Origin of the sequence: Rubripirellula lacrimiformis (assembly GCF_007741535.1) — a bacterium.
GTDB lineage: Bacteria > Planctomycetota > Planctomycetia > Pirellulales > Pirellulaceae > Rubripirellula > Rubripirellula lacrimiformis.
Genome location: NZ_CP036525.1, coordinates 8,131,660 through 8,247,002 on the forward strand (window position 1 = coordinate 8,131,660; position 115,343 = coordinate 8,247,002).

Annotated in this window: 93 protein-coding genes, 1 tRNA gene and 2 pseudogenes (1 of these 96 running past the window's edge); 34 read left to right on the top strand and 62 right to left on the bottom strand. The window is 57.8% G+C overall.

The window, feature by feature from the left end; translation table 11 throughout:
• Positions 1–595 precede the first annotated feature (595 nt).
• Complete coding sequence (locus K227x_RS28430) at positions 596–1,090, top strand: toll/interleukin-1 receptor domain-containing protein (RefSeq protein WP_246146355.1); 495 nt, start codon at positions 596–598, stop codon at positions 1,088–1,090.
• A 463-nt stretch (positions 1,091–1,553) separates the two neighbouring features.
• Here K227x_RS28430 and K227x_RS28435 read toward each other — a convergent pair whose 3' ends face one another.
• The 8 genes from K227x_RS28435 to K227x_RS28465 all read right to left on the bottom strand — a co-directional run bounded on the left by K227x_RS28435 (position 1,554) and on the right by K227x_RS28465 (position 12,738).
• The gene (locus tag K227x_RS28435; protein ID WP_145178579.1) at positions 1,554–2,789 is read right to left on the bottom strand and encodes a Zn-dependent hydrolase; all 1,236 of its coding nucleotides are present in this window, start codon (positions 2,787–2,789) and stop codon (positions 1,554–1,556) included.
• A 107-nt stretch (positions 2,790–2,896) separates the two neighbouring features.
• Positions 2,897–4,816 (bottom strand): asparagine synthase (glutamine-hydrolyzing), encoded by a 1,920-nt coding sequence (gene asnB, locus K227x_RS28440; protein ID WP_145176090.1) that lies wholly within the window; start codon positions 4,814–4,816, stop codon positions 2,897–2,899.
• An 86-nt stretch (positions 4,817–4,902) separates the two neighbouring features.
• Positions 4,903–5,985, bottom strand: a complete 1,083-nt coding sequence (locus K227x_RS28445; RefSeq protein ID WP_145178581.1) for an aspartate/ornithine carbamoyltransferase family protein — start codon at positions 5,983–5,985, stop codon at positions 4,903–4,905.
• A 5-nt stretch (positions 5,986–5,990) separates the two neighbouring features.
• Positions 5,991–6,116: a hypothetical protein gene (locus K227x_RS31495; RefSeq protein WP_261343418.1), complete on the bottom strand. Its 126-nt coding sequence runs from the start codon at positions 6,114–6,116 to the stop codon at positions 5,991–5,993.
• Positions 6,116–7,504: a sodium:solute symporter family protein gene (locus K227x_RS28450; RefSeq protein WP_315854368.1), complete on the bottom strand. Its 1,389-nt coding sequence runs from the start codon at positions 7,502–7,504 to the stop codon at positions 6,116–6,118. Before K227x_RS28450 ends, K227x_RS31495 begins: the two co-directional genes overlap by 1 nt.
• Before the next feature lie 133 nt (positions 7,505–7,637).
• Complete coding sequence (locus tag K227x_RS28455) at positions 7,638–8,234, bottom strand: hypothetical protein (protein WP_145176093.1); 597 nt, start codon at positions 8,232–8,234, stop codon at positions 7,638–7,640.
• Between the two features lie 194 nt (positions 8,235–8,428).
• Complete coding sequence (locus K227x_RS28460) at positions 8,429–10,126, bottom strand: Hsp70 family protein (protein ID WP_145176096.1); 1,698 nt, start codon at positions 10,124–10,126, stop codon at positions 8,429–8,431.
• A 65-nt stretch (positions 10,127–10,191) separates the two neighbouring features.
• On the bottom strand, positions 10,192–12,738 hold the full coding sequence (locus K227x_RS28465; RefSeq protein ID WP_145176098.1) for a hypothetical protein: 2,547 nt from the start codon (positions 12,736–12,738) through the stop codon (positions 10,192–10,194).
• Between the two features lie 219 nt (positions 12,739–12,957).
• Between K227x_RS28465 and K227x_RS28470 the strand changes: the two genes are divergently transcribed.
• Genes K227x_RS28470 through K227x_RS28480 form a run of 3 tightly spaced genes read left to right on the top strand, consistent with a single transcriptional unit; the run spans position 12,958 to position 19,715 of the window.
• The gene (locus K227x_RS28470; protein WP_145176101.1) at positions 12,958–16,539 is read left to right on the top strand and encodes a family 16 glycoside hydrolase; all 3,582 of its coding nucleotides are present in this window, start codon (positions 12,958–12,960) and stop codon (positions 16,537–16,539) included.
• A 23-nt stretch (positions 16,540–16,562) separates the two neighbouring features.
• Positions 16,563–18,032 carry a DUF7133 domain-containing protein gene (locus K227x_RS28475; RefSeq protein ID WP_145176104.1) on the top strand — a complete coding sequence of 490 codons (1,470 nt, stop codon included), beginning with the start codon at positions 16,563–16,565 and terminating at the stop codon, positions 18,030–18,032.
• Between the two features lie 54 nt (positions 18,033–18,086).
• Positions 18,087–19,715 (top strand): DUF4153 domain-containing protein, encoded by a 1,629-nt coding sequence (locus K227x_RS28480; protein ID WP_145176107.1) that lies wholly within the window; start codon positions 18,087–18,089, stop codon positions 19,713–19,715.
• Between the two features lie 100 nt (positions 19,716–19,815).
• Here the strand turns inward: K227x_RS28480 and K227x_RS28485 are convergent, their stop codons facing one another.
• Complete coding sequence (locus tag K227x_RS28485) at positions 19,816–21,963, bottom strand: DUF5722 domain-containing protein (protein ID WP_145176110.1); 2,148 nt, start codon at positions 21,961–21,963, stop codon at positions 19,816–19,818.
• 120 nt (positions 21,964–22,083) lie between these two features.
• Between K227x_RS28485 and nth the strand changes: the two genes are divergently transcribed.
• Positions 22,084–22,737 (top strand): endonuclease III, encoded by a 654-nt coding sequence (gene nth / locus K227x_RS28490; protein ID WP_145176113.1) that lies wholly within the window; start codon positions 22,084–22,086, stop codon positions 22,735–22,737.
• A 31-nt stretch (positions 22,738–22,768) separates the two neighbouring features.
• Here nth and proB read toward each other — a convergent pair whose 3' ends face one another.
• Entirely contained in the window at positions 22,769–23,941 is a 1,173-nt protein-coding gene (gene proB, locus K227x_RS28495) for a glutamate 5-kinase (protein ID WP_145176116.1), read from the bottom strand.
• A gap of 215 nt (positions 23,942–24,156) precedes the next feature.
• Between proB and K227x_RS28500 the strand changes: the two genes are divergently transcribed.
• Positions 24,157–25,767 carry an amidophosphoribosyltransferase gene (locus K227x_RS28500; RefSeq protein WP_145176119.1) on the top strand — a complete coding sequence of 537 codons (1,611 nt, stop codon included), beginning with the start codon at positions 24,157–24,159 and terminating at the stop codon, positions 25,765–25,767.
• Between the two features lie 160 nt (positions 25,768–25,927).
• Here the strand turns inward: K227x_RS28500 and K227x_RS28505 are convergent, their stop codons facing one another.
• A complete protein-coding gene (locus tag K227x_RS28505; protein ID WP_145176122.1) occupies positions 25,928–26,464 on the bottom strand; it encodes a hypothetical protein in 537 nt (178 codons plus the stop codon).
• Between the two features lie 177 nt (positions 26,465–26,641).
• Here K227x_RS28505 and K227x_RS28510 point away from each other — a divergent pair, with 177 nt between their 5' ends.
• From K227x_RS28510 to K227x_RS28530, 5 genes and pseudogenes are all read left to right on the top strand, one after another.
• Positions 26,642–30,148 carry a mechanosensitive ion channel domain-containing protein gene (locus K227x_RS28510; protein ID WP_218933613.1) on the top strand — a complete coding sequence of 1,169 codons (3,507 nt, stop codon included), beginning with the start codon at positions 26,642–26,644 and terminating at the stop codon, positions 30,146–30,148.
• A gap of 365 nt (positions 30,149–30,513) precedes the next feature.
• Positions 30,514–31,845: a mechanosensitive ion channel domain-containing protein gene (locus K227x_RS28515; protein WP_145176128.1), complete on the top strand. Its 1,332-nt coding sequence runs from the start codon at positions 30,514–30,516 to the stop codon at positions 31,843–31,845.
• 95 nt (positions 31,846–31,940) lie between these two features.
• On the top strand, positions 31,941–33,410 hold the full coding sequence (locus tag K227x_RS28520) for a sigma-54-dependent transcriptional regulator (protein ID WP_145178585.1): 1,470 nt from the start codon (positions 31,941–31,943) through the stop codon (positions 33,408–33,410).
• 16 nt (positions 33,411–33,426) lie between these two features.
• On the top strand, positions 33,427–33,804 hold the full coding sequence (locus K227x_RS28525; RefSeq protein ID WP_145176131.1) for a hypothetical protein: 378 nt from the start codon (positions 33,427–33,429) through the stop codon (positions 33,802–33,804).
• A 125-nt stretch (positions 33,805–33,929) separates the two neighbouring features.
• A pseudogene (locus tag K227x_RS28530) lies at positions 33,930–34,781 on the top strand (AI-2E family transporter); the annotation flags it as partial.
• On the opposite strand, the gene K227x_RS28535 reads toward K227x_RS28530, so the two are convergent.
• Positions 34,762–35,493, bottom strand: coding sequence for a hypothetical protein (locus tag K227x_RS28535; RefSeq protein WP_391540469.1), 732 nt, complete (start codon positions 35,491–35,493; stop codon positions 34,762–34,764). The pseudogene K227x_RS28530 and the gene K227x_RS28535 sit on opposite strands and share 20 nt — an antisense overlap.
• Before the next feature lie 312 nt (positions 35,494–35,805).
• Here K227x_RS28535 and K227x_RS28540 point away from each other — a divergent pair, with 312 nt between their 5' ends.
• The 3 genes from K227x_RS28540 (at position 35,806) to deoC (ending at position 38,582) form a co-directional block, all read left to right on the top strand.
• Positions 35,806–36,579: a GntR family transcriptional regulator gene (locus K227x_RS28540; protein WP_218933615.1), complete on the top strand. Its 774-nt coding sequence runs from the start codon at positions 35,806–35,808 to the stop codon at positions 36,577–36,579.
• Positions 36,580–36,636: 57 nt separating this feature from the next.
• On the top strand, positions 36,637–37,794 hold the full coding sequence (locus K227x_RS28545; RefSeq protein WP_145176140.1) for a Gfo/Idh/MocA family protein: 1,158 nt from the start codon (positions 36,637–36,639) through the stop codon (positions 37,792–37,794).
• A gap of 62 nt (positions 37,795–37,856) precedes the next feature.
• Complete coding sequence (deoC, locus tag K227x_RS28550) at positions 37,857–38,582, top strand: deoxyribose-phosphate aldolase (RefSeq protein WP_145176143.1); 726 nt, start codon at positions 37,857–37,859, stop codon at positions 38,580–38,582.
• A gap of 227 nt (positions 38,583–38,809) precedes the next feature.
• Here the strand turns inward: deoC and K227x_RS28555 are convergent, their stop codons facing one another.
• A complete protein-coding gene (locus K227x_RS28555) occupies positions 38,810–40,204 on the bottom strand; it encodes an outer membrane protein assembly factor BamB family protein (RefSeq protein WP_246146361.1) in 1,395 nt (464 codons plus the stop codon).
• A 112-nt stretch (positions 40,205–40,316) separates the two neighbouring features.
• Here K227x_RS28555 and K227x_RS28560 point away from each other — a divergent pair, with 112 nt between their 5' ends.
• A complete protein-coding gene (locus K227x_RS28560) occupies positions 40,317–40,817 on the top strand; it encodes a rhodanese-like domain-containing protein (protein WP_145176146.1) in 501 nt (166 codons plus the stop codon).
• Positions 40,818–40,865: 48 nt separating this feature from the next.
• On the opposite strand, the gene K227x_RS28565 is transcribed toward K227x_RS28560, so the two are convergent.
• Positions 40,866–41,726, bottom strand: coding sequence for an alpha/beta hydrolase family protein (locus K227x_RS28565; protein ID WP_145176149.1), 861 nt, complete (start codon positions 41,724–41,726; stop codon positions 40,866–40,868).
• Between the two features lie 211 nt (positions 41,727–41,937).
• Here K227x_RS28565 and K227x_RS28570 point away from each other — a divergent pair, with 211 nt between their 5' ends.
• Together K227x_RS28570 and K227x_RS28575 are read left to right on the top strand one after the other, a co-directional pair.
• Entirely contained in the window at positions 41,938–43,989 is a 2,052-nt protein-coding gene (locus tag K227x_RS28570; protein ID WP_145176152.1) for a redoxin family protein, read from the top strand.
• On the top strand, positions 43,986–44,885 hold the full coding sequence (locus tag K227x_RS28575) for an alpha/beta hydrolase family esterase (protein WP_218933616.1): 900 nt from the start codon (positions 43,986–43,988) through the stop codon (positions 44,883–44,885). The genes K227x_RS28570 and K227x_RS28575 overlap by 4 nt, the downstream gene beginning before the upstream one ends.
• A gap of 156 nt (positions 44,886–45,041) precedes the next feature.
• Here the strand turns inward: K227x_RS28575 and K227x_RS28580 are convergent, their stop codons facing one another.
• Complete coding sequence (locus K227x_RS28580; RefSeq protein ID WP_218933617.1) at positions 45,042–46,478, bottom strand: SpoIID/LytB domain-containing protein; 1,437 nt, start codon at positions 46,476–46,478, stop codon at positions 45,042–45,044.
• A 283-nt stretch (positions 46,479–46,761) separates the two neighbouring features.
• On the opposite strand from K227x_RS28580, the gene K227x_RS28585 reads away from it, so the two are divergent.
• The 4 genes from K227x_RS28585 to K227x_RS28600 all read left to right on the top strand — a co-directional run bounded on the left by K227x_RS28585 (position 46,762) and on the right by K227x_RS28600 (position 52,391).
• On the top strand, positions 46,762–47,526 hold the full coding sequence (locus K227x_RS28585) for a PEP-CTERM sorting domain-containing protein (RefSeq protein WP_218933618.1): 765 nt from the start codon (positions 46,762–46,764) through the stop codon (positions 47,524–47,526).
• Between the two features lie 824 nt (positions 47,527–48,350).
• On the top strand, positions 48,351–49,715 hold the full coding sequence (locus K227x_RS28590) for a DEAD/DEAH box helicase (RefSeq protein ID WP_246146362.1): 1,365 nt from the start codon (positions 48,351–48,353) through the stop codon (positions 49,713–49,715).
• Between the two features lie 4 nt (positions 49,716–49,719).
• Entirely contained in the window at positions 49,720–51,165 is a 1,446-nt protein-coding gene (locus K227x_RS28595; RefSeq protein WP_218933619.1) for a DEAD/DEAH box helicase, read from the top strand.
• Positions 51,166–51,170: 5 nt separating this feature from the next.
• Complete coding sequence (locus K227x_RS28600) at positions 51,171–52,391, top strand: DUF790 family protein (RefSeq protein ID WP_145176158.1); 1,221 nt, start codon at positions 51,171–51,173, stop codon at positions 52,389–52,391.
• A 147-nt stretch (positions 52,392–52,538) separates the two neighbouring features.
• Here K227x_RS28600 and K227x_RS28605 read toward each other — a convergent pair whose 3' ends face one another.
• The 11 genes from K227x_RS28605 to K227x_RS28660 all read right to left on the bottom strand — a co-directional run bounded on the left by K227x_RS28605 (position 52,539) and on the right by K227x_RS28660 (position 61,500).
• Positions 52,539–52,964: a hypothetical protein gene (locus K227x_RS28605; RefSeq protein ID WP_145176160.1), complete on the bottom strand. Its 426-nt coding sequence runs from the start codon at positions 52,962–52,964 to the stop codon at positions 52,539–52,541.
• 57 nt (positions 52,965–53,021) lie between these two features.
• Complete coding sequence (locus K227x_RS28610) at positions 53,022–53,591, bottom strand: hypothetical protein (protein ID WP_145176162.1); 570 nt, start codon at positions 53,589–53,591, stop codon at positions 53,022–53,024.
• 199 nt (positions 53,592–53,790) lie between these two features.
• A complete protein-coding gene (locus K227x_RS28615; RefSeq protein ID WP_145176164.1) occupies positions 53,791–54,102 on the bottom strand; it encodes a hypothetical protein in 312 nt (103 codons plus the stop codon).
• Positions 54,103–55,387: 1,285 nt separating this feature from the next.
• Positions 55,388–55,771: a hypothetical protein gene (locus K227x_RS28620; protein WP_145176166.1), complete on the bottom strand. Its 384-nt coding sequence runs from the start codon at positions 55,769–55,771 to the stop codon at positions 55,388–55,390.
• Between the two features lie 343 nt (positions 55,772–56,114).
• Complete coding sequence (locus K227x_RS28625; RefSeq protein ID WP_145176169.1) at positions 56,115–56,537, bottom strand: hypothetical protein; 423 nt, start codon at positions 56,535–56,537, stop codon at positions 56,115–56,117.
• 1,024 nt (positions 56,538–57,561) lie between these two features.
• Complete coding sequence (locus K227x_RS28635) at positions 57,562–58,023, bottom strand: VOC family protein (RefSeq protein ID WP_145176172.1); 462 nt, start codon at positions 58,021–58,023, stop codon at positions 57,562–57,564.
• Positions 58,024–58,243: 220 nt separating this feature from the next.
• Positions 58,244–58,759, bottom strand: a complete 516-nt coding sequence (locus K227x_RS28640; RefSeq protein ID WP_145176175.1) for a hypothetical protein — start codon at positions 58,757–58,759, stop codon at positions 58,244–58,246.
• An 854-nt stretch (positions 58,760–59,613) separates the two neighbouring features.
• Positions 59,614–60,066, bottom strand: a complete 453-nt coding sequence (locus tag K227x_RS28645) for a DUF4085 family protein (protein WP_145176178.1) — start codon at positions 60,064–60,066, stop codon at positions 59,614–59,616.
• 120 nt (positions 60,067–60,186) lie between these two features.
• Positions 60,187–60,681, bottom strand: a complete 495-nt coding sequence (locus tag K227x_RS28650; RefSeq protein ID WP_218933620.1) for a hypothetical protein — start codon at positions 60,679–60,681, stop codon at positions 60,187–60,189.
• A 115-nt stretch (positions 60,682–60,796) separates the two neighbouring features.
• Positions 60,797–61,072 carry a hypothetical protein gene (locus K227x_RS28655; RefSeq protein WP_145176184.1) on the bottom strand — a complete coding sequence of 92 codons (276 nt, stop codon included), beginning with the start codon at positions 61,070–61,072 and terminating at the stop codon, positions 60,797–60,799.
• 101 nt (positions 61,073–61,173) lie between these two features.
• Positions 61,174–61,500 carry a hypothetical protein gene (locus K227x_RS28660; protein WP_145176187.1) on the bottom strand — a complete coding sequence of 109 codons (327 nt, stop codon included), beginning with the start codon at positions 61,498–61,500 and terminating at the stop codon, positions 61,174–61,176.
• Between the two features lie 76 nt (positions 61,501–61,576).
• On the opposite strand from K227x_RS28660, the gene K227x_RS28665 reads away from it, so the two are divergent.
• Positions 61,577–61,939: a hypothetical protein gene (locus K227x_RS28665; protein WP_145176190.1), complete on the top strand. Its 363-nt coding sequence runs from the start codon at positions 61,577–61,579 to the stop codon at positions 61,937–61,939.
• A gap of 153 nt (positions 61,940–62,092) precedes the next feature.
• On the opposite strand, the gene K227x_RS28670 is transcribed toward K227x_RS28665, so the two are convergent.
• From K227x_RS28670 to K227x_RS28685, 5 genes are all read right to left on the bottom strand, one after another.
• Positions 62,093–62,845, bottom strand: coding sequence for a hypothetical protein (locus K227x_RS28670; protein ID WP_145176193.1), 753 nt, complete (start codon positions 62,843–62,845; stop codon positions 62,093–62,095).
• Between the two features lie 47 nt (positions 62,846–62,892).
• Complete coding sequence (locus K227x_RS28675) at positions 62,893–63,297, bottom strand: tetratricopeptide repeat protein (protein ID WP_145176196.1); 405 nt, start codon at positions 63,295–63,297, stop codon at positions 62,893–62,895.
• A gap of 484 nt (positions 63,298–63,781) precedes the next feature.
• Positions 63,782–64,192 (bottom strand): hypothetical protein, encoded by a 411-nt coding sequence (locus K227x_RS28680; RefSeq protein WP_145176199.1) that lies wholly within the window; start codon positions 64,190–64,192, stop codon positions 63,782–63,784.
• 2,072 nt (positions 64,193–66,264) lie between these two features.
• Positions 66,265–66,573: a hypothetical protein gene (locus K227x_RS30995; protein WP_218933621.1), complete on the bottom strand. Its 309-nt coding sequence runs from the start codon at positions 66,571–66,573 to the stop codon at positions 66,265–66,267.
• Between the two features lie 1,124 nt (positions 66,574–67,697).
• Complete coding sequence (locus K227x_RS28685) at positions 67,698–69,338, bottom strand: recombinase family protein (RefSeq protein ID WP_145176202.1); 1,641 nt, start codon at positions 69,336–69,338, stop codon at positions 67,698–67,700.
• A 775-nt stretch (positions 69,339–70,113) separates the two neighbouring features.
• On the opposite strand from K227x_RS28685, the gene K227x_RS28690 reads away from it, so the two are divergent.
• Positions 70,114–70,524 carry a hypothetical protein gene (locus K227x_RS28690; protein WP_145176205.1) on the top strand — a complete coding sequence of 137 codons (411 nt, stop codon included), beginning with the start codon at positions 70,114–70,116 and terminating at the stop codon, positions 70,522–70,524.
• Positions 70,521–71,126, top strand: a complete 606-nt coding sequence (locus K227x_RS28695) for a hypothetical protein (RefSeq protein ID WP_145176208.1) — start codon at positions 70,521–70,523, stop codon at positions 71,124–71,126. Before K227x_RS28690 ends, K227x_RS28695 begins: the two co-directional genes overlap by 4 nt.
• A gap of 759 nt (positions 71,127–71,885) precedes the next feature.
• Here K227x_RS28695 and K227x_RS28700 read toward each other — a convergent pair.
• From K227x_RS28700 to K227x_RS28840, 31 genes and pseudogenes are all read right to left on the bottom strand, one after another.
• The gene (locus K227x_RS28700) at positions 71,886–72,839 is read right to left on the bottom strand and encodes a hypothetical protein (protein ID WP_218933622.1); all 954 of its coding nucleotides are present in this window, start codon (positions 72,837–72,839) and stop codon (positions 71,886–71,888) included.
• 241 nt (positions 72,840–73,080) lie between these two features.
• Positions 73,081–74,211, bottom strand: coding sequence for a hypothetical protein (locus K227x_RS28705; RefSeq protein WP_218933623.1), 1,131 nt, complete (start codon positions 74,209–74,211; stop codon positions 73,081–73,083).
• Positions 74,212–74,439: 228 nt separating this feature from the next.
• On the bottom strand, positions 74,440–75,147 hold the full coding sequence (locus K227x_RS28710) for a hypothetical protein (RefSeq protein WP_145176217.1): 708 nt from the start codon (positions 75,145–75,147) through the stop codon (positions 74,440–74,442).
• Positions 75,144–76,037 carry a hypothetical protein gene (locus K227x_RS28715; RefSeq protein WP_145176220.1) on the bottom strand — a complete coding sequence of 298 codons (894 nt, stop codon included), beginning with the start codon at positions 76,035–76,037 and terminating at the stop codon, positions 75,144–75,146. Before K227x_RS28715 ends, K227x_RS28710 begins: the two co-directional genes overlap by 4 nt.
• Positions 76,037–78,985 (bottom strand): phage tail tape measure protein, encoded by a 2,949-nt coding sequence (locus K227x_RS28720; RefSeq protein ID WP_145176223.1) that lies wholly within the window; start codon positions 78,983–78,985, stop codon positions 76,037–76,039. The genes K227x_RS28715 and K227x_RS28720 overlap by 1 nt, the downstream gene beginning before the upstream one ends.
• Positions 78,986–79,516 (bottom strand): hypothetical protein, encoded by a 531-nt coding sequence (locus tag K227x_RS28725; RefSeq protein ID WP_145176226.1) that lies wholly within the window; start codon positions 79,514–79,516, stop codon positions 78,986–78,988.
• A complete protein-coding gene (locus K227x_RS28730; RefSeq protein WP_145176229.1) occupies positions 79,513–79,710 on the bottom strand; it encodes a hypothetical protein in 198 nt (65 codons plus the stop codon). The genes K227x_RS28725 and K227x_RS28730 overlap by 4 nt, the downstream gene beginning before the upstream one ends.
• 44 nt (positions 79,711–79,754) lie before the next feature.
• A complete protein-coding gene (locus tag K227x_RS28735) occupies positions 79,755–80,222 on the bottom strand; it encodes a hypothetical protein (RefSeq protein WP_145176232.1) in 468 nt (155 codons plus the stop codon).
• A gap of 201 nt (positions 80,223–80,423) precedes the next feature.
• The gene (locus K227x_RS28740) at positions 80,424–80,906 is read right to left on the bottom strand and encodes a hypothetical protein (RefSeq protein ID WP_145176235.1); all 483 of its coding nucleotides are present in this window, start codon (positions 80,904–80,906) and stop codon (positions 80,424–80,426) included.
• A 2-nt stretch (positions 80,907–80,908) separates the two neighbouring features.
• Positions 80,909–81,388, bottom strand: coding sequence for a hypothetical protein (locus tag K227x_RS28745; RefSeq protein WP_145176238.1), 480 nt, complete (start codon positions 81,386–81,388; stop codon positions 80,909–80,911).
• Positions 81,372–81,749, bottom strand: coding sequence for a hypothetical protein (locus tag K227x_RS31715; protein ID WP_449314263.1), 378 nt, complete (start codon positions 81,747–81,749; stop codon positions 81,372–81,374). Before K227x_RS31715 ends, K227x_RS28745 begins: the two co-directional genes overlap by 17 nt.
• Before the next feature lie 2 nt (positions 81,750–81,751).
• Complete coding sequence (locus tag K227x_RS28750) at positions 81,752–82,687, bottom strand: major capsid protein (RefSeq protein ID WP_145176241.1); 936 nt, start codon at positions 82,685–82,687, stop codon at positions 81,752–81,754.
• Positions 82,688–82,751: 64 nt separating this feature from the next.
• The gene (locus K227x_RS28755; protein WP_145176244.1) at positions 82,752–83,921 is read right to left on the bottom strand and encodes a hypothetical protein; all 1,170 of its coding nucleotides are present in this window, start codon (positions 83,919–83,921) and stop codon (positions 82,752–82,754) included.
• 3 nt (positions 83,922–83,924) lie between these two features.
• Positions 83,925–85,289 carry a phage portal protein gene (locus K227x_RS28760; RefSeq protein ID WP_218933624.1) on the bottom strand — a complete coding sequence of 455 codons (1,365 nt, stop codon included), beginning with the start codon at positions 85,287–85,289 and terminating at the stop codon, positions 83,925–83,927.
• Positions 85,290–85,298: 9 nt separating this feature from the next.
• Positions 85,299–85,529 carry a hypothetical protein gene (locus tag K227x_RS28765; protein WP_145176250.1) on the bottom strand — a complete coding sequence of 77 codons (231 nt, stop codon included), beginning with the start codon at positions 85,527–85,529 and terminating at the stop codon, positions 85,299–85,301.
• Between the two features lie 311 nt (positions 85,530–85,840).
• Positions 85,841–87,511, bottom strand: a complete 1,671-nt coding sequence (locus K227x_RS28770) for a terminase gpA endonuclease subunit (protein ID WP_218933625.1) — start codon at positions 87,509–87,511, stop codon at positions 85,841–85,843.
• A 514-nt stretch (positions 87,512–88,025) separates the two neighbouring features.
• On the bottom strand, positions 88,026–88,316 hold the full coding sequence (locus K227x_RS28775; protein ID WP_145176255.1) for a hypothetical protein: 291 nt from the start codon (positions 88,314–88,316) through the stop codon (positions 88,026–88,028).
• A 125-nt stretch (positions 88,317–88,441) separates the two neighbouring features.
• On the bottom strand, positions 88,442–89,509 hold the full coding sequence (locus K227x_RS28780; protein ID WP_145176258.1) for a hypothetical protein: 1,068 nt from the start codon (positions 89,507–89,509) through the stop codon (positions 88,442–88,444).
• A complete protein-coding gene (locus K227x_RS28785; RefSeq protein WP_145176261.1) occupies positions 89,506–89,715 on the bottom strand; it encodes a hypothetical protein in 210 nt (69 codons plus the stop codon). The genes K227x_RS28780 and K227x_RS28785 overlap by 4 nt, the downstream gene beginning before the upstream one ends.
• Positions 89,716–89,782: 67 nt before the next feature.
• Complete coding sequence (locus K227x_RS28790; protein WP_145176264.1) at positions 89,783–90,376, bottom strand: hypothetical protein; 594 nt, start codon at positions 90,374–90,376, stop codon at positions 89,783–89,785.
• 468 nt (positions 90,377–90,844) lie between these two features.
• Positions 90,845–91,273, bottom strand: a complete 429-nt coding sequence (locus K227x_RS28795; protein WP_145176267.1) for a hypothetical protein — start codon at positions 91,271–91,273, stop codon at positions 90,845–90,847.
• A gap of 152 nt (positions 91,274–91,425) precedes the next feature.
• Positions 91,426–92,217, bottom strand: coding sequence for a hypothetical protein (locus K227x_RS31340; protein ID WP_246146363.1), 792 nt, complete (start codon positions 92,215–92,217; stop codon positions 91,426–91,428).
• A gap of 174 nt (positions 92,218–92,391) precedes the next feature.
• Positions 92,392–92,763, bottom strand: a pseudogene (locus K227x_RS31675) (HNH endonuclease signature motif containing protein); the annotation flags it as partial.
• Between the two features lie 540 nt (positions 92,764–93,303).
• Positions 93,304–93,600 carry a hypothetical protein gene (locus K227x_RS28805; protein WP_145176273.1) on the bottom strand — a complete coding sequence of 99 codons (297 nt, stop codon included), beginning with the start codon at positions 93,598–93,600 and terminating at the stop codon, positions 93,304–93,306.
• A 38-nt stretch (positions 93,601–93,638) separates the two neighbouring features.
• Complete coding sequence (locus K227x_RS28810; protein WP_145176276.1) at positions 93,639–94,232, bottom strand: hypothetical protein; 594 nt, start codon at positions 94,230–94,232, stop codon at positions 93,639–93,641.
• A gap of 57 nt (positions 94,233–94,289) precedes the next feature.
• A complete protein-coding gene (locus tag K227x_RS28815) occupies positions 94,290–95,570 on the bottom strand; it encodes a hypothetical protein (protein WP_145176279.1) in 1,281 nt (426 codons plus the stop codon).
• Positions 95,571–95,733: 163 nt separating this feature from the next.
• Positions 95,734–96,495 carry a DUF3102 domain-containing protein gene (locus K227x_RS28820; protein WP_145176282.1) on the bottom strand — a complete coding sequence of 254 codons (762 nt, stop codon included), beginning with the start codon at positions 96,493–96,495 and terminating at the stop codon, positions 95,734–95,736.
• Between the two features lie 86 nt (positions 96,496–96,581).
• Positions 96,582–96,782, bottom strand: coding sequence for a hypothetical protein (locus tag K227x_RS28825; protein WP_145176285.1), 201 nt, complete (start codon positions 96,780–96,782; stop codon positions 96,582–96,584).
• Between the two features lie 338 nt (positions 96,783–97,120).
• Positions 97,121–97,864, bottom strand: coding sequence for a hypothetical protein (locus tag K227x_RS28830; RefSeq protein WP_145176288.1), 744 nt, complete (start codon positions 97,862–97,864; stop codon positions 97,121–97,123).
• 158 nt (positions 97,865–98,022) lie between these two features.
• A tRNA-Arg gene (locus K227x_RS28835) sits at positions 98,023–98,096 on the bottom strand.
• 239 nt (positions 98,097–98,335) lie between these two features.
• Positions 98,336–99,082, bottom strand: coding sequence for an SGNH/GDSL hydrolase family protein (locus K227x_RS28840; protein ID WP_246146364.1), 747 nt, complete (start codon positions 99,080–99,082; stop codon positions 98,336–98,338).
• Positions 99,083–99,103: 21 nt separating this feature from the next.
• Between K227x_RS28840 and K227x_RS28845 the strand changes: the two genes are divergently transcribed.
• The 10 genes from K227x_RS28845 to K227x_RS28890 form a co-directional block, all read left to right on the top strand.
• A complete protein-coding gene (locus tag K227x_RS28845; RefSeq protein ID WP_145176291.1) occupies positions 99,104–100,171 on the top strand; it encodes a thiamine phosphate synthase in 1,068 nt (355 codons plus the stop codon).
• A gap of 290 nt (positions 100,172–100,461) precedes the next feature.
• Positions 100,462–101,340, top strand: a complete 879-nt coding sequence (locus tag K227x_RS28850) for a prephenate dehydrogenase (RefSeq protein WP_145176294.1) — start codon at positions 100,462–100,464, stop codon at positions 101,338–101,340.
• A gap of 98 nt (positions 101,341–101,438) precedes the next feature.
• Positions 101,439–104,381, top strand: a complete 2,943-nt coding sequence (purL, locus tag K227x_RS28855) for a phosphoribosylformylglycinamidine synthase subunit PurL (protein ID WP_145176297.1) — start codon at positions 101,439–101,441, stop codon at positions 104,379–104,381.
• A 50-nt stretch (positions 104,382–104,431) separates the two neighbouring features.
• Positions 104,432–105,439, top strand: a complete 1,008-nt coding sequence (locus K227x_RS28860; protein ID WP_145176300.1) for an ATP-binding protein — start codon at positions 104,432–104,434, stop codon at positions 105,437–105,439.
• A gap of 107 nt (positions 105,440–105,546) precedes the next feature.
• Positions 105,547–108,066, top strand: a complete 2,520-nt coding sequence (locus tag K227x_RS28865; protein WP_145176302.1) for a hypothetical protein — start codon at positions 105,547–105,549, stop codon at positions 108,064–108,066.
• A gap of 102 nt (positions 108,067–108,168) precedes the next feature.
• Positions 108,169–109,116: a DNA integrity scanning protein DisA nucleotide-binding domain protein gene (locus K227x_RS28870; RefSeq protein ID WP_145176305.1), complete on the top strand. Its 948-nt coding sequence runs from the start codon at positions 108,169–108,171 to the stop codon at positions 109,114–109,116.
• Positions 109,082–110,581 (top strand): APC family permease, encoded by a 1,500-nt coding sequence (locus K227x_RS28875; protein ID WP_145176308.1) that lies wholly within the window; start codon positions 109,082–109,084, stop codon positions 110,579–110,581. Before K227x_RS28870 ends, K227x_RS28875 begins: the two co-directional genes overlap by 35 nt.
• Before the next feature lie 329 nt (positions 110,582–110,910).
• A complete protein-coding gene (locus K227x_RS28880) occupies positions 110,911–112,320 on the top strand; it encodes an alkaline phosphatase PhoX (protein ID WP_145176311.1) in 1,410 nt (469 codons plus the stop codon).
• A 222-nt stretch (positions 112,321–112,542) separates the two neighbouring features.
• A complete protein-coding gene (locus K227x_RS28885; protein WP_145176314.1) occupies positions 112,543–114,222 on the top strand; it encodes a DNA methyltransferase in 1,680 nt (559 codons plus the stop codon).
• Between the two features lie 125 nt (positions 114,223–114,347).
• On the top strand, positions 114,348–115,343 hold the 5' portion of the coding sequence (locus K227x_RS28890; protein WP_145176317.1) for a Gfo/Idh/MocA family protein. The gene runs 315 nt beyond the window's last position; 996 of the gene's 1,311 nt are visible here — the first part of the coding sequence; it begins with the start codon at positions 114,348–114,350; its stop codon lies beyond the right edge, outside the window.

Genomic DNA, 115,343 nt, shown 5'->3' on the forward strand with positions numbered 1-115,343 from the left:
GACCTACCGGAAGAAACATCCGAATCACGAAAAGCGACGAGCAATTTTTAGAAATAGTTTGCCGGCCGACGTGTCGCCCTCTACCCCTTGAGCTACGCCGCCCAGCAACGGATTGGCGTTGAGGTCGTCAGAAAAGTTCCGGACAAAGATGCAGGACGATTCATTCGGCGGTCGCCGGCACCAACCAGCCGCGACGCGGAACGTGAACCAGCAGACAAATTCCGTCGATTCATTTGTGTCACTTGAGCCATGTAAGCCGGCACGGAAATCGCTAGCAAACAATTCCTTAGGCCGTGCGTGTCACATTGGCAGTCGGCTTCCTAACATCTATGAAACGGAGAATGATGCTATGGCTAGATGTACGGCACCGGTAAATGGCCATCGGTCGGCTGCTGCGGCAGCGAATTGCCCAGCGTGTGGAGGGCGGTCTGGTAGCTACGGATCGTACTCTTCCTATACACCGTCTTTCTCGAATTCGGGTGGCTCCGGTGGTTACAGTACAAATGCCCGCGGCCGGAGTAGCGGTGGTCGCTCCACTGCCAGGCGTCCGCGATGGTCACGTTCCGGTTCTTCGGTGGTTTACACCTCTGCACAGATGCAGACGCTAACTCCTATCCGAGAAAGCGTTGAAACGCGAGCTTCACTGCCTGACCTTCGGGACGTCTTTCTTTGCCATGCTTGGGATGATCGAAAAGACGCGGCTAAAGACCTTCACGATCGCCTGGAGACTCTTGGCGTTTCCGTCTGGTTCAGCGAAAAAGATGTCATCCTCGGCTCGCCTTTGCTTCGCGAAATTGACAAGGGACTCGCAAAATCTCGAGTCGGAATCGTCTTGGTCACGCCCGCATTCTTAAAACGCATAGACGGTGCGGGGATTGCAGAGAAAGAGCTTTCCGCTTTACTGGCTCGTGACCTTCTAGTTCCCATCCTTCACAACACGACTTACGACGCGCTCCGAGACGTGAGTCCACTTCTTGGCTCACGGAGTGGCTTGGACACAGCCGAAGAAACGCTTGACGAGATCGCGACCAAGCTAGCTGAATTGGTGACGGTCGATGACGGCCTTATCGCTGAACCGGCAATGGCATGAAATTAATGACATCCACCGAAGGACGCAAGCGCAACGATTGGGCAATGCTGACTCTTTCCGGCGTGGTCTGACGTTCGTCGCTTGAGCTAGTACTGACACACGGTGGTTTTCAATATTTTTTTACCAGCCAGCCCTTGCGTGGCACCTGAACCAGCAGCCCCAGCTTGCCGGCCCGATGCAGGTGCGTTTTCACGGTGCCTTAGTTCCGCCTTAACCGTTCGGCGACGTCTTTGGTGCGGCAATCCCGTATGGCGAGTGGTTGACGTCATTGCTCCGCAAGACCCGAGGATCGCGGTTTTCGATTTTGGTGCCCGACGTTTGCCACCCGATTCGACTGTGATGGAACCGCAAGATGCGTAACCAACTCGCTGCGCTCGCGACACTCGTCCGCTTCCTCTCCTCGTCCCGCTCTCCCCCAAGCAAACTCCTCACGCCAGCATTACTCATCCGCTTGCAGACCATGTCAGCGACCACTGCTTAGATTCAACAGGGTGTGCAACATCACATTGGCACCGGCTTCAATGTCGCTCCACGCGGTCCACTCGGCAGGCGAATGGCTCTGTCCATTTTTGCTGGGCACAAAGATCATGCCGACCGGAACCAAACCGCCCATGATCTGCGCATCGTGCGCCGCGCCGCTTGGCATCCGGTGGGCATCCAAGCCCAAGCGATCCGCCTGCGACGCGATCTGGTTGACGACATCGGGACTGCAGTGGATCGGATCAATGAAACTCTTCTGATCAAATTCGAACATCAAATCGCGACGCCGGGCGATCGCCGAAAGCGCCTTGCGAAAGGCTGCCGCCAGCTCTTCTAACACGACATCGGAGGTGTCTCGCACGTCCAACGAAAATTCCACCAACCCGGCCACCGTGTTGGTTGCCCCCGGCAAAATCTGGGCCTTGCCGATCGTTGCCCGGCTGCGGTCGCTGCCGTTTTCGTCCAGGATCCGGGGCACTTCGTGGGCAAAGTCGGCTAGCCCCATGAAAGCGTCCTTCCGCATGTTCATCGGGGTGGTCCCGGCATGATTGGCTTCCCCACGCAGCCGCACCGACCAAGTGAACAACCCGGTAATCTCGTCGACCACACCCAGCTGTTTGTGCAGTGAATCAAGCACGGGCCCCTGTTCGATGTGCAGCTCGACATAGCACTCGATCGATTCAGCGGCACGTGCCGCGTCCAGCGCCGCCAAGGGGTCGTACCCTTGCCGCTGCATTTCGTCGAACAAGCGAATACCAGAGGTATCGGTCTTGGTGGCCAGTAACTCGGGGTTGATCTGTCCGCAAACCGATTGGGAACCAAACATTCCCCCAAAACGTCCTTCTTCGTCACTGAACGCGATCAGTTCCAAGGTTCGCTCAGGCACGTACCCGGTCTCCCGAATCCGGCGCAGGCATTCCAAGCCGACGACAACCCCCAGCGTTCCATCCAGGGCACCGGCGCAGGGGACCGTGTCGATATGCGACCCGACCAAGATCCGAGGCAGATCCGTCGCCCCGGCCAAGACGCCCGAAACGTTGGCGGCGCCGTCTTGCGACTGGTCCAATTCGGCATCCCGAATCCGACTGGCTAGCCAACGTTTGCCTTCCATGTCCGCATCGGTGAACGCCATTCGATAGATGCCGCGATCTTCATCGCAGCGTCCGATCTGGGCCAGCTCCAATATGTCAGCCTTGATCCGTTCCAAATCAACCCGCAATTCTCCGATTGCATCCGTCATCACAGTCCCGCCTTAGGTTCGACTTTCGCCAGCAATTCTTGCCGCCGGGGAATCCTGGCGAATCTCACTACCAAATCATCGCTCATTCAGTCGACCGTGGGCAGCGGCAGACCTTCGACGTATTGGCCATGCAGCATGTGCAACTGCAGTGCATGATTGATCACGATATCGTTGCGGCGAGCCACCGCAGCGTCGGTTTCGACCCAAGCGTCTTGGATGAACTTGGTCAGCGTTCCGCGATCGAAAAACCCGACTTCGCGAACACGGTCTTCGGTTAGCCAGTGGTCAATCATTTCTTGCAGCGCGGCACGCTTGACCGGATCCGTATGTGCCGGCGGTGCCATGAACGCGAACTTTTTGCGTTCATACAGTTCGCGTGGCAACACATTCACCATCGCTTCGCGGAGCACCCATTTTTCGACGCCGCCGCGGATACGAACCTCGGGCGGAATCGTCACCGCGTACTCGGCCACATGGTGGTCCAAGAACGCTGGGCGTGCTTCCATGCTGTTTGCCATATCCATCCGATCGCCACCCCAGGTCAGAATCTGTCCCTCCAACATAGTCTTGCACCACGTGTACTGGGACACATCCAATCGGTGTCGACCGCGGGTCTGGTTGGGATCGATGGCGGCGGCCACTTCGCCGACCGGGTCATACTGGGCCAGCAGATCTTTCATCGGCCCAGACAGCAACGGCCCAAACCGCTGCAGCGTCAGCATCCAAGGCTGAATCCATGACGGCGTGAACCCACACAGATCTTGCCATGCCGGATGCTGTTGATCTTCTTCGGCCAACAGTGCACCTGCGAACAGGCCACCGTCGTCTTCACGGCCATGCCAATCGCGTTTAAAGAACGGGTATCCGCCGAACAATTCGTCCGACCCTTCGCCTGTGATCACCGCCTTGTAGTTGCAGGCTCGAACCCGCCGACTCATGTGCCACTTCGCGACTGCCAACGTGTTGTAGAACGTCCGTTCGGCGTGCCAGGTCGCTCGTTCGAAAGCCGGACCATAGAGCTCCTTTTCGGTCAACAACAACAACTCTTGCTCAGCCCCGGTGCGATCGGCCATCAACTTGGCGATGTTCGATTCATCGTATTCCGCATTGTCGAACGCGATCGTGAACGCTTTGACGGGCGACTGCTGCAACGTGGTCGCCAATCCCAAAATCGAACAACTGTCGATACCACCGGATAGGTAACAACCGACCGGCACGTCAGCTTCCAAGCGAGTTGCCACGGCATCGATCAGACGATCTTGAACGCCTTGCACAAAGGGCGCCGGATCAGCCGCACCGTCGTGAGACGTCGGGAATTCTAGATCCCACCAACGGGTTGTCTTGGTTTCCAGTCGACCGTCGCGGAGCTTGACGACCAACATATGGCCGGGCATCAGCGCCTCGACACCCGCAAAGGCGGTGGAACCGGGGACCATCACTTGCATCATCTGGTGCAGCGCGGCCTTGGGACACAAACGGGGATCCACGTCGGGGTGCTTCAAGATCGCTTTGACCTCGGACCCCCACACAATGCCCTGATCGTTGATCGCATAGTACAGCGGTTTGACGCCGAAACGATCGCGAATCAGCACCAACTGCTTTTCACGATGGTCATACAAGACGATGGCAAACTCGCCTCGCAAATCATGCACAAACGACAAACCATCACGCAGGTACATCGGAAGCGCGATCGCACTGTCACTTTTTGCATTCGTCACATAGGCGTTGCAGGCCAACCGAGTCCGGATCCGCTTGTAGTCATACAGTTCACCGTTGACCGTGACGGCATAGTCACCGTCGTCCGTTTCGATCGGCTGATGACCGTGGGCCAACCCGATGATCGACAACCGAGTGTGCCCCAACGCCAGTCCCTGATCGACAAACAGTCGGCTCCCACGTTCGTCCGGTCCACGGTGATCCAACACATCCAACATCGGGTCAAGCGAGTGCCGCAGTTGGCGTTCATTGGTTCGCGACGGATTCCAAAACCCGGCAATCCCACACATACATTCGTCCCAGTCTTTGTTCGTTTGAAATAAAAATCGTATCGCTGGGGTCTACCGCTGGCCGCAAACGCCCGTCGGCTAATTTCTTAGATCCCGCTGATCCGTGACAACCGGTCCAACACAGCCGTCAGAACCGCTTGCCGAACGAAAACGGCGCCAGCGGCCTGTGCGAAATAAAGGTTGTGATCGGTTTCGTCTAAATCTTCGGACAGTTCGTCGTTGCGAGCCAACGGGTGCATGATCACGGCATCCGACTTCAAGTTACTGCTGGCATCCAACTTGAATCGGTTGTCCAAGTTGCGATAGCTATCCCCCAAGAATGCGATCGAGTTGACATAGACCACATCCAGAGTGGGCAACACATCCTGAACGTCGTTGACAATGTCGATTGGAATCGGCGACTCTTCGATCGGTTCAGTCAAATCCAAGCCAACCGGGTCGGCCATTTCCGAGATCAAAGTGATGCGTTCGACCGAACCGGCAAACATCAACGACAAGCGAAGAAAGCTCTTGACCGCTCGCATCGATCCGGGCGTCCCAATGATCCCCAGATGGACTCGGCGATCCGGTGGGCAATTCGGCAGACTCAGTTCGGGTCGCCACTTCAACAGCGCGTACCAATCGATCAGCGCCTGAGTCGGATGATGCCCCGAACCGTTGCCGGCATTGATCAGCGGCCGCTGCAGATTCCGGCGAATTTCGTCAATGCTGTCCGTATCGGGATGTCGCATGATCACAACATCGCCGTAGGTATTGAACATCTCGCCGATGTCAGCTAACGATTCGCCCTTGGCGATCCCCGTGACCTGCCCATCGGGCACGGACAACACTTTGCCATCCAATCGTTGCACCGAACTTTCGAACGACAAACGCGTACGAGTGCTGGGTTCAAAAAACGCAGTGATCGCGATCTTGCCATCCAGCGGTTTATCGATTTCGACGTTTCGCAGTTCCAGCATCGCGGCCAACTGCGAAATCGCAACCACCGTGCGGCGATCAAATTGACGAGGATTCAGAATCGATTGCCCGGCCAACGCGTCCAGGGGAGGGCGGTCGACTTTCCCATCGGTCATCGCCAACAGCGACTCGGGCGACAGACGCCGCCCCTTGGAATTGGTCGCACGTTCGGTAAGTGCCGTCGTGATTTGATTTTTCGAAAGTGAGTTCACAGTCATCACCAGATCTTGTTGCCCTTGGAATCCACTATCAAAAACACCACTAACATCATCGCACCCGCCCCGCACAAGACCAGCGAACCGATGATCAACCATTCTAGAAACCACAGCGGAAACATTGCCATCAACCTTCCGCCTTGGGCGAAGCGAGCGAATCAAAATCGAAGTCGCCGGGCGACACTTTCATACCGATGACAAAAACCACCCCGGACACCGCCGCGCCCACCAGCGAAGCAACGAACCACCCGATCGTAAAGTACGCCGTCAATCCACAAGCGTTGCCCAAAAGCATCGCCGACGAAGCGGCCAACGGACTGGCACGACGCCAATACAGTCCGCCAACAATCGGCCAGATACAACTGGCGACCATCGGCCCAGCAAAAAACAATACGGTCGCTAGCGTGCCCACGTTCGGCAGCGCCACCACCCAGGCGGTGAAACCGAGCCCGACGATCGCGATCATCGACCAGCGTCGCTTGCTGCTGTCGGACACATCCGCAGCGAGGCATGGTTCCACCATGTCGTTGACAATCAAGTCCGACGTCGCAGCGAGCAGACTGTCGATGCTAGATGCCAACGAACAGAACACCACCACAAACACCAACAACGCACCGCCGTAGCCCAACAAGGTCGCTGCGACCAACGGCCCGACCGTGTCAGGCTGGCTGATCCCGATCCCCAGCGCCGGTGCTGCCAAGCCCAGGAAACCAGCGACGATCGGCACGGGCAACCATAGCAGGCCGCCCAGTGCATACGCCTTGGGGCCAACGCCTTCTCGCATCGCAAACGCTCGGCTCCACCAAACGTTGCTGTGAAAAATCTCGCCAAACCCAAACAACAAATTATTGAACAACGCCATCAGCGCCGCCGGGAATGCAATCGACAACAACATCGGCCGGTCCGCCTGCAGCCGCGCATGAACATCGGCGATGTCGATTTGATACAGCACCGCAGTCGCCACGACGACCAACCCGACCAAGATGATCAGACTTTGGATAAAGTCCGTTCCGATCACCGCGTACATCCCACCGAACAGCGTGTACAGGACGCACACCAGCACCACCACGCTCATCCCAACCGGATAGGGAATCCCCGACAGCACGTGCAGTAGTTTTCCGCCGGCCATCGACATCGAAACCAACCACGTCAACGCATAGAACAGCGATATGACCAAAAACATCACGGTCGTCACCGGCCCGTATCGCCGCCGCACAAATTCGACCGCGGTATAGCCGTGCGGCATCAAGCGACGAATCCGCCCGCTCATCGGCGCAAAGGCGAACAGTCCAAAGCTAGCGGTCGAATAGGCCAACGCGCCCCACACGCCTAGCTGCAGCGCGAACTGCGGCGCTAACATGGTGGTGTTGGATGTGATCCAGGTGGCTACCGCCGTCGCGGTCCCCAACGCCAAACCCACGTTGCGTCCGGCGACCGAAAACCCATCATAGGATGTCGCACGACGCCCCCACCAGATTCCCAAACCGACCCACAGGACGCTAAAAATCCCCAGCATCCAATAGCCAGCGGCGGGTGTCAGAATCGGCGCCGACGCCAATGACCCCGATCCAATTCGATACTGCCCCAATGGATCCAGCCCAAACGCTGCCAACGCACCGGAGCCAACGTCGATCATCCCGCAACCTGCATCAAACATTTCGGCGGACTCCGGTTGCCATCGCCCCGCGGGTGATCACGCACACCAAAGCCAAGAAAACAAAGCCACCCACGGCGAAACATGACATCGCCTGAGTCATCGTCCAGTGGACCACTTGCACGACGGCCGGCACCGTCGATTGGGCGACCAGATTGCCGCCGCTGTCGATCGCCCGCACATGCATCTGGAACGTGCCGTTGGGCAATCCGGACAAGAACGCCTCGGGAAATTGCCCGCGATACATCCGATTGCCCGACGCATCGATGACCTCGTAATGCGCATCGGGACCGTCCGATCCCTGGCCCGCAGCGGTGTTCAGAACATCGTTCCAGCGAAGCGTCACATAGCCTTCGCGAACGGAATCAAACTCGGTCTGCTGGAAAGCAATCGATGGCGTCCCCACCGATGGTTCGGGGGATTGCCGAGCAGATTCCGCACGACTTTCGATTGTCGTTTCCGGTGGATTCTCTACCGGCGGATCTTGCCCGCAAACAGGCAGCACCTGAATAAAAATGAAGAACAGCGACCCGATCAGCCCTCCGGCTAACCGTTCACTGAGTGCGAAAATGCCTTGGCGGCAAAAAAGCAAACCAGTTCCCAAGTTTTGATGTGACTGTGCCGGACGTTCCTTCCGCCTGCGCCCGACCGAGCACGAATGGTCATCAACCGTGCGTAGAGCCTACCAGAGATCCAACGCCTGACAAACCGCGGCCCGCTGGGAATCATCGGTTCGGTGTCAAGGCGAGCACACCGACCGTCTCAGCCACCAAGAATCCAATCGCCTTAGTCATCCAGCCCCAATTCCGCCAAAATATCCTGCATCGCATCGCGTTCCTCTTCGGTGGGGTCGGCGGCGCGATTGATCGTCAAACTGGCTTTTTGGCCGCTGCGGGGCAGCGACGCCTCGACGTGAATGATGCCGTCGGCGTCATACCGAAATGCCACGTCGACCGGCGTGCCGGCGGCCAAGTGAGGCGGCAGCCCGTCGACCACGCAGCGCCCGATCGCCGTCGCGTGGGCACCCATCGCGTCACCGCCCTCGACCACTTCCACCACCACGTTGGGTTGGTTGTCGGTGTTGGTTTCGAACCGCGACACCCGAGCGGCCGGCAACGGTGTGTTGCGACGAATCATGATGTGGTTGACTCGTTGACCGGTTTTTTTGTCGACACCGATGACTCCCAAATGATGGGCGTTTACATCCGTCACCTGAACGCCCGACGACAGGTTCGATCGACTTCCCTGACTGCCCACGACTCCGAACGGCCGATTCGATGTCGGCCGGATGTTCACATCGGGCGAGACCGGTTGGGCGGTGCCCTGCGCCGATGGCTTGGCGGGTGCCGACGCAGGCTGCGGTGGCGACAGAAGTGTCATCGCGAACAACGCAGCGCCATGGGCCACCGCTTCGTCGGCCGAAATCGTCGACTCTGGTTCAATCCCCGTTTCCTTCGCCAACATCTGGTGGATCTGCGGCATGCGAGTCGATCCGCCGACCATCAGAATACGGTCCACCTCGATCCACGAGATCCCAGAATCTTCCACCAACTTGGCGATCGTGAACCGGGTTCGATCCAACAGGTGTGCCGTCAGTTCCTCGAAGTCATCACGCGTCATCTTGGTCTGCAGGGATCGACCATCAAAGACGACTCGCACATCGGCGCTGCGGCGGCTGGTCAGGGTGTGTTTGAGTTCTTCCGCTTCGCGTAACAGCAGCGCGTCGCCGCCGGGCAAGGACGACGGATGAAAGCCATGGGCGATGGCGAACTCCTGATCGATCCAGCGAGCCAGGCACTTGTCCCAATCCATCCCACCAAGCATCGCGTTGCCATCGGTCGCGATCACATCAAATTTGCGTCCGTTGATCCGCACCAACGATGAATCGAAGGTCCCGCCACCCAGGTCATAGACAAGAATCGTCATCGGGCCAGTGGCCTGACTTTGCTTATCAACCCCATAGGCGATCGCCGCTGCGGTCGGTTCGTTGATCACCGCGCGAACGTCCAATCCCGCCAACCGACCGGCATCCATCGTGGATCGTCGTTTGGGTTCGTTGAAGTAGGCCGGAACGGTGATCACGGCCTGTGTGACCGGCATTCCCAACCTGGCTTGGGCGTCCCGCCGCAGTTTGCCCAACACCAATGACTGGATCAATTCAGGCGGATAGTTCGTGCCATTGATTTCGCGCGAATAGGCAACATTGCCCATCTCTCGCTTGGCAAAGGTCGCGACCTGATTGGGCAATACCTGCAACGCCTTCAGGGCTTCCTTGCCGACCGTGACCCCATCACTTTCAAACAGCACAACCGACGGCGTGGTCGGTTCGCCCTCGCTACTAAAGATCGTGACCGGTTTGCCCGACGAATCCACCCACGCGATCACGCTGCGCGTCGTCCCCAAGTCGATTCCGACGATCGGCGATCGCGAAACAGCGGGGCGTTCATCGGATGCGTTACCAGCAGGCGTGTTATCGACAGACAAGGGTCGAGCTCGAAGTTCGTTGGATTTCGATCAACAGATCCACCGAGCATGCCCGGCGATCAACGTCACCATGATAACGTCGCAGTCAGCGTTCGATCAGTTCCCACGTTTTGAATCAGCAGAGTGAACCAGCACTGACCATCCCATTGGGGTGGCGCCCAACGAGCCAAGTCGATGCGGTACGAATCGGATCTCCCGATGTCAGTCACCAACGTGGGCTTCGTTGCCGTGCCCCAGGTCGGCATCGCGGTGAATTCGCGAGCCGGTTTCAACCCCAGCCCCAGAAAGACTCGCCGCGAATAACCTTCGGCGGTGTGATAGTCGACGACGAACCCGCTTTTGGCATACGCGTCGTCGGCTGCCATTTCTTTGTGAGACGATTTGCCATCGACGGTCAGAACCTTCACACCGCGCAGTTCCACCCCGGCTTCGGCCTGGCCGATGCCGTCCGGGCGTCGCCCGATCCCGACCACCAAAGTCTGGTCATCGACCGAAGCATAGTCACGACGCGAATCGCTTCCGGTTCGCCACTTTCGCCCGATGATCTCGGGTTGGTCAGACATCGCCGGCCCCGCGGCGGGCTGCGACGGGTCCAAATTGACGCCACCGTCTGGATTGGCCGCCGCCATGCCTTCGAACACAGTCGCTTCGCCATCACCGGGCAGCCGATCGGGGAAACGTTGTTCCAGTTCTGCCAGACGCAATTCGACCTTCTTGCGTTCCAACCCCACAACCACACTCTGGGACGCGTCGTACCAATGCAGCGAATGCCGCAGCACGGCGTCGGTGCTTTGCGAATCGGGCATCCGCGGGGCTAGGTCGTACCAAACGTCGGCGATCTTGATCGCCTGTTGAATGTCCTGCTGCGCGGCCAACTCGGCTTGCGCCGCGGCCGTCACCGGCGACGCCGGACCAGCGGCCAAGTGCGGTAACCCCGCCTGCCAACGTTGTTGGACCAAACACAGATAGGCGCCTACCGTCTGGTTCGCTTTGGGATCCTCGGGGGTCGCGACCAAGGCCCCAGCGGCCACCTGGTAGGCAGCGAACCGTTGCTGCAGTGCGGCAACTTCGTCACGTGCGGCCGTCAACTCTTTGCGTCTGTTGCGCGTCATCCGCGTGCCAAACGTTTGCTGGACATAGTCGCCAAACTGGGCTGCGGATTCAAAATCCTGTTCTGCTGCCAACCGGCGGATCACATCGACCGATACCGATACCAGTTCCGGCATCTGGCTGCCACTGATCCCGTCGGCACTGGCCTTCAACGATTCGACCCTGCGTCGGTTCAAATCGACATCGCGATAGTGATTGGCAATCGCTTCGTCGATTTGGATCGCATCGCCGAACCGGCCTGCGGTTGCATGGATCGTTCGCGCGACGGTCCACAGTGCGAAACGCCCAACAGCATCGTCGGCGGTTTCGATTCCATCGCGGTACATCTGCTGGGCCAACGCCAGTTTCTCTGCCGCCGTGTTGGCTGCACTGTACTGATCTTTGTACAGATCGCTGACCAGTTCCATCGCACTGGCCAATTCAGGCCCCATCGGGATGGGCGGCAGATCGTCGGCAATCGCCTCGGGATCGTCCACAGCGGCGGCCGCGGCCATCATCATGCCGGAGTTGGCAGCGTCGGTGGGAACCGAATTTGCGGTGTCCATCGGACCGGCTTCGGACCGCTCTGCCGCTGCATTCATTTTGCCCGCAGCGTTTGTTCGGCCCGCTGTGTTTGTTCGGCCCGCAGCGTTTGTTCCAGCGGCTGCGTTCATTCGACCGGCAGCTCCGGCCGATGGTGTGGTGGGCCGGTACACCGAATTTTCTGGCGCTGCGTCGTTCGGTTGCTGCCCCATTTCAGCCGGCGACATTTCAGCTGGCCCCATCCCAGCTGGCGACGGAGCGGACGACACCATCGGTGACACGCCCGTCGGTCCAACAACGTTGGCCGGATCGACCTGTTCGGCCCGATCGTTCTCTGACCAATCGATCCCGAACCGATCCAATGACAAAGTCAACAGGTTTCGCTTCACCGCGATCCCAATCAACGCCATCACGACGATCATCAGGATGGACGAGTAGTGAAAGTAGTTCCATCCGGATCGGCGACGACGTTGGCGATCGGTGCGGCGCAGGGTGCGATCTTGGGTTGCGATCGAAACCGGTTGACCCGTCGTTTGAGCTTGCGTCGCTGCGGCTTGCGTCGCCTCGGCTGGGTGTGTTGTTGCGGTGTGCGCCGCTGCGACCGGGGCGGCCGGCGTCACCATGGCGGCGGGGGACACGGGTGCTAGAAACCCTGGATCGCCGGAGGGCGAAGATTCGTCGGCCGCCGCGTCGGGAGCAACCGTCGCCGCGATCAAGGCTCGCAGCCGATCGTCATAGATCTTTTTTTTCGGGCGCGACACCAGACAGAGGCGGGCCGCAGAAACCTGGTTGGACAGATCCTCGGCGTCGGCGGCGCGTTCCCCATTCGCCATGCTGTGCAGAAACGCCAATTGCCGGTCAGCGGCGGCGTTGATCACATCGGTTTCGGATTCAAACATCGCCAAACCGAGCAACCGATAGTGATTCGGTGGCTGGTCGGCGGCGGGAATGCCCAGCCATTGGTGAAGTGGATCAAACATGCCTGCGGTCGTGCACGGTTCGGACGATGCGAATGAAACAAAAAAGGAACGACTTGACGCAAACCGAAGGAAGGGCGGTCGAGGCAGCAATTGTACCCCGACGGGGCCACAGAACGAATCGTGTGGCTTATCATGGCCATCCTGACCCACGGACACGCCGGCTGGCCAGTTAGACAGACTTTTGTACCCTCCCAGTATCTCCCCGATCGCAGAAATTGCATGTTTTCGCGTACTTTCGCACTATGGCTGGCCATCACAGCCACCTTTGCACTCCAACTTGCGTCTGCCAACGCCGACGTTACAGATCCTGATTTCCTAGTCCAAGGCGAATATGTCGGCGACCAAACGGGGATGCAGGTCGTTGCGATTGGCGACGGCGAGTTCGATTTGGTGATCTACGAGGGTGGTCTGCCGGGTGCCGGGGCCAAGACCACGCCTCCGCGGCGAATCGAGGGCGACAGCCAGATCGTTGCCGATTTGGCCGAGTCGATGGGGCTAGCGAAAATCAATCGCACCAGCCCGACGCTGGGCGCTGCCGCACCGGCGGGCGCGATCGCCCTGTTCGATGGAACCGCCGATTCGATCGACCAGCACTGGGAATCCGGCAACCGAACCGACGAAGGTTGGTTGGCCGAAGGATCCATGACCAAACGCAAATTCCGCGACTACAAGCTGCACGTGGAATTCCGAACCCCTTGGATGCCGAAGGCCAGCGGCCAGCAGCGAGGCAACAGCGGTGTCTACCACCAGGGCCGATACGAAACCCAGGTGCTGGATTCGTTTGGACTCGAAGGCAAAGACAACGAAGCCGGTGGCATCTACGAGATCAGTTCCCCCAGCACCAATGCGTGCTTCCCGCCGCTTTCCTGGCAAACCTACGATGTCGATTTCACTGCCGCTCGGTTTGACGACGCGGGCAAGAAAACCGCCGACGCCCGCATGACGGTGCGGCTGAACGGCATCATCGTCCAGAACGATGTCGCTGTCCCACGTGCAACGCGGGCCGCGAAGTTCCCCGAGGGCCCGCAGCCGGGCCCCATCGTTCTGCAGAACCACGGCGACCCGGTCCGCTATCGCAACCTGTGGATCATCCCTCGCGATGCCGAAAAAGAAGCCCGCCGACCGATCGTCCCCGGTTTCGAACGATTTTTTGCCGCCAGCCCGCAACCATCAACCGACGGCGGCGAACTGCTGATCAGTTCGTTGGCGTGCAATGCTTGCCACGCGGGGCTTCAATCGCCGGCGCTGCCGCAGCAACAAGGCCCCGACCTCAGCCACGTCGCCAGCCGGGTTCGCGCGGACGCACTGGTCGCCATGATCGCCAACCCGCACGCCACCAAACCCGGCACGACGATGCCCGATCCATGGCCGGGAATGGATGACAAAGATCGCCAAGCGCGTGCGGCCGCCATTGCCAGCTACCTGATCGACAGCCAAAACGAAACTTTGATCGAACGGGCCACCACCGAGTCGATGGCCCAGCGCGGCGACCACCTGTATCACAGCGTGGGTTGTGCCGCATGCCACCCCAGTTTCAACGGGTCCCCCACGCCCCCGTCGACCTCCGTGCCGCTGGGTGACTTGGCATCGAAATACACCTTGGTGTCCTTGGCGCGTTTCCTACAAAACCCACACGCGGTTCGGCCCGGGCACCGCATGCCAGCGTTGGTCGGTTCGCCGGATGAAGCCTTCGCGATTGCCGCCTTCCTGACCGGTGATGTTTCCATCCAACCGGGCAGCGCACGCTTTCGCCGTCAAATCTATCGCGGAAACTGGAAGAAGCTTCCCGACTTTTCCCAACTAGAACCGGTTACCACCGACGAAGTCACCGAACTGAAAATCGACGACATATCGCCAAAGAACAACTATGCGGTTGTCTTCCAAGCAGAACTTCCGATCGCGTCCGACGGCAATTACACGTTCAAGTTGACCAGCGATGACGGCAGCGTCCTGCTGATCGACGGGCACCGTCTGGACAACGATTCCATCCACCCCGAAAAAACCGCCGAAGCGACTTACGAACTTGCCGCCGGGGTTTACCCGATCGAGGTTCAATTCTTTGACGGCGGCGGCGAAGCGGCATTGCGATTAGAAGTCAATGATCCGCAGTTTGGCACCAGCGACATTTCCCAGGTCATCTCGGACGCGGACAATGTCGACTTCCTGCCCAGCAAGTTTGTGGTCGACCCGGCCTTGGTGGACCAGGGCCGTCAGTGGTTCGCAGGTTCGGGCTGCAAAAATTGCCACGCCCTGGACGATGGTCCCAAGTCGACCTTGTCGGCGCCGGCCTTGGCCGACATGCAAATCGGGCGCGGATGCATGTCCGAGGTCATCCCGGCCGGGTCGATGGATTATGAACTGAACCTATCCCAGCTTTCCGCCATCACGGCCAAGATCGAATCCCTGCGTCACCCAGCGTCAGCCGGTCAAACGGAGTCAGCCGGTCAAACGGCGTCGACCGAACGCGACGCCGCCGCCAACGTGCACCTGACGATGGCCACCCTGAATTGTTACGCCTGTCATGAACGCGGCAAACTTGGCGGCCCAGAACTCTCGCGCGATGCGATCTTCCAAACCACGACGCCAGAGATGGGGCTGGAAGGCCGATTGCCGCCGGCACTGGACGGGGTCGGCGATAAACTGAACGACGAATATTTTGCCAAGGTCGTCGGTGAAGGAGCCAATCTTCGCGACTACATGCTGACCCGCATGCCAGCCTTTGGTTACGAACCACTTCGATCATTCCACCAAGATGTCAACGCGATCGATCGTCGCGATGACATGCAACCAGCCGAACATACCGATTCGCCCGCCAAAGTACTGGCCGCCGGGCGTCGGGCAGTCGGCAACAAGGGGTTGGCGTGCATCAAGTGCCACAGCTTTGGCAGTGAAAAAGGTGGCGGCATCGGTGCCATCGACATGCTGCAGATGACCAATCGACTGCGAGTGGAATGGTTCCACCGATACCTACAGGACCCGACGGGCTATCGCCCGGGAACGCGGATGCCCAACAGCTTTGTGGATGGAAAGTCGTCGCTTGCCGACCTCTACCACGGCGACCCTACACTGCAGATCGATGCGATGTGGCAATACCTCGGCCAAGGCGAAAAAGCCAAGGAACCCGTCGGCCTGAAACAGTCGGCGATCATCCTGGCCGCCGGATCCAAACCGTTGATCTATCGCAACTTTTTCGTCGGCCTTAGCGGCCGTGGCATCGCGGTTGCCTACCCCGATCACATGAATCTGATTTGGGATGCCGAATCAATGACGATGGCCCGCATTTGGCGGCACAGTTTCATCGATGCATCGAAACACTGGGTTGGCCGTGGTCAGGGGAACCAGGAACCGCTGGGCGATTCAATCGTCCAATGGGAATCAGCGACGCCTTTGGCGATCATCGATTCGATCGACGCCGATTGGCCCAGCCAACCGGGACGCCAACGGGGTTATCGGTTCAGCGGTTACCGCCTAGACAGTTCCGGAAACCCAACGTTCCAGTATTCCATCGGCGACGTCACCGTCACCGACACACCGATCCCTCGACCGACACCGGACGATTCCGGTTTCGACCGTCACGTGACCATTGATCGGTCGTCGTCCCCATCGGATGCAACCATGGTATGGCAAGCCGCCACCGGTGACATCACCGCCATCGATGGTGGTTTCCAAATCGGGAACCAGTCCACGATTTCCTTCGACGGCGCGTCCCCTGAATTGATCTCTACCGGCGACAGCCAATCGCTACGAATCGCGATTCCGCCTGGTAGCAAAACAACCTTTACCGAAACCATCCGCTGGTAACGCAGCCCCACTTAGATAGAACGATGAAATCAATTCACTTCACCATCGCTGCGCTGGCTATCTGCCTAGCGCCGTCGCTTGGAATCACTCAATCGCCGACCGAAAGCGATTATTACAAGATCACCACTTTCGAGACTCCCGAAGGCGAGGTGATCGAGGCCTGCGGTTTTCAGTGGATGCCCGATGGGCGTGTGGCGGTTTGTTCGCGCCGCGGCGACATCTTCATGATCGCTAACCCGCTTGCCGAACAGGTCACGGCCGATCAATTCAGTCTGTTTGCACGCGGCCTTCATGAACCGCTAAGTTTGGCCGAAAAAGACGGCTGGCTGTACGCGACCCAACGCCCCGAAATCACTCGCATGAAGGACGAAGACGGCGACGGATCGGCGGATGTCTTCGAGACTTATGCCGACGGCTGGGGCATCTCGGGTGACTACCACGAATACGCATTCGGATCCAAGTTTGACGCCGATGGCAACCTGGCGATCACCCTTTGTTTGACCGGTTCGTTTTCCAGCGTTGTTCCGTTCCGTGGCTGGGCGATGCAAATCACACCGGATGGCGAAACGATCCCGTTGTCCAGTGGCGTGCGTTCGCCGGGCGGAATGGGCGCCAACTTGGCCGGCGACATTTTCTATACCGACAACCAAGGACCCTGGAACGGCACCTGCGGATTGAAGGTCTTGGGGTCAGGCAAATTCATGGGGCACCCCGGCGGGTTGAAGTGGTACGAACTTGCCGAATCAGCCATCGGACCGCAGCCGCTGGCACCCGAAAGCGGAAGTCGCATTCCCATCCAAGTCGATCGCATCGAACAATTCGTCCCCCCGGCCATCTTGTTCCCCTACGACAAGATGGGCAAAAGCGCATCGGGCATCGCATGCGATACCAGCGCAGGAAAGTTTGGCCCCTTCGCAGGTCAAATGTTCGTCAGCGACCAAACGCAAAGCCGATTGATGCGTGTGTTCTTGGAAAAGGTCAACGACACCTACCAAGGTGCGTGCATCCCGTTTCTAAGCGGATTCGCATCTGGCAATGTGGGCACCGAAATGACACCTTCGGGTGCCATGTTTGTCGGCGGCACGAACCGCGGTTGGGGATCCACCGGCAACAAACCCTTTGCGGTCCAACGAGTGGATTGGACCGGCAAAGTCCCGTTCGAGATCCATGAAATGCGACTGCGGCCCGATGGATTCGAACTGACATTCACGCACCCCGTGGACGAAGCGACCGCGTCGGATGCAAGTCACTTCAAAATGACGACCTATGCGTACGAGTATCGTGAACAGTACGGCAGCCCCGAAGTCGATCACACCGAACCGACGATCCAGTCGGCCACCGTGTCACCGGATAAGAAATCGGTGCGATTGGTCATCGATGGCCTGCAACGTGGCCATGTCCATGAACTGCACGCCGATGGCGTTCGCGACCAAACCGGAAACCCGCTGCTGCATGCCGAAGCCTACTACACCGTGAACCAACTGCGTAATTGAACCAATGACGTAACGGCCCCGTACCCCTATCGGAAAGCATAGGAGAATCGATCGATGACAACGGGTGAAGTTCCACAGCCGACGAAGCCCGCCACGGTCGATACGGCCAGCGTAGATAGAGCCAACGTCGACTCGGTTCGCATCGACGCGGCGCCGTTGGCTGGCCGAGAAATAGTGGCGGCCATCTTATGGATGATTTTGGCCGATGTGTTCCTCTTTCGCGCCGTCGGCTTTTCGGGGCCGGCTGTGTTCCTGGCGGCGGCCCCAATTCTGTTCGTCGCCCTATTCCCCAACCTACTTGCCCGCACCTCGGCGCGATGGACGATCGGGATCATGGCGGTCGTGGTGGCTCGTTTGATTTGGCTGGGATCGGCATGGACACTGGTTTCGGGAATCGTTTTGGTGGTTGCGATTTCGATGATCGCGGCAGGTAGTGTTCCGATGGTGCTAGAGGGGATCGTGCTGGCGTCGCGTTCGTTATTGGACGGGGCGGTTCGCTTGGGACAGTCCCGTCTACCGCAACAACTCGGTGGCGGTGCCGGCGCAAAGGTGGCTCAGCGTTTGCTTTCGATCCTGCTGCCGATCGTGGCGGCAGGCGTGTTCGGGGCCATCTTCCTGTTCGCCAATCCCGACTTGCTGGAACGATTTTCCGCACGGCTAATGGACGCGATCGACGGACTGTTTCAATGGGCGAACCGATTTTCGGCCTGGGAGATTCCGTTCTGCATCGCGGCACTGCTGATCGGCATCGGACTGATGCGTCCCGCATTGCCATTGATCCGGTTTGGAACCTTGAAATCGGATTCGACTCCGCCGTCTTCGCAAACCCATTCGCCGTGGTTCGCGGCGTTTCGGAACACCCTGGTGACCGTGATCGTGTTGTTTGCGGTCTACCTTGGTTTCGAATGGCTGACACTGTGGCGACGCGAATTCCCGGCAGGGTTCTATTACGCCGGATACGCGCACCAGGGTGCCGCTTGGCTGACGGTCGCACTGGCGTTGGCCACGGGGATGCTATCGCTGATCTTTCGTGGATCGATCCTGGCCGATCCGCGCCTCGCTTCGCTGAAACGGCTGACCTGGGTTTGGTCAGGCGCCAACTTGTTGCTGGCCGTCGCCGTCTACAACCGACTGTTGATTTACGTTGGTTATAACGGGATGACGCAGATGCGAACCGTTGGATTCTTTGGCATCACGCTGGTGGTGATCGGTTTTGCCTTGGTGCTGTACAAGATCCGCCGTGGTCGTAATTTCTGGTGGCTGATCCGAACTCAGTTGGTCGCCTTGGTGTTGACGATCATCGCCTACAGCGTCTTTCCGGTCGACTACGTGACGAGCCGATACAACGCATCCCGTGTTGCCCAAGGCTATTTGCCTCCATCGGTCATGATCGCCGTCAAACCAACCAACGACGAGGGAGTTGCACCGCTGCTGGACCTGGTCGACTGCGAAGACGAAATCATCCGCGAAGGCGTGTTGGCGATCCTGGCCCAGCGACACTCAGGACTACAGTATTTGGCACGCCAGCACGGCGGCGCCCACTGGACCGCTTACCAGGGCAGCCAAAGCTGGCTGCGCAATCAGCTGGCCGCCAACGCGTCGAAGTGGTCCGAGTTCGAATCCCATGACAAGCGAAGCGATGCGATCAGAAGGTTCGAAGAATACGCGATGCAGTGGTACTGATTCATTGCGGCCGGATCCCATCGATCATCGAAAAGTAGGACGTCCTTTCCAGGCCGTCGGGGGTTTTCCCTGCGAAGACAAACGGCCTGAAAAGGCCGTCCTACGGATGGGGCAGCCCGGCTGCGACGGTGGCTTCCTGGGGACTACCGAATGCTTGATACAGGTACCATGACTTCTTTTTTTCGCCGTAGGGATGCTGCTTCGAAGGCAACCCACGCAGTCCCAACATCAGTCCGCCTTCCTGTGGATGGTCGATCCAACGGTGATACAGGAACGATTCGATGATTGGCAAACTCCGCACCTTTTGCATCGCGTACAGCAGCGATCCGGCTTGACGGTCCTGTGCATCCGGTCGGTCGTCGGTGTGGAATCCCTGTTCGCTAAGGATCACCGGGCGGACGTTCCCGCGCGTGCCTAACATCGATGGCTGACGCAGGAACCGAACCAAGACTTCCAAGTTTTCGATGGTGATCAGCGGCGTGTCCAGATCATCGCGAACCTCGCCGGGTGCCTCGGCAACGTCGTTCCAAGCGACCGGGGCAAACAGGCTTCGAGGATAGGGATGGTAGGCCACACCCCACGCAAAATCGCCTTCGACACGACTGCGATGCTGCAATCCTTCGATCACTTCCTTGGGCGATAACTGTTTCCATTGACCGTCGTCCGGCACGTTCCAGTGATGGGTCAGGGATGCGAAAACCCTAGCGTGTGGGTTGGACTGGACGGCCGCATTGTGAATCATCCGCATCGATCGATAGTAGGTTTCGATGACCAGTTCACGCGGCTGTCTTCCCATGTTGGTCCACACCGTGTGGAAGTCGATCTCGTTATGAGCGATCCAGTTGGTGATGCCTCCCGGAGCCCGACCGGTATGACGATAACGATCCGCCAACCGCCGCAGCACTTCGGCATAGATCGCCACCCCACGGTCGGTCGTCAAGTCCGGCATCGCGTAGGTGCCACCATCGCAGTCCGGATGAACCAGTGGTGCATTGGCCGACGCTTGGCGTGGCGTGGGGATCAACAAGATCGCCGACACGACCATCTGCGACCGACACGCAAAATCGATCAGCGGATCCAGATCGCCGAAGGGACGTGAATCAAAGTAGACAGGGTCGCCTGGCGCAGCGATCCGTTGGCGACCGGGACCGCCTGATGAAGTCACAAACCGGCTCAGCAAAACATTGATCGTGACCGCATCGATTCCCAAATCAACCAGATCACTTTCGGGACCACGCCGGCTGAAACCGCTAAGCCCTTTTTGGGATGACGGAATCGGTCTGGCATCGGCATAGTCGTCGTCGACCGGTTCAATCTTGGTGGCGTACGCTCTGGACGACAACGCCCGCCCCGACCCGGCCGTTGCATCCGCCGCCTGACCGATCAAACGCCACGCGCTATGAAACCGGTCGCGTCCATCGACGATCCGGGGTACCTCGATGTCGAAATGGCCCGCTGGTCCCTGCGATGACACGACCGGCCCCAGGTCTGTGGTTCGCTGATCCGCACGGCCGATCAGGTGAAGCGGTCGTTCAACCAAACGGACCGCGGCGTCGACCGGTGCTTGTCCTTGGCCACGGATGCGGATCGTGTCGGCGCGGACGACGACGTCTTCGATCGACATCGGGTAGTCACGTTCGCGGTCCTGGCGTAATTGATCGGCAAATTCCAGTTTGGCTTGCCGATCCAGTTGCCGCTGCGCGTCTGCCAGCTTTTCAATGTCGGTAGCAACTCGCACGACCAGATTGCGAATTCGAAGCCGCACGCCAGCCTGAATCCCAAGATCCAGACGCAGCTGCGTCGCGCGGCCGGCCAAGACTCGCTGGCCCGCGTCGGGCAACCGTGCCCGATAGGTCACCCATCCCTCGGCAACATCCAAAGGCGGCAGGTCAAAACTGTCGACACTGCGTATCCCCGGTCCGTAGAACCCCGACATGTTTCGCACGCCATCGGGACAGAAATAGTCGAACTGCAATATTTGATGTTCGGGCTTTAAAGGCTGTGACAAACGACCGACGATGTAGGGATCGTTGCCGGTGGTGGTGATTTCCCAACCCGCCCGGGCTTGGCGATCGTTGTCATTTCCGATTCCATCGGAATCGCCGTCCAACGCCCGCACATCCACATCATGATCCAGGCCAGGCAACCGCTCCCACTGGACGGCATAGCCATCGGTTGCCAAAACAAGCACACCCCAAGCGGCCAAGACAGCCATCCCCAAGGTCGATCGAAACGTAGGATTGGTCATCGCAAAATCACCTGCATGCATGCGCCGGCGAGACGCGGGGCGGGAAGAAACAGAAACGGGCGGGGCAGGGCGTTGGCTCGGTGGAGCCAGGTGGGCAGTTTTCTCTAGCATAATCTGACGATGAAAAAGCAACAGCGAGCCGACTTGGTCCAACAACGTTTGGCCGACCTGTATCCCGACCCACCGATCCCGCTGGACCACAAGGATGAATTCACGTTGTTGGTGGCGGTGCTGTTGAGCGCCCAATGCACCGATAAGAAAGTCAACGAGGTCACCCCGGAACTATTCCGCCAAGGACCGACACCAGAAAAAATGCGTGACTTGGGCGAACCGGCGATCCTGCAGATCATTCGTCCGCTGGGCCTGTCAAAACAAAAGGCCAAACATGTGGCCAAGCTGTCCGAAATCATCGTGGACCAGCACGACAGCAAGGTCCCGCAATCCTTCGAAGGGCTGGAGGCATTGCCCGGCGTCGGACACAAAACAGCCAGCGTTGTGATGTCCCAAGCGTTCGGGGTGCCCGCGTTCCCCGTCGACACCCACATCCACCGACTGGCCCAACGTTGGGGATTGTCCAGCGGCAAAAGCGTCGTCCAGACCGAACGGGATCTGAAAAATCTGTTCCCCGAATCAACCTGGAACGACCTGCATCTACAGATCATCTTCTATGGCCGCCAACACTGCACCGCGCGCGGTTGCGACGGTACCAAGTGCGGACTTTGCCAAGAACTGTACCCGCGCCGAAAGACGCCTGTGGTTTGGATCAAACCATAGCCGCCTACCGGCCCCAGCCAAGCGAGCCGGGTCACCGCCGACGGACGGCTTCGGTCAGCACGAGGTTGTCGCGATGAACCACGTTGTCGTAGGGACAGTGCCCCAGCAGTTCGCTGATTCGGTCGCTCGGTTGTCCCAGGATTTTTTCGACTTCGGACGACCGGTAATTGCACAGTCCGCGAGCGACTTCGTTGCCCCAGGGATCCAACATCGCAACGATACTGCCGCGTCCAAAGGATCCATTGACTGCCGTCACGCCCACAGCCAGCAAACTGCTGCCGCGGGTGGCCAGCGCATCGGCGGCACCGGCGTCCAGTTGCAAACTGCCGGCGACCGTGGCGGCCGCACCGATCCAACGACGACGTCCCCGGATCGTATGCTTTCGCGCCAAGAACAGTGTCCCGACCGATTCGCCGGCAAAGATCTTGTCCAAGACATGATCATCCCGACCGGGCGCAATGATCGTGGGGTGCCCATGTCGGGTCGCCAACTTGGCCGCTTTTAACTTGCTGGCCATGCCGCCCTTGCTGGACTTGCTCAGTCGGTCATGGGCGAACCCCAGAATCCGATCGTCGATTGCTTCGACCACATCGATCCGCGTGCTAGCCGGATCACTGGGCGGACCATCGTACAGCCCTTCGATATCCGACAGGATGATCAACAGTGCGTCCACCAACAGTCCGGCGACCTGAGCGGCCAAGCGGTCATTGTCGCCAAAGGTGGTTTTCAGTTCCGAAACGGCAACCGAATCGTTCTCGTTGATGATCGCAATCGCGCCGAAGGCGTGAATTTGGGTCAGCGCGTTGCGAACGTGCAGGTACCCGGTCCGACGCCGCAAATCCGCCGCGGTCAACAACACCTGTGCCGCGTGACGACCTTTCAGTGCCAACGACATCTCGTAGGCTTGGATCAGGTCGGTTTGCCCGATCGCCGCGATCGCCTGCAACTGGGATAGGCCCGTGGGCCTTTCTTCCAGGCCCAATTTCCCGACCCCGGCACCAACGGCACCGCTACTGACCAGCAAAACCTGCCGATCGGTGTCGGCAAGGCGGCACAGTTGGCTGGCCAAAATATCGATTCGGCGGCGATCTAACTTCCCATCGGGAGTCGTCAGGACGCGTGTGCCTACCTTCACGACGACGCAAGTGGCGTCGTTAATCGCTTCTAGTCGGGCTTGGTTCGGCAAGTCTGGGCTTTGATTCATAACCACGTGGGGGAAGAAACGAGCAAGAGTGCGATTTGCGGTTTGTTTTTATTAGAATCCGCGTATTCTGAGGGGCAGAGAATTGTCACGGGGAATCGACGCCCATGGAAGCCCGCTGTAAAACGGCGCCGCTGACCGCTTGGATCGTACCGAACGCCCTGCAGCTACAAGTATCGCCCCGGACACTGTCGGTCCACCCGAGGAAATTCCGTCGTATGAGCGAAATCCATCACGAATGTGGTGTTGCGGCCATCTACCACCTGTCTGGCCGCGGACGAAGCCCAATGTGCACCGAGGATGGCCCGCGTCAAATCACGCGGTTGCTGCCACGGATGCTGTTGGACATTCAAAATCGCGGCCAATTAGCCGCTGGGATGACAACCTACGACCCTGACCTGCCAAGGTTGTTGAAGACTCGCAAGGACGTCGGCACCGTCACCGAAGTCTTCCGACTCAATCACCGCGCCAAAGCCGAATCGCTGATGAAGTCGTTGGCCGGCCGGGCTGCGATCGGGCACGTTCGCTATGCCACCTGTGGCCAAGATGACCGCAGCTATGCCCAGCCATTCGAACGAAAACACATCCACAAACGAAAATGGTTCAGTTTTTGTTTCAACGGTCAACTGACCAATTACGGGCTGCTGAAGGAACGTTTGCTGGCCGACGGTGACCATCACCTGACACTGGACACCGATACCGAAATCATCCTGCACGAATTCGCGCGGCAGATGAGCCAGACGCAGAAACGAATCGATTGGATCGACGTTCTGCGGCAAACCACCGCTGGATTCGACGGCGCCTACAGCCTGGCTGTGTTGACGGCCGAAGGCGAAATGATCGTCGCCCGCGACCCGCTGGGCATCAAACCGATGTGTTATGTCCAAGAGGGCCCCCTGTTTGCCGCCGCCAGCGAAAGTGTGGCACTGCTGAACCTCGGATTCAGCGACGAACAGATCAAATCGCTGCCCCCCGGACACGCCATCATCATCCATCCCGAAACGGGATTCCGGATGGAACAGTTTGCCGAAACCCAGGATCCAAAGCACTGCTTTTTTGAATGGATCTACTTTGCCAACGTGGCCAGCACCCTGGATGACCGCAGCGTCTACCTGAGCCGGACACGGTTGGGCGAAGAATTAGCCCGAGCCGAACGTGAACTCAACACCGTCTCGCTGGACCCCGAAGACACGATCATCGTGCCGGTCCCGGATACCAGCAAAGCGGCTGCCGATTCGATGGCATTCCAATTGTCGATCCCCTGCCGCGAAGGGCTGATCCGAAACCGCTATGCGGGCCGGACGTTCATCGAAGGCGGCACCGCACGGAAAGCCAAAGCGGCGACCAAGTACACGCCGCTCCGCGAAGTCCTCGAAGGCAAACGCGTCATCCTGGTCGAAGATTCGATCGTTCGAAGCACGACCATGAACGCCTTGCTGGACCGGATTCGGGACGTAGGTGGTGCGAAAGAAATTCACGTTCGGGTTGCCTGCCCGCCGATCATCGCGCCGTGTTTCTATGGCATCGACATGAGCACGATCGATCAACTGATCGCGCCCAAGTACTTCAAGAACGGATTGCTGACCGACGAATCTCAGCAGCGTTTGGCGGACGACCTGGGTGCGGACTCGCTCCGTTACCTGCCCGTCGAAGCCATCGCTCGGGCGATTGGCAAACCGTCCAATCACCTTTGCCAGGCCTGTGTGACGGGACAATACCCGACGGACTGTGGCCAACACCTGTACCAAATTGCCCTGGATAACCGAGGCACTAAACTGGACAGCAAGCGAACCTACGAACAACTGGCCGCCGCCCTTTCGACCGGCTAGTGCTCGATTTTTAAACCGATCGGCGGCGAGACACGCCGATGGAACGGATCCCACTTCCGTCGTGGGATTCGCCAGAATTCCTTCGTTCGACTTTTGTCGCCAGAATTTCGTCGTTGGGAAACAGTGGACTTCCGGTGAAGTCCACCTCACGATTCGTTCTCTAGGAAAGACCGCTGCCCACGGACGGGGACAACAAGTGCTCGATCGCCGTCCAAAACATGCGATCAGCCATCTGTTCGGCGTCCTGGCGTGTCATGCTGCCATCGTCGATTTCGGTCATCCAGTTCGCACTTCCGCCGGCCGCTTGCATCGAAACACAGATTCGATGTGTCTGATCGTCGCGGCGCGGCTGGGTTGGCAGAACCGCCAACAAAGAAATCCCGACTGCGTCTTGGATGTCGCCGCTGCCCAACCGAGTGGCTCGATCATGGGCTACCATCGCCGCCTGCGTGGCGGTTTCGGGCGACGCGCTGCCAGCAATCGGCGGACGGCCCAAGTAGTCTTCCAGCGATTTTCGAGAATAGGGAATCACCGCTTCGACGAAATTCACAGACGCTTGGGGGCGACGAAAGCACTGCGTCACCGCGCCGCTGCCGCCACCGGTGACCACCAACGCGATCCGCCAATCGGATTGGACCAGCCGCGCCAAGCAGTTCACGGCATCCGCGGCCTCTGGATCGTCCATCGAATTCAACATTCCCCCGCTTGTCCTTCTGTTTGACGACCTGAACATTACCATGGCATCCTGATTCATCTCGGCAAAGCGCGAATCACGACCGTTTGGCAACACCACCCGCAACCACCCGCAACGAAATCCCTAACGATGACTCGATCGATCTCCTGCCATCACCCACGGTACCCACACGCAACAGTGATGGCCTGGTGCCTTGCCTGGATTGTAGCTGTCGGTTTGACCCTGACGATGCCGGCGACCGCACGGGCCCAGGTCGTACGATCCGATGCCGATGCCGCGGTTGTCCCTAGCGCAGGTGAGATTACCCCCGCCAAGATCAAGGATCTTCAGTCGCAGATCGATAGTGCGACAGACATCGAAGACGACGTCCGCACCCGGCTCACTGGACTTCTGAGCCAAGCATCGGACGAACTGAGCCGGGCCGCCAAACTAGAAGCCGCCGCCCAACAAGACCAGGCACTTGTCGAAAGCGTTCAAACACGCCTTCAAACGACGCTGAACGAGATCAAGGCGATCACCGATTCGCAGCCCGCATCGCCGTCCGAATCCGCCACGATGCCAGAACTGGAAAGCAGTCTGGCCAAAAAGATGGCTGACGCCCAACAGACCAAAAATCGGCTATCCGCGTTGCAAGCCGACATCACGCGGCGAAGCGATCGCCGCAAACAGATTTCATTGCTGCAGGCATCCCACGCCGAGCGTCTTGCCGAAACCGAAGCCCAACTCAACATCACTCCACCCAGCGGCGAATCGAACTGGTCAGCCAGTGCTCGGACGATTCTGCAACAAGCCAAAATGCAAGCGCTTGCTGCCGAACCGTTGGCCTATCAATGGGAACTGGCCAAGTACGACGCCGAACAAGCGGTGGACCTGCCCACCCAGAAGGTACGGGAGGCACAGGCCGAGGTCGCACGCAATGAAGCCGAGCTTGAAAAACTAAACCAACGAATCGATCAGCTGCGAAAAAGCCAAGCCCAATCACGCGTCACTGACCTGCGTGTCGCCGCCGGACAGATCGACGATCCAGTGCTCCAGCAACAAGCGATTCGCAACGTCGAACTCGCCGAAGAAAACCAAGATGTCGTGAAAGACATCGGCATCGCTTCAGCGAGAACCGACGCCGTCAAACAACGCCTCACAACGCTTGCCACCCAAGAAGAACGAACCCGCCAAAGAGTCGCCCGAGTCGGTCTTAGCGGAGCCATCGGTCTGGAACTGCGAAAACAACTCTCGTCGCTGCCCAACACACGCGACATCGAGCGGCAGGGATCGCAGCGTCAAGAAATCATGCGAAAAGTCGAACTGAGCCGTTTGCAGTACGAGGATGATCTGACTGATCTATCCAAGGAAAAACCCAATCCCAATGCAACCGAAATCGAAACGGGAATCCAAGCCGATCACGAAGCGACGCTTCAATCCTTGGGCAAAAACTATGACAAGTATTTCCAACAGTTGTCGGATCTGGACTTCAGCGAAAATCAACTGATCGCAGCAACCGATAGCTACCGCAGCTTCCTGAACGAACACGTCCTGTGGATCCGCAGCAACGGATTTTTTGGATGGACGGATCTGCGTGAAGCCGCCGAACAGTTTCGCGATCTGTTGCTTCCGTCGCTCTGGGCCGATGTTGGTCGATCGCTGTGGATTGACGTGTTCAGCCAACCCTGGCTGTACGGGCTGGGATTGCTGGCGTTGCTATTGTTGATGCCGGCCCGTTATCGAGGACGCAATCAACTATTGGCGTTTGGAAAGTCAGCCGAGCGACCAACCTGTACGGAATTTTCAATCACGATCCGCGCCGCACTGATGACCGTCACGATGGCGGTGGCATGGCCTGCTGTGCTGATGTTCCTGGGATGGCGATTGGCTGCGTCCCCACTGAACACAACGTTCCCGGTGGCCGTGGGACGCGCTTTGATCGCCACCGGTGGTGTGCTGACGCTATTGAACGTGGTCCGCCATAGCTGCCGCGAAATGGGACTCGCCGTCGCCCACTTTGGTTGGCCCAAACGAGCGGTCGAACTGCTCAAACGAAGAACCCGCCAACTGCGATTCTTGTTTTTGCCTTTCGTGTTTTTGGTGGTGCTGCTGCGTGAACTTTCGGCGATCAATGCCAACAATGCGCTCGAACGATTGGCGTTGTCAGCATCGCTGGTCATCCTTAGTTGGGCGTTGCTAAAGATCCTGCATCCCCGACGAGGAATCTTGGCCGAATACCTAAGCCGGATGCCAACTGCCTGGATCACTCGCACCAGCAATCTATGGTCGTGGACGATCATCGGATTCCCGATGTTGATGGCCATTTTGATCCTGTTCGGTTTCTATTACACCGCGTCGGAATTGGTGTGGCGGTTCTGGCACACGATGTGGCTAGCGGTCAGCTTGGTCGCGCTGCGTGCGTTTGTGATTCGCGCCTTGCAAATCAACCATCGCAAGATCCGCATTCAGACGATCAAGGATCGCCGTGCACAACAGATTGCCGCCCAAACACCGGGCGCCACGCCCGTCGTGGAACAGGCCGTGACGGGCGAAGCATTGACGCTAGAAAATGAACACGATGCGTTGCGAGCCAACAGCGAACAGGTGCTACGGATCCTGCACTCGGGACTGCTGATGACGGGGCTGCTGCTGATGTGGTTCCTATGGTCGGGATTGTTCCCAGCCTTTGGCATTCTGGACCAAGTCGAGTTTTGGAACACCGAACGAGACATTGTCGTCGAAATTCCGGCCGATGATGGCAGCATGACTCGCACGACCGAACTCCGCGTCGTCCCCGTCACGCTGATCAATTTGATCGCCGCGGCACTGATCGGACTGGTCACATTCACATTGGTCCGAAACGTCCCCGGCCTTATCGAAATCGTGATCCTGCAAAAACTGCCCCTCGAAGCGTCGTTCAAATTTGCGATCGTGACGATGTGTCGATACGCCATTCTGGTCGTCGGGCTGCTGTTGGCGTTTTCTGCGGTCGGAGCCAGTTGGTCCAAATTGCAATGGTTGGTGGCGGCGTTGACCGTCGGCTTGGGATTCGGCCTGCAGGAGATCTTTGGCAACTTTGTCTCCGGCATCATCATCCTGTGGGAACGCCCCATCCGCATCGGCGATGTCGTGACACTCGACGCGGTCAGCGGAACGGTCTCTCGAATCCAGATGCGTGCGACCACCATCTCGGACTGGGACCGCAAGGAATACATTGTTCCCAACAAGGATTTTGTCACCGGACGACTGCTGAACTGGACACGATCCGATCAGGTCAGCCGGATCGTGGTGCACATCGGCGTCGCCTATGGATCCAATGTCCGCCAAGCGATTGACCTGTTACTTGCAGCAGCCAATCACCACCCCCGCGTGATGGACGACCCAGCCCCAAGTTCGACCTTTGACGGATTCGGCGACAGCACGCTGAACCTCAGCTTGCGATGCTTCGTCCCCAACCTGGAAGGTCGCTTGGACGTGATCAGCGAAATCAATCTTGCGATCGATGATACGTTCAAACAAGCCGGAATCGAAATCGCCTTCCCGCAAACCGATCTGCACATCCGCAGCGTTCCAGCCGAATGGACGGTCAGCTCGGGTCCACAACCCTCGGCCCCGGCAACCGTCACCACCCGCGAACGGACCGACGCGTCCAATTATCCCGTTGGCGAAGAAATTCGTGCAGGTTCCAAGTCGCTTTCAAACGAATGACAATTCCACCTCTTCCCGTGGGGAGAGCCAAAGCGAGGGAAGGGCGGTGGGGGCGGCTGCCGCGGCCCGAACAACGCCGCTATCGGAGATACCGGGATCGGCAAGCGTGCCACTCCCTCAACTGGTCGGCCAGGAACCATCGCGGTCGGCCGGCCACCACCCCGCCCACAGATCCCCGTCTCCGATTGGCCGAAAATAAAACATTCTTCGCTTGGCTGCGCCGCCTCCCCAAGCGGCAACCCAGTACCGCGTAGCCTTCTTGGCAGGCAAAATTTTGCGGTTGGCACATCATCTGCTTTTAAGGGCGAACATTGGGCGAAGAACGCTCACCGCCTGTATGTGTCTTCCCTGAAAGCTTGCCGTCGATGCCATTTCGTTGCCCCCCCGTTGATAGCCGCCCGACGAACGGGGCAGGTACCCAGCGGTGGGCAAAGCGACGGTCGGCCACCATCCAATCGGTAGCGATCGCCTGGGCCACGACGGCTGCCATCTGCATCGGCTTCGCCCCGCCTTTGGTATATGGGCAAGCCGCCACCGACGCGTCCGCGGAAACCACGACCACCGAACCGGCCCAAGCCGTCTCAGTCGAAAATGTGACCGACGACGCGGAAATCACAGACCGCGTCACTCGCATCCTGAAATCGACACCCTGGTTCAAGGATGTCAAAGTCGAGACCGACAACGGTGTGGTGACGGTTCACGGTGTCGCGGACACCGCCGAACATCGTGACTGGGCCATCGCCCTGGTCAATCGCACCGAGGATGCGGTCGCAACGGTGGATGCGATGTCGATCGACCCCACCGTCGACCTGCAAGCATCCGCATCGGTCGTTGAACGCAGCTTGTATGAACTGTGGCGAGACTTCCTGTTGCGATTGCCATTGTTGATCGCATCGTTGGTCTTCCTGGTCATCACCGCAGTGCTTGCCAAAATCATTTCTTCGGTCGTACGACGAGTATTGAACAAGCGACGCATGCGGACAGGACTGAAAGACCTGCTGGATCAGTTGACGACGATCGCCATCTGGATCATCGGAATCTTGATCGCAACGGTCATCGCGTTTCCAGGCATGACCCCGTCGAAAGCATTGACCGTGCTGGGCCTCGGGTCGGTCGCCATCGGTTTTGCGTTTAAAGACATCTTCGAGAACTTCTTTGCCGGAATCTTGATCCTGCTGCGATACCCATTCGATCGCGGCGACTTCATCACCTGCAACGGTCTGACCGGGTGCGTTCAAGAGATCACGATTCGAAACACGATGATCCGCCGTCTGGATGGTGAATTGACCATCATCCCCAACGCCCAACTGTTCAAATCCAACGTTGATGTGCTGACCAACCAAGACCAACGCCGAATGCGGCTGATCTGCGGCGTCGCCTACGACGAGGACGTCGACCAGGCCCGAGATGTGATTTCAGACGCGGTCCGCAAGTGCCAAGCAGTCGACTCGGACCGAACCATCGAAGTATTTGCCATGGAATTCGCGGATTCCAGTATCAATTTCGAAGTGACCTGGTGGACCGGGTCGCTGCCAGCCGATTTACGCCGCAGCCGTGACCAGGTGGTCGCATCGATCAAACGAGCCCTCGACCAGGCTGGAATCGAGATTCCGTTCCCATATCGAACATTGACGTTTAAAGATCCCAATTTGACTGCATCGGTCTTGGGCCCCCCTCCGCAATTGGAGCAAAAATGATGACAATCAGCGAACCATCTCCAACAGCACCTGCGGTAGAAAACAGTCTTTCGCAACAGGTCGCTGATATCCAACGCCCACTGCGGACCGAGCGCATGCCCAAAGTACTGGTCATCGACGATGACAGAACCATCTTGTTGCTGGCCGAAAAGGCGTTAGCACCGATTGCCGATGTGACCACCGCAGAAACGGCCAAAGAAGGCCTGAAACTGCTGCACAGCGATACGTTCGATGCCGTCCTGCTGGACATCATGTTGCCCGACCAAAACGGGTTGGCGTTCTATTGCCAAATTCGCGATCTGGATCGTCGATTGCCCGTCATCTTCATGACGGTCGAAGCGGCAAGCCATACGGCGATCGAAGCGATGCAGCTGGGTGCCTTCGATTACTTGGCCAAACCATTGTCGGTGGACCCGCTTCGTGACTTGGTCGACAAAGCGATCGAACAACGCCAAATCAGCAGCATCCCGGTTGCGATCTCGGCAAACGATGAATCCGCGGACTCGTCCAGCGAATTGTTCATCGGCCGTAGCCAACCGATGGTCGACGTTTTCAAAGCGATCGGCCGCGTTGCCAAACAGAACGTGCCGGTTCTGATCCGTGGGGAAAGCGGTACCGGCAAGGAACTGGTCGCCCGGGCTCTGTACCAGTACAGCCACCGCAGCGAGGGCCCGTTCCTGGCGGTCAACTGCGCGGCGCTACCCGACAACCTGTTGGAGAGCGAACTTTTCGGCCACGAAAAAGGCGCCTTCACCGGTGCCGAGTCTCGCCGTATCGGGAAGTTCGAACAGTGCAACGGCGGCACGCTGTTCTTGGACGAAATTGGTGACATGGCACCGTCGGTCCAGGCCAAGGTGCTGCGAGTGCTGCAAGAGCAACGATTCGAACGCGTCGGTGGCAACACCGAACTGACAACGGACGTCCGGATTGTCGCCGCGACGAATCGACCGTTGGAAAAGATGGTCGAAGATGGCGAATACCGTGAAGACCTGCTGTACCGATTGAACGGCGTGACGATTCATCTGCCACCGCTCAAAGAACGTCGCGATGACATCGCCGCACTGATTCACCACTTCTTGTTGCAGGCCAAACGCGACCTGAACAAGCCTGACCTGGAAGGGTTGTCGCCGGAAACGGTGCGTCTGCTAGTGAATCATGATTGGCCGGGGAATGTACGGCAGTTGCGAGCGGTGATTCGCCGCTGTGTGCTCGACACATCCTTGCCCGTCGTCGTGCATGACACGTTGCCCAACGACATCAAAGGAACATCGGCCGCTAAACCCAACGCTGGCGATACCCTCACCACGGACCGCGGGTCCGATGCTGCGGGCAAACAGTTGCCTGAACTGGTCGATCGACTGCTTCGCGAAAAATCAACCGATGTCTATGCCGAGGCCGTCCGTTACACCGAACAGTTTGTGTTGTTGAAAGTATTGCAGGAAACCGGCGGCAATCAAAGTCAGGCGGCTGAAATCTTGGGCATTACACGTGGCAAGCTTCGCGATCGAATCGCTAGCTACAACATCGTTTTGGAAAGTGGCGTTTCGATTCGCAACGAACAATAGCAGGGAGAGAGTGACTGTGACCGAAGATCAAAGAGAGCGATTCGCATCCGCATTGAAGCGTCTTTCGGGTGACGAAGAATTACTAGTTCAAATGGCTGTCATGGTTTCGCAAGACGCCGTTCCCGTGTTGGCATTGCTGCGTCAACAAATCAGTGAATCATCACTCGATGATGCGGCAGCCACGGGCCACAAATTGAAGGGCATGTTCAGCACGTTTGAAACGGGATCTCCCGTTGCCGAACTGCAGGACGTGATCCAAGTTTGCCGATCGGGCGATTCGGCCGCCGCCCAGTCGATGTTCGCAGGCCTGGAACCTGACCTGAATGTCCTGTTGGGCGAACTAGAACTGCTATCCACTTCCGATGACCCATCTTCGATGGATCGCTCGTCGTGAATCGGCTGGCCAAGGAATCATCGGATCGTTCTAGCCAGTTGGTGCGAGACACGTTGACCCGGATCGCGCTGGTAACCGCATGCGGATTGGCGATCGCGATTGGGTTCTTTGCCCGTGATCTGTGGATGCTGATTTTCGGGGCGGCCTTGGTATCGGTAGTGATCAATCGGTCGGCACGCATGCTAGGGAAAATCACACCCGCATCCTGGACGGACCAGTTTCGTGTCGGTCTGATTCTGTTGATGCTCGTCATCGCCGCCGCGATCACCGCGGTAACCTTCGCCAATTCGGCCAGTCAACAAGTTGTCACGTTGACCGACCGAATCAGCGATTCATCCACCGAATTCCTGCAGTCCGTCCGTCAACATCCGATCTACCAACGCTTGCAACCTGCGGCCGAAAATCCCGACGGTTCGACCATGATCACCAACGCGATGCCCGATTCGGGAAAGTCGCTGGGAATGTTGCGATCGCTGTTCACGTCGACCTTTGGTTTGATGACAGATTTCTTGGTCCTGGTCATCCTTTCGGCGTACTTTTGTGTCTCCCCATCGGTTTACCGCGATGGTGCGTTGAAGTTCTTGCCGGTCGATTGGCGGGACCGGGCTCGTGGCTTGATGACGGAAACCGGCGACACCTTGTCGCGATGGATGGTCGGTCGATTGATCGCAATGTCCTTGGTCGGCATTTGTTTTTCAATCGGATTGGCAGTGATCGGGATTCCGATGCCGATCCAGCTTGGAATCTTTGCCGGCCTAGTCACGTTCATCCCCAACCTAGGTGCGTTGGCAGCCGTCGTCCCGGCGTTGCTGTTGGCGTTCAGCCAAAGCAATACAGCCATGATCTCTGTGATCGCTTTGTACGGTGCTATCCAGTTCGCCGAAAGCTATCTGATCACGCCGCTAGTCCAACAGCACCAGGTCGCTTTGCCACCGGCGATCGTGATTTTGTCACAGATCATGGCGGGCATCCTTTTCGGATTCTGGGGCATCGTCTTTGCGACCCCGCTGGCTGCTGCGGCGATGGTCTGGATACGTGGACTGTATTTGCAGGACTACCTTCAACAGGACTCGCAATAGCGTCGGGTCGGCAAAACACTTTGGCTAGCACCCAGTGCGTCGGCAGGTAAACGAAAGTCGGTAGCCCCACCATCAGAAGCGTCAGCCATGCCCAAGATGGCATCGAAGTCTGTGGCTGCGCGTCGTCCATGCCAAACACATAGTTGATGTTGTGTGGCTGATTGGCAAAGTCCAATTCTGCTCCCGCTGGCGGCATCAGGAAATAGCACACCAACATCAAACCCCACGCGGTGATTGTCCATGCTTTCAGAGCCCGACGGTCGTAGCCAATGCGCGCCAGGATGAACAACAGCAGGATCGGCAACCAGAAGTGAAAGAACGATAGTCCACGGGCAAACAACGATATCCCGTCGTCAAACATGTAGCTTGTCATCCCGGTCACGGGCAATCCAGCGATCTGGCCCAAGAAGTCCACCTGCCACAGCACCTGGGGGACGGCGATTCCAACCGCCGCCATCGATGCAAAGATCGGACGTTCCGTCCAAATTCCAATCACGGCCAAGAACAACGCAACGTCGCAGTAATACAGAAAATTCGTGGCCCCGTACTCGCGCCAATAGTACGGCACCAAGACTGCGACGAACGCGGTGAACAAAACTTTGGCGGCCATCGGCAGACGACGTGTTGATTGGTCGATGTGCCGGCCAATGGATGGGGTGTCGCCTGCGGGGAAGGCGTCCATCGGATTTCCGACTCTCGTTTCGTTCATCTTGTTCCGCCCGCCCGAAGTAGAAATGGGTGTCTCTGGATCGTCGACTAACTGCTCTAAAAATCCAGAGCCTACGCCGCTGGGACGGCTGCGCAGAAAAGTGGCTGCCAACGCCGAATTCGTTCTGGCAGCAGTCCGAGGATGACTTGTTGCGGCCGCGGGGGCGGGCTACAGTGGCTTAGCCACCGCCGCTGCTCACCACGAGGTCATCTGTTGCAAACCGAACGAATCCCCGTCTACGAGCGACTAAACGACCGGCTAAGGACGGCGCTTGGGGACGACTATCGCTGCGGCGACAAGTTTCTGACCGAACGAGAAATCAGCCACCAGTTTTCAGTTAGCCGCGCCACCGCCAACAAGGCTCTGGCCAGTTTAGTGTCCGAAGGGTTGCTGGAATTCCGCCGTGGGATCGGCACCTTCGTGCGGCGTGATGCGATCCACTACGACGTGCGATCCTTGGTCAGCTTTACGGAGAAGGCCAGGGCAGCGGGAAAAGTCCCATCGACTCAACTGATCTCGTTCGACCGTGTCGATGCCGGCCAGACTGACGCGATGGTGTGCGAAGCATTGGGCGCGTCGCCAGAATCCAAACTATGGCACATGCAGCGACTTCGCTTGGCAGATGGCTGCCCAGTCATTCTGGAACGCCGCTACATCAACCAATCGCGATGCCCCAAACTGACCAAGGCCCAAGCGGCTGGGTCGTTGTACCACGCCTTGACCGAGAAACATTCGTTGGCGATCGCTGGTGCCGATGAAATCATCCGAGCGGTTTTGTTGACGGCAAGCGACGCAAAACAGTTGGGCGTCCCGGCGAATTCGCCCGCGCTCGAAGTCGTGGCGGTCGGCTTCATTGACGACCGTGATTCGTCGCCACTGTGGTGGGAACGAACGCTTTACCGTGGTGATCAGTACGAATTCCACAGCCGGCTTGGCCCGATACGTACGGCCACACCGGCGCAAGGACGGCTGCGTCAAACCAAGTGATCGAAATCGACTGAAAAACACACTGCATCCATCGAAGCCCAAAGGAACACTCGCCCCGTGAACACTCAACCTTGCGCCGCCGTTGTCGGAACTGGATTCATCGGCCCCGTCCATGTCGAGGCTCTGAAGCGAGCCGGCGTCCAGGTAACGGGCATCCTGGGATCGTCACCCGCAAAGTCGGTCGCTGCGGCACAATCGCTTGGTCTACCGCGCGGTTACCAGTCGTTCGACGAAGTGCTGGCCGATGAAACCGTCGACGCGGTGCACCTGACGACGCCCAACCGTTTTCATTTTGAACAGGCGGCCGCATGCTTGCGATCTGGCAAACATGTGATGTGCGAGAAACCACTGGCGATGAACTCCGCACAATCGCAGGAACTGGTCCAATTGGCTCGGCAATCGGGGTTAGCCGCAGGCGTCGCGTACAACATTCGCTTCTATCCGCTTTGCCACGAAGCAGCAGCGAGAGCCCGAACAGCAGACTTTGGTGACTGCCTGCACATCACCGGATCCTATGTCCAGGATTGGCTGCTGAAACCGACCGACTACAACTGGCGTGTCATCGCCGAAGACGGTGGTGAACTGCGGGCCGTCGCGGACATTGGCACTCACTGGCTTGACCTGGTTCAGTTTGTCACCGGACTTCACGTTCAATCCGTGTGCGCGGATCTGCAAACCGTACACGCCACGCGTCAACGTCCTACCGGCGAAACCCGATCGTTCTCTCACAGCAACGATGCAGCGACCCACCCGGTGTCGATCACAACCGAAGACGCTGGATGCATCCTGTTGAAATTTTCGGACTTAAGTCGCGGTTCGCTACATGTATCCCAGACGACCGCAGGCCGAAAGAACTGTTTACGATTCGAGATCGCCGGCAGCGGACAATCGCTGGCCTGGGATAGCCAACAGCCCAATTCGCTGTGGATCGGCCATCGCGATCGCCCCTCGGAAACCCTGATTCGCGACCCTGCCTTGATGTCACCCTCGGCAGCCCAAGTCACCAGCTATCCCGGCGGCCACAACGAGGGTTTTCCCGACACATTCAAGCAGCTATTCCGCACGTTCTATGCCTCCATCGAAGCCCACGACTTTGGCCCGTCACAGAAGTATCCGATGTTCATCGATGGACACCGAGAAATCCTGCTGTGCGAAGCGATCCTGCAGAGCCATCGCCAACAGGCCTGGGTGGACGTTGACCGTTTCGAAGATTAGCCGCGTTCATCCATCCCCGTTCGCTACACCTCCTTGGTTGCCCCATTCCTGAAAGATTTTTCATGCAAGATTTCACCTATCACGATGTCTCGAAGATGATTGATCACTCGTTGCTCAATCCCACTCTTTGCGTTGCGGATCTAGAATCCGGCATCGAATTGGCGATCGCTTACGACGTTGCAAGCGTGTGCATCATGCCATACCACCTTCGTCGTTGTGCCGAGCTGCTGGCGGGCACAGACGTCCAGCCATCCACCACGATCGGATTCCCACACGGCGGGCACACCACGGCCATCAAACGCGCCGAAGCATCACGTGCCGTCGATGATGGATGCCAGGAACTGGATATGGTGATCAACATTTCCAAGACGCTCTCCGGCGACTGGGACTACGTCCAACAAGACATTGCGGCTGTGATCGAAGTGGCCCATGCAGCCGATCGAAAGGTGAAAGTGATCTTCGAAAACTGCTACCTTCGTGATGATCAAAAGATTCGCCTGTGCACCATCTGTACGGATTTGAAAGCCGACTGGGTGAAGACGTCGACCGGGTATGGCACCGGCGGCGCGACCCACGACGACCTAAAATTGATGCGTCAACATTCCGGCGATCATGTTCAAGTCAAAGCCGCCGGTGGCGTGCGGGATTTGGACGCCCTATTGGCTGTTCGCGAACTAGGCGTGACGCGGTGCGGCGCAAGCCGAACAGCCGAAATGATGGACCAAGCACGCCAACGCTTGGGTTTACCGACCATCGATGTGAAAGCGTCCGGATCAGCCGGATACTGATCACCGGCAGCGCCGGATTCCCATCACCCCGCACGGATCATCCCAAGGCGAACACGAAGAACCGAGTCTTGAATGGTTCACGATCACGAACGTTGTTGGTGATTGCGGCCTGCGCATTTGGTCGAGCTTTCAACGGCGATGGCGAACCGCTGGCAGTGAGGCCACGGGCGACGAAGAATGCCGGGGCGCGAACGCGCCCACGGCTCACTGAATCAGCAGGCTGCTGATCACTTCGAATCGGTGATGCAGTAGACCTTGGTCAAGGTGCGGATCAACAGTTTTCCGCCCACCACACTGGGCGTGGCGATGCACAGTTCGTCCAGCGGATTGGTCGCTAGGATTTCAAACTCGGGGCCTGCTTTGACCACATACGTCAGTCCATCTTCGCTTAAACAGAATACTTTGCCGTCGTAGGCCCAGGGCGACGCGGTGAAGGATCCCTTCGGCGAAAAGCGTTGTTTGCCGTAGACTTCTTCGCCCGTCAACGCGTTGTGGCACGTCATGAATCCTTGATCGTAGACGGTATACAGGTAGTCGCCGTACACGATTTGCGTGGTGTTGTAGGCCGAGGCCTGGGGCTGATACCACTGGATGAATTCGCTGTTGCTGAAGTCCCCGTCACTCAAGTCCCCCTCACTCAAGTCCCCGTCGTTGGCAATATCCCCGCTGGCCCCTGGCAGAATCGCAAACGTCGGGCGATGCGTGTCGCCGACATATCCCGATGACACGTAACACATCCCATGCGCCGCAAACGGTGACGGGATCACCAGGATCGACATATCCCCGTCGAAGCTCCAAAGTTCGTCGCCCGCGAGCGAATAGCTGCGATTCTTTTGTTTCCCGGGGACCACGATTTCGGTTCGCAGGTCGTTTTCCCAGATGAACGGTGTGGCCCAAGATGCGGTTTCCGATCGCTCGGTTCGCCATCGCTGTTGGCCGGTCTTGGCGTCCAGTGATGTGATCCAGGAATCTTCCTGGTTGTCGTACACGACGATCACTTGCCCATCGTGCACCACCGGCGATGATGCGGCGCCATAGTCCATGTTGGTCTTCTTGGGATCGATCATCTTGGACCACATCAAGTCCCCGTCCAAGCTGTAACAAAACAACCCCAAGTCACCGAACAACACAAACAACCGCTCGCCATCCGTCGCCGGCGTCTCGGCCGCATAGGAACTCTTGGGGTGCCGTGGCACCAGAGGACGCCCAGTATGCGATTCGCGTTTCCAAATCTGGTTTCCGGTATTCAAATCCAAACAGTACACCATCCAGTGGTGAATTCCCTTGGCTGGATCTCGCACCCCCTTGCCCAGGTACAATCCACTCTTCGGTTCCACATTCGGCTCGTCCGCCACCACCGACGAAACGAAGATTCGATCACCAACCACGATGGGGCTGCCCCAACCCTGGCCCTCGACATCCGCAACCCATGCAACATTGTCCTCGGCATTCCACTGCGTTGGCAGCCGGGGATGGTCATCCGCGACGCCCGTCGCATCGGCACCACGAAAACGCGGGAAGGTATCGTCCGACACCCCCACCGAAGCCAGACAAATCATCAGTCCAAAAACAAAGGTTCGCATCTCGGATTCCAGTTTGGCACAGCGTTGGCAAATCAACATGAACATCGCATTCTAATAGACTCGGGCGGCACCCACCTCCGCCACCAGACCAGATCGCAGACGAATCGACACCGACCATGGCCGGACCGCACGACACACCAGGGAACACTCGATGCCCCATCCCACGGACACAAGCCGCCGGCACGGCGTTCTAGGCAAATCCGTCCGCCGCGCATGTGACGCAGCATTCGCCACGATCGAACGTGGCCGGCGACTTCTGGGCCGACCGCCGGTGCGAAGCATCTCGACCGAAGAAGTTCGCAAAGCGACCACAAAACACGGATCGCCCATCGTGTTGGTGGATGTTCGCGACGATTCGGAACAACGGGTATCCCGAATCCCAGGATCGATTTCGCTAAAAGAATTCAACGCCGCCCCGAACCGGCATCGCGGCAAAACGATCGTTCCCTACTGCACCATCGGCGGACGCAGTTACCTGTTTGCCCGCCGATTGGTCGCCAAGGGGTTCGACGCCCAAAACTATCGCGACAGCATCCTGGGGTGGGTCCACTGCGGACTGCCCCTGGAAACCCCAACCGGACAACCCACCAACGCGATCCACCCCTACTGGTCGATCTTTCAAGTTCCGGACGCTTACCGCGCGCAAAAGTGACGACCCAGGATATCACCGTCGGATACGTCCGCCCGGAGGGGGAGAGGCTTACTTCGATAGGTGAGTGACAAACCAATCGACCATCGCTTCGGTTGCTTTGCGAGCATCCTCGCCACCGAATCCATGACCGGCATTTTCGAACTCGATCAGATCGCTGGTCACGTTCGCCTTCTGAAACGCGGCCTGGATATTGCGGCTGTGAAAGATCGGAACCAGTTCGTCCTTGACTCCCGCCAACAACAAGGTTGGCGGATCATCCGGCGACACATGCAGTAGCGGCGAATCGACTTCCGCCGCTTGTTGATCGATTTCCAGTGCCGGGAACCCACCATACGCGGCCAACCGGTCGGGGGCGTCTTTGGCCATCACTCGCAAATCGGTCGGTGCCACGTACGCCACCACCGCGTTGACCCGGTCGCTGATGTGTTCGATCGGATCCTTGGATTCGGCGATGCCGTCGTCCGATGCTGTCCCCAACATCAACGACAGGTGGCCACCGGCACTCATACCGAACACACCGATTCGATCCGGATCAATCTTGAATCGTTCGGCGTTGGCGCGGATGAATCGAACGCTGCGGCGAACATCCGCGACCGCTTCGGTGATCGTGAACCGAGGGCTGCTGCCATGTCGAACGGCGAACACGGTAAACCCCTTGTCCGTCAGCGGGCGAAACATGTGCTGGGACTGTTCCGGCGGCGACCAACCGGAATACCAACCACCGCTGACCATGAACAGCACTGCCGCACCGTTGGCATCTTCTTGGGGCGTGAACGCGTCGCAAGTCATCGCCAACCCGAGCTTATGCCCGTAAACGACGTCGGGCGAAATGATGACGTCGTCGGCGCTGCCCCGCGGCGACATTGCGATCAACAACGCCGCTGCACACAACTGAAATGGAACTCGCATTTTGGACCCTTTGGGTTGGAAAGAACGGGGACTCACTAGAACACCATCACCGAACCGATGTGTCGATTGAATTTGTACCGCTTTGTAGAATAGCCGGGTCTTTGGTAGCACCCGATGGCTCGATTCACTACTGTAAAAGTTGCGGCATGACGATGGCCCATCCTCGTGATCGCGACTGCGAAACAACAACTTTTCTACGGAATGATTCGTGATGACCGTTCGCGCAGCCCTCCCATTGCTGATTGCCTTCATCGCCACCGCTTCGATCGGGGTCCAGCAACCGTCTGCGGCTCAGCCACCCACGTCCCCCGATCTGTCGCTGGCTCCGGTTCGCCAAGGACCTGAACCCATCCAAGGCGGTGACCACGGCGTTGGCAAACGGGTTGCCGATGCGACTTTGACCGACCTAGCGGGACGGCCTCATAGCCTGGGCAAGCTTGCCGATCAGAACCGCGCGGTCGTGATCGCCATGACCAGCAGCAGTTGCCCGCTTAGCAGAAAGTACCTGCCAACACTCGTCGAACTTTCAAAACAGTACGGTGACGACATCGCTTGGGTGATCGTCAATCCGATCGCCACCGACCAACCCGACGAGATGCAGGCCGCCGCCCAACAGTTCGATCCCGACGTTATCTACGGGCACGACCGTGACGGAAAGTTTGCCGCTGGCATCGGCGCCCTGACCACCACCGACGTGATCGTATTGGACCGATCCCAAACGATCCTTTACCACGGCGCGATCGATGACCAGTACGGCTTCGGCTACTCCATCGCGGCACCACGGCATCGGTATCTGGCCGACGCCTTGTCCGCGATCAACCAAGGCCAGAACCCGACCGTGGCTGCCACCAAGGCACCCGGATGCACCCTGTCCCATGATCCCCAAGCCTCTGCCACAGCCAGCGACCTGACGTATCACAATCGGATCTCGCGAATCACTCAGCAACACTGTGTTGGCTGTCATCGTGATGGCGGTGTCGCACCTTTCCCGCTGGTCACCTTTGACGACGTGTCGGCGCATGCGGCAATGATCCAGCAGGTCGTTCAAGGCCAGACCATGCCGCCCTGGTTCGCCGCCAAATCGGCAAACGCGACTGACCGGTCACTGTCGCCTTGGGCAAATGATTGCTCGCTTGCCGAAACCGAAAAACGTGACCTCCTGGATTGGCTGGCCGGCCCGATGCCCGAAGGCGATCCCAACGACGCGCCGCAGGCGAGGCAGTTCACCAGTGATTGGCAAATCGGAACACCCGATGCCATCTTTCAGTTTGACGATCCCCAGCCGGTGAAGGCGACCGGCGTGATGCCTTACAAGTATGTCGAAGTGCAAACCGACATCCCAGAAGATAAATGGGTGCAAGCGATCGAAGTCAAACCAGGTGACCGAAGCGTCGTTCATCATGTGCTGGTCTTTGCCCAAGGTGCCGGCCAAAAATCCGATGAACGCGATGGATTCTGGGGGATCTATGTACCGGGCAACAGTTCGCTGATCTATCCCGATGGATTTGCAAAACGGCTTCCCAAGCAAGCCAAGCTACGGTTCCAAATGCATTACACGCCCAACGGAACCGAGACGACCGATCGGACCAGCATCGGAGTTGTCTACGCAAAACATCCTCCGCAACACGAGGTTCACGTCAAAGGCATCTACAACGACAAGATCAACATCCCCGCAGGTGCCAAGAACCATCCGGAAGTGGCAACGTTGCCTATCCCCACGGACGCCCGCGTGATGGGCTTCCTGCCGCACATGCACCTGCGTGGCAAGGCCGCTCGTTACGAACTGATTCGCGAAAGCGAAACCACCACGCTGTTGGACATTCCTCGTTACGATTTCAATTGGCAATTGCTGTATCGCTATCGCGAACCGCTGTTGTTGCATCCGGGCGACATGATTCGCTTTACATCATGGTACGACAACAGCGATCAAAACCCCGCCAACCCTGACCCAACCAAGACAGTCCGTTGGGGGCCACAAACGTTTGATGAAATGCAGCTCGGCTATGTCGAATATTACCTACCGGGCACACAACCAGGCGAGGCAAACGGAAAGTCGGCTTTGGCAGGCGAGTCCGGTGGCCGCCGAGACCGCGGAACGGTTTTGTTCCGCCGGCTGGACGTCAACCAAGATGGCGTGATCACAAAGGCGGAAGTGCGCGAGCGGATGCCCAACGAACCCAACGCCGCTGGCCCGATCTTTGACCGGCTCGATATGGACAGCAACGGTGAACTCACACGATCTGAACTGGAAAAACTGAAATGAATCGTTCATGTGCAGCCCAGATTCCACATCGGCTCGTGAGTGTCTGCATCGCGATCACCTTTGCCGTCGCCAGCTCCGTCGGATCGAACCACCCCCTGTCGGCTCAACAGCAAACGGTGGACGATTCCGCCGCCCAAAGTACGGCCGATTCGCAGAGCAACCGATCGCAACAGGTGCGAACCTGGCTGGTCGATGGGGTCGAGCGTCAGGCAATCGTTTCGTTGCCTGCGGATTCGCAGACCCCACCCACTGCGTTGGTGTTCGTGTTCCATGGACACGGCGGCACGATGAATCGCGCACTCACCATGTTTGCGATGGACCGACATTGGCCGGAATCGATCGTCGTCAGCCCGCAAGGACTCCGGACGCCCGGATTGCTGACGGATTCCGACGGAAAGAAGCCCGACTGGCAAACGTCGCCAGGCCAACAAAACGACCGCGATTTGAAGTTCTTCGATGCGATGCTGGCCAGCCTGAAACAGGAACACAACATCGACCAGCAACAGATTTTCGCCACCGGGCATTCCAACGGGGCCGCGTTTTGCTATTTGCTGTGGGCCCTGCGCGGTGACACCCTCACCGCAACTGCGCCATCGGCGGGTGCCATCACACTGAAACTTCGCCGGCTATTAAAACCTAAGCCCGCGATGCTTCTGGCAGGAGAAAACGACCAGTTGGTGAAGTTCGCATGGCAACAGAGGTCGATCGAATTCGTGCGCAGACTCAATCATTGCGATGACCAACCAACGACGGCGGGGAACCTTCATACGTACCCATCCAAACTGCAGATGCCGCTCCAGGCGTACATCCACCCGGGCGGCCATCGGTTCGCCACCGAAGCAGCCCCGGCGATCGCAAAGTTCTTCCAAAGCCAATCCAAACCCGACACTCCGTGATCTCAGCAGACGGCGAAGAACCCCATCGCCAAGCTTTCAGTAGAACGGCCTTTCCAGGCCGTCTTCTTTCCGCGAAGACCGGTTAATACAGACAGCCCAAGCCGTGTCGACCAAGGCTCCGTCTGCGAAACGCAACCCAATCGATGCCCCCGTTTTTTAGCCGCGGGCGGTCCGGCGACGTCTCCAAACCGCAGCAATTCCAAGCGTCAGCAGGCCAAGAGTGGTGCTGGGTTCGGGAACCGCAACCACGCTGGAATAGAACACGCTATCCAGATAGATCACCGCATCGGACTGCCCACGAAACACGATCGAATCCACGGTCATGTTCTGGCCTAACACGCCATCGCCGAGGCTGCTGGCACCAAAGGCGGGCAGCCACAACGAATCGTTATTCAGCGACCATTGGTATTGGTGCCATTGTCCGTCGGCAATGATATCCAGGTAAGTCGACTGTTCGAGGTCAGCATTCGCAACATCGTTCTGCCATTCGTCAATCGTGATCGCAACGCGCAGATTGGCATCGCTAGCGACAGGTTCGGCAAGCAACCAAAATCCGATCGAACCCTCGGTAGGCAGAACTAGATTGCCGACAGGATCGCCCGCGGGGTTGGTCGGCGCACCGTTGGTGATGTTGGACAACCGTCGGCCATTGGCGACGCCGGAAAGATGACGAACCGTGAACCCGTCTTGGACACCATTGTCCGACCGATCGCCCGCAGCGTCATAGTCGATGGTGATCTTCTGTGACGAGCTTCCCTCTTGTGCCTCCTGCTGGCTGACTTCGGCAGAGGAACCGGCGCCCAGGTTGCGAGTCTGGCCTGCGAAATTGATCGCACGGGCAAAGTGTTCATTCCCCGCTTCGAAGCCCGTCAATGTCTTGTGCATGGGCGGTTGCCCCGGCAGCGGGTTGACCAGACCAAGTTGAATGTCACCGCCATAGTAGAACTTCAAGATATTTTGATAGAACGCGCCGTCGTCACTGAGTCGATCCGACCCGTTCTGGCTCATCGCGCCACGGTTGGGATAGTTGGGGTTCGACGGAGTCCCCACAAAACCCAATGTGGTCCCCGTGTTGTTCGGCCCCAATCGGTCATTGGCGAAGGTGTAGGTGACGAAACGTTCGGTGTTGGTCGGATCGGGATCACTTCCCGTCGCGACCGCTGAACTGTTCGACGGAATCGCACCGGCCACATAGAAGGTTGCCGTTAGTATCCCATTGAACGAAAGGATCTCGCCCTCGGTGGCCCGCACCGCGGCTTCCCAAAGTCCGCCTGGGTTCGGTTGTACGCCGCCCAGGCTGTAGACCTGGTCCGAGGTTCCGTTACGGATGAAGGTGTCCCCGCGAAGCTTGTAGTACGCAAACGTCCGCGCGGCGACGGCCTGTACCTTCAGCGCCTCGAAGGAAGCAGCGCCGTTTTCACGGCGAACCACATTGGGCAGATAGTTGCCCTCGAAATCGACCGTAAAGAAAGTGCCGTCACCGCTATCGTCGCGAACCGTGATCTCGCCAATCCCGTCGACGACCGCCGCTGTCAGGGGGGACGCAACCAGAACAAGACCGAGACATATCAATCGAACGATCACTGTGTTCATCCTCGGGTTCTTGGGAACGGCGATCATTCTCTCCCCCCCCACCGATTCCGCGTAATCGGCGTGCCCGAACGCAAAGCGGCAACGCTAACGTGCCTAAGGCGATGCGAATCGGAAGGACGCCTCCATTTCCCCAAAAGGATTCATGGAAGGCGCGTAAGAATGATGAAGATTTCGTTGAGATCCATCCCCCAACGAACTAGCCTGGAAAACCAGCATAATCCGACCAATCGGAATTATCGTCCTTTCCTTCATGTTTTCATCCTTGAAACTTCGGTGCATTCTCATGATCAAGAAGTTCTTACCTGCCCTCGTCCTGACGCTAGCGGCGGGGCCAGCTTCCGCTGCGATCGTCGTTTCGGATAACTTTGACGGCTACGCTGACACAGCAGCCATGCAGGTCAACTGGGGCGCCAGTGGAGCTGGAAGCCTAGATACGACGACCGGCAACGGAGGCCAATCAGCAGCTCACCCCGGTGGAACGGTCAATAGCTGGATTGGATCGTCGTTCGCATTGACGCCAACGGCGACTCAAGCAATCGTACTGACGGCAGACCTTTATGACGACGCGACTAGCCAGAACGAACGACTGTCGGTGGGCCTTCGAAATGGAGCGAATCCATTGTTCGAGATGGGGCACTACAACGGCGCAGACGGGCACTATTTTGTCCGCATTCTGAATACGAGTGGAAATGAGGGTTGGGTCCCGATCGACGACACGCTGAATGATGGTGGAATCGTTGCAGGCTGGAATCGTTACGAAGCAACCTTCACGTTGACGGACTTGACGGTGACGATCGACCTGGGTGCGGACGGTACGATTGACGGTACCTTCGTTAGCACCGGTGCACCATCGGCAAACGCCTTCACCGACCTTCGCTTTGGTGGACCATCGAACTTGTCATCCGGTGGTGGTGGTTTCAATGTCGACAACATTAGCTTGACCACGGTCGCCGTCCCCGAACCGACTTCCATGGCCGCGTTAGCAGCACTGGGCGTATTTGGCGTGGCGCGTCGCCGCATGAAAACCAAGGCAAAAGCGAGCGTCTAAGCGACGGTCTGCATGCGTTGGACGATCCTTGTCCGGTCGCCTAGCCATCCATCAAAGCTGGCTCATCCGTCGGAAGGGAGCGCCGAACCCAGGAACGAGGTTTTCGAAGGAATCTCTCCGATGCCCGAAGTTTGAACCGACCATTTCGATGCGTTAGAATTGATTTGCCAAGTGAAGCGGAAGCGAGCTCTGCTGAGGAGCAACTCGCCAAGGAATAGCTTGGTCTCCGATGCGCCGAAGGTGCTTCGTGGCCCACCGGCATGCTCGCCATGCCGGTGGGGTGTTTTCAACAAGGACGCCATCCATCACCAAACGTTCGGACATCGGAGTATGCCTCGAAAACCTCCGGCGCACTCTTCCCAGGGATGAGCCTCAAAACTTTCGATCGGCTTCATCCCGCGCGGGTGAGGCCGTTTTTTTTGGTCTCTTCTGTTTTAGCCACTCGCGGGAAATTTCAGTTGTAGTGGACGAGGCATGAGGCCGTCCTGCGAACGCAGCGACGGCGAATCGCAGTCCAATCGTTTAGCCGCGTGGGCAGCGCCCCGTGCGTGCGCTGAAACGCGTGGCCCGATGGGCACACGGCTAAACGACACGGGCCGATGCGCCGCGTAGGTTTCAGACGTGCTGTACAACTCGCAGTCCAATCGTTTAGCCGCGTGGGCAGCGCCCCGTGCGTGCGCTGAAACGCGCGGCCCGGTGGGCACACGGCTAAACGACTGCTGCGACGGCGATTGATCATGGGACGTGGCAGGGCGTTTCAGAATCTGGTCCAATCAGACGGTCAGAAACAGCACTCCGTCGCCCCGCCATACAGGAAATCAACGATGGCAGTTTCGGCAAATTCGGTTTCAAAATCCACCAAGTTGTCGGCCAAGAGGAAGCGTGCGGCGAAACGCGAGAACGTGTTTCATCAACGGTTGGGAACGCTGACCTATCATCAAGCCGTTGGCCTGCTGGGCGATGAGGGTGCCAAGCTGATTCGCGGCGGCGGTCAAAGGTTTGAAATTCAATCTGATCGCGATGTCTACCTTGGCGGCGACTTGTTCCGGGTTCGTGTCGAGGATGTGCTACGTGAAAAGATGCGTCCGGTTCTGCTGAGGCGTACGCGCTGCGAAGTTGCCAAACAATTGCCCGACCGCACCGACGAAGTCATCCGCTGCGAGGCAACGGCGGAGCAGAAGGAGGTGCACGATGCAAACATGCAAGTGGTCGCGCAGATCGCGGCGAAAAAGTTCATGACCGAGATGGATCGATTGCGGATGCAGAAGTGCTTGCTGATGGCGAGAATGGCCTGTGACAGCACGTACCTGTTGGACCAAGAAGCAGCCGAGTACAGCAGCAAGCTGGAACGACTCAGCGAGTTGCTAGAAGGACTGATCGCCGACCCGACTCGCAAGATCATTCTGTTTAGCGAATGGCGACGGATGCTAGATCGTGTGGAACATCGACTCGACAGCTTCGGCTGCGACTACGTGCGACTCGATGGGCAAGTCCCCCAAAAGAAGCGGGCCGAACTGGTTGCCAGGTTTCAAAAGGATCCCGAATGCCGCGTGCTCAATATGACGAACGCCGGTTCGACCGGACTGAATTTGCAAGCGGCCAATACCATCATCAACGTCGATCTGCCTTGGAATCCTGCGGTACTGGAACAACGCATTGCACGAGCGTACCGGATGGGACAAGCCAACCCAGTCCATGTTTACAAACTGGTCACGACCAGCTCGCCAACGCCGACGATCGAAGAAGGTCTGCTGACGACGTTGGCATCCAAACAAAACCTTGCCGACGCGTCCATCAACTTCGATAGCGAAATCCGTGAAGTGTCGATGCAAAGTGGCATGGAAGATCTGAAACGTCGTTTGGAGGTGATCCTGCCGCCACCGATCGCGGTCCCCGTCGACGAGAGCCAAAAGCGGCGTGTCGAACAGGAAGCCGAGGCGTTGACCGCCCAGCGACGTGAACAGGTATCCGCCGCTAGCGGACAACTTGTCATGGCAGCCTTGTCGTTGGCGGATGGATTGGTAGGCGACGGTGTCGCGCCACCTCAAGAGACCGTTGACCGATTGGCGCAAAGGTTGACCGAATGTGTCGACCGCGATATTTCGGGCCGACCCCAGTTGAAGATCAGCTTGGACAGCGACGATGCCCTGCGCGGGTTTGCGACCGTACTCGCCAAACTGCTTGGTTAGGACCGTGCCTCCAGAATCCTCTCGATCGCTTCAACGCGGCGATAGTTCATCGATCTCGCACGTCGACTTTCACGAAGGCACACTGCGACTGCGCGGGGCTACCCGTGATATCATTCAGAATCAACTTGCGGGGATCCCGCTGCGTTTGGATTCACGCGACGCTTGCTATCGCTGCGACGCCATGTGGGCAGCCCAGTTAAGAATCCAGCTACCTGAACCTGTCGAATGGCGAGTGGATGAATTCATCGATTCATTCGACAATTTGAAGATGACCGATCGGCGGAAGATTCGTCTCCGCGCAGATCAACTTGAAGCCGTCGCCGACTTTGAATCTGGCAACCGCCGTGGTCTGCTGGTGCTGCCCACCGGCACGGGCAAGACCGTCATCGCGATTGAACTGATTTTGCGACACGGGGCCAGCGTTCTGGTGGTCGTACCGGTACGCGATTTGATGTACCAGTGGCATGACAAAATCCGCGAGGCTACCGGAATCGACGCAGGCTTGATCGGCGATGGCGTTCACCGGGTCAGTCCGATTAGCGTGACGACCTACGATTCCGCAGCGATCCACATGCCCCGGATTGGCAACCGATTTTCGATGATCGTTTTCGATGAGGTCCACCATTTGGCCGGCCGCTGGCGTTCCGACGCCGCCCGAATGTCGATCGCCCCGATTCGATTAGGGCTGACCGCGACACCGCCAACCGACACCGACCGCTTGGCCGTGCTGGGCGAATGCGTCGGCCCGATCCTGCATCAACAGTCAATCGCCAATGCGGCTGGCAAGACCCTGGCCGAATACGTCATCCGACGGATCGCAGTTCGCCTGACCCCCGACGAGTCAGATCGATACCGCCAGCTATCAAAAATCGTCCAAGAGTTTGTCTACCATCAACGACAACTCGATGACAGCTTCCGCTGGGAAGATGTGCATAAGATCACCGCCGCAGCCGAAACCGATCCCCAGCGATCCGCCGAGGCACTGCAAGCGGTGCAAGCCTTTCGCGCCAAACGCAAGATCGAGGAACAAGCCGACGCCAAGATGCGAACGCTGGAAGACTTGTTCCGACTGCACGCCGGCCATCCAGTCATCGTCTTCACCGGTTCTAACGTGATGGCTCGAAAGATATCAATGCGTTTCATGGTACCCTGCCTGCTTTCCCACTGTGCAAAGAAAGAACGTCGCGAGTACCTAGCGGGGTTCGCGGCGGGCCAATACCCCGTGCTGGTCGCCAACCGTGTGCTCGACGAAGGCGTCGATTTACCCGAGGTCAAGACCGCGATCGTATTGGGCGGGTTGTCCAGTGGCAGACAGGCTATCCAACGCCTAGGCCGCGTATTACGAAAAGGCGACGGCAGCCGCGCGACGCTGTACGAAGTTGTCGTGGAAGACACTGGCGAAGTCCAACGCAGCCGGGCACGTCGCCGCAACGATACTTACCGCCGATAACCGACATGCTTCGCAGCGAACATTCGATCGTCACCTATGACTTTGCAACCATGACGGTCCAACCTGACCGGTTGCGACGCAGGCGTGACGACGCCTATGTCGATACGGTCAACGACTGCATCACGGCTTATCGCGAGGGCATCGGACGTCGCCGTCAGGACCTGCACAGTGACGTCGGCAGAAGACTGCAACAGATCCAGGGCTGTCCACCTCGACGGATCGCTTCGTTTTGCAAGTTACTAGATGACTGTTCTCAATACCGCAGCAACCCTCAAGCCGCGGTCGCCCTTCGGAGACGCTTGTTTCAAGCTGCGGCTCCGCTGCATCCGATTGTATCCCATCGTGAAGGCATCTTCGAACACGACCTATTGGCGGCCAGACAGAAAGTCTGCGCGGAACTTGGCATTGACTGGAACCAAATCGAATCCAACCTGTTCGCCGACGTCATCGAACTGCAAACGCTGGAAAGCATCGATCACAGCGTCAACGCCGCAAGCCTTCTTTCCCAATACAATATCACCCAGACGCAAGCCGCACTGTATCGCGCCAGCAGTGTGCGTGTTGAAGCGTTTGCTGATTTCAAATCCATCATCCGCCATGCCAAACTGGCTCGGCTGATGCACCGGATCGATCGAATCGAAAGCCCACGTCGTGGCTACCGATTCGTATTCGATGGGCCCGGTTCGGCGTTGCGGTCAACCAGCCGCTATGGCATCGGGTTTGCAAAGCTGATGGCAACTCTGCTGCGGTGTAGCGATTGGAAACTTGGCGCCGCCATCATTGGGCCACAGGGACGCAAGTTTCGGCTGACCGTTACCCCAGCAGACCGCTTGGGTTGCCCACCGAATCCGGAGCATGAATTTGATTCGCAACTGGAATCGGACGTCGAAGCGGTTTGGAAGAAACGCCCTGTCGCCGGCTGGACCCTAGAACACGAAAGCGAACTACTCCATCGCGGACAAACCGTACTGACCCCCGATTTTGTGCTCCGGCACGACGATGGCCGTCTGATCTATCTGGAGGTCGTTGGGTTCTGGACACCCGAATACTTGGCAGAGAAGGTCAACCGATTGAGGATCTTCATCGGCGACGAAAGCGACCATCGCTGGCTGCTGCTGTTCCCAAAATCAAAAGTGAAGTCAGCCGAAACGATGTCCGAACAACTCCAAGTTCCCTTCGCAATCTTTGACAAACGTTCCGACCCAGCGGATTGGGTGACTGAATAAAATCGGCGAACATAAACATTCCCCTCGACATACCCCAACCTTGTTTTGCCGCGTGGGCAACGTTCCGCTCCGTTCGTAGTACCGGCTTCAGCCGGACTTCCTTCGCGAACGAATGTCGATGTTCGTCCCGCTTCCGCCTTGAACCGTTCATGAAGAATCGAGAACGTTGCTTATCCAAGCGGCGTACCGTCGAACGTAGTCCTTGTCGGAACACGCCGCAGTCTTCGCTGCGTCCGCCAGCCGATCGGCGTCAAATCGGATCGCCATCGAAAGCTGATCTTTGAATTGTTCCGAGAATCGCCCATCAAGCAGACGGTTGACGATCGCATCCACCATCCGCTTACATTCGCCATCTGTGGGCGGATGATTTTTAAAGTAGCGACAAAGCTTGGCGCGTGCACGATTGTGCCACAAACCAAAGCTTTCGGAGGCCACGAAAACAGTCGCCCGGGACGTCGCGTCAGGGTCTCCAAGTTTGACCTCGTTGACCAGGGAACGAAGCTCGGATGAAGTCAGCGCGCGAATCCAGAGTGCAGCAAAGGATGCTCGAAATGTCGAGGACTTTCGTGGCATAGTTCACGATCGTTTAACGGTGCGGTTCACGGGTAGAAACGAGCGACCTGGAACACCTCAGTTCGTCGCCTCTGGTACCTCGATCACGTCTAGCGTCCCCGGGGCATCGGATCGTTCGCCGCTGTCCTGGGCTACCGCTTTCGAACTCGGATGATGACGCAGAACCTGAATGCTTGTCTCGCGTTCCAATCCTAGCAGAGAAATCGCGACGACATCGCCATCGTCTTCAGCGCGAAGAATTGTGATTTGCTTCTGGTCCGGCATGAACCTGAAAGCGAGATGTGTTGACAGCGACATGGATGTCGTCTGAAAGAATCCTATCCCTGGCCCCGGCTTCCCTTCGGCAACGAACCGATTCAGAGTATTGACGAGCTGCGTTTCGCCGACCAGATCGGCATACCATTTCACGATCTCTTGGAAGCTCGCGACATTCGCGTCAACGACTCTGGTCGTGCATTCGAAGGAACGAATCCCGTCGCGATCAGCAGCAAACGATTGCTTCGTCATTGCCGAATGCAGCTCGGCGTTCGTGGGCGAAGACGCAATGGCGACCGGGTACATCCACGGTTCGTCAGCATCGACAGTCGTCGCAAATACACACATCAGAATAGCAATTAGAATCTTCATTTCGTTCTTGGTCTCTCTAGAAGGAAGATACAGGCGAAGCCGGCATGACAAAGTAAAAGCACGAGAACACCTTCGATACGCCATCTGCAAAAATCAATTCCGAACGCGTGGCCAACACTTTCCTTGGCGCGAGTTACCCCCGCTTGTCTGCCAACCATTCCCAGCCCATACCTGAATCGCATGGCTCGCTGCGGTTGCATCACGCGTCGAACGGAGGTTCGTATGGATACGCCAAGACGATTGTTGGACCAATGAAGTCGAGCCAAGGTTCGCCCGGGCCATCGCGCTGAAAAATCACGGTAGGGACAGGCCAACCGTGAAAACGAGTATTGGCATTTGCCAAATAGGTGTAGCGGAAGGTCGTAATGTATGCAGCGATGGCACCGCCGATCAACGAAAGAAGGTACAACGCCCCCAACCATATCGGGACACGACCAGCGATCGCCGCACAGGCAGCCCCAATGACCAGCCCGCAAGCAGCTAGGAACAACAGGAGGATGAGGGCAAACAAAGGAAGCCTGTCTTTCGTTGGGTTGGGACTGCGTCCGTTGAAAGAACGGCGGAAGTCACACAATCCGGGACGACTGGATTTTCCAATCGCGAAACCGCGAGAAGGCGTCACCTGACGCACCGCCTGACTCTAGCCTCCCACCTTCTTCGTACTCGTACTCTGCATCGCGGTACTCGCACTCCTACTCGATCCCCAAACCGCACCCGCATGTCCCACCTGCAGCCTGATCGCGTCTTCCCGTGCATGTCACGACTCTGCCTCGACCGCTTCGCTTCCACGCACATCATCAGCACGCGTCCATCGGCAACACACTGCACCGCCGATGAGTCCCACGACCAGGGCAGACAGGCACACGCCGAGCCGAATCGCATTGTACCAACTCGGAATGGACGATCGCAATTGCGAAGGATGACTCAGTTGCCCCGATGCGTGCAGAGAATGCATGTGTCCGTAAGGCGTATGGTGCCAACCGGCTTGATACTCCCGATATCGCCCGTAGCCAGAGACGACAGACTGATCCCATTGAAATGGTGTGGCAGCCGTGTAAATCCATTGGGGAACGGGCCAGCTTTGATAGTTGGCAGGGGTCTCTGCATAGAAGCCGAGCCAAAAGACAAGCCACGACCAACCAGCAAGCGAAAACCCAAGCGAAAAATGGCTTCGCGCGCTGAATGCGTGAACGGTTGCAGAACCCAACCAGCATATGGTTGCAACGACAACCAAAGTTCCAAACCAAAGATTCGCGTAGAGATAGGTTGTGCAGCATACCGCAACGTATGCCAGTATCAGCAAGAGGCTGCGTAGCGACAGACGCCATTGAGACGCTTGCTTTATGCGTTGAGTTTTAGAAGACAGCTGAAATCTCCATTCGATGGCAATTGGCCAGGGTCGCTTCCGTTCGCAGTACCGTCTTCAGGCGGCATCCAGCTTCCAACAGCCTCGGAGAGGCGAAAGCATCATGCCGGTGGCCTCTGGACACCGGATATTGCATTCCCCAATGATCTTCTGGGCCGGGCCGCCTGAGGGCGGCCCGGCCCAGAAGATCCAGATTGTGTCAGTCATCGCGAACAGGTCGAAGAACGCGTCGAAAAAGCACTGTTGTTCAGGCCGAAACATTGCCTTGCAAAAACAGAATAGGCAAAGTGGATCCAATCGCAATCATCGTGTAGATCGCAGGCAGTACGCAGCAGCGCACTGTAACGCGATTGGAAGCGTGACCAATTCTGGAGGCAAACTCCGGCGTCATGATCAACGCAATCGCAAGCGACTCACCACGTCGGTCAACTCAACTCGGGGACTCGTCTGCATCGGCTGGTTCGCCATGCTCGCCGGATCGGACGGCCGCGCGGTGGCTGCGAATCTCATTCAACATTTTCGTGATCTTGTCGTGGTTTTGACGATGAGTCGAAATGACGAGACATAGGTTCTGCGGGTAAGAGGTATAGGTCGACTTGCCTCCGCCTTCTTCCCAATCCGATGGTGACGTCATCGCACGAATCATCCGCATCATTAACTTGGGGTAAAATTGGCCGTCAGCGGTGAAAACGGGAAGATCAGAGAACCTGTAAACGGCTGGAAAGACCTGATTCACATCGGCGTTGCGACCGTCTTGAGCCACAGCAACGGAATCGCTGGCTGCACACGAACAAATGATTGCGAAAGCCAGCATAAATGGTAGTCGAGTGAAGTGTCGCATCGAAACATCCTTCTGGGGAACAGGAAACGCAACCCTGAAGCTATCGCCAAATGTTCGTTCGGGAAACAGCAATCGCTTCTGCGACGAACCGCAGACAACAGCCAGCACGCACGGAAGAGCAACCACTGCCGAATCGTTTTCTCGAGCTTTCGAGGGGAGCAGCACCAAGCCTTTCGAGTTCAGGATAGGGCTTGTGTTCACCGTGTGCCACAAATTTCTCCTTGCAGTGTCACAATATCCACTTCTCGCCTAATGGAGCGACGAACCCTCTCTGCGAAACGTACTCGCGCCGCCAGTTCTCCGTTGCAGCCGGTAGTTACCCGCCGCTTTTGTGCCCAACATTTTGAACTCGCGTCAGGCAATAGGCGATGAAGCCGGCCGCGAATGGTGGAGCAAACATCATCGCGGCCAGGTAGGGAATCATTTGCCATGCTTTGGTCAAGCCAAGGCGATCTAGCCCAAGGAAGGACGAAGCGATCAAGACAGATACCGAAATGATGGCGAAGCCAGCTGCAAAGAATGCTGAACAGCGGTGTGCGTCTATTCTGAACAACCGGCCAAGGATGGGGCATCCGATTGAACCGCAAAGGAGGCCGTATGGCAGTGCGAGGATAACGACAATGGCGATCATCACTGGCATGCCCTCGGACGGGGCATCTTCCTTGCCTGCACTAGCGGCGAACACCAGAATTGTGAACCAAACCGGAAGCAGTGCTGATGCAGTCGTTGCCGCGATCATTGACCGCGACGTAGCTTTCGCGTCTCTCATCCGTTCGGTCGCAACTTCAGTCGGGCAGTATGAACGCGCAAACAAACCAACGCGACACCGCGCCACCTTGGAACCGCGATACACGTTAGGGCGCCCATCAATACCGCCGCCATCCCCATAGCCGCGATGGCAAACATTCGGACCCCAAGAACCAAGGCGGGAGTCTCTCCGATGCCGTTGGAATCAATGTTCCAAACACCATAGACGGCGCACCAAGCAAAAATCAGTGCCGTGAGGGCGATGCTACCAATCACAAAGAGTGCCCCGATCGGATGCCGGATGGAGCCTTCTGATGTCTTTCCGGAGGATCGACTGTTCAACTTATCAGTCGCCTGACGGGCGTTCGTGATTTTCGACGAAGGGCGATGCATCACACTGGCTATCCGCCGTCAGGGGTTTGGGGGCTGGGGTCTGGGGTCTGGACGACCGCGACTCTCGAGCCGAAGTGACCATTCCATCGAGCGATGAAACGAACTGATCAAAGACAGCAGCATTTGATCCACAAAACAGATACAGGGTGCGCCCAGGAATCTCTGTGTCGAACACAGCCCATTGTATCGGGCCGCGATACCAAGGTGAAAACCGAAAGAGCGTGTAGAGCAATGTCGCGACACCCGCAGCAACGCAGACGGAGGTGTACATCCCGAGGAAGTGCGAGGATAGTCCCACCGCCATCGGGGCGATCACCAAGAACGATGCGCCGCGCACAAATCTGCTTCTCTCAACAGACTTCACTGGTGAAGGATAAAGCCTTTCGAGTGGCATTTCGTATGACCATTCGTCAAAGCCATCGCGGTAGCACCAAGCGATGCTCTCACCATCGGCTTCGATTTCGACTGCCATTCGGAACAGGCGAGCTTCGTAGTGAATCAAAAAAAGGGCTTTCAAAAGTCGTTAAAATGGGCATCCCTGATTCGGATTGCGGCAATGGCGTGCGCGGTGGCGGCGATCGATTGGCGATCGGCGATTTGGGATCGAGTGCCGATGATCGTTGCTATTCTGGCATCGCAGCAAACAACTTCGCAGCCTCGGCTTGAATTTGGTCAGGAGTCATTTCGCGAAGTGGAGTTGCGATCCCCCACTCGTGTCCGAACGGATCACGCACGCGGGCAAATCGTTCGCCCCAGAAAACGTCTTCCGGGGCCATCAACACAGTCGAGCCGTTGTCCGTCATGGTTTGAACCATCACGTCGCAGTCGTCGACGTACAGGTGAATCGCGACCGTTGTGCAACCCTGTCGTGTTGGGCTAGGCGTGCCTCCATGTTCAGGAAGCTCTTCGCTGATAAAGAAACGTGCATTTCCGATCCGAAACTCGCAATGCATAACGCGCCCGTCGGGCATGTTGAGCAGAAGGTACGGATCGACCCCGAAGACACGCGAGTAAAAACCAACGGCTTTTGATGCGTCGGCGATGCTGAGGTACGGGACGAATTCGCAGCTCGGTTGGGTTGGCATGTTGAACTCGTTCCGATTGTGTTTCGAGAGAAAGAAAGGTAAGTCGGGGAACAGTACCCGACACTGAACCGTGAGCGTTGATTGCCCATTCGCGAGACCGACCGAAAGAGGGCCGAACAACAAACGATCGAGCGAATCAGCAATCCGGCGATGATCGCTGGATGCGCCGACTGCATCAGGATTTGGGAATTAGTAACGAGCGATCAAGCAACCGAGCAGCCTACTCTTCGTCTGAAAGAGCCTCAATTTGACGTTCAGAATGCACGGGTGCCCTGGGCAACAAGCGAAGCAAGGATTCAACCTGCCGAAGAGCCTCTTGGGTTTCGGGGTCCGACAGCATTTTCAGAGTCTCATTCGTTGAACGTATGGTAGACGGCAATGAAATAAAACTATCGACAATGTCCCGCCGGCCAAGTTTTGACCCACCAACCCAATCTTCCAATCCATGAAACAGTCGCTCAAGCTGTGCCCCATCTAATTCGAGAGTTGTAGTGCCCTCGCCCCGCACCACACCAACACTGCCCATACACACCTCGTATGAGCCTTGAACCTTGATGCGGACAACCCCCTCACCGACCGTTTGACGCGCAAGTGTCGATTCATCCCCATCGCGTGCCGCCATGCCATTGCCGAACTGCGCGGGCAATGCCGGGAGCGCGGAAGCCTCTGCAGGCATCAGCTGGTCCGTCTTCGTCGCACTTTCCGAAGGTTCGTCGAATGCCAGTTCCGTCGCCACGGGGCCAGTGACTCCAACAGGTTCTTCCGCTGGGAGATTGCACGGGCAGCAAGCGCCCGCGAGAACAGCGAAAACGCCGAGCGGGAAGGGGGGAGCCGAGCGCCTCGACGAGAATCGACATTTCGCTTTGGGATTATTCATGTTTCGCTCTGTGTTGGCGTAGTGTCACCCGTCACCGTGTACGGACGAATCGGTTTCTACTCGTAAAATCACGCAAGCCGTACTTCGGTGCATGGGGTGGCTCGCCCGGACTCACCCAGGTGCAACGTCACCGCCCAGTACTCAGTTTCAAACACTCAGTTTCAAACACTCAGGTCTCAAATTCCCCTGTACCTCAAAGGGGTTCGCTCCTGAGATTCAAGCGGTTGCTCTCAACAACAAAAACCCGTTGCTTCGTGTCAACCTTCGCGAACTGCGAGCCCGGTCGACTGCCCCAGGTTACACGATACACCCTACTGCCGAGGTCGGTATATTTCGGCGGCGTCATTCCCCCGCTCACAGCGGCACCGAGTTCACGGTGACCGTTGGCCGTCAACGGGTCGGGAGAGACAGCCCTGCGATTCCCCAAACGCCCGCAAGCCCGACTCCGCGTGCATCACGTGGTCATCCGCCTTTCTTGGATATAGGAGACGGAGGTTCATATGGGTTGCCTGTCTCGCGAACACGACTGCAGCCATTGCGGCGATGCTCGTCAACTCAGATAAAGCTTGTGGGGACATAGGAAGGTAGTTCGCTTGGTTCAATCAATCAGAAAACGATACCGATCAACCGGCGGCGACGGTTGATCGTCCACTCTCAAGAATCCCGACTTCGCCCCTTGAATGCAGCGCTCGGTTCGCCGCTCGCGGCAGCCGTCAGGGACCAAACGTGACGGACAGCCTGTCGGCAGTAATACAGAGCTCGCCACCCTCGAGCAAAACGCACAATTCGATTGCGTCGCTGACTGCATGCAGCTCCTCGTAAAGCCACACATCACCCACGCAATCATCGACGCCATTGGCCGAACGAACGCCGTCAAATCTTAGGCGAACAGCCCCAACTTGGCCCCAGGGATTGTTGCTGGCGTCGACGGCAACGATGACCTGGCCCCCGTCTGCGGTAACGACGTGCGTGATGACTCCGTCATGGAATGTAGTGTCCGCAAGCCATGCAAAACCATCCCGTAATTGCGGCTTCAGTTCATCCAGGGCAGCACTGTATTGGGTCGCATTCTGTTCCCACAGCACAATGGCGCGGTCAGCGTCCGGTTCCCCCGGCCCAGGCTGCAATGCGTCGAATAGTTGGCGTGTGAAATATCGCATATTCATCGGGTCGACGAACGACTCGGACCACGGGAACCGGGAGTGAAGCTTCCATCCGCAAGAACTGACCACCGAACCTCCGGTGCCTACCCTGGTTCGCCGATCCTCACGAATGCGGTAGCTTCTCTACCGTTTCGACGCGTGAGGAGAATCTGGAATAACGAACTCCGCCGCGGATGGACTCTGCTGTTCGTTTCGATGCAAAAGCATTTTTGGCTCCACGTTTTCAACTTGATAGCCGTTCGCTTGAAACACTTTGGCGAGAGAGATCGCCAGAGAATCCGGGAAATCCTTCGCGACCGCCGAAACCACGCTCGATCCTTTGATCTTCAGCACCAGAAAATCGTTTGAGCGAAACCTTAAATCCGCATCTTCATACGACTTGAGATAAAATTTCGCACTCTTGAAACGGTGAAGCGGCGCCCCTGTCAGTCGAAGGAACTTCGGGTCGGTGTTCCCGGTCACCCTCAGATGATACTCGTTACGGTCGCTCGTTTGCCCCGGCACCTTCTGTATGGTGATCCATGCAGATTCCGAATCCGAGGAAACGCTGCTGTCTGCGGTGAGCAGATTGGGAGCAAGCAGAAACACGGACAGCACAAGACATGATCGAATCATCAAAGGGGTCTCCTAACCAAGGTCCGTTACGTCGGCGAACGCCGGACATCACGGGGGACATAGAGTGGATCATCCATGCCAGCAAACACCGCAAGCCGTCCTTCCCAGCACGGCATTGCTATCCGTCGTTGGGACCATCCGGCGGTGCACCAAAGATAGCGTATCTCGCGAAGTGCAGCAGACCCGAAAATCGATAGTGGGGGTCCACGTAGTGTTCGATGACGTAAAAGGCGAAGTAATACGCACGACAGAACGACCAGATCGCAATCGCGAGCAGCATTGCGACGCGCAAGTCCGGCAGACGTGCAATCAATAGCCCCGAAGCGAGTGTACCGAGCGCAGCGAAGAGCCCGCCCTTGAGCCAGATCATCCGGGGATCGGTCAGGTTTCGCATGGAGTTAAACCGCAGGGAAAGAGACGCAATCGCCATCAGTCAACGAGATAAACTGAACATCAGGAGCAATATTCAAAGGCCAAGTCGGATCACGTTCGTGGTTACACGGTGGCGACCCAGGATGTTGTGGTGAAGTAGCCGTCAGGACCTACTCCTACTGCCTCGAAGGTCCTGCCAGTTGGGTCGTCCGCATCCTGGCTCGCATCTGGAATCACCGAACGCCAGAGGCTGAGCTGAAGCGTTGGAAAGACGTAAGTGTAGCCGGGCTCGGGAGCATCAGGGTCGAATGGAGCCATCTTTTCGACGTGAGCGACGGCGGAAGCGGCATTCAGTTCGTGCGGACCAATAAGCTTACGGACGTCGGCGCGAGTCATTCCGAAACGAATCGGACCAACACCAACGGCCGGGAGTATGTCGAATGTCTGCATACAGTTTCTTCAGCCGGGTACCGTTGGCCATCACCGGGCACGGAGAGACGGAATTGTCCGAGTTGAGAAACGAAAAATGGCTCCTTTCGCTGCAATAGACGAGCTGAATCACGAGGACTCGCTCAACGGCTCAGCGGTCGTAACCGACGATGTGGAGATCGCGGTTCGACAATACATGCGAAAGAAGCCAGATGAGTTCTACAACAATCTCACACCTCAAGAAAGCAAAAAGCACGACTCGTGCTCACCCCTAGGCCGCGCCACCGCGATGCGGATTGTCCATGTTGGCTTCGATGTCGGAAGTGAATCCCTGCACGGGGCGATGGAGCTTCCCACCGGAGAGCCCCAATGCGAACTTCCCCAGTGCAGGATCCGGTTCGGCGAGCGACTCGGAAGAATGAACCAGCGAAGCGAGAATGAAGAAAAGAAAATCAACTGAAAGTTGCGCGACTAAAGAGGGAAGTCAACTCTGCGAGTCAACCTTCCCACAAGCATCGCGGCTCAACGCGAGCTCGATAGATCGGCTCGCTTGCTGCCAGTCGTCACGAACGCTTGACAAGCAAGCGTAAAACGACGACGTGGTTATCTGTTTTCATTCGGACACCGGCACCTCGCCCTTGTCGTCGACGACAAATTTGCGAAACGGAGATCCCTCAATCTCGTTGTAGACGGTAGTCCCCGCAGGAAGATCGAGGAGGTCAATCGCGATTTCGTCTTCCCGAATAGGGACGTTAATGAACGACCAATTGGAAAACGTGAACGCCAAGTTTTTCATTTCCTGATTGCCAGCGTGTTTCAAACCCGCTGGCAACCAATGGCCATCTTTAAAATTCCAGTCGTACGTTGCATCCACCACCGTCGACGACACTTTCCCCCTCACGTTCTCGCTGAAATGCGATTCAACGACAAAATCACGCTTCGAATCGAGAACGTAAACACTTCGATAGCTCACGCTCGGCGAAGCGGGTATTGGCTGGTAGTACTCAAGACGGTACCGGCCGTCGCCTAGCCCGATGACCTTCTCAGCCGCTGGCAGTTCGTCAATTCGCTTGACTGCATCGTCGAAACTGAAAGCCATGTTCCCATAATCCGCTGCGGTCGCAATTCCAAGCGTGCGAGGATCAAGAAGCACAGTCCACCTGAGCCTTTGGCCCTTCGGCTTGGTAACCCAGGCGCCGGCATCGCCAGCACCGATACGAGTGCCACCGAACCACTGAAGTCTCCGTGCCTCGGTTTCGAACCAAGCGGAATCGACCTGCGAAACCCAGTTGTTCATCCGAACCATGAAACGATTGTTCTTCCAGTCCGCAACTTCAACGATTCGAAAGTCGTGGCTTTCAGACACGATGAGCTGCCTATCTTCATCACGGCTCAGGTACTCAATCTCGCCACTCATTTCGAATCGACAACTCCAAAGCTTCGCTCGATTCGCCTTCCAATTTGTCCATGCGTGGCGTGCGATGGCATCCGCTTCGAAGCCGGTGTATTCATCGGCTTGCACCGATCCAGATCACCAATCGACAGGTAGTGCGACATCCGTGCATTGCGAAATTCGTCGTTGTCGGGATCTAGGTGAATCGCTTGATCGTAGTGTCGGACCATGGAGCTCATATCGTTGTCGATCTCTTGGTACGCATTGCCAAGCAAAATGTATGCATCAGGAAAATACGGATTCAATTCAATGGACCGCAGCAACAGGTCACGCGCTTCGCGATAGCTTTGCAGCTGGTCGGCGGTGTAGGCGATAAACTCGTCGCGGTCTACAGGCGGGCGTTCGCCAGCAAACCACGCAGTCATCCCGTCGGACCATCGAGGAATCGCTGAACGATGTAGCAATCTGATTTGATTGACCGCGTGGCGAAAGAGGCGAATCGCTTCGCGCGCATCAGACGCTAAAACGGAAGTTCTGGACACTGCTCTTCAGCCGAATAGCGATTGCGATAACCGAGTCGCGGGAGTTGACTGCCCGAACGGAAAAAGGCCCGCGAGCACATCCGTGGCGTCGTGCGTGACGCAGATTGTGCGACCATCGTCGATCAGTTCGTGTGTTGCACCGGGCGGGATGCAGAAAGCAGCTACACCTGGATACTCGATTGTTGGCCAATCCGCGTATGTGGTCTTCATCAACGTTGCGTCGCGCGGGCTTCAATGGGGTAACGTCCCGCATCACGGGGCAGAGGGAGGAGACATTGATTTCGAAATCCGCTGGCCACCGCCGCTCCTTTGCATACGTTGGTTCGTCGGCCATGGGGAGTTTGACTGTGCGGTAAGCAATCATGCATTAAGGTGATGGAGTATAGCCTTCTTCTGCAAAATCGCCGACGTGCCATCGAATCACAGAGATATTCTCATCGGTCTGAAGCGCACGATCAACAAATAGCGAGATCGCCTCGCGTTCCGGGAGGGCTTGGTTGCGGCGAAAGATGTGCCAGAACGAGGAGGCGTATTCATTGATTTGCATTAGCCATTCGTCGTCACCGTCGCCTACGAATCCGAGGAGCAAATACAATTTTTTGCCGTTTCGTTTTGTGTCCATTGACCAAGCGAAATCTTCGTAGTTGCCGATCTTGGTGATCGGGACGCCTGCATCGGAGAAACGGCGCGACAGATATTCGGCAACCTCTTCTCCTACTGGGTGTGACGTGTCGTCGAACGGCAAATCGCATCGAAACGTGACGTTGAGACGTTTCATGCAGTGGAGCCGCGGCTAGGCCGATGGACGGTGGCGTTCACCGAGCCGGGGCGAACGATTCTCAATTGTCAAACCACTCGGCTCCCTGGCTTCGTATGCAACGCTTGGTTCTGTGGGATTTGTCTTGTGAACGAACGGTTTCGTGCGTCACGAACGCGAGGAACCATCGGAAGCAATTCAGACAGACGATCGAAGTCGACTGTCGGCGGAATACCAATCACCCGCGATCTGGTTTTCGATTTCCTAGTGTAGCAGATGCGTAAACGAATTCGATCATCAGCGTGAAATGAGAGATTCGGTAGGACAAATTGCGGAACCGCCAATTTAAATCCAGCGATGATCGCGACGGACACGATTGCAGTACCGAGCGCAATCCGAATGAGGGACGCCGGATTGAGGATATGGTTCAACTGCGACCACAATCGTCGAGTGTAGGCCCATCGCGGAACGTACCAAGTTAGTTTCGGTTTTGCCGTGGCGAATTTCCTTTCGGTCAATCGGTTGCCCACAGAACGGCCCCCGTAGCCGGGCGGCGAAGAAGGATTGTCCATTTCACATCCGCCCGACTCTGCCGCTGTGGATCCCGGCATTGTTCGCCGGTTCCTTGCCCACCTAAAGCGACTGCGTGCGGGGCGATTTCCATGCAGGTGGACACCCACAGCCCAACGAATGGTGGCGGTGGCGCTGACATCGCTTGGAATGCACTCGCATCTGGCGGCGTTATTTCCAGGAAACCGTCAGCTGACGTCCACGTCTGTGCATTCGCAAGTGCAGGGAGAGCGAGCACAAAAAACAATGTTGCTAACGTGCGGATATGCATAGAGGAGACCTGAATGAAGTGAAACAAAGGTAGAGTTTAGCGAGCCGGGCGTGTCGATTGTCCACTTGAGAAACCATGCAAGCTCGGCTTCGCGTGCAACTGATGGTCCTGTGCGATTTGCTCGTGCAGTCTCAGCGAGAATCCCGCATACCAACAAGACCAATCCGAAACCACAGGCGATAGCGCCGGGGACTGCGTCCGCAATTTCCTGGAGAAGGGCTGGACCCGCGATGTAACGCAATGTGACCAACGCGATGCCGCCAAAGATACAGAAGAACCAAGACGTGCATTCGTAGGCACGCCCCCGCCGCCCTCGGGCCGACAGAAGATATCCGCATGATGCCGAGAAAAAAAATGCGAGAACGAACCCGAGACTACGCGTGTCAAGAAAGAGTTGACGAAGGGCATGTTCAAATTCGGCAGAAAAAATGCGAACGTCAGTGCTGGTGCCCAAAGCAAGAAAAGAATCGCAAGAATTGCGCGCAACCATTCAAAATAGAACCGAGGCCTTGCGATTCCGTTGATTCCGAAACGTCGAATATCCTGGAAGGATTCGTCCCCGATTGAAAGCGTACCGACAAAGCCCATCACCCAAAGTGCAAACCAACCCGCCCAAGCAAACACAATATTTTGAACCCAAACATTGAGCCCAAACATCACGGGCATCATCATGCCGAACTACGCGAACCATCCCATTGGCATCGCCCATCCCGGTGATGCTCTGCGATTGGCGAAGATGGTTCGTATCAGATTCATGTGCACAGAACGGTAGGGTTTCGCGCGCAGCGGCGATTGACGTGCAAGCAAACAGAAAAGGTGACCACCACCGCACCGGTCAACAACTGACAGCTATCCGGGCGTCTCAACGAGTTGCGAGCGGAAGAAACTGGACGGGTGGATTTCGCACGAATTCTTCGACCTTCTCGTGACGCAAACGCATTTCGTCATTCGCACTCCTAAGCTCTTCGAGTTGCGAAGAAACGGCATCAAGGCGAAGCTGCAGCTCTCGATTCTGGCGATGCTGAGAAAACAGAACCAGAAAGAGTGCCGTCAGGAGCGTCAAAGCAAATAGAAATCGCAGTGAGAATCGGATTTGCGAATAACGCTTAGGTTCTGCGTTAGCGTTCATTGGACATCGGCAAAGGGGAGCATGGATTGAAGTTGGGGAACGGCAGGGATCAGCGGGGCCGCGCAACCGACTCTCCACTTCAAAAAACGCAACTCGCGACCTCCGTTGCCCCGCTGTTCTACGCTAGCGACCGACATTACCAACCCATTGAAACACAGCGTTCACGACCAATCCCCATATCATCCATTGCAAGCCGCCAAACAGCAACACGAAAAAGATTGCTTGAAAATTGGTTGACGCCTCCGCCATCGCGAAAAGGGCTACCACGCCGAGCGGAAAATCGACCAATGCCCAGAAACTCCACGCCATAGCTGCCGAGTCCGCATTGGGTCCGGCAGCGTCGGGGGACGCAATCGCAAAAGCAACCACAGCGACGCAATGGATGAATACAAATGCCGCTGGAACAGCAAAGCGACTGCCTAGACGTTCCATTGCGGATTCCATGTGGGATCTAGCTAGCGAGACGTTACGATTGGCCAGCGAACGTTACGCGCCACCGGGCACGCGTGAAAGATCATCAAATTCAAAACCGCTCAGCTCGCGTACTCCGGTGCACGCAATTGTTTTCCGCGAGTGTGGGTTACGAGGCGAACCGCCAACGAGCACGGGCCGCGCGAGCGGAAAATAACGACGGAACGTCGCCGGCCTGGATTTCGTCCACGCGGGTGACGCCTGCAATGTGTGTGGTCATTCACCGTTACCTAGCGTCTCATCCAGAGGCACCGAATCGTCATTTAGTGGCACGCGTGACAAAGACTCGAACAAAAAGTGTAGTGAAACAACAAGGGCAACTGCAGACAGGGCGAACAGTAAGCGAAAGTGATCGTAATGATACACGCGAGCGTCCCGTCCAGGAAACCAGCAACTGTCGAGTGCCGTTGTCGCAACAGACGCAGTAAGGAAGTACGCGGATAGACGGAGCGCACCAAAATCTAAGACTCGTCGGTGAAATTGGGTGTAAGCCGCGAAGACCGCTGCGAGCGTCAGCATCTGGATGTATGGCATGAAAGGGCTGATTGGCTTTGTGGATATCTTGGTCGCATGCGTCCATGCCCAGTCGGATAACTTGCTTCTCACCCGAAGGCTCGGTGAGATTCAGTGGTGGGGGGATATTCTGGACGGTTGTGCGGTGAGAATAGGCCACTTGTGCGGTTCACTGCTGACTGATTCTCGCTGGTTCACCGACCGCCCGGGCGACTGATTCTCACTCACAGGGGGACGCGGAGCAAGCATTTGGGTTCTGGAGCGTGAGGGCTGGCTTGCAATTTCCGCTCACGGACGGGCGAAAGCGAGTGAACAGGAGGGCATGCGGGATTGACCAGGAACCGCCGCGATCGCGACGTGGGAGATCCAACTTCTTCCCTGGGCCAAGATCACTCTAACTTCGCGCGCGCGGCGGACCGCTGGGCGGTCCATGATGGCTGCTAGAACCAGACTGCCACAACAGCGGAGTGGCGTAGCACCGGAGTGGCGTGGGCGCAAAAAGTAGGCCAACGCATTTCTGCGCTGGCCTACGGGGAGTACCCCGGAGAGGATTCGAACCTCCGACCTGCTCGTTAGGGTGAGGCGATCAAGTTAAAACCCGGTTTCAGCGTGATTTCCCCGCTTTTTAGATCGTAGCGGGTGTGCTTCTCGCTCACCTTGCGAGGCTCGACATCGAGGCTGATCGATTCGACGAGGGCAGCCAGCATCTCACGAACTAGCCGTGGTTCGGTATCGACCAAGTCGGCAACCGCTTCCTTCAAATCCGCGACGATGTTGGTCAGCGTCGACAATTGGGAATCAAACTTGACCGATGGCGTCGAGTTGTCTCGGTCGACCGCTTCCGCCTCCGCGATATCTCCCCTCATCTTTTCGATCTCCGCTTTGTGCTGCCTCAGATCGCCGGTGAAGTCCTCTAGCAGGTCAGGCGGCAGCTTTTGGATCTTCCCCCTCAGTTCCGCGTACTCGGCTTCACGCTTCACCAGAGACCGCCTGAGGGCCTCAGCGTTGTTGCCCTCACGGCGATCGGCAACGTTTGCGTAATACTCCTCACGGATCTTCTCGACGTGCTCGGGGCTCAGGACGCTGTCGAGGGACGCGACCACCGAGGCGACGATGTCACGCTGGTCAACGTAGTTAGCCCCGCAGGTGCCGTGACGGTAGCCGTTGCAGGTCAAAACCAGCCGGTCGAGATTGCCGTTCTTTCCCTTGTGCCTGCTACCCGAGAACCCGCTTCCGCAACGAGCGCATCGGCATAGCCCCGTCAAAAGATGAACGCCACCGTTTCGGAAAGGTGTCGTTTTGGTCGAACGTTCTGCCACCAGATGCTGAACTCGGGTCCAAGTCTCACGGTCAATAATGGCGGGGTGATTGTTTGGGATGTAGACCGTGTCGCTTTCCTCGTTGACGCCCGCCTTGAAGTCGTCAGTGATCCGCCCATCTCGCAGCGCGAAGAACCGCCCCCGCGTTTTCCTGTTCCAACGGTAGTCGCCGACATAGAACGGATTCACCAGCATCCGCTGGACGAAGTTCTGTGTCCGCTTTACGCCTCGTTCCGATTGCATTTTCTCCAAGATTCCGCGATGGCTGAAACCTTCTTGATACCAACGGAACACGCAGCGGACGGTCTCCACGTCGTCAGGGTCACCAAGAACGATGTCGCCCGCCTTGGGGTCTTTCTTCGGATCGGTGCGGATGTAGTCCATCGCGAACGGCGGTGTGCCTCCAACCCACTTGCCTTTCGTTGCCTTCTTCTCGTGCTGGCCACGAACGACTGAACGAGCCATTGAAAGGACGTAGTCGTTTGCTGAGTTTGCATCGCATGCAACGGTCAGGAAGTCGGTGAACTTGTCCAGATCCACGACACCCTTGTTGGTGAAGACCAACTTCACGCCGGCGGATGCGATCGGATCCATCTCCGCGAAGAACTCACGAGGTTTCGATCGACTTGCCCGGTTCTGCTCCCAACAGATCACGAACTCAAACTTTCCCGCCTGAGCATCCTCGACAAGCTGCTGAAATCCGCTTCGCTTGAGCTTGCTGGCGATTCCCGTGATGGCCTCATCTGCGTACTCGGCGACCACCTCGTAGCCGTGATCGGCGGCGTAAAGCAGACACGCCTCCCGCTGCTGCGGAATACTGTCCTTTTGTGGGTTTGACGACATCCGAAGATAGATGACCGCGCGCTTGCTACCCTTGCTGCGAGATACTCGCATGACACACTCTTCCTGTTAAGCGTGGTGATTCCTGAGAAAAAACGGGGGAAACCGGCTCAGGAAAGCCGGGGTTCGGATTCGGGAGCTACCCGAGGCCTATCCCCTGCTGACGTTTTCTTGGTTTACGCCCAGCAAGTCAAGCCATTTGGTAGCGAATCGGCCCCACCCGCGAGCTTGGCATTTATCGAAAACGACGTTTCCCAATACGCGAATCGCCGTGTTTTACGGTCTATTTCTCTGAGAAACGTAAACTCGGGGAGCGTTCCCCGAGTTTAGGGACGCCCCCACCTCTGGGACGCATCCGCAATGAAACAACTTGCTCGTTGAGGATAGGAATCCGGGAGCGGATGCGACCACTGGAGTGCTTCAGCGAGATTTTGCAATTCTGCATAAGCGACGTTGATTTCAAAGTAGGTGGGGGCTAGCGGTCTTTTGACCGCATTTCATTCGAGCCGCAGGGCGGCAGCCTGTCGCCATCACCGCTTTCTCGTTGGTGATAGCGGATTTTCCACTGCGTCAATGTGTCAGGCTCGAATGATCGTTCACTATTCTGTTCACTCCATGAATGCATCGCTCGTAACCCGAACTAGTCCCTCCCCCCCCTGAAAAAGACTACAATCCAGAGCTGTTGGCGAAGCTTTGTGGACTCCTTAACCAGTTATCTCTAAAGAGTTTAAGGTAAACTCATCGCTTTTCTTCAGGTAAACTACAATTTCTTTTATCGGGAGTTTGACCTAACGTGTCACTTCTTACGGGCATACTTGATGGGTTGGGCATGGCGACTTCGACCACCGATGGCACTTCAGTCGACATGGTTGAGAGCATTTGCGGTGCGATTGTCGCGGTCGCTCAAAAACTCGGCCCTGACTACACATTCTGCGTCCTGCTTATGTTGATCCTGGTCGCTGGGGTCGTCGGTTTTTTTTACGTATGGGCGGTCTACGTCAACGAAGATGGAACGCTTGTTGCACTGCGTAACGAATGCGAGAAGTCGGTTCACCGGGCTGCCGATGAAGCCAGGACCTACAAAATGCTGTATTTCACGAGGGTTGGCGGCATGACACCTTCGGAGGCAACTGACCTATTCGAGAAGGGAGGTTATCTGACGGCAAAGGAGTCGAGGGAAGCCGCAGAGCAAAGTCGACCGCCACAAACACACCCAGATAGCAAGAAGGAAGGAACATGATCAGCCAAACTCAGATTTTATTATCCCTCCTCATTGGAACGGTAGTATTACTCCAAGTTGCGAGGCTCTACCTGAGTTACCGCAAAAATGCGAAACTTCGCAAATGGCTCATGGACGAGCGAACGCGCGCTCGCTTTGCAGATGCGAGGAAAGAACTGGAGTTGCTCGCATTCGAAAAGGAGATTGATCCGCGAACGGATCTTTTCGGTTTCCTCTACGGCATTCAGACGTATGTAATGCGTAGGCCAGACCATTTTGAGACCATCTCAGAGCACCTTGGAACCAAGTTTAGCGATGCACATGCAGACGCCCTGAATGAAAGTGTGATGCAACGCCTGCAAGCCGAAGCTAGCAGCGCACCCAGCGGGCTCGTGAACTCCATCGGTCTTACAATCGATGCATTCGAGGCACTGTTGAATGACTACCAACAAACGGGTCAGGTCACTTATGAAGGACAGCGGCTAGCGGCATCCGCGTACATGAAGAAGATCATCGAGTTCTTGAACAATCTGATTTCCCGGATTCAGACTTCCAGCAAGCCGGGTTCACACTTTAGCACAGGGTTTCAGCCAGGGCAGATTGGCACTCAGGCTACCGCATAGCTAACTGTTTGGCCGCTGATTGGGGCGACCACCCATGTGCCAGTTTCGGCCCGGTGAAGCATTGGCATCGGTCGCTCGGAAATGCGATTGATCGTGCGACGGACACATGAACTCGATCATCGCAAAATTTGCCGCATCAATTAGGAATTCGGTGTTCCCGGTTCGCTCGTACTCACGCAAACGCGTTTGAAGAGAAGCGATCGCATCAACTTTGTGCGGGTAAGCATCCCTAATGGGACCATACTTGTGAAATGAGACAAGCATTCTCGAACGCATCATCTCTACAAATTCTTCGTTAAATTCGCTTTTTGGTACCGAAGTCATTTCTAATTCCACGTGTCGGGGATGCGAGGAGGCTAGTTGCGCCCGGACCACAATTTGGTGATGATTAACGAGACTCAGCGGTGCAGTTTAGCACCACATCATTGATTCAAACTACCGCTGAATTTTTCATGAGTGCTACGTTCATCGCTGCTACTACGGCGACTTCGAGTCTCCCACGTCTGCAAATTCGGCCTGATGTGGCGGGCCTAGTGGTCGCAGGTCACTCAGCCGTGACATTGATAACCTAAAGAGCGGGATCTGGAAGCCTCGCCAACAGCCCGAAACTGGAAAATGTTGCCGATTGTGTTGGAAATCATTCCGACGCCTCTCTCCGCCGTTGTTTTCAAATGACTAACGCGACCCTAGCCCGCGTAGCCTTCGTTGAATTCGGTTTAACGGAGCATTTTGGTGGACCGCCGTTTGAAACGCCCATCGCTAGCCATCTTCCCGCCGCCCCTCGAAGTATCGTCTGACCGCTTCGTGGAGGCCTGGCTTGTCCGATGACCACTCAAGGATGCCGGCGTCGTTGATCCGAACGTCAGCCGATGGATCGAAGTCGTTCTCGCTCAGGATCCTGTTTCGCTCGCCGTACTGACGATCTTTTCGATCGCCGTGCCACAGATGGTACACGTCGGCGTCCAGGTAGCCCCCTGAACGCTCGCCGCACGCTTCGGTGACTCGTTTGACGTAGTTCTCGACGCACGCCGCTAGGGTGTCGCTGTACTGCGTTACGTGCCATCCCGTTTTGCCGATGAATCCGTCGAAGAAGCACTGGTCGCCGCCGCCGACGATGTTGCCGTCGAATAGACCGCCGATCGACTCCAGGAAGGAACGGTCAGCGATCCACGCGCCGCCGGGGTTTCCATTGGTACTGCCGTTGGTGGTGAAGTTCTTCATTCCGCTGGTTCGCGGCGCTGACGGTTGCTTTTGTTGATCCAGGTACTGTAGCTGGCCCACCATCTGAACCGCTGGGCAGCCGTCGTCGATCATCGTGACCGATCGTTCCATCCAGTCTGGTTTGTCGATCACCATGTCATGGTCGAGCCAGGCGACGTATCGCTTGCTGGCATCGGCATCCCGCAATGCTCGGTTGACGATCGCCTCCTTCTGCCAGATCCAATTGGCCTCGCGTGTTCCTCTGATGACGATCGATCCGGGGATCTCCGGTTCATCGTCGTCGAAGACCAACTCGTAGCACTGGAGATGATCACGAAGCGGCCCGAGCGTTGGCGCCCACTCGAAGTAGGTCTGACGCATCCGCTTGTATCGAAGCGGGTTGAAGTGGAACGTCACTAGCAGGACTTCGCCGATGCGGTCGAATGGCTTTGCGATTCCCCATTTATTGAGCGGGCAGTGCGTCAGGAGGTTGGGGATTCCTCGACTGTGCATCAGATAGCCTGGCTTTCCTTTTGCTGCGATCACCCCGCACCTTTCGCCGTCAATCTGATGTTCGCACGCGCCGCATAAACTAACGCGGTCAGCGACCCAAGGGGCGACCGTGTTTCGCTTCGGCTTTGGCGTGTTGGCTGCGGCCACGATCTTCTTCGCATCGAGCGGACCATCGTGCTTGATTCCGCAACGACAATGGTTCGGCCAGACGCGGCATTTGAACGCGAAACCGCACTGGCACCTAAAGCTCGACATACTCAATCACCGTATCAACTGTGATGGTGCTGGAACCTGACGATGTAATCGTGGTGCTGGTCGATTCCGTCAGACTGCAAAACCCACAAGTGTCGGTAGTTTCGGAGTATCCAGGTAGGTCGGGCGTCTTCCCCACGCTGTAGACAGCTCGTCCGGTTTCCGGCTTCTCGCAAGTCACCAATGGGCACGATATCCGAGTCGAACCTGGCTCCGCCGAAACGCCAATTCGGTTCTTATCATTTAGAAGTCTCGCGACCGTACCGATTTTGATGGATGTCACATTGCCTAGGAACGTACCCGATGTCGGAGGCGTTGGCATTGGTGCCCCGCTTCCGCATGCGATGCCCAGATCTTCCTCAACGATGGTGTGAGTGAAATCGACTTGAACGCTGGGGTGGTCAACGAATCGCCACTGATAGTTGCCGAAGTTACCCGAACAGAGCGAGCCGTCTTTAAGGCCGTCCAGAATCTCTGATTCTTCCGTTGCGGAAAGTGGAACGTACGTCCCAAGGGTCAGCCGGTGTAGCGTCGCGTGGCGAGTGCCGTTGTACTGACTGTTTGAGACAGTTTTAGTGAACGTCCTTTTCACCTTCTGTAGGTTGCACGAGAAATCCCCTACGTAGTGAATCCGGACTTCCTCGCCCACCGCATCGACCGCGCCGGCTGTTTCCCAACGTAGGCCCGTGATGATGTATTGCGGTTCATCAAGCCCACATGGCATCTCCTCGCACTCCCGTGACTCGCAAGCTGCGTTTGCGGTAGCGCTATCGGATATTGTGACACTCCCAATCGTCACGGATACCGAATCACCGGCCCGGATGACCAGTTCGACTGGATTGGGAGTGCCAAAGTATCGATTGCACGAGGATCCTTTCAGCACTCCCGACTGATGCACCTCGACAAAACAATCGATGTAGTTGTCGTATCCGCCATGCACGTTGCGGTGCATCGTGATTTGGAACGGCAACGAATAGTCGACATTCGAAATCAAGCTGCACTGGATCTGATTCAACAGCAAATACTTCGTGCCGCCCAAGTCGACCAACGCGACGTGGTTCTGCCCATCGCTCCAGCGTGCCCCAACGGCATCCTCTGCGTCTAGGACTTCAAAAGTCACTATGGAGCCGTCAACACGATCGGAAATGAGAAGCGTCGTTTCTGTGCCCGCTGGTACGATGTCCTCGCCGTTCCCAGGGTGATCCACCCAATCCGGCCAGCATCCGCCGCTGCCACCGTCGCCTGATCCGTAGCTGTAGCAAGGGGGACGCAGTTCAGTCGCCTCACACCCGCCACCGCAGCAGTTATGTCCTCTGCGCGTCATTCCAGATGATCCTTTGAGAGTGCGTCAGCACGGTGCCTGTACGGCTTCAAAATCGTTCCCGCACAAGTCGCAGAAACCTTCGTCACCGCTCACTTGGTCATCCATCAGTGACAGTGGGTCGGAAAGATTGATCGCGGAATGAAACACCGTTCCCGATCGGTCAACTAGCTTTGCAGTGGTGACCGCTGGAGCCTGCGAATCTTCGGTCAGCTCGTAGCGCCATCGGGCGCACTCATCGCGAAAGTTGATCAGTCCGTAATCACCACCGCTTAGCTTCGCGAGAAGCCGCCCCACGCCGCTCGTGGAACCCTTCATCTCGTTTAGGCTCGATGGGTCAAGCATCACGAACGAGTCAGAACCTGAACCGGCTGAGAGCGATACGAGGCAGTGCCCGCTGATCACCGCGAGACCGTAGCCATCGTCAGGGATTGGCTCAGCAAGGATCACGAGGCGCGAGATCGATGTGTGCCAGACTGGATCGACGCAGTCGTAGACCACGCTCGTGGGAATCTCGAAGACGTTCGAACCGTCTGGACCGTCCCATGAGTCGATCGCGAGCACTTCACCAATGTCGCGGTTGCTTCCGCTGGAGTTCTTAATCTGGCATTCAACCCGAGACATCCCGAAACCGCCCGCTCCAAAACCGGCCTCAGACGATTCAAGCCGATCAATGACTCGATTCCATTTCCCAGCGGCGACGGGCTCGTCAGGCTTGGCTTTCAGATCGCTCATACCGGGGCGGCTCCGATTTTCAGTAGCGAGTGATCCGCCTCACCGTAGATCTGATCGACGTAACAGGCTCGTGGTTTGCTGACCAACATTCCGGTCGATGCGTCTTTGTCGTGATCGAAGAGATACCAGAGATACTCGTGACCCTTCTTGCTCACACCAGTGATGCCACCGAAGGTCTCGCTCGTGGCGTTCTTGCTGGCAAGGAACGAAAACGTCAGTTGTGGATCCTCTGCAACGACATCCCCTGACGCCCCGGCGAACAAAAGCTCGCCGCGTTTGTAAATCACACCTTCGCCATCGCTGAAAATGTCGGCGTTGTTCGTGGTTCCCGTTAGCGATGCGATCAGATTCGAGTACCGCAGTGGGCTGCCAACGTACTGCGTTGCAATCTTCGCTCGGACGTTGATCTTCAGCGCCGGAATGATCCGCTGAACCCCTTGGGGGCGCCCATCCTGAACGTCGATCGACTTGAAGAAGTCGGGAGCGGTTTTACCGGATGCCGCGAACTTGGTTTGAAGGTAGGAACTGGTTTGAAGAACCATACCTCCCGTCGTATCGATTGAGACGGTATAGCCTCCGACATTCGGAACCGCCGCGTTGTAATGCGCGGTGAAGTCCCATGCGTTGTAGGCTGGTCCCTGCTCGTAGGAGAGCGATTCGATAAAGATACCGTCATGTTCGTTGATCTGTACTGGCCCGTCACGCAACGCAGCACGCGACGTCTGAGGGCTCGCAGAACCGGTTACACGCCAAGTTCTCTGCGCCGTGTCTGACCCCGTTGTGGTGTCGGTCCCCGTCCGGCCTGCAATCTCTTTGATTCGCAGACCGTTGTAGAACGCGAAGCCATCGTAGGTACCGTTGGCCAGGACTTGATTCAAATCGGATGCCATTACGCAAACCTCGCGACGTTGTTCTTCTTGGATTGTCTGGCAATCGTTGCCGTGTTGGCTGCTGTTTCGCGGCGTAACTTCATCGCCTCGTTCTCACTGCCGTTACCCGCACCGATGATCGACGCAGCGGCTGCCGAGAACGTTGACGTTGGTCCCGTTCTGGACCGTTCTTGGTCGAGTCCCGTGTTCACATCCGAGGCCGTCTTGGCACTGCGTTCCTGTTCCTCCGCGAACTCTCGACGCACACGATCCTCAGCCCGCAAAGCGGTCTTGTCGGTGATGGCGCCGTTGCTTTGAAGTTGGGTGATCTCCCGCAGCTTGGCGTTGAGCACTTCCGCTGGGGTGCGTAGCGAATCGGCAAGTGCCTTACCGTCAGCCTTCAACTGGTCGAGTTGGTCAGCAAGGTTCTCTCGGGCAGTTCCTCTCGCCGTGTCGGCGGTGTCTTTGCCGATCAATCCATTCTGTTGATCAGACCCGATTTGCTTCATCACGCGATCGAAGATGTCTTTGGGGGATACGCCTGCGGCAGCCAGCTGGTCACCCTTCTTCATGACCGAGTCGACTCGATTCTTTGCCGCGTCTTTCTCGGCCTGCTGGGCATCCTCAATTGCCTTCTTCTTCGCCTTCAAAACCTCAATCTGTTTGATTTGCACATCGGTGAGGCCTTCATCGGCAAGCCGCTTTCTGTTGGCCGCGTCTTCGCCATTCTCAAGCGCGAAGATCTCAAGTTCGATCGCTTTAATCTTGTCGGTAATGACGGCAGCATCCTTCTCGTGGGCGCTCTGTCCCTGCTGCTTGCCAGGCGCCCCGCCAGCTGCGCCACCGGTCCCACTCGCTTCCTCGACCTTGTTTCGTTCTTTCGATAGGGCAAGCGATTGCCGAAGGACGGCCAATTCCTGCTTTGCTGCGTCCGCTCGACCACTCACGTCGAAGTTGTTCGCGGCGCCCGCAAGCTCTCCCACTAGCGTGCCGATCTCCCGCGCTGCTTGGATCGGGTTGACGATTGCCATCGCGATCGCCTTAGTCGCTTTCCAAGCCGTCTCTACCAGCGAAGTAAAGAACCGCTTACCGGTTGCCCACGCTTCGCTCCAGAGCCACTTGAAAGCGTCCATGGCGCCCTCGACGCCAGTCCAGAATGCAGCCCGCACTCCCAACCAAAGTGCCTGGGCGGCAGTCGCAAAGTCTCCTGAACTCATCGCATCGCGGATAACAGAGAACGTGTCTGAAACGACGCTCACCAATCCGCCAACGGTCGTCTTCACGATGTCCCAAGCTCTGGCTAGATCCATTCCCGCGACTGCTGCATAGCCAGCGACTCCAACGAGCGAACCGATAACGGCCACCGCCGCAGCGCCAGCAGCAACGAACGGAAGGATGGGACCAGTGATCACGGCCCAAGCGGAGCCAACAACGCCTGCGGCTGCCGTCCAAGCTGATCCCACCAGACCCGCCATAGCAGCCGCTAACGTGCTTGGAGCGGAAAGGGCTGTCAGCACTGCCCCGACCGATCCCCACGCCGCAACGGCGATACCAGCGAACGCTGGGCTGATTCCGTAGGCAGCATTCACCAACGCAATGCCCGCTGCCATCCCCGCCGATGTCCCTTGAGCTACAGCGAAGGCGCCAGCGGTTGCGAGCGTGACGGCTTTCACTGCCGTGGTGACTGCGGCAACGCCTTTGAGAATCCCTGACACCGCAGCGAAGGCGGTTCCAACCGTTCCGATTCCAGCCGCGACCAATTGCGAGGTGACACCCAGGGCGATCATCGCCGCACCGGTACCAACCATTCCAACCGTGGTTGCCGCAACGGCAGCGACCAACGACTTGTTCGCTTCGATCCACGCCGTGAAGCCACCCAGCGATGCGGTCAGAGAATCCGTCACCGATTGCAGTGAACCACCGAACGATTCGCCAATAGCGATGACGGCGCCTTCCGCAGCCGATGCGATCTTGCGGAACGATCCGCCAAGCCCAGCGTCCATCCTTTCAGCGGTGGTGCCTGCGATGCCCTCGGCTTCTTGGATGGCGGTCAGCAGTGCCTTGGTGGATGTCGTCGCTTGGCCTAACGCGCCAGCAGCCGTGATTCCCAACAGACCGAACGCTTCGTTGAACTTTGATGCCCGCGCTGCGGTGCCGAGTCCGTTGGTCGCCTGAGCAACTTCTCCCAGCGTATCGATCAGCGGTCGAGCGTTCCCGGCTGCGTCGATGAACTCCACGCCGAAGATGCGTTTCATCTTCTCGGCTTCGGCACCGGTGAGCGTCAGAAGTCGCCGAATCGCGGTACCTGCCGAGCTACCCTGGATGCCCACGTTTCCGAGCGTTCCCAGGATGGCGAGCGTTTCCTCTAGCGAGAGCCCGAACGCCTTCGCCTCGGGGCCCGCGTAGCTAAGTGCCTCCCCCAACGATTCGACGCTGTTGAACGACTTGTTGGCTGCTGCGGTAAGCCCGTCAGAAACACGCGCCGCGTCACCGGCTTCCAATCCGTATTGGCGAATTGTCGCCGCCAGGATTCCAGCTGATTGCGCCGCTTCCGTGCCTGTAGCGCGAGAAAGGTTCAGAACCGCGCCGGTCATTTCGTTGATCTGCGAAGGATCGAAGCCAGCACGCCCCAACTCGCTCATCAGCATTGCAACGTCAACGGCTGTGAAGCTGGTCGTTCGCCCCAACTCCTTTGCCGTGTTCGTCAGCATCGACAACTGCTTTTCGGACGCTTGGCTAATCGCTCCGACGCTTCGCATGGCATCGTCGAAGTTCGCCAGCTTGCCCGCAGCAAATGCGAACGGTGCCCCCAGCGTAAGACCCAAGCCACTGATGATCCCGCCCAGCGCGGTGACCCGGCGCCCCATCTTGTCCAAATCGGACTGAACACCCTTGGCACCTTCGGCGATCCGGTTTCGGATACCGATCTCGACGTAGCCTTCGCCCGCCTTGATCTTTGATTTTGCCATTTAGCTACCGACTACGTTCGCCCACGGGGAAAGAATGTTGCCGGCATCCGCTTCCGCTTGAAGCGAGGGCGCGGCATTGGGGTGGGGAGCAATCTTGACTCTGCGTTTCCGAGTCTTCTTGCGGGACGAAACACGCCGACTGCGGCGCTGTTTTGCCCACGTTTTCCCGTCCCAACTCTCCTCTGGTATCGTGACAACGCCGCCCAACTCCAAGAGTCCAGGCAAGGCTTGGTCACTCGTCGACAACGACCGTTGGCCGTTCAGCTTGATCGACCCAACGACACCGGACTTGGTGCGCTCGTCATACGCGAAGAAAATGGCCTTTAGCGAGGCAACGGGATTCGTTGAATGAACGCTTGGCGATTGCCCAGGTTTACTAGCCTTCTTCCTGCGGCGAAGTCCCGAACGCATCCGCCGGCGAACGTAGGCAAGTGATTTGCTGAGCGCTCGGCGGGTCTCTCGATCGATAGCGTCGTTGATCTTCTGACGATCAAAGAACGCTTTCTTCATCTTGAAGGTTGGCGTGATCATGCTTGTTCCTTCATCAGTCGATCGTACTCGGCGCCCGGATCATCCAACTGATGGATAGGCTCGGGGCGTTCCCGTAACGGGTGGAAGTGATCGCGTTGGTAGCTTCCCGTCGTGTGGATCGTTGCCATCAGCGCCATCAGGTCGGCGGTGTGATCCCACTGGCACCGACGTTTCGCTTCGGCAGCTTTGACCAACTCACGAAGCGTTAGCGGCCAGGGGTCAACGCCAGCGATAGACGCTAGCTCGGCGACCCATTCCCAGCGCTCTCTTGAAACATCCGTTCCACTTCGTCCTCGGCTTGGCTGATCAAGGAAGTAATCTGCCCACTGCTCTCCAAGTCCTGCATCCGTGTCTCGCCCGCTCGAATCGCCTTGATCGCAATCGTCGTCAGCATCGCGAACGCTTTCTGGCCGAGCTTCTGGTAAAAATCCGCGAGTTCTTCCAGGAACGCGACTCCAGCCTCCGTTGAGAAGCCATCGCCATAGAGTCGTTCCTCGAACTGGTCGACTGAGACTTCGATGGCTTTCGCCTGTTCTTCAACAAGCAAGAAGCAGAAAGCCAGTCTGTCAACCAGGCTCTCCATCACCTGCCGATGATGCTCGTGGTTGAACAGATCCAGACCGAGCGTTTGACGATGCTTTCGCACGCTTGCCAGGCTGAGCGCCAGGTTCCACTCGTGTCCCTGATTGTCCTTGAACGTTTTCATCGTCGCTTTCGCTGTTATTGGAATCTTGGCTCTCGGATGCGGGCGGTTGGGCGGCTCGACAGCGAGAGAGCATTTCGCTGTTGGCATAGACCGTGGTGGACGCCGAGCCTTTGCTCGAAAGTCCACACCACTCCCGCATCTCACCCTCGGGTAAGTGCGGGATCATTGCGGCCAGTTCGCCCCTTGTGATGGGCGTGGCCATTACGACGACGATCCGCTCAGCGGTGCGTAGTTGACAGCGTCACCGGATGCGTCGAAGGCATCAGCCTTGGCGAATGGGATGGTCACCACAACGCCGTCGTTGCCATTGGCAGGCTCGCTGAACTCGCCAAGCAGCACGGGGCATTCCCAGCCTTTGGCATCGTCGCTCGTGATCGGTCCGTTCAGGTGAGCAATCTCGATGATGCTGCCGGCGTCTCGCGCCGCTACCAAAGCATCCCAGACGGTATCAGCTCCGCGTTTCCGCACGTACTCAAATGATCCCGCGAACTTCTTGTAGCCGGGAATGTTTCCAGTTTCAGCAGCGCCGTGGAACTCCACTTCGGTCAAAGCGGGACCACGATTCGTCTGCATGTTGCGAATGCGTGGCATCTCGACCCACGTCTGCGATGCATGGGTTGCGGAGTTGTAATAACCGAACGTTTCCTTGCCGGAATACGCTCCACGTACTAGGTCAGTCGCCATCGTTATTCGTCGCTTTCGTCTTGGGAGTCACGGTAGGTAAGTTGGATCATCGAAAGCCAAATGCCTTCGTTGTAAAGTTTGGTCGCATCAAAGTTGATTGCTTGATCGATCGAGTCGAACGCATGTTCAGCCATGCCGCATCGCGACAAAGGCCCGTTGGGTGTCCACAACGCGATGACCGATTCCATCAAGCCATCGAACCCATCGCATGCCGCAACTTGGGCTGCGCGATAGACCGATTCTTCGTGGTCTTTGCGTTCTGGGGTCACCCCCACAGTTCCGACCTCTATCTCTATGTCCCGCTCGTCTGGTCCTTGATCAACGCGAAGCTCACGGGCACCAAACCGAACAATGATTCTCGGGCCCGAATCGAGTTCTTCGCGTGTGTAGTGAGGGACGAGGAACGTCTCGACCGTCTGATCGGTCAGTCGCTCTTTGATCGCCTCAGCAACGGCGTCTCTGACATCAGAAGCTCGGGACATTTCGTCTCACTGAATGGATTCGATAGTGCGTTTTGTGTCCGTCGGACCATTCCCAGACTTTTCCTGACGTTCCGGGAACAACGTCAAACACTTCAAAATCGTTCCGTCGAATCTGGTCACCTCGCTGCGGTTCGGTTCTGAAAACCGCTTTCCGCAGCTCGTCTGGCGTGATCAGCCAATCAACCGTTTTGGTTTCGATCCGCGTCTCACCATCACCAGCCACATCCTCGAAAATCGTTTGCCCGACGACAGCGAGGATTGAGGCACTCAAGGCGTCGCCTCGGAAATAGATCACGGGCTCACCTGCGGCTTGCTTTAGAGCCTTAGCGTGAATCCTCAATCCTCGTTGCATCAGGTTCATGATTAGGCCGCAGCGACGAGAGCTTCGGTGTTCACGATCTGATCAGTCGCAACAATTGGGATGTTGAAACTTTCAGTCGGGATCGGAGCGGGGGCACCGTTGGCGGTGGTTGCCGTTCGCGAAGACTGCAACTGCGATTGCGATTGCGTGCTCATCACCAACAGGTTCGGCTTGCGAGCGGCAGGGAACTTCGCCAACAGTTGGCTGATCAATGCGTCGGTCAGGCCTTTCCCAGCCTGGGCGGTCAGGTTGACGATTCGACCCAGGTCGTTCGAAGTCGCAACTTGGATGCCGCCCCAGAACAGGATGGGAGTTCGCATGGCGTCGTAAACGCCCGTGGTCGAACCCGACAACGTGGTTTGGTACTCTTCGCCGATCTCGATCTCGCCACCAGCGCCGAAGACAGCGGAGACTGCCGACTCGCCAAGACGGATCGCCCACACCGAAGTTGCACCGCCAACGGTGGTCCCGGTCGCGTCCACGACCATTGCATCGTCTTTCTTGTCGACGCTTGTCTCGTTTGCCAGACCGGCGAATCCATCGGAATCATTGCCGGTTCCGTAGATCAATTGGGCTTCCATGTCGGCGAAGGCTGCCGATAGATGGTCCATCGCTTCCCGACGACGCAGCGCGTCACCGTTCTTCGTTTTCAACAGACCCAAGTCCAGGCTGAACGAAGCGTCGTACAGTTTCAGCGTCTGAGTGACCTTGGTGTAGGTCGCCTTGACGTTCTCGCGACCATCGTTCAGATCCCGGAAGCCCGTGCTGGGGGCAGCCGTCTTCTTTAGCCACTCATGGCTTGTGTCGTGCGAAGCCTCGATTGCGGCCATAGCGGCTAGCAGCGGGGCGTCTTCGAGTAGTTGCGACACTTCGATGTCGCTGATGTTTCCGTCGCCGAGTTGAAGTAGCTCGGCGGTACCGACGAATGCGTTAGCCATGGGTGGCTCCTAGGATCTTGATTTGATTGGGTCAGATGAAAGCGTGTAAGGTCGGCAGAGCTGGTTAGCTCTTTTTGGTTCGGATCGCTTCGGCGAAGGTTCGCTTCTTCGATTCCTTGCCGTCGTCAGCGCCGGTCTCAACCGGATCTGTCTCACCAAGGCTCAGCGATGCGAGCTTCTCTTCGGCGACGGTGCGTGCTTCGTTGGCAGCGGTCAACTCGGCTTGGACTGCGTCACAATGGAGTTCCAAGGCTTCCGAGAAGCTCTTGTTCTCGCCGAACCACTTGGCGCCGTTGGCCGCACCGAATCGCTCGGTGAATCGGTTCAGTTCGGCGGCGAAGTCTTCACGCGACGGTGCGTCGACGGTGACCGGATCGGGATTGGGTGAGTCAGCCATTTCGGCTCCTGCTTTGTTGATCGAAAGTGAATGCGTGTGCATGAAGCGTTCAAGAAACTGCTGTGCACGGTCAGGATCAACACCCAGGGCACTCGCCTGCGGTTTGACGTCGGTGAGCCCCAGAGCGAACGACAGGAAGGCATCAGCGTCGCGTGCCAAAGATTGGCGATCGAACAGGCCCTCTGCGTTAGCCGCTGGCTCGTCGACGATGTCGGCGGCGTTAAGGCTCTTGAGACGGACGTGCGGATAGTTTTCGATGTTGCTTTCGTCGGGTGACTTGAACCGGGTGCCCATGGCCTTTCGCCCCTTATGGTCCGTGATTTCGAACTCCTCCTGATGGTTCTCCCGAAACTCGTTCTCGGCGGCGAAGTCGTGGTGAAACACGATGGACAAGCCAGCCGCCGTTGGGTCTTCATCCGCGAGGCTCATAACGTATTCAGCGAGGTCACCGTCGGGCGTGTCGTGCGCGAGCTTTGCGAGGTGCAAGTCTGCGAGCACACGACCGCCTTCAATGCGTGGGTCATGCAGTCGGCCTAACAGTCGCCCCATCCCATCCGAAGACATTCCCGGATGAGTGAAGCGGGCCTTTGTGCCGGCCTCGTTCGCTGCCATTGCGAGCGAATGAACCTGAGCGAGTGTCTCGGCATCGATCCAGTATTCGTGGCCCAGGGCTTCCCCCATGGCGATCATCGAAACGCCGTGAATGATTCCCGCACCGAATCGCCCGCCCTCACGATCGCACTGGACGGCAGAGGCATCGACGGTGGCGCGTGCGCCTCGGAATGCGTCTTCTCGGGGTTGGACTTCGGGACGTGCAGGGCGTGTAGCGGTGGTCATGGTTTAACCTTGGTTTTTGGGTTCGATGATGGGCGCGAAGTCGACTGCCACGCCTTTGCTCTTCGCGTATTCGGATGCCTTGGCGATGGCGTCGATGTTCTCTTCGTAGACCCCGCCTTTCTCAGCGGCGATTCGCTGCGGCGTGTCCAATCCAGCCTTGATGGCGGCGACGTGACCACGGGCCTCTTTAGATTGGTCAAACCACGGGGTTTTATTCGCTGCAATCCACTCGAAATCGAGGTCGCTGATCGTCGTGCCGATCGGTAACACCAGACGCCCATCGCGAATCCACTGGCGTAGCTTCCAGACGGTGTAGACTCGCCGCATTTCGATTTGGTCAGCACGCTTGTCTTGGCACGAACTCAAATACTGAAGCCACTCGGCGCGGCCCCCGTAGAATGTCGATCGAGAGCCGTCGAACATGCTGAAAGGGATATCGAGTGCCGTCAGCGCGAGCTGAATGACCAGCACCGAAAACGCCTGGAACTCAGTCGAGGGCGTTCGGGAGTCCAAAAACTTGGCATCGTCTCCAGGAGCGAGATCTAGAAGCTGGGGGTCGTCGAAGTCGACCGCGTAGTTGGTTGGATCTTCGTCGTCGGGATCGCCAATTGTTTCTGGTGCGTCCCGGGTGATTGCCATGGCGAAAATCTGGGCGACCTTCGCGCGGGCCTGCGCTAGCTGAATTGATTCCTTCAAATCACGCAGCGGATCCAACGCAGCGACCAACGGCGAAATTCCCCGAACCTGATCCGCAGCGAATCGATCTGAGAAAAAGCCATAGTGGATGACGTTGGTGGCGTTGATTCGTCGGTCGTATTTACGTCCCGAGTAGCCATGCCGCTGATGCACGCCAAAGGCGAGTCGTCTACCGAATCCAGTTACGAGAACGCCATTGATCCAGTCTTCGCCCGGCAGCACCTTGTCAGGATCGCGGATCAGGTCCGCCGAGATTCCCTGGAGACGACCATCGTTGAGCATCACAAGAGCCGTGTCGCCATCGACAACGCGACGCGCCTCGGCAATGCGGAACATCTTCTCACGACCGAACTTACCAGCGATGTCGCAACGAGACGGACGTGCGTCAATCGCCATCAGCCGTTCGATTTCCGTGTTCAGTTCGACGTTGGCCGTCTTCATGTTGAACGTGAAGCAAGACACGTAGTCGAGATGCTTCCTGACCGCCCAAGCGCAGACGCTCATGTTGCGAACCAAATCGCTCGCGTTGGCCTGCAACGCCCGGTGCTTATTGCCCCGAACGTGCTTGTCCTCACGCGTGACGATGCTGGAAACCCTCTTGCGTCGACCGCGTGGGGTCAGAGCCTCGTAGGTGAAGGCGCTCTTGGCGCGATCAATTGTTGATCGGATCATTCCCATCGGTTACGCCCCCGATGTTTTGATTCGGGTGAACAATGGGCGTCGACCGGATCCAGCGGCCAACTGCTGCTGGAGATACCGGCGTTGGTCCTTGAGGGCCTGGATGTCGATTTTTGTCGTCGTCCCATCGACCGTCACGGATGTAACACCCGCGTCGATGGTCCGATCGATTTCCTCGATACGAATACGCAGCTCGTATTGAGCCGCAGACGATTGGTTTTGTGGCTGAGTCATGCCGGGAAGCTATGACTCGACAGGCTCAGAAAAAAGAATCCGGCTCAGTGTCTGCGGTTTCGATCGACGTCGAATCGCTCAGTGTGGGCACCAATCGAAGCTCGCGATCGACTCGGCTCTGACCGCAACTCTTGCACTTCGTACGACGCCAGGTGATTTGATCGTATTCCTGACCATCCGGTGAAATACCGCTAATGTCATGGGTCGTTACGTTTGAGTACCGCTCGCGTTTGATCGAGAGGCATTTGGGGCAACGGGATTTCGCCGCTGTGATGTCCACGGTGGGGCCGGGGTTTTTCTGCGTCATTTTTTCATCCGATGTTTAGTGGGCTTGCGCCGTAAGATCTCTTCTTCGAACCTTTCGAAGCGGTTGCTTTCGGTGAGTTCTTTTCGAAAACGCCAAGGGTCGAAGCTAGAGCCATGCAGCCCACGGCCCCGTCCCAGTAGTCGTTTTCGATTTGGCCAGAATTGACGGCCTCCCATGCAATAAATTGATTGCCGTCCGCATCCTTCTTCTGGATTGGCTTTTCCGAAACGCAGCTCTCGCCAAACATCAGATGACTGGAAGGTGTGTCGTTGTAGAGAACAACGGCGCGATTGGATGACTCGGGAATAGATAGGCTTTCCGCGAACGAGGTCTTCCAGAAGTTCGTGTCGATGAGTAGCTCCTGATTCCCGCGTTGTCCCTTGGGTGGGTTGTAGAACGCACAATTCAAGCCACGAGTCTTTCGTGTCTTGCCGCCCTTGATCCGCTGCCAGTGCTGAGATTTCGCGTTGTACGCTTTGCCCTGCTGGGGATGCAGTCGGGCGCGGTGCACCGATTCTCGACAGATCCTGCGAACTTCGTGCGAGACAAGTTTCCATCCGACGTCGATGCCGGCCTTATCGATCGAGTACACCCGGTCACCGCAATAGTATTCTTGCGTCATCAAGTCATTGACCAACTCATCAAGCCCCATCGCAACTCGGTCGGCAATTGAAATCTCACCAAATTCGTCGGTCAGAGTTTTGGTCAATGATTGCTTTGTGAAATACGGGGTCATTTGGTCTGGAAAAGCGCCGTAGTCGATGACGTATCCGCGCCCTGTCATCGTGAAAGCCATCACGACGTATGGCAAAAACTCGTTTTGAACGTCAATGAACGCGGTCAGAATCTCGCATCCTTCGGGGACTTCCCGCCGTTTGAACGGCGAGACCCGTCGAGCAATCGCTTCGGCATCTAGTACGAACAGCTGGCTCTCGTCACCGCCCGCCACCGTTGGCGATAGCTGAAACTCTGCATTGAAGGAATCGGCGTCATCTAGCTTTTGCACCATCAATCCGTGGAGCGCCGACTGAAATAGCGACCTATCGAAATTGTCGGTCCAGAACAGTTCGGCGTCCTCGTGCATTGCCTTGAAATTTTCGGCTACGAACTTGGTCGATTTATCGTGCGGCAGATCGGCATCTAGTTCAAACCCGTACAGCTCTTCGAATTCGTTCCAGAGGCCGGTGTTAGAAGGGAACGTCTTGATGGCCGGAATCTTTTCGCCTCGCCAGTGCCGCGACTTCGATCGATCTACCATTTGGTCGGCGAGGTCTCCGCGCCTGATGATCGTCACCGCAGCAAACGCCGCGACCTTCCTTTCGCCACCTGCCAGTTTCAGGCAGTCTCCGTTCACGATGTCGAGGCGTTTCTTCGTTGCGTTTTTGCTTGCTGCGCTGGCTCGGGTTTGCGGATCGTCAACCAAAACTAGGTCCGGTCGTATCGTTTCACCGGTTGTCGCCAGATACTGCTGCCCGCGCATTCCGCCCAATAGCGATCCGCACGTGATCACGAACTCATTGGTGAGAACGCCATCGACGTGCCCGCTGGCGATCATCCCTTTTTGCCACACAACATTTGTTTTCTTTCCATTGACGTGCTGGCCTTCTGCGAGTGTCGAACGCCCGCCTAGTGATATCAAAGCATGCAGCTCATGCGCGTAATCAGCTTGAATCATCGGGTTCGTCAGAAGCACTTTCCTCAAGTTCGTCATCTGCTTCTTCGCTTCATCTGCCGTAGCAGAGAACATCGAAACGAATCGACGGCGTCGGGTCAGTACCGCCCAGATGATAGCGCGTACTAGAATCGACGACTTTCCGCCGCTTCTCATCAACGCAATCGCCTTGCAACCTCCATCCTCGATGGTCCGTTGAATCTGCCCGATAATCCGAACGTGGTCTGGTGAGAACTCACATCGGAATGTTTCGCGGTGGTACGTCTTCAGGTGGAACAGCAGCGATTCGTCAGACTGCCTACGACGCTCTGGATCGGCCAACCCGTCAGGCGGTAGACCAATATCCTGGCTACATCGGGTGGCTGCCTTCTGGGCATTCGATGAGGCGGCACGCATCTTGTCGGCGCGTGACACTACCAGCCCGGTCCCGGCCTCAATCTGGGCGATGCGGCTTTCAAGGAGTGCGAGATCGTCGTGTTCCTCGACCTCATCGAGCAGTGCGAGCAACTGCGCCCGGTCAGTCATCTGCGTCCAACGTGAGAGATTCGATCCGCTTTCGCAATTCGTCTTTCCGCTCCGACAAGTTCAGATTCAGATTGACCCGTTGGGACACCTTGGGCTTCTGGTCGAGGTTGATCTTGTCGAACGCGGCCAGCGCCTTTGATGCTGAGATCAGTTCGCGATTCGTGGAGTTTGGATCAAGCACAATCAGGAACAATTTCTTGATGGTCGCTTCTCGATACTCTTCCGTGATCGGCCATCGCTCGTTCGCGGCTTTCGCAGCGAGAACGCAATCGGCTCTGGACATGGTTTCCTTTTCCACGATTTCCCCTACCCCCTGAACCTGTAGCGCTTCGTTAATGAGTTTTCCTGCCTGTTCCCGCTGATGGTCTCAGTAGTGCGATCTCCAGGTAGTACCTACGGCCCATCGGTCTACCTCAGCATCTGAGCGCCAGGCTCAACGATGACGTCTGTGCGTCGCCACACGAGGTCTCCTTCGCTCCAGCACTCGACCGTGTACATCCCGGGCCACGGTTTCTGCTGTTGCTCAATCGGCTCGCCGTACATTCGGTCGTTCGGCACCAGCTCTAGCAGTGCGTAGCCGTCCTCGTCCGTCTCCGACTCCAGCCGCGTCGACGTGTAGAGGGCGCCGTTCAGTCCCGCGTAGTGGTTCGGTAGTCGAGCGATGACCGTTCCGTTGACTACTGGCTTGCCGTCGGGCGTCTTGAAGTAACAGTGAACCGCTGCCATCGTTGGATCGGTTGGTTCGCTGATCACCGGCAGTAGCAGGCTGACGCTGTACGTCTTGTCTTCCCCGTCGATCTCGATCGTGACCGTTGCCTCTGTGATGTAGAGACCGGGTGGGGTGACGATGAAGGTGTGACTTCCGTCCGCAAGGTGGAACTCCGCCTCACCGTTCTCGTTGGTGAACGCTTTCAGGGAAGTGCCTGCCAGTTGGAACGCTACGCCGCCTACCCCCGATGTTCCGTCGGTTGTCGCTTCGATGGTCAGTTTGCGTCGGACTCCACTGGTAACGCCCGATGATGCCTCTAGGCTCGACAGTTCGGGATCGTAGGATCCGCCACCGGTGTTGAGTTCGCTCATCGCAACAGCGTCTGCGGTGTCGCCCCGGGCAATGGCCCGCATCCACGAACTCAATCGGGTGATCCCCGCTAGCACTGACCGCACACCGTCGACCATTCCGCCTGATCGTTCGATTCGAGCCACGACGTCATCAGCGATGAACGGGCCAACGGTATCAGCCAGGACGATGGTGCCATGCTCGATGATGGTTGCGCCATCGTCGACCGTGTATCGGCAATCGCCCTCGATGGCTTCGGTGATGGTCGCTTCGAACACGCCGTTGGCCTGCGCCGTCTCGGTCAGGGCGTCGCCAGCACCGTTTAGCTCGGCATCGCCCCCAGCATCAAACAGCGAGACCGTCAGCCCGGTTTCGCCGGATCGATGGGGGAAGATGAAGCGTGCGATAGTGGCTGTCATGCTTGGTTCTCTTGGTTGCTGTCCGTCTGCTCGGCTTCATTCGCCGCTCGTTTCGCCTGCTGCCACTCGGTTCGGTGACGTTTGATCGTCGTTTTTGAAATGTGGACGCGTTGGCTAATCTGAGCGAGGCCCAATCCCTGCTCAAAGAAATGGTGAAGCCGCTTTAGTTCGGCGTCCGTGGTGTGCTTGCCTGGGAGCGCTGGCATTCAGTCGTGCTCGTTTTGCGAACGGGATATACATCAGTGCCCGAAGTATCCGACGCATATGGGGCCACTAGCAACTGGCGCGGTGCCGAATGACATCGACCACGATCGTCCCTTCAACGCCCAACCGCTTTGCGATCAACGGCTGTTGAACACCGTCGTCGGCTAGCGCGATGATCTCCCGACGCAGTTTGTCTGGGATCTCACCCGCGTCCTCTGGTCGATCGGAAACGCAGTCGGAACGCCATACCGGTACCCGCCTCCGGTTGGATCCAGGGACCGCAAACGCACCGAAGTCGGAAAGGTCGACTTGGTTCTTGGTCGGTCGAATCACACCTCGGTGGGATCGTTCAATCGTTTCCCCGTCTTCGCGTTCCCTGGCCAAGTCGATCACGGGCGTCGGCATACCGGTGGCGTCGATCTTGGTCAGACGATCCAACCACCGCCAGAACGAGAATCGACCAGTCCCCGCGATGCGTTCACGAGTCGTCTCGATCTCGAATCTGCAGATGATCCCCAGGTCGTGCTGCTCGAACTTCTGGAAGATCACCCGCCCAGTGTCGTGCCCCCAAAGGGGACTCAGATTTGCCGATCCCACGTCACGCTGAATCGCGTTGATGATCTTCTTGGCCGGCGTCTCAAAGACGGCTGCAAACGAATCCAAAGCACTCTCCCCGAATGAAACCCATCAACTTGTCACTGATGGTCGGGGCGGGGCAGATCCATTCGCAATGGATGCGGCGAAGATGTGTTGCAGCCGACACCCCGGGGGAACCCCTGAAAACCTGGGGGGCGCCCCCCGGGTTTAGCCCTACTGCCGGACGGTCGAGATCGGGGGGCGCTCAATACTCGGGGGGCGCCCCCCAGGTTTCTATTTCTCAGAGAAATATTATCGCGCAGAGAAATAACACGTAAAACACGGGGATCTACGTATTTGAAAACGCCGTTTTCGGTTTATTGCGAAATCGGGGGGCGCGTCGTTTCGGCCCGTTTCGGGGCTGCTTCCCATGTCTCCGAAGCAAAAAAGCCCGCTGTATCGTCGCGGGACTCATGGTGCCAGCCGTTGCAGAAAGGCACCCACGCACCGCCCCCGTAGTCACTCCCGGTGAGGGGCGGCGATTGGCGGTCAGGCTTACTCGGCTTCTTGGCCGAAACGCTCAAGCATCCAAATCAGAATGCTCTCGATCGACTGATCGAATGCGTCACCGGTATCCGCCCCAAACCGCTGGACGACCTCGGCCAGCTCTGTCGCAATCATCTGGTTGATCGTGCCGATGTAACGCAGCTCAACCTGATCGCCGACAAATCCAATCACTCTCGAAACGCGAGGCGACGTGTTTGCGTCCACGAACAATTGCGGGGTCAACTGGACCATGAATGTCGAGATGTCCCTGACCAGCATGCGATAGCAAACGTTGTCTGGCAGGACGGCGGGCGGGCCAGCTGAATCATCTGACTTGGCTATGTCGTCGACGCGAGAGATCAGGAGTTCCAACTGGAATCGCGAGAAGTTCAGCGTGGATGGGTCGGCAGTGACCGGACTTGCGGAAGACAGCAACATGGGAAGAGCCCTAGATGGTGAGACAAATTATCGGTCTCCCGTTCGCGAGCGCCAGATTCATCTGGTGAACGCGGTCAATCAACGTGTTGCAGACGTTGATCGACACCCGAATCATTACCGATCCGAATCGGCCCGTCAATCGGAATCCGTGGTCAGATCATCATTTCCATCGCCGACGTGAAGCCAACAGGCGGGGATGTGCACACCGGTAACAGGATCCGGCACCCGCTGGTCGTCATGACCACGCCCGGTCGGCGCCCGGTAGGCTCAAGCCAGATCTCCACTCGGTCACCTGACTCCGCCATTGCGGCCTGACGAACATGACGCAGGTCTAAGTACATACCGAACGCTCGACCGACATAGCCGACATCAAGTGCCATCTGCGAAAACCCGGTCCTGGGGTGCCCCGCTGACAGCACTGCACACCCGCTGGAGAACTGCAAATGGCAAGCATTTGCTTCGTAAGGCGTGAGTGGACGCGACTGACGAACCGCCAATAGCAGATCCTTCTTAGGGATGGATGCCTTGGCCGTCGCATCAACCAAAGCAGAATCGATGACGCCGAGCCGGTGAGGAGTTGCCGAGATCCAAGGGGCAGTGTGAATCGCAGCGCCGCTTCTAAAGATCACTTCCTCTTGGTTGGCCGTGATGCTTGTGGTGATACCCAAGGACGATGCAATGACTTTTTCGCGATCGCGAGAGCTGATCATCGCGGTGAAATCCCGACTGGACGTCTGAACCGGAACTGCGATAACCGCGACACGGGCATCGTCGCTGGCGCTGACCGTAAAAGTTCCACCGATGCACGCGATCTGCACAAACTTAGACCGCTGAACGGCGGTGCGAACAGTATTGATTGCGTGACGAAGGGGCCCCGACTGAACCGTCACGCCACTGCCGTCGTCATACGCTTGGGCGTCGGCGTGGGCCATGGGCGCGGGCATCCATGACTTCCCTAGCCGAACAGCCCCCACGCACTCGTTGGACACTCCGAGTCGATTCGCGATGTCGCCATTTGTCTTTTCGCTCGACCGAATGAACTCTACGTCCGCATCGGTAAGTTTAGCGTTGGTTGATTGCTCGCCACGGATGCCCCTCCGGTAAACCCGAGCGTGTGTGCTGTGCGTGACTAGACCCAAATTGCCGACCGCGCAGTTCGTCTTGTCCCCGTCCCGATGAACAATGACAACGCCGTCTGGTAGCTCGCCCCGGAAAGTTTTGACAATGACGCGTGCACGTGACTCACCACTGCGAACCTTACCGTCGAAAAACCGGCACGAGTTTGCGTCGGCACAACGACGCAGTCTCCCGAACGGCTTTTTTGAAGTGCGCGATCTGCGAGACCAGATGCCCCCGGTGATGTCGCAAAAATAGCCAGGATGGCCTGTGATGGGCCTCAAGCAGCAGATCCAGCCTGGAGGCGACAACTGCTCGCACGCACGACTGCGGGGCTGTCTAGATCGCTTACGTTTTGCTTTTTTCTTTGCCATTCGCAAATGAAAGACGGCAGGCAGGTCACGGTCAACGATCGCCTCTCGTTGCGACTATTTGGCCTCGACGACTCCGATGATGTCTGAGACTCCCAAGGAGCCGTCTTGGCAGTTGTGGAATGACTCCTTTGAAACGGCGGCGCCGGGCCGATGGCACACGCCCGAGTCCAGAACGGTCATCAGGACCACCTGCCCATCAGACAAGGAGAACGAACCAACTGGGCCGTGATGGGTCTCCCCGCAGACCCGGCATTTGTACTCGAACGCGCGCTCTACCGTTTGACTTTCTGACGATGCCTCGGGACGCTCACCAGTAAGCGCGTCTCTCAGCCGCTGGATCGACACGGAGTCGTCTTGAGGGGCGAGCGTGCCCTCTTCGTGTGCGCGAACAACGCGAGCCGCAGCTTCCGTGAGTCGGATGAATTTAGACCGAAGTTGGTCAGCTGGCATTCGTTCGGGCGAGTCGTCTGGTCGCATCAGGTTTTGATCCAGTTCAGAGGTTGGCGAGTGAGTATCTCGCCGAACGTATCAACGGATCCATCAATTGGAAGTCAGAGCGACCACCCGGTCAGCAAGCGTGCCAGCCGGATCTGATTTCACCGCTCGCGAGACGCCAAGTTCTTTCGCGACGGCCTCGGCTGTCGATTTCGGTTTTTGCGTTTTTTCCCGTGTTTCACTCGAACCCTCAGGTTGAGGGTTCGAGCGGGCGTTTGGAATTAAATTCGCTTTTGCGTCCTGCTTTCTGTCGTTGAAAATCCGCCCCCGAAGGATCGCCATCTCGCCGTCAGACACGTTGCGGAATATGCGTTTTTCCCCGTGTTTCACTCGAAGTGCCAAGTTGGCACTTCGAGGACCGATCAGACGAAATACCTACCTCAATCGCCCATCGTCCAATCAGGCAGCAGCCGCGCTACAGCCTCCATGATGTCGAGCGTGGCCTCGCGGTCGTATTCCGCGTCAGGGCGGCTCAGGGCGTCTCCTGTGCCGTCGAGGAACTCGTCACTGCCGTCCCACACCTGATGACCTCCGATCGTCAGGAATCGATCGTGAAGGACGTCCCAGACGGCGAATGGTTTCAGACCGTCGCAGACCTGGCGCATATCGACGATGCGGAACGCTGGCTTGGCGTGATCGGAGTCGGCAAACCATGCGTCCATGAATTGCCCCACGTTCTGCGTGCGCTGGCGCCGAACCATGCGCCACTGATTGGCTGCATCGGCAACGATGTCGAAGACGTTTTCTCCCTTGGGGCCATCGAAGCATTCGAGGCTCGACATCGGCCAACCCATGGGGCCGTAGATCGTGGCCATCGAGATGTAGTCTGCGCTTCGATAGTGGATCTCATCGAGGAGTTCTTTAAGAGGCATGTCGTTGGGTGTCTTCTCCTCCATGGCGTATTCAATGAGAGCGATATCGAAGAAGCGCTGGAGGTTCGGTCTTGTGGGGATCTCGATTTGGTTCGCGTTCATCGAAAAGTTCATGCAAGGGAGGGGTTGAAGTTAGGTCACGTCTGTCGGTCGTTGGATTTACTTCGCGCGAACCAACGACTCGAACCCGAGAAGCTCCGCGCCGACTTCACGGATTAGGCCGGCAGCCATCTCGACCGACGACTCGCCAACGAGGATGCCATCGTGCAGGGGCAGGCATGCCACGCCACGCCCGACGAGGGATCCGTACGCCCGATTCATCGTCTGACCTTCCAAGCGGCTGAGGAAGTGCGACAGACCGCTTGGCCCCTTCTCGCTTTTGCGGAGGCGGTTGATCAGAGCCGCCAGCTTCGGAAAGGTTTTGGAGAATGATTTCCACATCGGTCGGGCGCAAACCCGCCAATCGATTCCGAACAGCAGCTGCCGCTGCGCTTCCACCTTCACGGAGTCGCGATCGGCTGAGGTGTCCATCGGCATCTGAGTCGCATCGGCTAGCCACTCGTACCACTGGCCCGATTGCAGCAAGGACACCAGACGCCGTTTTTCGGCTGATTCCGGGAGCTGTCCCGCCAAAAAGGTGAAGTACGATGCCGCCACGTCAGCTTCGGCCAATCGCTCACCGCCGATCCTGAGCAGTCGGCGTAGCTCACGGGGGCACTGCGTCAACGAGTGGTAGCAGCGGCCAGCCAGAACGCGAACCTTACGAATAACGCCGCTGACGACGCACCGGCGCTGGTACATGTACCCGTGTTCGCGCGGGCTCAGTCGGCTTTCGTGGCTGCGATCACCAGACAGCGTCGTTAGCCAGCCGCTCGATCGAGGAAATTCGATTTTCGAGAGCGATTCAAAGACCGATCGCCCCATTGAGGTCCTGCCTAGATAGTCAGTCGGCAGATCGTATTGATTAGCCTCGCACCAATCGGCCCAATGCACTGCGCGATTGTGAAGCCAGCCACCATCGATCAGATGGATAGTCCGTAGTGAGGGAGGCAGGTAGAGGGCGGGAAGACAGGGGAGAGTGGCACTATCTGGTGCCCCGATTTCTACACCGCGCAAACCGACGAATTTGTGGACGGCAGCCGACCGTTGACGCTCTGCCGGAGCTACCTGTTTGATCATCGGACAGGACCGAATCGCACTCGCTGTCGCCGCTCTAGAGTTGCTGCTGGATGTGGCCGTCAGCCGCTTCTGGTTGATCGAAAACTCACCGGATTTCAACCAGGTTCGAAAGCCAATGGCAAGTTCGTTCTTCGCGTGGATGTTCCGCACATTGTCGCCCAGCCAGTCGGCGAAGTCGGTATGGATGGGCACTCGCCAATCATGCTGACCTATCTCGTAGGTGCGTAGGCACGCGTGAGTCTTGCTTTTGGGGTCGTTCATCGGGATACTTCGGTTGGCTTTGGTGATCGCGGTGGCCAGTGGCCTGTGAGGGGACTTATTTCCCTGGCCACCGCGACCCATTTAGTTTTCTTGCTTCTGGCACGCTGCCTTAGGCTTTGCGGTATCCGATCGATCGGGACCGCTAGCAACTCTGGCGCTAGCCCTAGGCCGCGTAGACAGTCCGCTTGACCATCTGCCCCAGCGCGACGATCGCCAACTCGGCTTCTTCGTGGCCAAGGTGATCACGGGCGATTTTGAGACGCTCCTGATACTCGTCGTCGGTCATCGCGTCTCGTGCGGCGGATAGTGCAGCGACCCAGACCCACGTTTCCGCGTCGGGACCATCGAGCGTTTGACGATCAGCGTCGTACTCACGCGACCAATCGATCAGGATGGCCGCGTCTAGCTCCATCGCGATTTGGTACCGCAGCCATGCCTGAGGCCGCGTGACGCGCCCAGCGAGGATGTGATCCGGCCCCATGCAGTAGATGCCGTCCCCGCTTCGGATGGCGGCAGTAACTTCCTGACGAATCACAGCCGTCCAAAACTCATCGATTGCGGGCCACACCAGTTCAACAGCTGGATGCTGGATCAGATCGCCACGGTAGTAGGGAGCGGCAATCAGTCGCTCCGCTTGTCGGATCGTCAAAACGGACGCGCGTGTCCGTTTTGGCTCGATGGAGTTCCAATTGCGATCGATGGACATGTAGCGTCGAGCGGTGCGTTCGACGAAGTGACAGTTCTTCGATACCCACTCCGAAAATTCGCCGTGTGGCAGTCGTTCCTTGACCGCGTTCAGGGTAGCGCCGGCATCCCGAGCGTGCTTGATCGCCTCGGTTGCGGAGGCAATTGCTGCATCGTGGGCAGCGTTGATCCGCTGGGCAGCGGCGGTCAGATCAGTAATGGCTGCTAGTGTCGTGGTCATGCTTAGGTGCTTCGTTCTGGTGTTGTGGATGCCGCCATCGGCTTTGAGGCGGCGCAAAATCTCCCGTTTTTGCGTTGTTGGTTTGGCTACTTGTCCGACGTTGCCGGAATGGTCTCGGCCTGCATTTCTTCACGCAGACGCCGTTGCTTCTTTGCAGCGATCAGGACGGCTGCCGCTGCTGCTGCGAACGCATTCACGTTTGCTTCGGCGATATGCCCGCCTGGATTCGTCGACTCTCTCAGAGTGAAATCGGGCGGAGCGGCCTTGGTGGTCGCTGGACGGATCACGATCGACGCCTCGATCTCTTGGTCGGCGACGGGGGCATGAGGAACCGAACCTCGATTCCATGCCCATGTAGCTCATCATGCGATCTTGCTACTTCGTCTCGGTCGCCGTCATCTGCGGCGTGCATCATCGAGCAGATGCAGGCGAGGACGTCGGCGATCTCTCGCATCCTCATGTCGCGTCGTGAAATGGTTGCCATCGGGTTGCTCCAGGGAATGTAGAACTCACTGGAAGCCCGTCCTCGTGTTGCGTTTTGTTGCGTTTTGAAAACGCAACACGCACCGCAACTACATAAAAAAAGCCCGCGTTTTGCGGGCTAGAAAGTTTTTCTGGTGTTTTTTCAACTCTGTTGCGTTTTGCGTCGGAAATGCAGATCCGCATCGTGGACCTGTTCCATTCCGACACGGCGGTGTTCGCCGCACTCGAACTCTTCTCGGATCGCCTTCCACTTCTTGCTCCGGCTTAAGACGGACCTGTCTTTGCGAACGGCAATCGCGATTTTTGCGTCGGACATATTTGGATTCTGCGTCAGTAGAGCCCTAGCCGTTTCGATCCACACATTGTTCCTTCGCTTTGGCTTATCCCCGCCTACGGCTGCACTGTCAGCTGGATCAGGTGTCGCTGTCAGTTGTTCAATGGCTTCGTCGACGGTCAGAGCCACGACATTCTGCCTCGGCAATCCAGTCTTCTCGGTCAAATGAGTGATGATTCGCTTGGCTGCGTCCTTCGGTTCCATGGCGTAGTCGCCCAGTTCCGCCTTGACCGCTGCGATAACCATTCTGGTATTCGCCTCTCGCTTGATGGCGGAGACTTGATCGACCGAATGGTGTTGGTGACTCGCCTCACCCGCTGCGAAGTCCAACCGGTAGCGAAACGTCTCGGCGATGACTCGGCGGCGATCCGCTGCCGCTCGCTCCCAGTCTTCCTGCCTTTGCCGATCGAGTCGCTGTTGAATGTCTCGCTCTTGGGCGGATTCAGCAGCCTCGGCTAGGCCCGCAGTGATTGATTGGTGCAGGTCCGTCGCGAACTCGGCGGATCGCTTGGCTGGTCCGTCGCTGAACGGCGATATGGTTGCGCTCTTCATCTTCTTTTCCCCGTGGTGATTGGATGCCGCCCTGACCATCGGCACCCACGGGTTGACTGCCGCTGGCCAGGGTAGCTGCCGGTTCATGACTTCCGACGGTTTCAATCTACCGCGAGCGCAAAGAGCAGGCCAGCGCACTTTGCACTGGCCTGACGCAATACCCCGAAGAGGATTCGAACCTCCGACCACCTCGTTAGGAATGAGGTGCTCTGTCCAGCTGAGCTACCGGGGCTTTGTCGCGGTTAAGCGACGAACTTCACTATTGTAAGGGGCAACCTAGTAACTTGAACGACGCGCCAGGAATGAGCTGCTCTGTCCAGCTGAGCTACCGGGGCGTTGTCGCGGTGAAGCGACGAACTTGACCATTCTAAGCGGGGACGCCGCGGGACTTGAACCACGCCTCTGGGTGCGGACCGCTGGCCGATCCGACAGTCTGAACGGTGGGCTGCGTTCTTAGAAGTAGGAGCGGTTTCATTTTGCTCGCGATTCGAGTGCGGCGCGGACGGTCTTGGCGACCTGCTTGCCCAGCAGTGCGGAACCTTCGGCGGTGTAGTGGACATCGGCTTTTCGTTGCAGGTTTTTATGCTGCAGGGCAACGTCATACATCGGATCGGTTTCGATCCCGCCGACTTCGGCGATCACTTTCGCGGCCACATCGTTGTAGCGTTTCGAATCGCCAGGAATCCGACCCTTGGCTCCCTCGGGAACCGGCGTGGTTTCTCGCCAAATGACGGTCGCCCCGGTGGCCTTCAGCTGGCGGGCGATCTGACGCAGATTGGTCGCGTAGTCTTCGATCGAAACCTGCGGGGCGCTGTCGGCGGCCTTGGGATCTGCCAGATTACCACCCTTGGGACCCACGTACTTCAGATCATGAAGACCGAAGTTAAAATGGATGACGTCCCATTTCCGATCGCCCAACCAAGCATCCAGTGATGTCAAACCGCGAGTCGTCGGCCCACAATTGGTGGCAGGTCGCCAAACGTTCGCGACCCCCGCTAATTCCTTGCGGGCATCCAGCATGTAGCCTATGGAGATCGAGTCGCCGATCAGCAGCACATGAGGCAGACTGTCGTCGACCTTCGGTGGCTGGTATTCAGATCGCATCTTCGCAACGACGGGCTTCTTCGCTGGCGTCTTGGTGGCTGCATCCTGTGCCGTCACCGCCGAAGTGAGACAGGCGAACACGAGCACCAACATAACACTTTTCAATACTGACATCTCAGACCACCTCGATATTCTATGACTGACGAATCTTTGCGAGCCACTTATCGTATTCTGGATGCGTCGGCCAATCGAGCCCTGGAGGGGCTGCGGACGATGGAAGAGTTTGCGAGGTTCGGCTTGAACGATGGCGATTTATCGGGGCAATTGAAGTCGATTCGCCACGCGGTCACGGCGGCGATCGAGCGGTTGCCCAGGGAACTGCGGTTGTCGGCGCGTGACACTCCCGGCGACGTCGGCACCTTGATCGGCGAGGCGTCGGAGTACCATCGGGCGACGGCCAGCGACGTGGTGGCGGCGGCCGCATCCCGGACGGCTCAGTCGCTGCGGGTGATCGAGGAATACGGCAAAATGATCGACCCGGTGATGGCGACCGAGATCGAACGCAATCGCTATCGGTGCTACACCGCGGCCAGCCAACTGGAACTGCGGATGCCCGCCCAACGGCGGCGCGAGCGGTTGATGACGTCGCTTCTATACGTATTGACCGACGCGGGTCCGGATGAACCTACTTTTCAGGCAACGGTCACCGAGCTGTATCAAGGCGGCGCCGACGTTGTGCAGTTGCGAGACCACAAGGTGGACGATCGAACGCTGATCGCACGAGCCATGCAAGGAACCCAGATCGCGGCTCAGGTCGGCGGATTGTTCATCGTCAACGATCGTGCGGATATCGCGCTGGCGGCCGGTGCCGACGGCGTCCATGTGGGCCAGGACGAGCTGCCGGTATCGGTGGCTAGGCGGATTCTGGGGCCCAATCGGCTGATCGGCCTTTCGACCCATTCGATCCAACAGGCGCGCGAAGCACGATCCAGCGGTGCGGACTACATCGGGTGCGGCCCCGTGTTTTCTGGACGCACCAAGTCGTTCGACGACTACGTCGGGACGGATCTGCTGCGGGAAGTCAGCAAGTGGAGCCTGGGGGCCGACCGGTACCCGGCTTTCGCGATCGGGGGCATCGAAGCGTCCAACTTGGATCAGGTCATCGAAGCTGGCTTTCGCCGCATCGCGGTGACCGGCGCGGTACGTGACGCGGCGGATCCGGCCGCTGCCGCCAGAGAGCTGAAACAGCGACTGGCCCGATAGGTGGGCGAGATATGATGCATTTCCGGGTTTTCTCGTAGCGGCGCACGGGGCGATGCCCACGCGGCTAAACGATCAGCGCGTGGCAGGAATGAGCCGGTTTCACTCGTTTAGCCGCGTGCCCAGCGGGCCGTGCGTCCGTAGCGGCGCACGGGGCGATGCCCACGCGGTTAAACGATCAGCGCGTGGTTAGCCTGCGGGGCCCTGCTGCTTGATTTCCCCTGATCTGTGCTGGCGGCTTCTTCTCGAATGCCGCTGTGGGACCTAGAATCGGGCCTTTTCGATTCGCGGTAGTGAAAACTGGCACATTGATGAACGACACCGCGACCGATCTGTGGCCTCGCCGAGTCGCGATTCTGGGTGTTGGATTGCTGGGTGGAAGCGTGGCGATGTCGATTCGCCGAACCTTGCCCGACACGGTGTTTGTCGGCTATTCACGTGGATTGGACCGGCTTGCCGATGCGGTCCAACGCGGGTTGATCGACGTGGCGACCGATTCGGTGGAACAGGCCTGCGCGGGGTGTGATGTGGTCGTGGTAGCGACGCCGGTGGACCGAATCGCGGCGATGGCGGTCACCGCAGCGGCGGCAACAGCGGCCGATACATTGATCACGGACGTCGGCAGCACCAAGGCCGGGATCGTGGCGGCGGTCGAGTCGGATCCGATCGCGAGAAGGAAATTTGTGGCGGCCCACCCGATTGCCGGCAGCGAGAAATCGGGTGCTCGATACGCCCAGGCCGGGCTTTTCGACCAAAAAGTGATCGTGCTGACCCCCGGCGATTCGGCCGGTGATGCGATCCGCGAAAAGGCCGATCGATTCTGGAAATTGGTGGGCGGCCAGACCATCACAATGACCGCTGATGAGCACGACGCCCACTTGGCAGCGGTCAGCCACGTGCCACACTTGGTGTCCGCATTGGTTGCTCGCATGGTCCCCCCCGAGGCTCGATCGTTGGTCGGATCGGGTTGGTCGGATATCACGCGAGTGGCGGCGGGCGATCCAGAGATGTGGACGGCGATTTGCCACGAAAACCGAGCGGCGGTGCTGAGCGAACTGGATCGGCTGCGTGACGAGCTGGACCGGCTGCGGGAAACGATCGGCGCGGCAGACGACGCCGGACTGACGCAGTGGTTGGACGAAGCCAAACGAATCAAAGAAGACCGCCGGTAACGAACGACGTCTACCAGCGATGAATTTTACCGCCGCCGATGATCCGGCGGCGCGGACAACGAACGAATTACATTCTCCCTCATCAAAGGGTCTCCCCCATGCCGCTTTGGCAAATTGACATTTATCCGGCCGACAACCAAGTCGATCGTGAAGCGATCCGCACCAGCGAAGAGATCGCAGAACTAGGTCTGGGCGAATCGGTCTCGATCGCGATGGCACGGGGGTTCCTGGTGCAGGGCAATTTGGACCAAGCCGAAGCGGTACGATTGGCCGAGACTCTGTTATCCGACTCGATTACCGAGTACCCGGTGGTCGCCATCGCTGGGCAAGACCTGCTGAACGAACCGCCCGGCGACCAAACGGTTCAGGTCAACGTGCTGCCCAAACCAGGCGTGATGGATCCGGTCGCGGCCAGCACATTGGGTGCGGCCAAGGACGCGGGCTTTTCCGTCGAAGCGGTTCGCACCATGCGGAAATACTGGATCGGGAACGTCGACGAATCGTCGCTGGACACGATTTGCCGGCGGGCATTGTCCAACGACGCGATCGAACAGTTTGTGGTCGGACCACTGGAAATGGACCAATTGGATGTCGGTGCGCCGAACGATTTTCAATTGCTGACCGTGCCGATTCGCGAATTGGATGACGCCGGACTGGAAAAGCTATCCAAGGATGGCCAACTGTATCTGACGTTGGTCGAAATGCAGACCATCCGCGCTCACTTCAACACCCTGGGACGCGACCCGACCGACATCGAATTGGAATCGGTTGCCCAGACTTGGTCGGAACACTGCAGCCACAAAACATTGGCCGGCCGGATTCACTATCGGGGTCCCAACGAGGCCGGGTTGCCGATGGCCGACGAGCGTCAGTATGAAAACATGCTGAAGGAAACCATCTTTGCAGCGACGCAGACGATCCGAAAAACGCTGGGCGAAAACGACTGGTGCGTCAGCGTGTTCAAGGACAACGCCGGCGTGGTCACGTTTGATGATGATTTCCATGTCTGTTTCAAAGTGGAAACCCACAACCACCCGTCGGCTCTGGAACCCTACGGCGGTGCCAACACGGGCATCGGCGGGGTGATCCGCGATCCGATGGGCACCGGGTTGGGTGCCAAACCGGTTTGCAACACCGACGTGTTTTGCTTTGCACCGCCGGAAACGCCTGTCGATTCGCTGCCGCCCGGCATCCTGCACCCTCGCCGCGTGATGAAGGGCGTCGTTTCAGGCGTCCGTGACTACGGCAACCGGATGGGAATCCCGACGGTCAACGGCGCGGTTTACTTTGACAAACGGTACCTCGGCAACCCGTTGGTGTACTGTGGCAACGTCGGCATGATTCCGGTGGGCATGGAAGAGAAAGAGGTCAAACCCGACGACCTGATTGTCGCTATCGGCGGGCGCACCGGGCGTGATGGCATCCACGGCGCCACGTTCAGTTCCGCGGAACTGACCAGCGAATCGGAATCGCTATCCGGTGGTGCGGTCCAGATCGGCAACGCGATCACCGAAAAGATGGTGCTAGACGTACTGCTGCAGGCCCGTGACCGAGGCCTATTCAATGCCGTGACCGACTGTGGTGCCGGTGGATTCAGCAGCGCCGTCGGCGAGATGGGCGAACACTTGGGCGCCGAAGTGTGGCTGGACAAGGCCCCGCTGAAATACGACGGTTTGACGTACACCGAAATCTGGATCTCGGAAGCTCAGGAACGCATGGTGTTTGCGGTTCCACAAGAGAAATGGGACGAACTTCGTCAGCTGTGCGAAAGCGAAGGCGTCGAGGCTGCAGTCCTAGGACGCTTCGTCCCGACCGGCCGATTGCACCTGACCTATCAAGGCCACACGGTCGGCGACGTATCCATGCAGTTCCTGCATGACGGACGTCCACCGATCATCCGCGATGCGGTTTACAACCCGCCCGAAGTGACGACGATCGACCTGCCTGAGATGTCGGCTGACGACCATCGCGACGCACTGTTGTCGATCATGGGCAGCCTGAACGTGGCCAGCAAAGAATGGGTCATCCGCCAATACGATCATGAAGTCCAAGGCGGCAGCGTGGTCAAACCATTGGTCGGCCCACAGTGCGATGGACCGGGTGACGCGGCCGTGATTCGGCCGTTGATCGAATCCCGCCGTGGTTTGGTGATTTCCTGTGGCATGAACCCCCACTACGGCGATTTTGATACCTATCACATGGCGGCATCGGCAATCGACGAAGCGATGCGGAACGCGGTCGCGGTCGGTGCCAATCCGGAAAAGATTGCGATCCTGGATAACTTCTGCTGGGGCTATACCGACCGAGCCGAAACGTTGGGTTCGCTAGTCCGTGCTGCGATCGCTTGCCAAGACATGGCGATCACCCTGGGCACACCATTTGTCAGTGGCAAAGACAGCCTGAACAACGAGTTCAGTTTCATGGATGGTGACGGAACCAAACAAACGATTTCGATCCCCCCCAGCCTGTTGATCAGCGCGATGGGGCAAATCGATGATGTTTCCAAGGCCGTCACCATGGACGCCAAAGAGGTCGGCAATGTCGTGTTCCAGGTCGGCGAAACCAAGTCCGAACTAGGCGGATCGCACCTATCGTTGGTGCGAGAATTGACCGGCGGTCAAGTTCCGATGGTGGACGCGATTTTGGCCAAAACCACCTTTGTCGCCATGCACCGCGCGATCATGTCGGGCCAGGTCCGTGCCTGTCACGACCTCAGCGAGGGTGGTTTGGCGGTCGCTGCGACCGAAATGGCGATGGCCGGAATGCTGGGCATGTCGATCGACATCGAATCGCTCTGTGGCGGCGGAATCAGCACCACCGAAGCTCTGTTCAGCGAATCCAACACGCGATTCTTGGTCGAAGTGCCTGCCGATGCGGCGGATGATTTCGAAAAGTCGATGAAGTCCGACAACGTTCCGGTTGCCCGTCTAGGTACAATCCAGGACTGCAGTGACGTCATCGTGTCGCGAGGATCCGACACCGTGCTGAACGTGACGACCGGCGATGCCAAAGAAGCGTGGCAAAAACCGCTGGCGTGGTGAGGCCGGCGAGATGACCAAACGCGACCCCTTCTGCATTCGCTAGCGACAACATGATCTCTGCCACTCGATCCGCTACCCACACCATCGTCATTTCGCGAGGCCAATCGCGGAATCCGGAAAAACGTGGACTCGAACAAGCGATCGCGGACGCCGTCGGCAAGATCGAAAGCGTGGACGTGTTGGTGATTCCTCACCTATACGACCTGCCGAAATCAAGCGAATCGTTCCAGAAGCTTTCGGACATCGAAGGCGACCTGGTCGTCGTGTCATGGATCTATGGACGGGCCGCCCACTGGGTGCTGGACCGGAACGGTATCCGCGGCCAGTTCGGCGAAGTGCAGCTGGGCGCCCCCGATGATGACGAAGATTCCGATGTCGAAGCGACGCCTGAAACCGACCAGGACGACACGCCTGTGGTGGACCGGGTCACCGATTTGCATCCGCGTCCGGATCGCCAGATCCACTGCATCGACCTGAAAGTCGGCAACGACCCGACCGCGTTCATCACCGAAGTGCAGCGCATCATCGGACACGAGCCATCGCCGGCTGATACTTCGCTGCCGATCATCGGTGGCAAGATCGTCCAGGTGGACGAAGCGACTTCGCGGCGCTGGTACCCGGTGATCGATTTCAGCCGCTGCACCAACTGCATGGAGTGTGTCGACTTTTGCTTGTTCGGCGTCTACGGCGTCGACCACGGCGAGAACATCCTGGTCGAACAGCCCGACAATTGCCGCAAAGGGTGCCCGGCATGCAGCCGAGTGTGTCCCGAAAATGCAATCATCTTTCCACAGCACAAAGCGCCGGCGATCGCCGGTGCCGAGATCGAGGGCGAAGAGGGTTTCAAGATCGACCTGTCGGTCCTGTTTGGTGCTCCCGCAACCGGCGACGATCCCATCGCCACCGCAGCGCGCGAACGGGACGAGCAACTATTGCTAGCAGGTCGCAACGCTGTCGGCATCGATGACCAACTGAGCAAGCGGCAGGCCGAGGCCCAAACCAAGCCGAAAGACACGTTGGACAAGCTGATTGACTCACTTGACCAATTCGATCTTTAATTATTCTGGTCGGGGGGTACAAATTTTGACCGGAATCACAATTTGTTGGCCACTTTGCAGTCACATATAGGTCAACTCCTGCATGCACTCTGACCGATACTTCGGGTATGTCTCGCCCGAACTCGGAGCACCTCGTGCAGCAACGCAGCCTCCCCCTATCGTCCAAACGGCGCTACCTGTGCGCCATTCTTGCCACCGGACTTGCTTGCGGCAGCGCTAGCCAGAGCGATGCGCAGGAGGTTCGTTTGATCGCTCCGTCGCAGGCCAAGCTTGTCGCACCGCAGCCGGACGCTTCGCAGCCACCATCCGCAAATACGTCGACCGCAGGTACCACGGCAGCCGATGCGCCCGCCGCTCGGATCGCGACCGCGCCGTCATCGGATGCCGATCACGGCGGCGAGATGATGCTCAATGCGCCGGGAAACTCGACGCTGGAGATGCGGCTAGCGCGGCGTCCATGGCTGTTAGAAAAATTGATGAACCCAGGCGGTTCGGATTCCGAATCGGCCGACGTGCCGAAGCCACCAGCCGACCTGCCCGATCCACCGTCGCTGAACCGATTGGTTCCCAAACCTGTCGACCGTTCGCCGATTGATCACGGCGATGATGATGGCGGATGGCGGATTCGACAACCGTCCGCTGCGTCCCCATTGAACCCGGCTCCGCAGCAGCCATCCCTGCGACTGGTCGAGCCCCAGCAAACCGCTCCGCGGGCAGTGGAGAACACGACGCAGCAGCGTCCAATCCTCGTCCCCGCGATCGCTGCGCCGATGCCGAAGGTTACGTCGCCTGAAGTCGCGGCACCGAAGGTTACGGCGCCCGCGCCGGCAATCCCCGCGACGGCAATCCCCGCGCCGGCAATCACGGTACCCGCCATCACAGCGCCGGCTCCCATCGCCACCCAAGACTCCGGGCCAACAACGCGACCGGCCGTTCGCCCGGCACCCGTGACCCCAGCGGAACCGAAAACCCGGCTGGCACCGACGATGTCGCCAGTGCCCACGTTCAATCCGGCGCCCAAGTCGACGCCATTGCCACCACGGTCGGACACTCCGATCCCGCTGACGGATCCACCGGAGATGGGGACCGTCAACAGTCGCCCCGCGCCGTCACCGCGAGTCTATGTCGCGCCTCAGGAAGCACCGACCACTCGCCCAGCAGCGCCTCAACCATCGTCGGCACGGCCGACACGCATCGGCGACAGCGCCCGGATGGACGACCGCTTGGAATCGTCATCGACCACGACCCGATCCGTCGGCGACATCCCCGCCACCGAAGATCCATCGTTCGACATTCAAGACGACGAGATCCCCGTCCGCAAGCTAAAGATCGCTCGCGACGGCAAACCAGTCGACGAAGACAACGAGGGTTCCGCCAACGGGCGTTCCCATCGTTCGATTGGCGATTTGCCCCCGTACGTGGATACCGATCAAAGCGAGCCGCAGCGATCCACACCACGCACGATCTCGCAAGCACCCGAACTTTCGATTGCACCGGAGCGTGCCGCGCCGGATCGCATCAGTTCGCTGCCCAAACCGCAGCGTCCCGATCTAGATCGTCCCGACGCGATCTCGCAACACGAAGTCCGCCCCGAACTTGACTACGCCGGCTATCCCGCCCAGCCGATCGAATTGTCGCTGTCGGTACGGCGGTTGCAAAACACGATGCGAGCCTGCTTGTCGTACTATCATGACCGACGCGAAGTTGCCAACGAACGCAGCAACTGGGGCATGATGCATGCGATCATGGTGTACGGAGTCGACACCAAGGTGCAGGTCGAACGCAATTCGTACAGCACGATCGCGTGGATTGCGGGCAACAACGCCTGCCGCGGTCAACGATTGCTGACCGAAAAAGACGGCCGCATTGTGGTCCGAAGCGGCGTCGGGCTGCAGGGTCACCAGGCTCAAATGCTAGCCGTATTTTCGCTCTGCGAAGTCCCCGAAGACTATCCATTGTATGCCGATGGGCAGCAGTTTTCGGTTGCCGATGTGATCCGCGAAGAACAGTTGGCGTGCAAATCCGGCGAAGAGCTGACATTCACGTTGATCGGTCTTTCCCATTACATGGACACCGACGCGACTTGGACGAGCGAAGACGGCCAGACCTGGGACTTCCAGCGTTTGATTCGTGAAGAACTGTCCCAGCCGATCGTCGGGGCCGCCTGTGGGGGAACCCACCGGTTGATGGGATTCGCCCACGCACTTCGCCAGCGTCGTGCCGAAGGCAAGCCGATCGACGGACAATGGCAGCGGGCTGAAAAGTTCACGCAGGACTTTGTCGACTATGCCTACCGGCTCCAGAATCGCGACGGATCGTTCAGCACGGACTGGTTCGAAGGGCGAGAAAACAAAGACGATATCGATCGCAAAGTCCAGGTGACCGGCCACATGGTCGAATGGCTGCTGACGTTGACCCCGGATTCAGAGCTGCAAAATCCTCGCCTCGTTTCGGCCGTACGGTACCTCTTGTCGGCGATGTATCGGGAACGTGGACACGACTGGAGCATCGGTCCCAAGGGACACGCTCTGCGATCGCTGGCGATGTTCTATGAACGGGCCTATCAGAGCGGACCGGCCTGGCAACAGCCGATGACGGCCCGTTCCAATGACCAAATCCGGCGATAGTGGCCGGCGTAAAACGTGCGTCGACCTGTGCGAAGCTAGGCCAATAGGCTAAAACAGCGAGACTACGCGACGACGACACTCCTGCACTGAAACGGCCTCCACGTGGCGACGCAACGATTCACCAAACACAACGCTGCCATCATCCAAACGGGCGTGGCTTTGTTAAAGGCTCGCAATGCCGACGCTTTGTTGGTGTTGTTGGATGGATCAACCGACTGGAAGCGGATCGCCGAAATCGCATCGGAAGTTGAAAAACCGATCATCGTGGCGGTCGATTCCCCTGACGACCTGGAAGGGGCATCCGAGGCCGGGCTGAAAGCTCTGGCGCTGAACAAGGAAAAAGCACCGCTGTTGGAACGGCTGCAGCATGCTCTGCTGGAAGCTGCGGCCGACGAGTTCATTCGGACCAACGGCGAAATCGTCGCCGTCTACAGTGGTTTTCACCAAGGCCGGCTGGATTCGATCAGCCACCTGCAACTGGACGAACGGATGCGGCGTCTTACGACCCGCGACCTGCAGATGCTGGAGAGCCGGGTGCCGTTGCCAACGATCAAAGCCGTCATCGATTTGGCCGCGCAAATTGGTCGCGAAGGCCGCGAAGGCAAGCCCGTCGGCACGCTGTTTGTCGTCGGCGACACCCGCAAGGTGCTGGAACACAGCAACGATTCTGGCGTCGACCCGTTCCGCGGGTACAACCGAAAGAGCCGCAATCTGTTGGACGCCAAAGTCCAAGACGATGCCAAAGAAATCGCTCAACTCGACGGTGCATTTGTTGTCGGCAGCGACGCGGTCATCGAACGCAGTCGGCAGATGTTGGAAGTGTCTCACGAAGACCTGACGATGACCAAGGGATTGGGGGCACGCCACTGGGCAGCCGCCGCGATCTCGCGAAAAACCAAGGCCATTTCTGTGGTGGTCAGCCAATCGACTGGCACGGTCCGACTGTATCAAGACGGGCATTTGGTGATGCGAATCGAACCGATGGACAAAGCGGTCACGTGGCAAGAGTTCGCCTTTGAACCGCCGTCATCAAACCAAGCCGAGTCGTGATCCTGTGACGGGACCACGCCGCATCGGACTCGTCTCGGCCACGACGCTGGTGGCTGCCAGCATGATCGGGGTCGGCGTCTACACGACCAGCGGGTTCACCTTGGCAGCCCTGGGTTCGCCCGACCAAGTCGTCGCGGCATGGATCGTGGCCGGCGTGATCGCCATCTGTGGTGCCAGCGGATACGCCAGCCTATCGTCGCGGTTCCATCAATCGGGCGGCGAATACCTGTTCCTAAGCCGGACGCTGCATCCGATCGCAGGCGTGATCGCAGGATTGGTTTCGATGTTGGCTGGGTTCACCGGAGCCATCGCCATCGCCGCCATCGGGCTCGAAGAATACGCACGGCCGCTGCTGGGAGAAACGTTGGCGAGCCTGCCCAGCGGTACGATCGCGGTCGCATCGGTGGCCGCCGCAGCGACACTGCACTCGATCGGCATCCGCGGGGCGTCTCGCATCCAAGACGTGATCGTGATCGCCAAGTTGTTGATGATCGCCGGCTTCATCGTATTGGCCGTTTCCAGCAGCCGCGGCGATGGATCGCTGCCCAATTCTCCGGTTGCCAATACTCCGGCTACCAATTCTCCGACTACCAATTCTCCGACTACCAGTGGGCCGGTTGCCAACGTGCCACCTGCCGCTGACACGCCGGCCGATGCCCCAATCGATCGCCAGGCTTCCGATAGCGGCCTGGACGACAGCGTGCCTGCAGACACCGTCGTGGATGAACCGGCCAGTTTCGATTGGCTGAATTTCGCTCAGCAGTTGGTGTGGATTTCGTTCAGTTATGCAGGGTTCAACGCGGCGGTGTATGTGGCTGGCGAGGTGCGTGATCCACAGCGCAACATTCCTCGCGCGTTGGTCGGTGGCACCGTGATGGTGACGATACTGTACGTCATTCTGAACTGGATCTTTGTCACTTCCGCCCCGGTCGAACAACTGACCGACCCAGCGAACATTTCGCAGATCGCGGCCGCGTCGGCGGTTGCGATTGGCGGCGACGGCTTTTCGACGTTGGTCCGGTTGGTGATTGTGGTGTCGTTGATGACATCCGTATCGGCGATGGTGATGACGGGACCTCGGGTGTACGCCAAGATGGCCGACGACGGTTTCCTGCCGAGCTGGTTTCGATTCGAAGATCGCCCACCGGTCGCCGCCATCGGTTTCCAAGCGGCACTTGCGATCACCGCGATTCTGATCGCATCCCTGACTCAGTTGCTCGGCTACCTGGGGCTGACACTTTCGGTTTGCTCGGCTCTGACCGTTGCGATGCTGTGGGTCGACCGTGCACGCGGCCGAATCACTCGGCTGCCGTTGTGGGGAATGCCGGCTGCGATCTATGTCATCGCAACACTGGTGATCACGACCCTGTACGCGATCCAGGAACCAGGCCAAGCCAAGGTTGCTGGCCTGACGATCGCGGTTGGCACGGTCGCCTGCCTGATCGGGCGACGGCGCAAGCACTGACCCACTCGGTCACTCCACACCGTCCGTAGTACCGTCCGTCCAGCTTCCAGCAGCCTTCGAAGAGGCGAAAGCTTTTTGCCGGTTGCCTCGGCAACCGGATTTGGCTTCCCCCAATGATCTTCTCGGGCGGGCTGGACGCTCTGTTTAGCCGACGTTTCTCCATTCGCCTGGCACGATGAACCAGACCCGATTCCGCCTGAAGGCGGTACTACGAACGGTGTCTGCGGCATGTCCAAATGTTAATTTTTCGCGTGCGCCGGCACTGCGAAAAATCCGCGATACACTTGGCGAGATCCTTTTGCGATTCCTCATCCTGCGACGAGCTGAACATGACCCAGGCATCTTCACGGCGACAGTTCTTAAGCGACAACTTTGCGGCTGCGACCACCTTTGCGGCGGGCGCCGCCTTTGGATCGATGGGGCGACGATTGGCACTAGGGGATGCACCGTCACCGAAATGCTTTCTGGCCCCCGCGCTGGACGAAACGACGGGGCTACCCCTGTTGAGGTTGCCCGAAGGATTTCGTTACCGGTCGTTCGGTTGGGCCGGCGACATGATGAACGATGGCTTCGAAACGCCGAATCTGCATGATGGCATGGGCGTCGTGGCCAGCGACGGAAACCTGCTGACCCTATGCCGCAACCACGAGATCAGCGAAGACGGCCCCTGCCTGTCGATCAAGGGCGATGGGGTCTACGACAAACAGGCGATGGGCGGATGCACATCGCTTGTCTTTGATGCCGAGCGGGGCGACTGGGTCAGCAGCCGCACCAGTTTGTCGGGCACCAGCCGCAACTGCGCCGGCGGCGTCACCCCTTGGAACACTTGGTTGACGGCCGAGGAAACGGTGCTGGGACCTGGGGACCGCGATGCGTACAACAATTACGCTAAGAAGACATTCCAAAAGACGCACGGCTGGGTGTTCGAAGTCCCGGCCAATGGGATCGGCAATCCCGAACCGATCAAGGCGATGGGGCGATTCGTCCACGAAGCCATCGCGGTCGACCGCAACAGCGGGATCGTTTACGAAACCGAAGACCGTGGAACCGCCGGCTTCTACCGATTCATCCCGACCCAGCCGGGCAACCTGCATGCCGGTGGCGTGCTGGAGATGGCCGAAGTGGTCAACACACCGGATTTACGTGGCGGGTTCGCCGACGGATCCACGTTCGATGTTCGCTGGCATCGTATCGACGACCCCACTTTGTCCGCGACCAAAGCTGGCTTCCCGGCCGACGAACTAGGCGTGTTCAAGCAAGGCCAAGCGAAGGGCGGGTCCATGTTTTCCCGTTTGGAAGGATGCTGGTTCGGCGGCGGCAAAGTTTACTTCGACGCCACCGATGGCGGGGCCGCCGGTGCTGGCCAGATCTGGGAATTTGACCCCGAGAACCAGAAACTAAAACTGCTGTTCGAATCGCCCAGCAAGCCAGTGCTGAACATGCCCGACAATCTGTGCGTCAGCCCGCGCGGTGGCATCGTGCTATGCGAGGACAACGATTACGGTGCGAACGAATACCCGCAGCGGATCTTCGGACTGTCCCAAGACGGAAAACTATCGCTGTTCGCCGAGAACAACATCCAATTGAAGGGCGAAAAGAACGGCATCAGCGGCGACTTCCGCACCAAAGAATGGGCCGGTGCGACCTTCAGCCCCGACGGCAAATGGCTATTCGTCAACGCCCAAAGCCCCGGCATCACCTTTGCCATCACAGGCCCGTGGGAAACCACATTGATGTAAACCGGCCGGTGGCCAGGGTGCAAACATCAGGCCAAGTGCCGGGCGGTTCGGCTTAGCCGGATCCCGGTTTGGACGCTGTTTTCGTTGGAATCCGGTGCAGGCGACAATTGTCGCCGGGGCCGATTCCAGGTGGTGGGATCTTGCGCGTCAGCCCCGCTTGCGCTAGGATCGCGGTTTACGAAAACCGATCGTCCACTACCGACGCCTGAGCTCATCCCCATCATGCTTCCAACCAACCAGATTCACCAAGGCAGTTGCATCGATGGAATGGCCCAGATCGAAACGGGCAAAGTCGACTTGGTGTTCGCCGATCCGCCCTTCAACATCGGCTACACCTACGACGTCTACGACGACCAACGCGAAGCGGCCGAGTACCTGGAATTCTGTGAAGCCTGGATCGGGCAAGCCCATCGCATCCTGAAACCCGACGGGACGTTCTGGTTGGCGATTGGCGACGAGTACGCTGCCGAACTGAAACTGCTTTCACAGAAACTAGGATTCCACTGCCGCAGTTGGGTGATTTGGTACTACACCTTTGGCGTCAACTGTGTGCGCGGATTCAGCCGATCGCACACGCACCTATTCCACTTTGTCAAAGACCGCGAACAGTTCACCTTCAACGGCGACAACCCGCTGGTTCGCGTCGCCTCGGCACGACAATTGGTGTACGCCGACAAACGAGCGAATTCTCGCGGCCGGCTGCCCGACAACACTTGGATCCTGCGGCCACAGGACTCGCCACCCGGTGGCTTTGCAACCTCGCACGACACCTGGTTCTATTCTCGCGTGGCGGGAACGTTCAAAGAACGCGAAGGGTTCCACGGGTGCCAAATGCCCGAACAGATCCTCGGTCGTATCCTGCGGATTTCCAGCAACCCGGGGGACGTTGTCGTCGACCCCTTTGGTGGCAGCGGAACCACGTTGTCGGTCGCAAAGAAACTGGGTCGGCAATGGATGGGGTTCGAACTTTCGCCTGAATACGCCGAGCACATCGAATCACGAATGGCGCAGTGCAACATCGGCGACCCGCTTGATGGCGTCGAAGATCCGCTGGGCAGTTCCCCCAAGACTTCGCAGGGCCGAACTCGCACGACCTTCAAAAACGGGCGCCCGGTGATCCCGTTGGACGACGAGACTCGCCAAGCGATCGTGGAATCGTTCACCGAAGCCTCGGGCGGTCACTCGGCCGACTTTGTGCTTTGCGACCCGAAGCTGTCGACCGCATTCAGCAAGGCCTGCCGAAGCCGCAAGATCGCTGGCGACCCCAGGATCTGGAACACGATGCTGCTGCGACTTCGGAAGTCAAAACAATTGCCCAAGGCGGTTGAAAAGGGACGGCGATCGACTTGGTCCGAGATGGAACCGTTTCAGAACGCAGCCGAAATTGCACTCCGGCTGATCAGCCTGGACTACGCGATGACGCTGGACGAAATGCTGTGCACCCCGGCAGCGATGGAACAGTTTGACCAATTGGCCGCGATGCTATCGCCGGGCCATTCGCCCCTGGATTACCGCTGGGCCGCACTTTCGCTTCGCAAACGAGCCAGGACCAAAAAGTTTCAGTCGGCGGCCGCCGAACAAGACTCGCATTGGCAGGCGGCATCGGCGCCCAAATCCAAGCCAATCCAGGACTGCCTGCAGGCGGGCAAATCGGACGCTGGCGTCTATGAAATTGCCAATGACGACGAAACCATCTATGTCGGCGAAAGCAATCAGATCAGCGAACGACTGGCCAACATTGCCCAGAATGACGCCTGGCAGCGGTTTTCGCCCACCCGCGTCAGGATTTGGAAAGTCGACAAGGAAATCGACCGTTTTGCGTTGCGAGCCCACCTGATCGGGAGGGAGCGACCCCTACTGAACTCGAAATTCCTAATAATCGAAGGGGCTGGAGGCGCATAACGAGCGTTTTATGCCCATTGGATGTACAAACGGGCGGCTTATGCGTCTACAATCCGGTGGTCTCCTGGCCGTACATGCGATCCCCGGGGACCCCCACCTTCAGTCAACTTCAGGAATTAGAATCCATGCAAAACAAACCCGACCGTCGCTCTTTCCTAAAGACATCTACCGCAGCAGCAGCTGGCGCGGCGCTTACCAGCACGATTGCCAAGACTGCCCACGCAGCTGGTAGCGATGAAATTCGATTCGTGCTGGTTGGATGCGGCGGTCGTGGTACCGGTGCAGCGGCTCAGATTTTCAACACCAAGGGCAACGTCAAACTGGTCGCCGTCGCCGACGCGTTCCAAGGCAATGCCGACCGAGCGATCAAGTCGCTTAGCCGCGGCGAAAACAAGTCCAAGATCGACGTGCCAGCCGAACGTGTCTTCGTCGGACTGGACGCCTACAAAGCCGCCATCGACGTCGAAGCCGACTTGGTTGTGATCGCGACCCCACCGGGATTCAAACCACAACAGTTTGAATATGCCGTCAACAAGGGCCGACACATCTTCATGGAAAAGCCGGTCGCTTCGGATGCCGCCGGAGTTCGCCGCGTGCTGAAGAGCGTCGAAGAATCCAAGAAGAAAAACCTGATGCTGGCGATCGGCCTACAACGCCGTCACCAACCCAACTACATGGAAACCATCGAACGCATCCACGACGGTGCGATCGGCGATGTGATTTCGCAACAAGTTTATTGGAACGGCGGCGGCATCTGGTACCGCAACCGCACCGATGCACAATCCGAAATGGCTTTCCAAACCAACAACTGGTACCACTTCAACTGGGTTTGCGGTGACCAAATTTGTGAACAACACATTCACAACTTGGACGTCGGTTGCTGGGTCAAAGGCATGTACCCGGTCGAATGCAACGGCATGGGCGGACGCGAACAACGAATGGGTGGCGACGCCACCAAGTCGCAGATCTTTGACCACACGGCTTGCGAGTACACGTTCGCCGATGGAACCAAGATGTTCAGCCAAGGCCGTCACCTGGCCGGCGGTTGGAACCATGTCGGTGAATTCGCCCAAGGCACCAAGGGCACCGCGGACCCATCAGGCACCATCAATGGCGCCAAC

What these genes read in the sequence shown, in the direction of transcription:
- K227x_RS28430 (WP_246146355.1), top strand. Translation starts at nt 596, where the DNA reads ATGCAGACGCTAACTCCTATCCGAGAAAGCGTTGAAACGCGAGCTTCA.
- asnB (WP_145176090.1), bottom strand. Translation starts at nt 4,816, where the DNA reads ATGTGTGGGATTGCCGGGTTTTGGAATCCGTCGCGAACCAATGAACGC.
- K227x_RS31495 (WP_261343418.1), bottom strand. Translation starts at nt 6,116, where the DNA reads ATGGCAATGTTTCCGCTGTGGTTTCTAGAATGGTTGATCATCGGTTCG.
- K227x_RS28450 (WP_315854368.1), bottom strand. Translation starts at nt 7,504, where the DNA reads ATGCTGGGGATTTTTAGCGTCCTGTGGGTCGGTTTGGGAATCTGGTGG.
- K227x_RS28465 (WP_145176098.1), bottom strand. Translation starts at nt 12,738, where the DNA reads ATGTTTGATCCACTTCACCAATGGCTGGGCATTCCCGCCGCCGACCAG.
- K227x_RS28470 (WP_145176101.1), top strand. Translation starts at nt 12,958, where the DNA reads ATGTTTTCGCGTACTTTCGCACTATGGCTGGCCATCACAGCCACCTTT.
- K227x_RS28475 (WP_145176104.1), top strand. Translation starts at nt 16,563, where the DNA reads ATGAAATCAATTCACTTCACCATCGCTGCGCTGGCTATCTGCCTAGCG.
- K227x_RS28480 (WP_145176107.1), top strand. Translation starts at nt 18,087, where the DNA reads ATGACAACGGGTGAAGTTCCACAGCCGACGAAGCCCGCCACGGTCGAT.
- K227x_RS28485 (WP_145176110.1), bottom strand. Translation starts at nt 21,963, where the DNA reads ATGACCAATCCTACGTTTCGATCGACCTTGGGGATGGCTGTCTTGGCC.
- nth (WP_145176113.1), top strand. Translation starts at nt 22,084, where the DNA reads ATGAAAAAGCAACAGCGAGCCGACTTGGTCCAACAACGTTTGGCCGAC.
- proB (WP_145176116.1), bottom strand. Translation starts at nt 23,941, where the DNA reads ATGAATCAAAGCCCAGACTTGCCGAACCAAGCCCGACTAGAAGCGATT.
- K227x_RS28500 (WP_145176119.1), top strand. Translation starts at nt 24,157, where the DNA reads ATGAGCGAAATCCATCACGAATGTGGTGTTGCGGCCATCTACCACCTG.
- K227x_RS28505 (WP_145176122.1), bottom strand. Translation starts at nt 26,464, where the DNA reads ATGTTGAATTCGATGGACGATCCAGAGGCCGCGGATGCCGTGAACTGC.
- K227x_RS28510 (WP_218933613.1), top strand. Translation starts at nt 26,642, where the DNA reads ATGGCCTGGTGCCTTGCCTGGATTGTAGCTGTCGGTTTGACCCTGACG.
- K227x_RS28515 (WP_145176128.1), top strand. Translation starts at nt 30,514, where the DNA reads ATGCCATTTCGTTGCCCCCCCGTTGATAGCCGCCCGACGAACGGGGCA.
- K227x_RS28520 (WP_145178585.1), top strand. Translation starts at nt 31,941, where the DNA reads ATGCCCAAAGTACTGGTCATCGACGATGACAGAACCATCTTGTTGCTG.
- K227x_RS28535 (WP_391540469.1), bottom strand. Translation starts at nt 35,493, where the DNA reads ATGGCCGCCAAAGTTTTGTTCACCGCGTTCGTCGCAGTCTTGGTGCCG.
- deoC (WP_145176143.1), top strand. Translation starts at nt 37,857, where the DNA reads ATGCAAGATTTCACCTATCACGATGTCTCGAAGATGATTGATCACTCG.
- K227x_RS28555 (WP_246146361.1), bottom strand. Translation starts at nt 40,204, where the DNA reads ATGTTGATTTGCCAACGCTGTGCCAAACTGGAATCCGAGATGCGAACC.
- K227x_RS28560 (WP_145176146.1), top strand. Translation starts at nt 40,317, where the DNA reads ATGCCCCATCCCACGGACACAAGCCGCCGGCACGGCGTTCTAGGCAAA.
- K227x_RS28565 (WP_145176149.1), bottom strand. Translation starts at nt 41,726, where the DNA reads ATGCGAGTTCCATTTCAGTTGTGTGCAGCGGCGTTGTTGATCGCAATG.
- K227x_RS28570 (WP_145176152.1), top strand. Translation starts at nt 41,938, where the DNA reads ATGACCGTTCGCGCAGCCCTCCCATTGCTGATTGCCTTCATCGCCACC.
- K227x_RS28575 (WP_218933616.1), top strand. Translation starts at nt 43,986, where the DNA reads ATGAATCGTTCATGTGCAGCCCAGATTCCACATCGGCTCGTGAGTGTC.
- K227x_RS28580 (WP_218933617.1), bottom strand. Translation starts at nt 46,478, where the DNA reads ATGAACACAGTGATCGTTCGATTGATATGTCTCGGTCTTGTTCTGGTT.
- K227x_RS28585 (WP_218933618.1), top strand. Translation starts at nt 46,762, where the DNA reads ATGATCAAGAAGTTCTTACCTGCCCTCGTCCTGACGCTAGCGGCGGGG.
- K227x_RS28590 (WP_246146362.1), top strand. Translation starts at nt 48,351, where the DNA reads ATGGCAGTTTCGGCAAATTCGGTTTCAAAATCCACCAAGTTGTCGGCC.
- K227x_RS28600 (WP_145176158.1), top strand. Translation starts at nt 51,171, where the DNA reads ATGCTTCGCAGCGAACATTCGATCGTCACCTATGACTTTGCAACCATG.
- K227x_RS28605 (WP_145176160.1), bottom strand. Translation starts at nt 52,964, where the DNA reads ATGCCACGAAAGTCCTCGACATTTCGAGCATCCTTTGCTGCACTCTGG.
- K227x_RS28610 (WP_145176162.1), bottom strand. Translation starts at nt 53,591, where the DNA reads ATGAAGATTCTAATTGCTATTCTGATGTGTGTATTTGCGACGACTGTC.
- K227x_RS28620 (WP_145176166.1), bottom strand. Translation starts at nt 55,771, where the DNA reads ATGCTGGCTTTCGCAATCATTTGTTCGTGTGCAGCCAGCGATTCCGTT.
- K227x_RS28625 (WP_145176169.1), bottom strand. Translation starts at nt 56,537, where the DNA reads ATGATCGCGGCAACGACTGCATCAGCACTGCTTCCGGTTTGGTTCACA.
- K227x_RS28635 (WP_145176172.1), bottom strand. Translation starts at nt 58,023, where the DNA reads ATGCCAACCCAACCGAGCTGCGAATTCGTCCCGTACCTCAGCATCGCC.
- K227x_RS28645 (WP_145176178.1), bottom strand. Translation starts at nt 60,066, where the DNA reads ATGAATATGCGATATTTCACACGCCAACTATTCGACGCATTGCAGCCT.
- K227x_RS28655 (WP_145176184.1), bottom strand. Translation starts at nt 61,072, where the DNA reads ATGCGAAACCTGACCGATCCCCGGATGATCTGGCTCAAGGGCGGGCTC.
- K227x_RS28660 (WP_145176187.1), bottom strand. Translation starts at nt 61,500, where the DNA reads ATGCAGACATTCGACATACTCCCGGCCGTTGGTGTTGGTCCGATTCGT.
- K227x_RS28665 (WP_145176190.1), top strand. Translation starts at nt 61,577, where the DNA reads ATGGCTCCTTTCGCTGCAATAGACGAGCTGAATCACGAGGACTCGCTC.
- K227x_RS28675 (WP_145176196.1), bottom strand. Translation starts at nt 63,297, where the DNA reads ATGACTGCGTGGTTTGCTGGCGAACGCCCGCCTGTAGACCGCGACGAG.
- K227x_RS28680 (WP_145176199.1), bottom strand. Translation starts at nt 64,192, where the DNA reads ATGAAACGTCTCAACGTCACGTTTCGATGCGATTTGCCGTTCGACGAC.
- K227x_RS30995 (WP_218933621.1), bottom strand. Translation starts at nt 66,573, where the DNA reads ATGGAACGTCTAGGCAGTCGCTTTGCTGTTCCAGCGGCATTTGTATTC.
- K227x_RS28685 (WP_145176202.1), bottom strand. Translation starts at nt 69,338, where the DNA reads ATGCGAGTATCTCGCAGCAAGGGTAGCAAGCGCGCGGTCATCTATCTT.
- K227x_RS28690 (WP_145176205.1), top strand. Translation starts at nt 70,114, where the DNA reads ATGGCGACTTCGACCACCGATGGCACTTCAGTCGACATGGTTGAGAGC.
- K227x_RS28695 (WP_145176208.1), top strand. Translation starts at nt 70,521, where the DNA reads ATGATCAGCCAAACTCAGATTTTATTATCCCTCCTCATTGGAACGGTA.
- K227x_RS28700 (WP_218933622.1), bottom strand. Translation starts at nt 72,839, where the DNA reads ATGCACAGTCGAGGAATCCCCAACCTCCTGACGCACTGCCCGCTCAAT.
- K227x_RS28710 (WP_145176217.1), bottom strand. Translation starts at nt 75,147, where the DNA reads ATGAGCGATCTGAAAGCCAAGCCTGACGAGCCCGTCGCCGCTGGGAAA.
- K227x_RS28715 (WP_145176220.1), bottom strand. Translation starts at nt 76,037, where the DNA reads ATGGCATCCGATTTGAATCAAGTCCTGGCCAACGGTACCTACGATGGC.
- K227x_RS28720 (WP_145176223.1), bottom strand. Translation starts at nt 78,985, where the DNA reads ATGGCAAAATCAAAGATCAAGGCGGGCGAAGGCTACGTCGAGATCGGT.
- K227x_RS28725 (WP_145176226.1), bottom strand. Translation starts at nt 79,516, where the DNA reads ATGATCACGCCAACCTTCAAGATGAAGAAAGCGTTCTTTGATCGTCAG.
- K227x_RS28735 (WP_145176232.1), bottom strand. Translation starts at nt 80,222, where the DNA reads ATGAAAACGTTCAAGGACAATCAGGGACACGAGTGGAACCTGGCGCTC.
- K227x_RS28740 (WP_145176235.1), bottom strand. Translation starts at nt 80,906, where the DNA reads ATGGCGACTGACCTAGTACGTGGAGCGTATTCCGGCAAGGAAACGTTC.
- K227x_RS28745 (WP_145176238.1), bottom strand. Translation starts at nt 81,388, where the DNA reads ATGTCCCGAGCTTCTGATGTCAGAGACGCCGTTGCTGAGGCGATCAAA.
- K227x_RS31715 (WP_449314263.1), bottom strand. Translation starts at nt 81,749, where the DNA reads ATGAACCTGATGCAACGAGGATTGAGGATTCACGCTAAGGCTCTAAAG.
- K227x_RS28750 (WP_145176241.1), bottom strand. Translation starts at nt 82,687, where the DNA reads ATGGCTAACGCATTCGTCGGTACCGCCGAGCTACTTCAACTCGGCGAC.
- K227x_RS28755 (WP_145176244.1), bottom strand. Translation starts at nt 83,921, where the DNA reads ATGACCACCGCTACACGCCCTGCACGTCCCGAAGTCCAACCCCGAGAA.
- K227x_RS28760 (WP_218933624.1), bottom strand. Translation starts at nt 85,289, where the DNA reads ATGATCCGATCAACAATTGATCGCGCCAAGAGCGCCTTCACCTACGAG.
- K227x_RS28765 (WP_145176250.1), bottom strand. Translation starts at nt 85,529, where the DNA reads ATGACTCAGCCACAAAACCAATCGTCTGCGGCTCAATACGAGCTGCGT.
- K227x_RS28770 (WP_218933625.1), bottom strand. Translation starts at nt 87,511, where the DNA reads ATGATTCAAGCTGATTACGCGCATGAGCTGCATGCTTTGATATCACTA.
- K227x_RS28775 (WP_145176255.1), bottom strand. Translation starts at nt 88,316, where the DNA reads ATGTCCAGAGCCGATTGCGTTCTCGCTGCGAAAGCCGCGAACGAGCGA.
- K227x_RS28780 (WP_145176258.1), bottom strand. Translation starts at nt 89,509, where the DNA reads ATGACAGCCACTATCGCACGCTTCATCTTCCCCCATCGATCCGGCGAA.
- K227x_RS28785 (WP_145176261.1), bottom strand. Translation starts at nt 89,715, where the DNA reads ATGCCAGCGCTCCCAGGCAAGCACACCACGGACGCCGAACTAAAGCGG.
- K227x_RS28795 (WP_145176267.1), bottom strand. Translation starts at nt 91,273, where the DNA reads ATGTTGCTGTCTTCCGCAAGTCCGGTCACTGCCGACCCATCCACGCTG.
- K227x_RS31340 (WP_246146363.1), bottom strand. Translation starts at nt 92,217, where the DNA reads ATGCCCGCGCCCATGGCCCACGCCGACGCCCAAGCGTATGACGACGGC.
- K227x_RS28810 (WP_145176276.1), bottom strand. Translation starts at nt 94,232, where the DNA reads ATGAACGCGAACCAAATCGAGATCCCCACAAGACCGAACCTCCAGCGC.
- K227x_RS28815 (WP_145176279.1), bottom strand. Translation starts at nt 95,570, where the DNA reads ATGAACGACCCCAAAAGCAAGACTCACGCGTGCCTACGCACCTACGAG.
- K227x_RS28820 (WP_145176282.1), bottom strand. Translation starts at nt 96,495, where the DNA reads ATGACCACGACACTAGCAGCCATTACTGATCTGACCGCCGCTGCCCAG.
- K227x_RS28830 (WP_145176288.1), bottom strand. Translation starts at nt 97,864, where the DNA reads ATGAAGAGCGCAACCATATCGCCGTTCAGCGACGGACCAGCCAAGCGA.
- K227x_RS28840 (WP_246146364.1), bottom strand. Translation starts at nt 99,082, where the DNA reads ATGTCAGTATTGAAAAGTGTTATGTTGGTGCTCGTGTTCGCCTGTCTC.
- K227x_RS28845 (WP_145176291.1), top strand. Translation starts at nt 99,104, where the DNA reads ATGACTGACGAATCTTTGCGAGCCACTTATCGTATTCTGGATGCGTCG.
- purL (WP_145176297.1), top strand. Translation starts at nt 101,439, where the DNA reads ATGCCGCTTTGGCAAATTGACATTTATCCGGCCGACAACCAAGTCGAT.
- K227x_RS28860 (WP_145176300.1), top strand. Translation starts at nt 104,432, where the DNA reads ATGATCTCTGCCACTCGATCCGCTACCCACACCATCGTCATTTCGCGA.
- K227x_RS28865 (WP_145176302.1), top strand. Translation starts at nt 105,547, where the DNA reads ATGTCTCGCCCGAACTCGGAGCACCTCGTGCAGCAACGCAGCCTCCCC.
- K227x_RS28880 (WP_145176311.1), top strand. Translation starts at nt 110,911, where the DNA reads ATGACCCAGGCATCTTCACGGCGACAGTTCTTAAGCGACAACTTTGCG.
- K227x_RS28885 (WP_145176314.1), top strand. Translation starts at nt 112,543, where the DNA reads ATGCTTCCAACCAACCAGATTCACCAAGGCAGTTGCATCGATGGAATG.